This is a genomic window from Aeromonas sp. FDAARGOS 1410 (genome assembly GCF_019048745.1).
GTDB lineage: Bacteria > Pseudomonadota > Gammaproteobacteria > Enterobacterales > Aeromonadaceae > Aeromonas > Aeromonas jandaei.
In genome coordinates this window covers 1475652-1590712 of sequence record NZ_CP077401.1, presented here as the reverse complement: position 1 = coordinate 1590712, position 115061 = coordinate 1475652, and the positions used below count along the sequence as shown (strand labels likewise).

General features: G+C 58.1%; 111 protein-coding genes, 1 tRNA gene and 1 other annotated feature (2 of these 113 cut by a window edge). Of the genes, 51 read left to right on the top strand and 61 right to left on the bottom strand.

The window, feature by feature from the left end:
• The 11 genes from lpxD to rpsB all read right to left on the bottom strand — a co-directional run.
• Window positions 1-790, bottom strand: partial view of a UDP-3-O-(3-hydroxymyristoyl)glucosamine N-acyltransferase gene (lpxD, locus tag I6L40_RS07705; RefSeq protein WP_005343790.1) — the 5' portion only. The gene continues 230 nt to the left of window position 1, outside the view; the window shows 790 of its 1020 coding nt (coding positions 1-790); the start codon lies at window positions 788-790; its stop codon lies off the left edge, out of view.
• Between the two features lie 3 nt (window positions 791-793).
• On the bottom strand, window positions 794-1306 hold the full coding sequence (locus I6L40_RS07700) for an OmpH family outer membrane protein (protein WP_033116088.1): 513 nt from the start codon (window positions 1304-1306) through the stop codon (window positions 794-796).
• 149 nt (window positions 1307-1455) lie between these two features.
• Window positions 1456-3987, bottom strand: a complete 2532-nt coding sequence (gene bamA, locus I6L40_RS07695) for an outer membrane protein assembly factor BamA (RefSeq protein WP_071912246.1) — start codon at window positions 3985-3987, stop codon at window positions 1456-1458.
• Window positions 3988-4021: 34 nt separating this feature from the next.
• The gene (rseP, locus tag I6L40_RS07690; protein ID WP_071912248.1) at window positions 4022-5374 is read right to left on the bottom strand and encodes a sigma E protease regulator RseP; all 1353 of its coding nucleotides are present in this window, start codon (window positions 5372-5374) and stop codon (window positions 4022-4024) included.
• Window positions 5374-6570 (bottom strand): 1-deoxy-D-xylulose-5-phosphate reductoisomerase, encoded by a 1197-nt coding sequence (ispC, locus tag I6L40_RS07685; protein ID WP_071912250.1) that lies wholly within the window; start codon window positions 6568-6570, stop codon window positions 5374-5376. The genes rseP and ispC overlap by 1 nt, the downstream gene beginning before the upstream one ends.
• Window positions 6570-7397, bottom strand: a complete 828-nt coding sequence (locus I6L40_RS07680; protein ID WP_231499732.1) for a phosphatidate cytidylyltransferase — start codon at window positions 7395-7397, stop codon at window positions 6570-6572. Before I6L40_RS07680 ends, ispC begins: the two co-directional genes overlap by 1 nt.
• A gap of 57 nt (window positions 7398-7454) precedes the next feature.
• Window positions 7455-8231: a polyprenyl diphosphate synthase gene (gene uppS / locus I6L40_RS07675; protein ID WP_033116093.1), complete on the bottom strand. Its 777-nt coding sequence runs from the start codon at window positions 8229-8231 to the stop codon at window positions 7455-7457.
• Between the two features lie 72 nt (window positions 8232-8303).
• Window positions 8304-8861, bottom strand: coding sequence for a ribosome recycling factor (frr, locus tag I6L40_RS07670; protein WP_041208078.1), 558 nt, complete (start codon window positions 8859-8861; stop codon window positions 8304-8306).
• A gap of 48 nt (window positions 8862-8909) precedes the next feature.
• Entirely contained in the window at window positions 8910-9644 is a 735-nt protein-coding gene (gene pyrH / locus I6L40_RS07665) for a UMP kinase (protein WP_041208077.1), read from the bottom strand.
• A 71-nt stretch (window positions 9645-9715) separates the two neighbouring features.
• Window positions 9716-10597: a translation elongation factor Ts gene (gene tsf / locus I6L40_RS07660; protein WP_041208076.1), complete on the bottom strand. Its 882-nt coding sequence runs from the start codon at window positions 10595-10597 to the stop codon at window positions 9716-9718.
• Between the two features lie 104 nt (window positions 10598-10701).
• Window positions 10702-11430, bottom strand: a complete 729-nt coding sequence (gene rpsB / locus I6L40_RS07655; protein WP_005303470.1) for a 30S ribosomal protein S2 — start codon at window positions 11428-11430, stop codon at window positions 10702-10704.
• A gap of 371 nt (window positions 11431-11801) precedes the next feature.
• On the opposite strand from rpsB, the gene map reads away from it, so the two are divergent.
• From map to I6L40_RS07635, 4 genes are all read left to right on the top strand, one after another.
• On the top strand, window positions 11802-12590 hold the full coding sequence (gene map / locus I6L40_RS07650; protein WP_041208075.1) for a type I methionyl aminopeptidase: 789 nt from the start codon (window positions 11802-11804) through the stop codon (window positions 12588-12590).
• 85 nt (window positions 12591-12675) lie between these two features.
• Complete coding sequence (gene glnD / locus I6L40_RS07645; protein ID WP_041208074.1) at window positions 12676-15312, top strand: bifunctional uridylyltransferase/uridylyl-removing protein GlnD; 2637 nt, start codon at window positions 12676-12678, stop codon at window positions 15310-15312.
• A gap of 173 nt (window positions 15313-15485) precedes the next feature.
• Window positions 15486-16313 (top strand): 2,3,4,5-tetrahydropyridine-2,6-dicarboxylate N-succinyltransferase, encoded by an 828-nt coding sequence (dapD, locus tag I6L40_RS07640; RefSeq protein ID WP_033116099.1) that lies wholly within the window; start codon window positions 15486-15488, stop codon window positions 16311-16313.
• 126 nt (window positions 16314-16439) lie between these two features.
• Window positions 16440-16823 (top strand): DUF3461 family protein, encoded by a 384-nt coding sequence (locus I6L40_RS07635; protein ID WP_033116100.1) that lies wholly within the window; start codon window positions 16440-16442, stop codon window positions 16821-16823.
• Between the two features lie 173 nt (window positions 16824-16996).
• Here I6L40_RS07635 and ptsG read toward each other — a convergent pair whose 3' ends face one another.
• From ptsG to I6L40_RS07605, 6 genes are all read right to left on the bottom strand, one after another.
• Window positions 16997-18427, bottom strand: coding sequence for a PTS glucose transporter subunit IIBC (gene ptsG, locus I6L40_RS07630; RefSeq protein WP_041208073.1), 1431 nt, complete (start codon window positions 18425-18427; stop codon window positions 16997-16999).
• Window positions 18428-18847: 420 nt separating this feature from the next.
• The gene (locus tag I6L40_RS07625; RefSeq protein WP_338429786.1) at window positions 18848-19765 is read right to left on the bottom strand and encodes a MalM family protein; all 918 of its coding nucleotides are present in this window, start codon (window positions 19763-19765) and stop codon (window positions 18848-18850) included.
• 152 nt (window positions 19766-19917) lie between these two features.
• The gene (locus I6L40_RS07620; protein WP_209298008.1) at window positions 19918-21168 is read right to left on the bottom strand and encodes a maltoporin; all 1251 of its coding nucleotides are present in this window, start codon (window positions 21166-21168) and stop codon (window positions 19918-19920) included.
• A gap of 526 nt (window positions 21169-21694) precedes the next feature.
• Complete coding sequence (locus I6L40_RS07615) at window positions 21695-22129, bottom strand: flavodoxin (protein WP_216995218.1); 435 nt, start codon at window positions 22127-22129, stop codon at window positions 21695-21697.
• A 77-nt stretch (window positions 22130-22206) separates the two neighbouring features.
• Window positions 22207-22980 carry a tRNA pseudouridine(65) synthase TruC gene (gene truC / locus I6L40_RS07610; protein ID WP_041208070.1) on the bottom strand — a complete coding sequence of 258 codons (774 nt, stop codon included), beginning with the start codon at window positions 22978-22980 and terminating at the stop codon, window positions 22207-22209.
• On the bottom strand, window positions 22977-23312 hold the full coding sequence (locus I6L40_RS07605; RefSeq protein WP_033113715.1) for a YqcC family protein: 336 nt from the start codon (window positions 23310-23312) through the stop codon (window positions 22977-22979). Before I6L40_RS07605 ends, truC begins: the two co-directional genes overlap by 4 nt.
• 259 nt (window positions 23313-23571) lie before the next feature.
• Between I6L40_RS07605 and I6L40_RS07600 the strand changes: the two genes are divergently transcribed.
• The 5 genes from I6L40_RS07600 (at window position 23572) to I6L40_RS07580 (ending at window position 26788) form a co-directional block, all read left to right on the top strand.
• The gene (locus I6L40_RS07600; protein WP_041208069.1) at window positions 23572-24612 is read left to right on the top strand and encodes a DUF3549 family protein; all 1041 of its coding nucleotides are present in this window, start codon (window positions 23572-23574) and stop codon (window positions 24610-24612) included.
• 119 nt (window positions 24613-24731) lie between these two features.
• Window positions 24732-25031, top strand: coding sequence for a DUF3301 domain-containing protein (locus I6L40_RS07595; protein WP_041208068.1), 300 nt, complete (start codon window positions 24732-24734; stop codon window positions 25029-25031).
• Window positions 25032-25373: 342 nt separating this feature from the next.
• Complete coding sequence (locus tag I6L40_RS07590; protein WP_033113718.1) at window positions 25374-25610, top strand: DUF2789 family protein; 237 nt, start codon at window positions 25374-25376, stop codon at window positions 25608-25610.
• A 92-nt stretch (window positions 25611-25702) separates the two neighbouring features.
• The gene (locus I6L40_RS07585; RefSeq protein ID WP_216995217.1) at window positions 25703-25999 is read left to right on the top strand and encodes a DNA-binding protein; all 297 of its coding nucleotides are present in this window, start codon (window positions 25703-25705) and stop codon (window positions 25997-25999) included.
• Between the two features lie 3 nt (window positions 26000-26002).
• On the top strand, window positions 26003-26788 hold the full coding sequence (locus I6L40_RS07580) for a Zn-ribbon-containing protein (RefSeq protein ID WP_216995216.1): 786 nt from the start codon (window positions 26003-26005) through the stop codon (window positions 26786-26788).
• A gap of 127 nt (window positions 26789-26915) precedes the next feature.
• Here the strand turns inward: I6L40_RS07580 and syd are convergent, their stop codons facing one another.
• Window positions 26916-27464: a SecY-interacting protein gene (gene syd / locus I6L40_RS07575; RefSeq protein WP_071912262.1), complete on the bottom strand. Its 549-nt coding sequence runs from the start codon at window positions 27462-27464 to the stop codon at window positions 26916-26918.
• Between the two features lie 182 nt (window positions 27465-27646).
• Between syd and queF the strand changes: the two genes are divergently transcribed.
• The 7 genes from queF to I6L40_RS07540 all read left to right on the top strand — a co-directional run bounded on the left by queF (window position 27647) and on the right by I6L40_RS07540 (window position 36786).
• The gene (gene queF, locus I6L40_RS07570) at window positions 27647-28495 is read left to right on the top strand and encodes an NADPH-dependent 7-cyano-7-deazaguanine reductase QueF (RefSeq protein ID WP_216995215.1); all 849 of its coding nucleotides are present in this window, start codon (window positions 27647-27649) and stop codon (window positions 28493-28495) included.
• Window positions 28496-28630: 135 nt separating this feature from the next.
• Window positions 28631-30904: a hypothetical protein gene (locus I6L40_RS07565; RefSeq protein WP_216995214.1), complete on the top strand. Its 2274-nt coding sequence runs from the start codon at window positions 28631-28633 to the stop codon at window positions 30902-30904.
• An 88-nt stretch (window positions 30905-30992) separates the two neighbouring features.
• The gene (locus tag I6L40_RS07560; RefSeq protein WP_156852364.1) at window positions 30993-32609 is read left to right on the top strand and encodes a diguanylate cyclase; all 1617 of its coding nucleotides are present in this window, start codon (window positions 30993-30995) and stop codon (window positions 32607-32609) included.
• Window positions 32610-32760: 151 nt separating this feature from the next.
• Window positions 32761-34116 (top strand): nucleotide 5'-monophosphate nucleosidase PpnN, encoded by a 1356-nt coding sequence (gene ppnN / locus I6L40_RS07555; protein ID WP_033114234.1) that lies wholly within the window; start codon window positions 32761-32763, stop codon window positions 34114-34116.
• Between the two features lie 131 nt (window positions 34117-34247).
• Window positions 34248-35048, top strand: a complete 801-nt coding sequence (gene xni, locus I6L40_RS07550; protein ID WP_216995213.1) for a flap endonuclease Xni — start codon at window positions 34248-34250, stop codon at window positions 35046-35048.
• Between the two features lie 158 nt (window positions 35049-35206).
• Window positions 35207-36214, top strand: a complete 1008-nt coding sequence (locus tag I6L40_RS07545; protein ID WP_033114232.1) for an isocitrate dehydrogenase — start codon at window positions 35207-35209, stop codon at window positions 36212-36214.
• Between the two features lie 116 nt (window positions 36215-36330).
• Window positions 36331-36786 (top strand): hypothetical protein, encoded by a 456-nt coding sequence (locus tag I6L40_RS07540; RefSeq protein WP_225628279.1) that lies wholly within the window; start codon window positions 36331-36333, stop codon window positions 36784-36786.
• Window positions 36787-36860: 74 nt separating this feature from the next.
• Here the strand turns inward: I6L40_RS07540 and rlmM are convergent, their stop codons facing one another.
• From rlmM to dinB, 6 genes are all read right to left on the bottom strand, one after another.
• Complete coding sequence (rlmM, locus tag I6L40_RS07535; protein ID WP_042030238.1) at window positions 36861-37955, bottom strand: 23S rRNA (cytidine(2498)-2'-O)-methyltransferase RlmM; 1095 nt, start codon at window positions 37953-37955, stop codon at window positions 36861-36863.
• Entirely contained in the window at window positions 37948-38334 is a 387-nt protein-coding gene (locus tag I6L40_RS07530) for a DUF423 domain-containing protein (protein ID WP_041208057.1), read from the bottom strand. The genes rlmM and I6L40_RS07530 overlap by 8 nt, the downstream gene beginning before the upstream one ends.
• Window positions 38335-38365: 31 nt before the next feature.
• Complete coding sequence (locus I6L40_RS07525; RefSeq protein WP_216995212.1) at window positions 38366-39004, bottom strand: alpha/beta fold hydrolase; 639 nt, start codon at window positions 39002-39004, stop codon at window positions 38366-38368.
• The gene (locus I6L40_RS07520; protein ID WP_005338622.1) at window positions 38997-39917 is read right to left on the bottom strand and encodes a transcriptional regulator GcvA; all 921 of its coding nucleotides are present in this window, start codon (window positions 39915-39917) and stop codon (window positions 38997-38999) included. The genes I6L40_RS07525 and I6L40_RS07520 overlap by 8 nt, the downstream gene beginning before the upstream one ends.
• A 283-nt stretch (window positions 39918-40200) precedes the next feature.
• Window positions 40201-42342, bottom strand: a complete 2142-nt coding sequence (locus I6L40_RS07515) for a methyl-accepting chemotaxis protein (protein ID WP_216995211.1) — start codon at window positions 42340-42342, stop codon at window positions 40201-40203.
• Window positions 42343-42409: 67 nt separating this feature from the next.
• Window positions 42410-43465, bottom strand: coding sequence for a DNA polymerase IV (gene dinB, locus I6L40_RS07510; protein ID WP_071912446.1), 1056 nt, complete (start codon window positions 43463-43465; stop codon window positions 42410-42412).
• A gap of 132 nt (window positions 43466-43597) precedes the next feature.
• Here dinB and I6L40_RS07505 point away from each other — a divergent pair, with 132 nt between their 5' ends.
• Window positions 43598-43804, top strand: a complete 207-nt coding sequence (locus I6L40_RS07505; RefSeq protein ID WP_043849305.1) for a hypothetical protein — start codon at window positions 43598-43600, stop codon at window positions 43802-43804.
• Window positions 43805-43915: 111 nt separating this feature from the next.
• Here the strand turns inward: I6L40_RS07505 and I6L40_RS07500 are convergent, their stop codons facing one another.
• Window positions 43916-44476 (bottom strand): DJ-1 family glyoxalase III, encoded by a 561-nt coding sequence (locus I6L40_RS07500; protein WP_071912274.1) that lies wholly within the window; start codon window positions 44474-44476, stop codon window positions 43916-43918.
• Between the two features lie 31 nt (window positions 44477-44507).
• Window positions 44508-45449, bottom strand: a complete 942-nt coding sequence (locus tag I6L40_RS07495) for a ketopantoate reductase family protein (RefSeq protein WP_071912276.1) — start codon at window positions 45447-45449, stop codon at window positions 44508-44510.
• A gap of 199 nt (window positions 45450-45648) precedes the next feature.
• On the opposite strand from I6L40_RS07495, the gene I6L40_RS07490 reads away from it, so the two are divergent.
• Entirely contained in the window at window positions 45649-46131 is a 483-nt protein-coding gene (locus tag I6L40_RS07490; RefSeq protein ID WP_033114222.1) for a YajQ family cyclic di-GMP-binding protein, read from the top strand.
• Between the two features lie 101 nt (window positions 46132-46232).
• On the opposite strand, the gene I6L40_RS07485 is transcribed toward I6L40_RS07490, so the two are convergent.
• The 5 genes from I6L40_RS07485 to I6L40_RS07465 all read right to left on the bottom strand — a co-directional run bounded on the left by I6L40_RS07485 (window position 46233) and on the right by I6L40_RS07465 (window position 51083).
• Window positions 46233-47075: an outer membrane protein OmpK gene (locus tag I6L40_RS07485; RefSeq protein ID WP_043849302.1), complete on the bottom strand. Its 843-nt coding sequence runs from the start codon at window positions 47073-47075 to the stop codon at window positions 46233-46235.
• Window positions 47076-47231: 156 nt separating this feature from the next.
• Window positions 47232-48605, bottom strand: coding sequence for an AmpG family muropeptide MFS transporter (locus I6L40_RS07480; protein ID WP_071912278.1), 1374 nt, complete (start codon window positions 48603-48605; stop codon window positions 47232-47234).
• A gap of 164 nt (window positions 48606-48769) precedes the next feature.
• A complete protein-coding gene (locus tag I6L40_RS07475; RefSeq protein ID WP_071912280.1) occupies window positions 48770-49345 on the bottom strand; it encodes a peptidylprolyl isomerase in 576 nt (191 codons plus the stop codon).
• Between the two features lie 2 nt (window positions 49346-49347).
• A complete protein-coding gene (locus I6L40_RS07470) occupies window positions 49348-49932 on the bottom strand; it encodes a YajG family lipoprotein (protein ID WP_005349692.1) in 585 nt (194 codons plus the stop codon).
• A gap of 17 nt (window positions 49933-49949) precedes the next feature.
• Window positions 49950-51083 (bottom strand): methyltransferase, encoded by a 1134-nt coding sequence (locus tag I6L40_RS07465; RefSeq protein ID WP_071912282.1) that lies wholly within the window; start codon window positions 51081-51083, stop codon window positions 49950-49952.
• Between the two features lie 206 nt (window positions 51084-51289).
• On the opposite strand from I6L40_RS07465, the gene I6L40_RS07460 reads away from it, so the two are divergent.
• From I6L40_RS07460 to nqrM, 9 genes are all read left to right on the top strand, one after another.
• Window positions 51290-51604 carry a BolA family transcriptional regulator gene (locus I6L40_RS07460; protein WP_071912284.1) on the top strand — a complete coding sequence of 105 codons (315 nt, stop codon included), beginning with the start codon at window positions 51290-51292 and terminating at the stop codon, window positions 51602-51604.
• A gap of 437 nt (window positions 51605-52041) precedes the next feature.
• Window positions 52042-53385, top strand: a complete 1344-nt coding sequence (locus tag I6L40_RS07455; protein WP_041208046.1) for a Na(+)-translocating NADH-quinone reductase subunit A — start codon at window positions 52042-52044, stop codon at window positions 53383-53385.
• A 3-nt stretch (window positions 53386-53388) separates the two neighbouring features.
• The gene (locus I6L40_RS07450) at window positions 53389-54618 is read left to right on the top strand and encodes an NADH:ubiquinone reductase (Na(+)-transporting) subunit B (RefSeq protein WP_071912286.1); all 1230 of its coding nucleotides are present in this window, start codon (window positions 53389-53391) and stop codon (window positions 54616-54618) included.
• Window positions 54608-55396, top strand: a complete 789-nt coding sequence (locus I6L40_RS07445; protein WP_041208044.1) for a Na(+)-translocating NADH-quinone reductase subunit C — start codon at window positions 54608-54610, stop codon at window positions 55394-55396. Before I6L40_RS07450 ends, I6L40_RS07445 begins: the two co-directional genes overlap by 11 nt.
• A complete protein-coding gene (locus tag I6L40_RS07440; protein WP_033114212.1) occupies window positions 55389-56021 on the top strand; it encodes an NADH:ubiquinone reductase (Na(+)-transporting) subunit D in 633 nt (210 codons plus the stop codon). The genes I6L40_RS07445 and I6L40_RS07440 overlap by 8 nt, the downstream gene beginning before the upstream one ends.
• Window positions 56022-56024: 3 nt before the next feature.
• Complete coding sequence (gene nqrE / locus I6L40_RS07435; RefSeq protein ID WP_041208043.1) at window positions 56025-56621, top strand: NADH:ubiquinone reductase (Na(+)-transporting) subunit E; 597 nt, start codon at window positions 56025-56027, stop codon at window positions 56619-56621.
• Between the two features lie 32 nt (window positions 56622-56653).
• Window positions 56654-57877, top strand: coding sequence for an NADH:ubiquinone reductase (Na(+)-transporting) subunit F (gene nqrF / locus I6L40_RS07430; RefSeq protein WP_033114210.1), 1224 nt, complete (start codon window positions 56654-56656; stop codon window positions 57875-57877).
• A gap of 3 nt (window positions 57878-57880) precedes the next feature.
• The gene (locus tag I6L40_RS07425; RefSeq protein WP_041208042.1) at window positions 57881-58918 is read left to right on the top strand and encodes an FAD:protein FMN transferase; all 1038 of its coding nucleotides are present in this window, start codon (window positions 57881-57883) and stop codon (window positions 58916-58918) included.
• Window positions 58919-58927: 9 nt separating this feature from the next.
• Window positions 58928-59152 (top strand): (Na+)-NQR maturation NqrM, encoded by a 225-nt coding sequence (nqrM, locus tag I6L40_RS07420; protein ID WP_042030788.1) that lies wholly within the window; start codon window positions 58928-58930, stop codon window positions 59150-59152.
• Between the two features lie 75 nt (window positions 59153-59227).
• On the opposite strand, the gene I6L40_RS07415 is transcribed toward nqrM, so the two are convergent.
• The 17 genes from I6L40_RS07415 to I6L40_RS07335 all read right to left on the bottom strand — a co-directional run bounded on the left by I6L40_RS07415 (window position 59228) and on the right by I6L40_RS07335 (window position 72289).
• Window positions 59228-59791 (bottom strand): DUF3833 domain-containing protein, encoded by a 564-nt coding sequence (locus tag I6L40_RS07415; protein ID WP_071912288.1) that lies wholly within the window; start codon window positions 59789-59791, stop codon window positions 59228-59230.
• A 14-nt stretch (window positions 59792-59805) separates the two neighbouring features.
• Window positions 59806-60348: a chalcone isomerase family protein gene (locus I6L40_RS07410; RefSeq protein ID WP_071912290.1), complete on the bottom strand. Its 543-nt coding sequence runs from the start codon at window positions 60346-60348 to the stop codon at window positions 59806-59808.
• On the bottom strand, window positions 60305-60523 hold the full coding sequence (locus I6L40_RS07405) for a TIGR02450 family Trp-rich protein (protein ID WP_033114239.1): 219 nt from the start codon (window positions 60521-60523) through the stop codon (window positions 60305-60307). The genes I6L40_RS07410 and I6L40_RS07405 overlap by 44 nt, the downstream gene beginning before the upstream one ends.
• Window positions 60523-60999, bottom strand: a complete 477-nt coding sequence (locus I6L40_RS07400) for a DUF2878 domain-containing protein (protein WP_071912292.1) — start codon at window positions 60997-60999, stop codon at window positions 60523-60525. Before I6L40_RS07400 ends, I6L40_RS07405 begins: the two co-directional genes overlap by 1 nt.
• Before the next feature lie 2 nt (window positions 61000-61001).
• Window positions 61002-62258 carry a cyclopropane-fatty-acyl-phospholipid synthase family protein gene (locus I6L40_RS07395; protein ID WP_071912294.1) on the bottom strand — a complete coding sequence of 419 codons (1257 nt, stop codon included), beginning with the start codon at window positions 62256-62258 and terminating at the stop codon, window positions 61002-61004.
• Window positions 62258-63040: a DUF1365 domain-containing protein gene (locus I6L40_RS07390; protein ID WP_071912296.1), complete on the bottom strand. Its 783-nt coding sequence runs from the start codon at window positions 63038-63040 to the stop codon at window positions 62258-62260. The genes I6L40_RS07395 and I6L40_RS07390 overlap by 1 nt, the downstream gene beginning before the upstream one ends.
• A complete protein-coding gene (locus I6L40_RS07385) occupies window positions 63037-64296 on the bottom strand; it encodes an NAD(P)/FAD-dependent oxidoreductase (protein ID WP_071912297.1) in 1260 nt (419 codons plus the stop codon). The genes I6L40_RS07390 and I6L40_RS07385 overlap by 4 nt, the downstream gene beginning before the upstream one ends.
• Entirely contained in the window at window positions 64293-65027 is a 735-nt protein-coding gene (locus tag I6L40_RS07380; RefSeq protein WP_071912299.1) for an SDR family NAD(P)-dependent oxidoreductase, read from the bottom strand. Before I6L40_RS07380 ends, I6L40_RS07385 begins: the two co-directional genes overlap by 4 nt.
• Complete coding sequence (locus tag I6L40_RS07375) at window positions 65024-65452, bottom strand: nuclear transport factor 2 family protein (RefSeq protein WP_216995210.1); 429 nt, start codon at window positions 65450-65452, stop codon at window positions 65024-65026. Before I6L40_RS07375 ends, I6L40_RS07380 begins: the two co-directional genes overlap by 4 nt.
• Before the next feature lies 1 nt (window position 65453).
• Window positions 65454-66875 carry a deoxyribodipyrimidine photo-lyase gene (gene phrB, locus I6L40_RS07370; protein WP_216995209.1) on the bottom strand — a complete coding sequence of 474 codons (1422 nt, stop codon included), beginning with the start codon at window positions 66873-66875 and terminating at the stop codon, window positions 65454-65456.
• The gene (locus I6L40_RS07365; protein WP_216995208.1) at window positions 66872-67759 is read right to left on the bottom strand and encodes a MerR family transcriptional regulator; all 888 of its coding nucleotides are present in this window, start codon (window positions 67757-67759) and stop codon (window positions 66872-66874) included. Before I6L40_RS07365 ends, phrB begins: the two co-directional genes overlap by 4 nt.
• A gap of 69 nt (window positions 67760-67828) precedes the next feature.
• A complete protein-coding gene (locus I6L40_RS07360) occupies window positions 67829-68776 on the bottom strand; it encodes a DUF523 and DUF1722 domain-containing protein (protein ID WP_216995207.1) in 948 nt (315 codons plus the stop codon).
• 180 nt (window positions 68777-68956) lie between these two features.
• Entirely contained in the window at window positions 68957-69613 is a 657-nt protein-coding gene (locus I6L40_RS07355; protein WP_071912309.1) for an autotransporter outer membrane beta-barrel domain-containing protein, read from the bottom strand.
• Between the two features lie 173 nt (window positions 69614-69786).
• Window positions 69787-70359, bottom strand: coding sequence for a DUF3157 family protein (locus I6L40_RS07350; RefSeq protein WP_071912312.1), 573 nt, complete (start codon window positions 70357-70359; stop codon window positions 69787-69789).
• Between the two features lie 97 nt (window positions 70360-70456).
• Window positions 70457-71293: a 7-cyano-7-deazaguanine synthase gene (locus I6L40_RS07345; RefSeq protein ID WP_042032130.1), complete on the bottom strand. Its 837-nt coding sequence runs from the start codon at window positions 71291-71293 to the stop codon at window positions 70457-70459.
• Window positions 71294-71380: 87 nt separating this feature from the next.
• A complete protein-coding gene (locus I6L40_RS07340; RefSeq protein ID WP_033114194.1) occupies window positions 71381-71659 on the bottom strand; it encodes a DUF6482 family protein in 279 nt (92 codons plus the stop codon).
• Window positions 71660-71677: 18 nt separating this feature from the next.
• Window positions 71678-72289 (bottom strand): HAD family phosphatase, encoded by a 612-nt coding sequence (locus I6L40_RS07335; protein ID WP_216995206.1) that lies wholly within the window; start codon window positions 72287-72289, stop codon window positions 71678-71680.
• Between the two features lie 169 nt (window positions 72290-72458).
• Window positions 72459-72580, top strand: a sequence feature (Phe leader region).
• Window positions 72581-72618: 38 nt separating this feature from the next.
• On the opposite strand from I6L40_RS07335, the gene pheA reads away from it, so the two are divergent.
• The gene (gene pheA, locus I6L40_RS07330) at window positions 72619-73791 is read left to right on the top strand and encodes a prephenate dehydratase (RefSeq protein WP_216995205.1); all 1173 of its coding nucleotides are present in this window, start codon (window positions 72619-72621) and stop codon (window positions 73789-73791) included.
• A gap of 318 nt (window positions 73792-74109) precedes the next feature.
• On the opposite strand, the gene I6L40_RS07325 is transcribed toward pheA, so the two are convergent.
• Window positions 74110-74535: an LPP20 family lipoprotein gene (locus tag I6L40_RS07325; RefSeq protein ID WP_216995204.1), complete on the bottom strand. Its 426-nt coding sequence runs from the start codon at window positions 74533-74535 to the stop codon at window positions 74110-74112.
• Between the two features lie 10 nt (window positions 74536-74545).
• Window positions 74546-75166 (bottom strand): FlgO family outer membrane protein, encoded by a 621-nt coding sequence (locus tag I6L40_RS07320; RefSeq protein ID WP_156852385.1) that lies wholly within the window; start codon window positions 75164-75166, stop codon window positions 74546-74548.
• Window positions 75167-75384: 218 nt separating this feature from the next.
• Between I6L40_RS07320 and I6L40_RS07315 the strand changes: the two genes are divergently transcribed.
• From I6L40_RS07315 to I6L40_RS07290, 6 genes are all read left to right on the top strand, one after another.
• The gene (locus I6L40_RS07315; RefSeq protein WP_216995203.1) at window positions 75385-76539 is read left to right on the top strand and encodes a flagellar assembly protein FlgT; all 1155 of its coding nucleotides are present in this window, start codon (window positions 75385-75387) and stop codon (window positions 76537-76539) included.
• A gap of 50 nt (window positions 76540-76589) precedes the next feature.
• Window positions 76590-76666, top strand: a tRNA-Arg gene (locus tag I6L40_RS07310).
• 187 nt (window positions 76667-76853) lie between these two features.
• Window positions 76854-77738 carry a DMT family transporter gene (locus tag I6L40_RS07305; protein WP_216995202.1) on the top strand — a complete coding sequence of 295 codons (885 nt, stop codon included), beginning with the start codon at window positions 76854-76856 and terminating at the stop codon, window positions 77736-77738.
• 117 nt (window positions 77739-77855) lie between these two features.
• Window positions 77856-79793, top strand: a complete 1938-nt coding sequence (locus I6L40_RS07300) for a methyl-accepting chemotaxis protein (protein WP_216995201.1) — start codon at window positions 77856-77858, stop codon at window positions 79791-79793.
• Window positions 79794-80293: 500 nt separating this feature from the next.
• Entirely contained in the window at window positions 80294-81742 is a 1449-nt protein-coding gene (locus I6L40_RS07295) for an OprD family outer membrane porin (RefSeq protein WP_139394149.1), read from the top strand.
• Window positions 81743-81865: 123 nt separating this feature from the next.
• Window positions 81866-82693, top strand: coding sequence for an SDR family oxidoreductase (locus tag I6L40_RS07290; RefSeq protein ID WP_216995200.1), 828 nt, complete (start codon window positions 81866-81868; stop codon window positions 82691-82693).
• A 34-nt stretch (window positions 82694-82727) separates the two neighbouring features.
• Here I6L40_RS07290 and I6L40_RS07285 read toward each other — a convergent pair whose 3' ends face one another.
• Window positions 82728-83060 (bottom strand): DUF1904 family protein, encoded by a 333-nt coding sequence (locus I6L40_RS07285; RefSeq protein ID WP_216995199.1) that lies wholly within the window; start codon window positions 83058-83060, stop codon window positions 82728-82730.
• Between the two features lie 86 nt (window positions 83061-83146).
• On the opposite strand from I6L40_RS07285, the gene I6L40_RS07280 reads away from it, so the two are divergent.
• From I6L40_RS07280 to I6L40_RS07265, 4 genes are all read left to right on the top strand, one after another.
• Complete coding sequence (locus tag I6L40_RS07280) at window positions 83147-84037, top strand: TraB/GumN family protein (protein WP_216995198.1); 891 nt, start codon at window positions 83147-83149, stop codon at window positions 84035-84037.
• 134 nt (window positions 84038-84171) lie between these two features.
• Entirely contained in the window at window positions 84172-84321 is a 150-nt protein-coding gene (locus tag I6L40_RS07275; protein ID WP_216995197.1) for a DUF3149 domain-containing protein, read from the top strand.
• Between the two features lie 146 nt (window positions 84322-84467).
• Window positions 84468-85049, top strand: coding sequence for a DNA endonuclease SmrA (gene smrA, locus I6L40_RS07270; protein ID WP_216995196.1), 582 nt, complete (start codon window positions 84468-84470; stop codon window positions 85047-85049).
• A 39-nt stretch (window positions 85050-85088) separates the two neighbouring features.
• Complete coding sequence (locus I6L40_RS07265) at window positions 85089-86567, top strand: carboxypeptidase M32 (protein WP_216995195.1); 1479 nt, start codon at window positions 85089-85091, stop codon at window positions 86565-86567.
• A 70-nt stretch (window positions 86568-86637) separates the two neighbouring features.
• On the opposite strand, the gene I6L40_RS07260 is transcribed toward I6L40_RS07265, so the two are convergent.
• Window positions 86638-87039, bottom strand: coding sequence for a VOC family protein (locus I6L40_RS07260; RefSeq protein WP_041208004.1), 402 nt, complete (start codon window positions 87037-87039; stop codon window positions 86638-86640).
• 207 nt (window positions 87040-87246) lie between these two features.
• On the opposite strand from I6L40_RS07260, the gene I6L40_RS07255 reads away from it, so the two are divergent.
• A complete protein-coding gene (locus tag I6L40_RS07255) occupies window positions 87247-88791 on the top strand; it encodes a DNA-3-methyladenine glycosylase 2 family protein (RefSeq protein WP_216995194.1) in 1545 nt (514 codons plus the stop codon).
• On the top strand, window positions 88788-89282 hold the full coding sequence (locus I6L40_RS07250) for a methylated-DNA--[protein]-cysteine S-methyltransferase (RefSeq protein ID WP_216995193.1): 495 nt from the start codon (window positions 88788-88790) through the stop codon (window positions 89280-89282). Before I6L40_RS07255 ends, I6L40_RS07250 begins: the two co-directional genes overlap by 4 nt.
• A 134-nt stretch (window positions 89283-89416) precedes the next feature.
• On the opposite strand, the gene I6L40_RS07245 is transcribed toward I6L40_RS07250, so the two are convergent.
• The 4 genes from I6L40_RS07245 to I6L40_RS07230 all read right to left on the bottom strand — a co-directional run bounded on the left by I6L40_RS07245 (window position 89417) and on the right by I6L40_RS07230 (window position 95830).
• On the bottom strand, window positions 89417-91438 hold the full coding sequence (locus I6L40_RS07245) for a bifunctional 2',3'-cyclic-nucleotide 2'-phosphodiesterase/3'-nucleotidase (RefSeq protein WP_216995192.1): 2022 nt from the start codon (window positions 91436-91438) through the stop codon (window positions 89417-89419).
• A gap of 756 nt (window positions 91439-92194) precedes the next feature.
• Window positions 92195-94054 (bottom strand): U32 family peptidase, encoded by a 1860-nt coding sequence (locus I6L40_RS07240; RefSeq protein WP_216995191.1) that lies wholly within the window; start codon window positions 94052-94054, stop codon window positions 92195-92197.
• A gap of 97 nt (window positions 94055-94151) precedes the next feature.
• Window positions 94152-94760 (bottom strand): LysE family translocator, encoded by a 609-nt coding sequence (locus I6L40_RS07235; RefSeq protein ID WP_042032146.1) that lies wholly within the window; start codon window positions 94758-94760, stop codon window positions 94152-94154.
• Window positions 94761-94888: 128 nt separating this feature from the next.
• Window positions 94889-95830: a LysR family transcriptional regulator gene (locus tag I6L40_RS07230; RefSeq protein WP_071912345.1), complete on the bottom strand. Its 942-nt coding sequence runs from the start codon at window positions 95828-95830 to the stop codon at window positions 94889-94891.
• A 227-nt stretch (window positions 95831-96057) separates the two neighbouring features.
• On the opposite strand from I6L40_RS07230, the gene I6L40_RS07225 reads away from it, so the two are divergent.
• The 11 genes from I6L40_RS07225 to I6L40_RS07175 all read left to right on the top strand — a co-directional run bounded on the left by I6L40_RS07225 (window position 96058) and on the right by I6L40_RS07175 (window position 108302).
• On the top strand, window positions 96058-97146 hold the full coding sequence (locus I6L40_RS07225) for a ketoacyl-ACP synthase III (RefSeq protein ID WP_071912347.1): 1089 nt from the start codon (window positions 96058-96060) through the stop codon (window positions 97144-97146).
• A 251-nt stretch (window positions 97147-97397) separates the two neighbouring features.
• On the top strand, window positions 97398-98615 hold the full coding sequence (locus tag I6L40_RS07220; RefSeq protein ID WP_071912349.1) for a methyl-accepting chemotaxis protein: 1218 nt from the start codon (window positions 97398-97400) through the stop codon (window positions 98613-98615).
• 9 nt (window positions 98616-98624) lie between these two features.
• Window positions 98625-98993 carry a response regulator gene (locus tag I6L40_RS07215; protein WP_033114172.1) on the top strand — a complete coding sequence of 123 codons (369 nt, stop codon included), beginning with the start codon at window positions 98625-98627 and terminating at the stop codon, window positions 98991-98993.
• 13 nt (window positions 98994-99006) lie between these two features.
• Window positions 99007-99333 carry a lipid asymmetry maintenance protein MlaB gene (locus tag I6L40_RS07210; protein ID WP_043852006.1) on the top strand — a complete coding sequence of 109 codons (327 nt, stop codon included), beginning with the start codon at window positions 99007-99009 and terminating at the stop codon, window positions 99331-99333.
• Window positions 99334-99355: 22 nt separating this feature from the next.
• Window positions 99356-101566: a chemotaxis protein CheA gene (locus I6L40_RS07205; RefSeq protein WP_071912351.1), complete on the top strand. Its 2211-nt coding sequence runs from the start codon at window positions 99356-99358 to the stop codon at window positions 101564-101566.
• 10 nt (window positions 101567-101576) lie between these two features.
• Window positions 101577-103511 (top strand): methyl-accepting chemotaxis protein, encoded by a 1935-nt coding sequence (locus I6L40_RS07200; RefSeq protein ID WP_071912353.1) that lies wholly within the window; start codon window positions 101577-101579, stop codon window positions 103509-103511.
• 12 nt (window positions 103512-103523) lie between these two features.
• Entirely contained in the window at window positions 103524-104093 is a 570-nt protein-coding gene (locus tag I6L40_RS07195) for a chemotaxis protein CheW (RefSeq protein ID WP_071912355.1), read from the top strand.
• 41 nt (window positions 104094-104134) lie between these two features.
• Window positions 104135-105889 carry a methyl-accepting chemotaxis protein gene (locus I6L40_RS07190; RefSeq protein ID WP_071912357.1) on the top strand — a complete coding sequence of 585 codons (1755 nt, stop codon included), beginning with the start codon at window positions 104135-104137 and terminating at the stop codon, window positions 105887-105889.
• Window positions 105890-105946: 57 nt separating this feature from the next.
• A complete protein-coding gene (locus tag I6L40_RS07185; RefSeq protein ID WP_043852001.1) occupies window positions 105947-106750 on the top strand; it encodes a protein-glutamate O-methyltransferase CheR in 804 nt (267 codons plus the stop codon).
• A 5-nt stretch (window positions 106751-106755) separates the two neighbouring features.
• Window positions 106756-107247: a chemoreceptor glutamine deamidase CheD gene (gene cheD, locus I6L40_RS07180; protein WP_071912358.1), complete on the top strand. Its 492-nt coding sequence runs from the start codon at window positions 106756-106758 to the stop codon at window positions 107245-107247.
• Entirely contained in the window at window positions 107244-108302 is a 1059-nt protein-coding gene (locus I6L40_RS07175; protein WP_033114164.1) for a chemotaxis response regulator protein-glutamate methylesterase, read from the top strand. The genes cheD and I6L40_RS07175 overlap by 4 nt, the downstream gene beginning before the upstream one ends.
• Before the next feature lie 106 nt (window positions 108303-108408).
• On the opposite strand, the gene pnp is transcribed toward I6L40_RS07175, so the two are convergent.
• From pnp to infB, 5 genes are all read right to left on the bottom strand, one after another.
• Window positions 108409-110550 (bottom strand): polyribonucleotide nucleotidyltransferase, encoded by a 2142-nt coding sequence (pnp, locus tag I6L40_RS07170; RefSeq protein ID WP_216995190.1) that lies wholly within the window; start codon window positions 110548-110550, stop codon window positions 108409-108411.
• Between the two features lie 169 nt (window positions 110551-110719).
• Window positions 110720-110989, bottom strand: a complete 270-nt coding sequence (gene rpsO / locus I6L40_RS07165; RefSeq protein ID WP_005338797.1) for a 30S ribosomal protein S15 — start codon at window positions 110987-110989, stop codon at window positions 110720-110722.
• A gap of 145 nt (window positions 110990-111134) precedes the next feature.
• Window positions 111135-112085, bottom strand: a complete 951-nt coding sequence (gene truB / locus I6L40_RS07160) for a tRNA pseudouridine(55) synthase TruB (protein WP_033114162.1) — start codon at window positions 112083-112085, stop codon at window positions 111135-111137.
• 1 nt (window position 112086) lies between these two features.
• Window positions 112087-112524 carry a 30S ribosome-binding factor RbfA gene (rbfA, locus tag I6L40_RS07155; protein WP_041207984.1) on the bottom strand — a complete coding sequence of 146 codons (438 nt, stop codon included), beginning with the start codon at window positions 112522-112524 and terminating at the stop codon, window positions 112087-112089.
• 55 nt (window positions 112525-112579) lie between these two features.
• On the bottom strand, window positions 112580-115061 hold the 3' portion of the coding sequence (gene infB / locus I6L40_RS07150) for a translation initiation factor IF-2 (protein ID WP_041207983.1). 221 nt of this gene lie beyond the right edge of the window; only the last 2482 of its 2703 coding nucleotides appear in the window; its start codon lies off the right edge, out of view; it ends in the stop codon at window positions 112580-112582.

Here is a 115061-nt window from a genome sequence, read left to right as displayed (position 1 = left end):
AGTATTTGCCGACCTTGAGACTACCAGCCATCACGGTGGAGCCCGCCACGGCGGTGCCGTAGCCGATCTCGACGTTGTGGGCGATCTGGCACTGGTTGTCGATGATGACGTTGTCAGCGATGCGGGTATCTTCCAGCGCACCGCGGTCGATGGTGGTGCAGGCACCGATCTCGACCCGGTTGCCAATGGTCACGCCGCCGAGCTGGGGGATCTTGATCCACTCGCCACGTTCGTTGGCGTAACCGAAACCATCGGCACCGATCACTGTACCGGATTGAACCAGACAGTCGGTACCCATGGTCACATTGTGATAAAGGGTGACGTTGGCCCACAGCCGGGAGCGAGCTCCCAGCCGGGTATTCTTGCCAACGAAACAACCCGGGCCAATGCGGACATCGTCACCCAGCACGACGCCGGATTCGATCACTGCATTGGCACCGATGGCCACTCTCTCGCCCAGCTGGACGTCGGCCGCGATGACGGCGCTCGGATGGATATCCATGGCCGGCTGCGGGGTGGTGTCCAGCAGTTGGGCTACCCGGGCAAAACCCACGTAGGGATCCTTGAGCACCAGCGCATTGGTGGGACAGAAAGGGAGATCCGCCTCTGTGATAAGCACGGCAGTCGCCTTGCTCTGCTCCAGATAAGAGCGGTACTTCTTGTTGGACAGGAAGGTAATCTCACCCTCCCCGGCCTTTTCCAGTGTCGCTACCTTGCGGATTTCCAGGGTTCCGTCGCCATGGACCTGGGCCCCCAGTTGCTGGGCCAGCTGTGCGAGAGTAAATGCCATCAATTAGTTGCTCTTGCTTACCTGAGAAATAACCTGGCCGGAGATGTCCAGCTTGCTGGCGGCATACGGGGCGGCATTGCGCTCCAGCACCAGATCGTAACCATTGCTCTTGGCGATGGAGTCGATGGCAGCTTGCACCTTGGTCAGGATCTTGTTGCGCTCTTCAGACTGACGACGGCCATTGTCCTGCTCGAATGCCTGGCGCTTCTGGTTGAACTCCATCTGCAGCTTGGCCAGCTTCTCCTGGCTCTGCTTCTTCTGCTCGGCGCTCATGAAGGCTTCATCCTTGCGGAACTTCTCGACCAGCTTCTGGCCTTCCTGTTCCAGCTTCTGCAGCTCGCGCATGCGCGGCTCGAATTCGCCTTTCAGCTTGGCGGCAACGGCTTCACGCTGGGGCAGCTTTTGGAAAACTTCGCCCATGTCGACCACGGCAATCTTGGTCTCAGCGAAGGCAGAACCCATGCCGGCAGCCATCAGTGCAAAGCTCAAACCAGCTACTTTCAACGCTTTATTCACACTTACTCCTTGTTCCCTCATGGCGAGGGCTACCTGATTTACCCGATTATGCAAGCGGCATTGACACCGTCTTGTTACCTGGTGAGGCACGCAAGCTGCGCGTCCCATCATTGAATACCCCCACCGTATGGGTGGGGGTGAAACACTCATCAGAAGGTACGGCCGATGTTGAACGAGAAGAACTCGGTACGGTCACCCTCATATTTCTTGATCGGCTTGGCCAGTGCGAATACCAGCGGGCCCATGGGAGAGAGCCACTGCAGGGAGACACCGGCAGAGACCCGGATGTTACCCGGGCTGGAGTAGTCCTGGCTCAAGTAGTTGCAATCTGCCCCGGCGGCGCAGGGGTAGGCACCATTGGCAAAATCGGTGCTCCAGACAGTACCGGCATCAATAAAGGCGGTAGAGCGGATCTGCGGACGGTAGGTCTCGGAGACGAACGGAGTCGGGAAGACCAGTTCGAACGAGGCCACTGCCAGAGCGTTGCCACCGACCGAGGTGTCGGAACCTTCGTAGTTACCTGTTTCACATGGCTGATTGCCGGTACAGCCACCGGTACCAGGCTTGGTATAGGTCTTGTAGATCGCCTTGGGACCAATGGTATTGCTCTTGAAGCCGCGCACCGTATCGAAACCACCGGCGTAGTAGTTTTCGAAGAAGGGGAGCATGGAGTCATTGCCATAGCCATTGCCGTAGGAGACGCGCCCCTTGCCGATCATTACCCAGCTGTGATCCGCATCGAGCGGGAAGTAGTGGGCATCTTCGGCGGAGAGCTTGTAGTACTGCAGCTCCATGCCCGGTACGGTCACCTTGGCGTTGACCCGCTGGCGATCACCGGCGGTCGGGAACATCCCCTTGTTCAGGGTGGAGCGGGTCCAGCCTGCGGTCAGGTCGACAGTCACGAAGTCGAGGTTGGAGCCATCCTGCGAATAGAGGTTCCAGAACTGATCCATCTGCACCGACTGGCGGTTGTCGTTCCACTGATCCCAGCAGTAGGTGTTGCCATTGGTATCCGGGTTGTCTTTCAGACACTCCTGATAGTTCTGGGCATTGAACGAAGGACGGCTCAGCTTGGTGCTCTCGACACCGGTACTGAAGTCGAGACGGTTGAACTCGTTGACCGGGAAACCGCTGGAGAGACGGAAACCGATGGTTTCGTTTTCATAATCAACGATATCCGCATCATCGGCACGGAACTGGTTGTAGTAGACCCGGCCACCCAGGCTGACGCCATCGACGGTGAAGTAGGGGTCGTTGTAACTCAGATCGACGTTCTTGGAGTAGTCGTTGGTGCTGGCGTTGATGGCAACCCGCTTGCCGGTACCCATGAAGTTGTCCTGGGAGATCCCCGCCTGCAGGCTCAGGCCCGATTCGGTACCGTAACCCACACCCGCGTTGATGGAGCCGGCCGGCTGCTCCTTGACCTTGAAGTCGAGATCGACCAGGTCCTCGTTGCCCGGCACCCGCTTGGTGTCCACTTCCACGCTCTCGAAGTAGCCGAGGCGGTTGAGGCGGCTCTTGGACTGCTCGATATTGTCCGAGGAGAGCCAGGTGCCCTCCATCTGGCGCATCTCGCGGCGCAGCACCTGATCTTCGGTGGTGGCGTTGCCGGTGAAGTTGATGTTGCGCACATAGACACGCGGACCCGGCTCAACGTTGACGATGAGCTCGACTTCCTTGGTCTTGTCGTTGATCTGCGGGAACGTGACCACTTTCGGATAAGCATAACCATAACGACCGAGGAACTTGGAGAGTACCTCTTCGGTGTGGGTGACCTGGCTTGCAGAGTAGGTGCTGCCCGCTTCGATGGGGATCAGCCCCTTCATCTCGCCGCCGCGGTCGATCAGATCGCCCTTCAGCTGGACGCCGGAGACCTTGTACTGCTCCCCTTCCTTGATATTGAGGGTGACGTAAACGCCCTTCTTGTCCGGGGTCATGGAGACCTGGGTGGACTCCTGCTGGAAGCGGATATAACCGCGGTCCATGTAGTAGGAGCGCAGGGTTTCGATATCACCGGCCAGCTTCTGCTTCTGATAACGCTGATCCGCGGTGAAGTTCCACCAGGGCACTTCGTCACGCAGGGAGAGCTGGGCAATCAGCTTCTCTTCCGGGAAGACGCTGTTGCCGACGATGTTGATCTGCTGGATCTTGGCAGCCTGACCTTCGACAAAGGTGAACTTCAGGTCTACCCGGTTGCGCGGCAGCGGGGTGACGATAGCCTTGACCTTGGCGGAGTACTTGCCCACGCCATAGTAGAAATCTTCCAACCCTTTTTCGAGGGAGGTAAGCACGGTGCGATCCAGCGGGTCGCCGACACGGATGCCGGAGGACTCCAGACTCTGGGTCAGCTGCTCCTCTTTGATATCCTTGTTGCCGGAGAACTCGATGCTGGAGATGGTCGGACGCTCCTTGACCATCACCTGCAGCACCTGGCCATCGCGGTAGACCTTCACATCCTCGAAGTTGCCCGAGGAGTAGAGCTTCTTGATGGCATTCGCCAATGCGACGGAGTCGACAGAGTCGCCAACCCGGATCGGCAGGTTCAACAGTGCCGCACCCAGGGTCACCCGTTGCAAACCTTCGACCTGGATATCTTGCACCACAAAAGAGGCAGGGGCCGCCTGGGCCAGGAAACTGGCGCCCAGCAGGCAACTCAACACCAATGCTTTTTTAACAGCCATTTTGTTCTTATGTGTCCTTGTTGATGCTCTGGCCTCAGAGGCGAGCGAAATCGTTAAACAGCGCAATGCCCATCAATAACATCAGAATGGCGGCACCGATCCTGAAACCCACTTCCTGAATTCTCTCCGACACCGGTTTGCCAGTGACCGCTTCGATAAGGAAATAGACCAGATGGCCACCATCGAGCACCGGCAGGGGGAACAGGTTGATGATCCCCAGGTTGACGCTGATCAGCGCCAGAAAACTCAAGAAATAGACCAGACCATAGTCGGCACTGCTGCCCGCCCCCTTGGCAATGGAGATGGGGCCGCTCAGGTTATCCAGCGACACTATGCCAGCAACCAGCTTGCCGATCATGTCAAAGGTGAGCGTGATCAGGCTCCAGGTCTTCTGGGCTCCCTGCCACAGGGCCTGCAAAGGGCCATACTGTAACAGAATTCGGTATTCATCCGGTAATGGAACCAGTTGCGGCGAGAGCCCGACAAAACCAACCAGTTTGCCCTGCACCTTTCTGGTATCCGGGGTCAGGGTCACATCAAGGTCGCGGTTGTTGCGCTCGACCACTACCTGCAACGGTGCGCCCGGTGCGTGCTGCACCAGCTCGACGAACTGGGCCCACTCGGTGATCTCCTGCTCGCCGACCCGCTTGATGCGATCGCCAACCTGCAAACCCGCCTTTTCACTGGCACTCTTGGCTACCACGGCCGACACCACAGGCAATACCTTGCCACCAAGGGGCACGATCCCCAAGCTGCCGATCGGGGATTCCCGGTCCGGATCAAACTTCCAGCTCTCCAGCGACAGATTCTTGTCGGTGGCATAGCTGGTCTGGGGGGCTTTCACCTTGAGGGTGACCGACTGATCGCCCAGATGGCTCAGCAGGGCATAAGTGACGCTCTCCCAGTCGCCGGTCTGCTCATCACCGACCCCGACAATCTCCATGCCCGGCAGGATGCCCGCCTCGGCCACGATGGACGCAGGGCGTACCTCGCCAATCACCGGTTTTACCGCCGGCACGCCAATCATGAACATCAGCCAGAGGGCAAACAGGGCAAAGACGAAGTTGGCCATGGGGCCAGCCGCAACGATGGCCATCCGGGCCCATACCGACTTGTGGTTAAAGGCGTACTGCTCGTCGCCGGGTTTGAGCTCATCCACCCGGCCATCCAGCATCTTGACGTAGCCACCCAGCGGGATCAGGGCCAGCACGTATTCGGTGCCGTCCTTGCCAAGGCGACGCCAGATCGCCTTGCCAAAACCGATGGAGAAACGCTCAACCTTTACCCCGCAACGGCGGGCAACCCAGAAGTGGCCAAACTCGTGTACCGCGACCAGCAGGCCAAGGGCAACGACAAAGGCCCCGATATTCCACAACACACCGCCCATCAGCCAAGCTCCTCAATCAGGTGGCGGGCACGGGCACGCGCGACGCCATCCAGGGCAAACAGATCGTCGAGGGAGCTCACGGCACTGCTCTCCAGCGCCAGCATCACCGCCTCGTTGATCCGGGCAATATCCATAAAGCCAATCCGCTCGGCCAGGAAGGCGGCAACCGCCTCTTCATTGGCCGCATTGAGCGCAGTGGTTGCTGCTTGCCCCTTGTGGCAGGCATTGATGGCCAGCGCCAGGCAGGGATAGCGATCGTAATCAGGCCGGATAAAGCTGAACTCTCCGACACTGAAGAAATCCAAAGGTTCCACGCTGGAAGGGATGCGATTGGGATAGGCCAGCGCGTGGGCGATAGGAGTGCACATATCGGGGTTGCCGAGCTGGGCCAGCACGGAGCCATCCTTGTACTGCACCATGGAGTGGATCACCGACTGCGGGTGGATCACCACCTGGATCTGCTCGGGCGCCGCATTGAACAACCAGCGCGCCTCGATATACTCCAGCCCCTTGTTCATCATGGTGGCGGAGTCGACTGAAATCTTGGCCCCCATCGACCAGTTGGGGTGAGCGATGGCTTGTGCCGGCGTGACATGAGCCAGCTCGCCAACCTCGGTATAACGGAACGGGCCACCGGAACCGGTCAGCAGGATTTTGCTGATCCCCGCCGCCGCCAGATCGCAGAAACCGGGTTGGCGCTGCACCTCGGTCGGCAGGCACTGGAAGATGGCGTTATGTTCGCTGTCGATGGGCAGAAGCTCGGCACCATGCTCACGCACGGCCTCCATGAAGAAGGCACCGGACATCACCAGCGCCTCCTTGTTGGCCAGCAGAATGCGCTTGCCGGCACGTACCGCAGCCATGGTGGGGGCGAGTCCGGCCGCACCGACAATGGCCGCCATCACGCTGTGAGCATCGGGGTGAGCGGCTACGTCGCACAGGGCGGCGGCACCAGACATGACCCTAGTCGCACTGCCGTGCGCTTGCAGACGAGCAGCCAGCTCACGGGCGGCCTCCTCATCGACCATCACGGCAAAACGGGGGGAGAATTCGAGACAATCCCGCAACATGGCATCCACGTTGCGGGCGGCGGTCAACGCCAATACTTGCCAACTGCCCGGGTTGTGGCGCAGCACCTTCAGGGTACTCTGACCAATGGAGCCGGACGCCCCCAGAATAACCAGAGACTTGTGCATCAGAACTCCTGGCTGAGTAGCAGATAGCTGAGCAGGAACACCGGCAGGGCGGCCGTCAGGCTGTCGATCCGGTCGAGGATGCCACCATGGCCCGGCAGCAGGGAGCCGGAATCCTTGATACCGGCCTCACGTTTGAACATGCTCTCGGTCAGATCGCCGAGTACAGAGGCGAGCACCGCCAGCAGCGAGCAGAACAGCACGATCCCCATCTTGGCGGGCACAAAGCCCATGAACCAGGTCACCCCCACCGCCAGCAGGCTGGCAGTAAAGAGGCCGCCACACATCCCTTCGATGGTTTTACCCGGGCTCACGGCCGGTGCCAGCTTGTGTTTGCCGAACGCCTTGCCGAAAAAATACGCGCCAGAATCTGCCGCCCAAACCAGACCCATGACGAACAGCAGGATCCAGGCCCCCATCATGGGGTCGTGATAGAAGTTGTAACCACGGATGGCCACCAGTGACCAGAAGAAGGGAACCAGAGTCACCAGACCAAACAGGGACTTGAGCCAGACCGACTCTTTCCACAGCTTGGCGCTTTGGGGATAGCGCAGCACCAGCAGCAAGCCGAGCAGCCACCAGCTGACGGCGGTCCAGAGCACGCCCATCACCAGCGGGTGCAGATGGGGAGTCCAGAGCTGCTCCACCGGCAACCAGAACAGGCTGGCCCCGAGCAACAGGCAGAATACGATGGGTAACCATTGTTGCGGGGCGGCAGAGACAAAGCCGCTCCATTCACGGCTGGCCAGCAAAAAGACCAGCGCAGCCAACAGGGCAAAAAACTTCAATGGCAGAAAGAAAAGCGCCCCCAATACCAGGGGGATCAACATCAAAGCAGTAATAATTCGTTGTTTTAGCAAAAGAAACCTCTCTCTTGGGAGCGGGGTTTAGCCGGTCTGCTGCTCGGCGATCAATTCCCGGATCTGTTCACCCGTACAACCGAAGCGGCGTTCGCGGGCAACAAAGGAGGCAACGGCCTCACTGAACTCGGCCTCGTTGAAATCGGGCCACAACACCGGGGTAAAGTAGAGCTCGGCATAGGCGAGCTGCCATAAAACAAAATTGCTGATGCGATGGTCACCACCAGTACGGATCAGAAGATCCACCGGGGGCAGATCGGCCATGCATACCTCGCGGCCAAGCATGGACTCATCAATCTGGTCGGCCGACAATTCACCGGCCGCCACGGCAGTGGCCAGCTTGCGGGCCGCTTGGGCGATATCCCACTGGCCGCCATAGTTGGCCGCAATGTTCAGGGTCAACCCCTTGTTGTTGGCGGTCAGCGCTTCCGCCTTGGCGATCTTGGCCTGCAGCCGCTCGCTGAAGCGGGCGGTATCACCGATCACCTTGAGCCGGATGCCGTTGCTGTGAAGCTTGCTCACCTCACGGCCCAGCACGGTAATGAAGAGCTCCATCAAGGCACTGACCTCCCCTTCCGGGCGACGCCAGTTCTCGCTGGAGAAGGCGAACAGGGTCAATGCTTCGATCTTGGCCCGGGCGGCAAAGGTCACCGCCTCACGCACCGACTTGACGCCAGCCTTGTGCCCATAGACCCGCATCTTGCCACGGTTCTGGGCCCAGCGGCCGTTGCCATCCATGATGATGGCGACGTGACGGGGCAAAGAGGTGTTGGCGCAATCACCCAACGCAGCCAAAAGCGACATGGTTTTCTCCCACAAAGACAAAAGCGCCGTGCAGGGGCACTACACGGCGCTCGTAATATACCTTTCAGGCGCTTAGATTTCCATTAGCTCCTTCTCCTTTGCAGCAAGGGCCTCATCGACCAGCTTGATGTAGGAGTCGGTCAGTTTCTGGATCTCTTCCTGGGCGCGACGGTCGTCGTCTTCGGAGATCTCTTTGTCCTTCAGCAGCGCTTTCAGATCGGCGTTGGCATCGCGACGGATGTTGCGCACGGCAACACGAGCGTTCTCCGCTTCACCACGAACAACCTTGGTCAGGTCGCGGCGACGCTCTTCGGTCAGCGGCGGCAGCGGCACACGCAGGCTCTGGCCGTTGCTGGAGGGGTTCAGGCCCAGATCGGAAGTCAGGATCGCTTTCTCTACCGCCTGGATCATGGAGCGGTCAAATACGGAGATGGAGAGGGTGCGAGAGTCTTCGGCTACCACGTTGGCCAGCTGCTTCAGCGGAGTGGCCGCACCGTAGTACTCAACCTGGATACCGTCGAGCAGGCTCGGGTGAGCACGGCCGGTACGGATCTTGGACATCTGGGTCTTGAGTGACTCGACACTCTTGCCCATGCGCTCCTTGGCGTCGTTTTTAATCTCGTTGATCACAGCGGTTTTCCTTTTGGCGAACGAGCCGCCGCGCGGCTCGCATCTATCTTATTTGCTGACGTGATGGATCAGGGTACCTTCCGGCTCACCCATGATAACCCGGCGCAGGGCACCCGGTTTGTTCATGTTGAACACGCGGATCGGCAGATCATGGTCACGTGCCAGAGTAAAGGCAGCAAGATCCATCACCTTGAGCTCTTTTTCAAGAACTTCATCATAACTCAATTCATGGTACAGCACGGCATCCGGATTCTTGACCGGATCTTCGTTGTATACACCATCGACCTTGGTGGCTTTCAGCACCACGTCGGCTTCGATTTCGATCCCGCGCAGACAGGCCGCAGAATCGGTAGTAAAGAAGGGGTTGCCAGTACCGGCAGAGAAGATCACCACTTTGCCTGCACGCAGCTGGCTGATGGCTTCGGCCCAGACGTAGGAGTCACAGATCCCCTGCAGGGAGATGGCAGACATCAGACGGGCATTCACATAAGCACGATGCAGGGCATCACGCATGGCCAGACCGTTCATCACGGTTGCCAGCATACCCATGTGGTCGCCCACCACGCGGTTCATGCCCGCTTTGGCAAGACCGGCACCACGGAACAGGTTGCCGCCACCGATGACCAGACCGACCTGAACACCCAACTCAACCAGCTCCTTGATCTCTTGGGCCATCCGATCCAGCACCGCCGGATCAATGCCGAAACCCTCGGCGCCTTGCAGGGCTTCACCACTCAACTTCAGAAGAACACGTCTGTATGCAGGTTTGGGATTGGTACTCATGTCACTGATTCCTGGTCATATAAAGACCGCGACATAAGTCGCGGTCTGGGGAAACGGAAAAACCGGTTCGATTAAGCCTTCTGAGCGGCCGCGATCTGAGCTGCAACTTCAGCAGCGAAATCGGTCTCTTGCTTCTCGATGCCTTCGCCCACTTCGAAACGGGTGAAGGAGACAACGTCAGCGCCTTCTTTCTTCAGCAGCTCGGCAACGGTCATGGAAGGATCTTTCACGAACGGCTGACCAGTCAGGGAAACCTCACCGGTGAACTTCTTCATGCGGCCTTCAACCATCTTCTCGGCGATCTCTTTCGGCTTGCCGGAGTTGATGGCGATGTCGATCTGGATTTCGCGCTCTTTGGCAACGACGTCAGCGGAAACATCTTCCGGCTTGACGAACTGCGGGCTGTTGGCAGCTACGTGCATGGCCAGATCTTTGGCCAGCTCGTCGGTACCGCCAGTCAGCTTGGTGATAACACCGATGCGGGAACCGTGAACGTAGGTACCCAGGTTGTCACCTTCAACCAGCATCACGCGACGCAGGTTCATGTTCTCACCGATCTTGGCGATCAGGTTGGTGATGGTCAGCTCTACGGACTCACCGTTGCCGAAGTCAGCAGCTTTCAGCGCGTCAACATCAGCAATCTTCTGGGTAGCAGCGATCTCGACGATCTTCTGACCCATGGCCAGGAAGCCGGCATCCTTGGAAACGAAGTCAGTCTCGCAGTTCAGCTCGATCATGACGGCAACGTTGCCTTCGGTACGGGCGAAGATCACACCTTCAGCGGCGATACGGCCAGCTTTCTTGGCGGCTTTGGCCTGACCGGATTTGCGCATGTTCTCAATTGCCAGCTCGATATCACCAGCAGCTTCTTCCAGTGCTTTTTTGCAATCCATCATGCCAGCGGCGGTGCGCTCGCGCAGTTCTTTTACCAGGGCGGCAGAAATGTTTGCCATGTCCAGTATCCTCGGTCTTGAATTGACAAGAAACAGGGGCCACAAGGGCCCCTGCTAACCAATTACATCAGCTTGGTTAATAAGGGCTTTGCAGTCCTTATCAATTACTCAGCTTCAACGAAGCCATCTTGTTCAGCTTGAACAACGATGTCCTGAGCGCGAGCTTCCAGTACGGTGTCAGCAGCAGCATTCAGGTACAGCTGAACAGCACGGATAGCGTCGTCGTTACCCGGGATGACGTAATCAACGCCGTCCGGGTTGGAGTTGGTATCAACGATGGAAACTACCGGGATACCCAGGTTGTTGGCTTCTTTGATAGCGATGTGCTCGTGGTCGGCATCGACAACGAACAGAACGTCAGGCAGGCCGCCCATGTTCTTGATACCACCCAGGCTCTTCTCCAGCTTTTCCATTTCGCGAGTACGCATCAGCGCCTCTTTCTTGGTCAGCTTGTCGAAGGTACCGTCCTGGCTCTGGGTTTCCAGATCTTTCAGGCGCTTGATGGACTGACGAACGGTTTTCCAGTTGGTCAGCATGCCGCCCAGCCAGCGGTGGTTAACATAGAACTGGTCGCAACGCTCAGCGGCTTCTTTTACGGCTTCAGACGCGGCACGCTTGGTACCTACGAACAGTACCTTGCCTTTCTTGGCAGCTACGGAGCTGATGAAGTTCATGGCATCGTCAAACATCGGAACGGTTTTTTCCAGGTTGATGATGTGAACTTTGCTGCGAGCACCGAAGATGTAGGATTTCATTTTCGGGTTCCAGTAACGAGTCTGGTGACCGAAGTGAACGCCGGCTTGCAGCATGTCGCGCATAGAAACTTTAGCCATTTTATACCTCTGTATTGGGGTTAGGCCTCCACACATCCCATATAACCGACCCGTTAAGGCACCCCGGCATATGTGTCGATGTGTGTGTGTTGTTTAAGTAAGGGTGATGAAATCGGGACGCAAGTTCCCCATTCCGGCGCGCTTTATATCATAACTTTGGCCACGACACCACCGGAGCGAGGCTAAACGAGCGCTAAATATGGATCCCGTCAACGGAGGTTGCGACTGCCATTTGACGTTGTGATGACAATCACACTGGAAGTACGAAGGGGTTGCGGATAAAATTTTGGCCTGATTGCAAACGCATCTATTTTTCATTACCTGTCCAGCCTGCCCTCGCAGGCCCGGTGGCAGGCCGCAAGAGAGATCCCATGTCCATTAAAATCAAGACACCGGAAGAGATTGAAAAGATGCGCGTTGCCGGCCAATTGGCCGCCGATGTGCTGGTCATGATTGCGCCCCATGTCAAAGCAGGCGTCACCACTGACGAACTGAACACCCTTTGCCACAACTACATCGTTGACGTGCAGCAGGCTATCCCGGCTCCGCTCAACTACCACGGCTTCCCCAAATCCATCTGCACCTCGGTGAACGATGTGATCTGCCACGGCATCCCGAACCACAAGAAGCTGCGTGATGGCGACATCATCAACCTCGACATCACCGTCATCAAGGATGGCTACCACGGCGACACCTCTGCCATGTTCATCGTGGGCGAGACCACTCCGCTGCGTCGTCAGCTCTGCAAGATTGCGCAAGAGAGCCTCTACGCCGCCATCAAGAAGGTACGACCGGGTGCCTGCATCACCGAGATCGGCGCAGTGATCCAGCCCATCGTAGAGAAGGCCGGCTTCTCCGTGGTGCGTGACTACTGTGGCCACGGCATCGGTGCCGAATTCCACGAAGAGCCGCAGATCCTCCACTACCGCAACGGCGGCAAGCTGGAGCTGAAGGCGGGCATGTGCTTCACCATCGAGCCGATGGTCAACAGCAAGAAGTACCACTGCAAGGTCAATCCGAAGGATGGCTGGACCGTCACCACCAAGGATGGCGGCGACTCCGCCCAGTGGGAACACACCCTGCTGGTGACCGAAGATGGCTGCGAAGTGCTGACCCTGCGCCCCGACGACACTATCGACCGCTTCATCAAACACAGCTAACATCGAACCCCGGCCCTTAGCGAAAAGCGCCGGGGTTTTTACTGCCCGTTTCAGCCATATGCCTGCCACTTGTGTGTGAGATGCCATGGACGCCAGCCTGCTTTCCCCCCACCTGTTACCCGACGACCAGCTCACCCGCGACAACTGCAAAGAGTACCTGAGCCGCTTTCTCGGCTGGCTGCACGCCCGCTTCGATGCCGGTGACAATATCATCGAGCTGGTCGCCACCCGCTCCGAATATATGGATCAACTGCTCTGCCGCCTCTGGCAGAAGTTTGGCTTCGACAAGAGCGACCTCACCCTCATCGCGGTAGGCGGTTATGGCCGAGGCGAGCTGCACCCCCACTCCGACATCGACCTGCTGATCCTCTATGACGGCGACGAGCTGGACGAAGTGCTGGGGCTGCGCATCGGCGAGTTCATCACCCTGCTATGGGATCTCAAGCTGGAGGTGGGTCAGGCGGTACGCAACGTGGCGGAGTGCATCGAGCAGGGCAAGGCCGACATCACAGTCGCCACCAACCTCATTGAGGCGCGCTACATCACCGGCCGCAAGGAGGGTTTCCGGCAACTCAAAGAGGCAACCGGCCCCCAGCACTTCTGGCCGAGCGAAGCCTTCTTTCGCGCCAAGCGCCAAGAGCAGGCGGAGCGGCACCAGCAGTTTCTCGGTACCGCCTACAAGCTGGAGCCGGACCTCAAGTGCAATCCGGGCGGTCTGCGCGACATCCAGACCCTCGCCTGGGTCGCCCGTCGCCACTTCGGTGCCACCACCCTGTTCGAGATGACCAGTCACGGCTTCCTCAACCGCGCCGAGTACCGCGAGCTGCTCGACTGCCAGAATTTCCTCTGGAAGGTACGCTTTGCCCTGCACATGGCCATCAACAAGGGCGACAACCGCCTGCTGTTCGACCGCCAGCGCACCGTGGCCCAGATGCTGGGCTTCGAGGGGGAAGGCAACGCGCCGATCGAGCAGATGATGAAGCGCTTCTACCAGACGGTACGGCGGGTTGCCGAGCTCAACGAGATGCTGCTGCAACTGTTTGACGAGGCGATTCTTGGCAACAGCGCCATGGATGTGCGCCGCCTCTCCGACGAGTTCCAGCTCCGTGGCCGCCTCATCGATGCAGTAGATGCCGAGCTGTTCGCCCGCGAGCCTGCCGCTATCCTGCGCCTCTTCTACCAGATGGCCCAGCATCCCGAGATTGCCGGTATCCACTCCGCCACCCTGCGCCAGCTGCGCGAAGCGCGGCGCAAGCTCAACTGCTGGCTGCAGGATCTGCCGGAGTGCCGTCGCCTGTTCATGGCGCTGCTGCGCCACCCCAACGGTATCGGCCTGCCGATGAGCCTGATGCACAAGTACGGCATTCTGGCGGCTTACCTGCCGCAGTGGAACCTCATCGTCGGCCAGATGCAGTTCGACATGTTCCACGCCTACACGGTGGATGAGCACACCCATCGGCTGCTCAAGAACATTCACGGCTTTCCCAACCCGGCCAACCGCCAGAGTCACCCGCTCTGCCACGAGGTGTTCACCCGGTTGCGCAAACCGGAGCTGCTCAGCATCGCCGCCCTGTTCCACGATATCGCCAAGGGGCGGCGCGGCGATCACTCGGAACTTGGCGCCGTCGATGCGCTGGAGTTCTGCCAGCTGCACGGCCTCGATCGCTACGAGAGCCGGCTGGTCGCCTGGCTGGTGCGCCACCATCTGCTGATGTCGGTCACCGCCCAGCGCCGCGATATCTATGACCCTGACGTGGTCACCGACTTTGCCCAGAAGGTGCGCGACGAGCAGCATCTCGACCTGCTCTACTGCCTCACCGTGGCCGATATCTGCGCCACCAACGACACCCTGTGGAACGACTGGAAGGGCACTCTGCTGCGCGAGCTCTACTTCGCGACCCAGAAGGCGCTGCGCCAGGGGCTGGAGAACCCGCCCGACATGCGACTGCGCATTCGCGAGAACCAGCGCCAAGCCAAGCAGCTGCTGGCGCAGCGTGACGTGCCGGAGGAGGCGATCAATCAGCTCTGGGGCGACTTCAAGGCCGATTACTTCCTGCGTCACAGCCCGGAACAGATCGCCTGGCACTGCCGCCACATCATCGAGCATGGCGACAACCCGGCGCCGCTGGTGCTGATCGGCAAACACCCGACCCGCGGTGGCAGCGAGGTGTTCATCTACTGCCGCGACACGCCGAACCTGTTTGCCACCGTCGCCTCGGCGCTGGATCAGAAGAACCTCAACATTCACGACGCCCAGATCATGAACTCGCGCAGCAACTTCGTGCTCGATACCTTTGTGGTGCTGGAACCCAACGGCGAACCCATTAGTCCCAACCGCACCGCCACCATCAAGAAAGCGCTGGAGAAGGCGCTGCAGGAGCCGGGCAAACTGGTGCTGCGCAACAAACCGCTGTCACGGCGCCACCGCCAGTTCAGCGTGCCGACCCGGGTCGTTTTTCTACCGCACAAGGGGGAGAGCCGCCACACCCTGATGGAGCTGACCGCCCTCGATACTCCCGGCCTGCTGGCGCGGATCGGCGCGGTATTCCAGCAGTGCGGCCTGTCGCTGCACGCCGCCAAGATCGCCACCTTTGGCGAACGGGTCGAGGACTTTTTCAGTCTGACCAGCCTCGATGGCGAGCCATTGACGGCAGAGCAGCAACTGCAACTGGAAGAGCGGCTGGTGCATCAGCTCAATCCGCAGCAATTTGTCATGGAGTGAGTGCAATCTGATTCGAAAGAGGCTGTTTTTACCTCCGTTTTCCCATACCAAACAAATGGTTGGCTGGGAAATATGAAAGAAATGGTCGCTGGCCGGAAGAATTCCGGTCAGCCACTTAAAAACAGTCGGAAAAGTGTGATACAACAAACAGAATTTTTTAAAGGAAACCTGTCATGACCGAGTTGCAACAGATCATTGAAGCGGCCTTCGAGCGCCGCGACACCATTACCCCGAGCACTGTGGACAGCGCTACCAAATCCGCCATCCTGCAAGTCATCGAACTGCTGGACTCCGGCAAGGCCCGGGTTGCCGAGAAGATCGCCGGTGAGTGGGTTGTTCATCAGTGGCTGAAGAAGGCGGTACTGCTCTCGTTCCGTATCAACGACAACGGCATCATCAAGGGCGACGACGCCCAGTACTACGACAAGGTTCCCCTCAAGTTCTCCAACTACACCGAAGAGCAGTTCAAGGCTGCCGGTGTACGTGTGGTGCCGCCGGCGACCGCCCGCAAAGGCTCCTTTATCGCCCCCAACACTGTGCTGATGCCCTCTTACGTCAACATCGGCGCCTACGTTGACGAAGGCACCATGGTCGATACCTGGGCCACCGTCGGCTCCTGCGCCCAGATCGGCAAGAACGTACACCTCTCCGGCGGCGTCGGCATCGGCGGCGTACTGGAGCCACTGCAGGCCAACCCGACCATCATCGAAGACAACTGCTTTATCGGTGCCCGCTCCGAAGTGGTTGAAGGGGTGATCGTCGAGGAAGGTTCCGTTATCTCAATGGGCGTCTTCATCGGCCAATCCACCCGCATCTATGACCGCGAAACCGGCGAAATCCACTACGGCCGCGTACCGGCTGGCTCCGTAGTCGTCTCCGGCTCCCTGCCCTCCAAGTGCGGCAAGTACAGCCTCTACGCTGCCGTGATCGTCAAGAAGGTGGATGCCAAGACCCGCGCCAAAGTCGGCATCAACGCCCTGCTGCGCTCCATCGACGAGTAAGCCGTTCACCGTGCTTTAAAGGGCGCCTGATGGCGCCCTTTTGATTTTGGCGCCGCTGTCACAGGCAAGCAGCACAAGCTCGGTTAAGATAGATGGGACAGGATCGTTTCAAACCGAGGAAGCCTGATGTACGAGAATCTCAAGAGTCTGGGGATCCAGGATCCCGCCTCCGTCGACAGCTACACCCTGCGCCAGGAGGCCAACCACGACATCCTCAAGATCTACTTCAAGAAGCAGAAGGGCGAGTTCTTCGCCAAGAGTGTCAAATTCAAATACCCGCGCCAGCGCAAAACCATGCTGGTTGACTCGGGCACCCATGAGTACAAGGATGTCACCGAGATCAACGCCAACCTCAAATACGTGGTCGATGAGCTCGACAGCCTTACCCAGGGCGTGCATGTTCATGCCGACCCGGACATCAAGCAGAAGATCCTGCGCGACTTGCGCCATCTGGAGAAGGTAGTGCAGAACAAGATCAGCGAGATTGAGCGGGATCTGGAGAAACTCTAACCCTTCCCCCTCTTGCTTAAAGAGCGCCCGCTGTGGCGCTCTTTTTATTGCCGCGTACCAACAATACCGGTCAAGTGCTTCATGACAGACTCAGCTCCCAGTCACCAAACGGCACAAAAAGAAGAGGGAGGCTTGCGCCTCCCTCTTCCGGAACCTGATGTCAGGCAACTGAATTAGTTGCTCTTCATCCAGATATCCATGTCGGTTTTCAGGTTGTCGGACTTGGTACCGAAGATGGCTTGTACGCCGGAACCAGCCACTACCACACCGGCAGCACCCAGTTTCTTCAGACCAGCTTGGTCAACCTTGGCTACATCTTTCACGCCAACACGCAGACGGGTGATGCAGGCATCCAGAGAAGCGATGTTCTCTTTACCACCGAAGGCAGCAACCAGAGCGGCGGACATTTCGTCTTTACCTTGGCCAACAGTGGACTCGGTGCTCTCGTCTTCACGACCCGGAGTTTTCAGGTTCATGGCACGGATAACGAAGCTGAATACCACGTAGTAGATGGCAGCGTATACCAGACCCAGACCAACCAGCAGCATCATGTGGCTGGCACGCGGGGACTGAACAACGAAGTCGATGAAACCGTTGGAGAAGGTGTGACCGTGTACGATACCCAGGGTGTTGGTCAGCACGTAAGCCAGACCAGCCAGTACAGCGTGGATGGCGTACAGTACCGGAGCAACGAACAGGAAGGAGAACTCGATCGGCTCGGTAATACCGGTCAGGAAAGAGGTCAGGGCTGCAGAGGCCATGATACCTACTACCTTGGCACGGTTCTCCGGCTTGGCGGCGTGAGCGATGGCAAACGCAGCGGCAGGCAGACCGAACATTTTGAACAGGTAGCCACCAGCCAGCTGACCGAAGCCGTTACCGGCAGCGCGGGACGCGTCATCAGCGGTCAGGAAGCAGGTCATGATACCGTGAACAGTTTCACCGGCACCGTTGACGCAGGTACCAGCCTGATAGAAGAACGGTACGTTCCAGATGTGGTGCAGACCGAACGGGATCAGAGAACGCTCAACCACACCGTAGATACCGAAGGCCAGTACCGGGTTCTGGTTGGCAGCCCAGTCAGAGAAGGCACCGATAGCGCCACCTACTGGCGGCCAAATGACGGAGAGGATGACACCCAGACCGATAGAGAGGAAACCGGTGATGATGGGTACGGCACGTTTGCCGGCGAAGAAACCCAGATACTCGGGCAGCTGGATTTTGTAGAAGCGGTTGAAGGCCCAGGCAGCGATACCACCGGCCAGGATACCACCCAGCACACCGGTCTCGATGCTTTCAACACCCATGACAGGTGCCATTACCTTCAGAGTGGCGACCATGATGCCGTAGCCAACGATGGCAGACAGGCCGGATACACCGTCGTTATTGGTAAAGCCAAGGGCGACACCCACTGCGAACAGCAGGGCCATCTGGCCAAATACGGAACCACCGGCCTGTTCCATCAACTGGGAAACAATTTCCGGCAGCCAGCTGAAGTGGGCAGCACCCACCCCCAACAGAATACCTGCGACTGGCAGGACTGATACTGGCAGCATCAGCGCCTTACCAACCTTTTGCAGATTAGCGAAAGCATTTTTCAACATTGTGTGCGCTCCTGAATGGATTGTCGTCCCTGAACGATTTATTAGGATGAACCAACGACTCTTCATCGAAATATTATCGAATGGGGTTTGCTTATTTTGACCATCAGAATATAACCCAGCGGGTCGTAAATTTCTGCTTTCGATGGAAGTGGAATATTGATTTTGGAGGGAAGATCACAACTTGTTCTGGAGGGAAAATTGCACATATTTTTTGAATGCAATTCTGCACAATCACTCTATTACATCTAAATATAAATTACAGTTTCGCATTGTATTTTTATTACTCCAAGCAATGCAAACGGAAACGGAATGTAACCCAATGTAACAGGCTTATTCTCTATTATTACAGTCTACCGATTAAAAAGGCCTCCAACAAGGGAGGCCTTAATAAATATAGTGATCACTCAAATTTGCTTGAGCTTATTTTTGCGAGCGCTTCACCGCATCGACAAATACCTGTTTCGCTTTGGTCGAACCGGCACGCTCAGCTTCATTGACCAGCTGCATCGCCTTGTCGATATCGCCCGCTTTCACCGCCTTCTCGATCTGGGATTGATAGAAGGCTTCGGTTTCACTCAGCATGGCAGGAGCCGGCTTGGCAGGGACAGCTGCACTCGTTGCAACAGCAGCTGTTGCTGCAGGAACAACCAGCTTGTTAGGGGTAGGGTCAACGATCGGAGTGTTGGCATTGATCGCTTCCTGGTAAACCGGTTTGTAGAAGTTATCACCCAGCTTGGTGGAACTCATGTCTTCCACATCAACGCTAACCACACCCCAGGCAGAGTGAGGAATGAGCGGGTCCTTGGCGCCATAATCCTGAACACTCAATGACTTGGCCATCATCTTGGAGGGGCTCATCGCTTGGGTAGTTTGGCTCAAAGTAGCCTGAGTGGTGTAAATCACCATGTAGGTTTCGTTGTTCGGGTTGCCAACATAGGAGCGGTCAATGGTAAAGACCCCCTCTACCCGATCACCATCCAGCAGCCTGGCCGGCTTATAGGTAATGATGTCGGAACCGATAGTACGAGTCGGTTTGAACTGAGAGTCCAGCATCAATACGGTGGGGTTGAACAGGGTCTTGTCGATCAGACCTGCAACGGTAATTTTGAGATCGCCGGAATTGGTCGGCAGCTTGAACGCTGCGTAATAGCTCTTGCCTTCCGGGAAGTTGAACGCCGGAGAGCTGCCATCAATGGCAATCAATTTTTTCTGCTCAGCGGCCAACGGCTGATACCGCAACTCACTGATACTAGAGCAACATACTGTGGCTGTGCCGAGTTGCTGCAGGGCGCTGGCACGGCTATCGAGAATACTCTTGTACTCCTGGGTGGGAGCCACTGTAGCCTCAAGAGACGCACACGCCGTCATCAGAGTGGAACACAAAATCGTCAACGCTACCTTGCTATATTTCATCTGCATACCCTACACGCCATCTTGAAAAAAAGAGCCCCCGACAAGCGGGGGCGACTTGATATCAGGTGATGGTGAGATTACCACCAAGCTTCAGCTTGTACACCGAAGTTCCAAGCATTGTCCTGTCTAACACCGTTGCTGTCGGCACGGAAAGCACCGTCCTGATCCACGTAAGAGGCGAATACACGGATTTCCGGACGAGCCCAGAAGCTGGAGCCAGCAGACCAGGCTTGTGCGATGGTATACTTACTGCCTTCAGTGGACTTATCGGCTTTATTGGTAACCTTCTCGTTATCCTTGAAGTAACCCAGCTCGACGATGGTCTTCATTACGTCGTTCCATTTGTACATCGGACGAGCAACGATGGAGAAGGTATCTACATCCTTGGTGTCTTTTTCCAGACCGTTTGCCTGTGCGTAGATGATCTGGTGACCAAACTCGACCTTGTCACCTACCGGCAGTACACCCCAGTTGATCAGACGGAAACCGTCACCGCTTTCTGCATTGGCCTGCAGACCACTGCCTGAACCACCTTGGTAGTTAACACCTTGAGCAGCCAGACCATCCTTGAAGTACTGAGCGACAGTCTTGTTAAAACCGCCCAGCATGGATTGGGTCAGCTCAGCAGTCACCATGTGGCCATCTTTCAGATCCGGGTATTTCAGTTTCTGCTGATCAGTCGGGTTGGAGCTGGCAAAGTCATAACCCAGTTCCAGAGAGGCGTCTGTCCAGAGCGGGATACCGGCATAACGGATGTCAAAAACGTTAGTATCCAGAGTCTTGGAGTCGTCTTTACCACCATCGTAAGCATCCCACGGGTCGTTACGAAGCACAGCCACAGAGAGTTTGCCCGGACCAGCTTCGATATTTTCTACACCGGCACCAGCACCGGATACATCCCAGTAGTAGGTATCGGAAATATGGATGTCATGACGCTGGTAGTAGCGCTTACCGGCCCACAGAGTCTCGTTACCGCCAAACATGTTCTTGGCTTGAACGTTGAACTGACGCAGAGCGAAGGTAGCATCGCCATCTTTGCCGTCGCCTTCCCAGTCACGCTTCTGACCAGAGGTCATGGCAAACATGGAGTCGACATAGAAAGTCTGGTTGTTCTTGTTGTAAACCTCTTGGCCCAACTGAACTTCACCATAAGTTTCGTTCTCGTTACCCAGACGACCAACTTTTTGCTTGCTGATGGTCTGCATTTCACCGTTGTCGGAAACACCGACACCGGAACGGAAGTAACCGTGGAAATCTACGGCAAAGGCGGCTTGGGAAGCCAGGGCGGCAGTAACAGCTGCAGCAATCGGGAGCCACTTCATTTTCATTGTCATATTCCTTATTTCCCGCTGTGAGGAGTGTGATCCTGAATATTTATCACCGGGCAATCCTGCTGGTGATAACCGAGGTCGATTATAGGGAGCACATATCGCGACAAATATGAACCGACTCACAAAATGGCGACAAATCGCTCGGCAAACGATCGCCTCACATCAATGACGCAAAAAATCCAAAAACAAAGCAATAATTAACCAATTATATCAAAAATGAAGCGATCAAGATCAACCTGAAACCGCTCTCATTAATTAATTCGCGACGAGATGAAAGTGAATATTTGATCACTCATTGGCAAAAACATGACTGAAATCGCTTTCATGATTGAACTTTTATTTGCCTGATATGTCCTGCTGCCTTTTGAAACAGCACAAACAAGAAAACGGTGTCAGTGAGAAATATGTCGTTATTGTCAGTGCGGATATTTGATGGACATGGGGAGAATGGCGCACAAATAATAATCCCCTGCCGAACCGGACAGGGGACTTATATGAGGCAAATTACCGCGTAATTTTCCGGCTATATATGCCAGCTTTTTAGCCAGGCCAGAGCGACCCGCTCCGGCTCATCGTGCAGGGTCGCATCCAGCTCAAGGCGCGGGACAACCGCTGTTGCCCCCAGCTCCTGCAACTGACTATCCAGCCGACGGCCGGCACCGCAAAAATGGTCGTAGCTGCTGTCCCCCATGGCGACCAGAGCATACCGCAACCCCTTGAGCCAGGGGGCGCGCTCAGCCAGATCGGTAGCAAAGGGTTGCAGATTGGGGGGAATATCCCCCTGCCCCGTGGTGGCGCTGACCAGCAATAAAAAACGGCCGGGGTCGATATTCTCCAGCCGTGCCTCTTCATAAAGCGCAGTCTTGTGCCCTTGCCGTGCCAGCTCATCTGCCAGCGTCTCGGCCACCAGCATGGCCGCACCATAGACGCTCCCTACCACGATATCGATCTGTGCCATCACCTGCTCCCTGCCATTTCAGTCGGATGATGAGTCACTTTATCGACAAGCTGGCGCCAGATGCAACCGGATGCGGATCAGTAGTCACTCTCGCTGGCAGGCCAGCCCAACTCGGCAAACAGGCGCAGCACATCCTGACCAAGCGGCGCCTGGATCCGCATCGGCACCTTGAGGATCGGGTGGGTAAAACTCAGGGTGCGGGCCACCAGCAGCAAGCGCTCGCAGCCATAATGCTCGCGGAAGAAGCGGTTATGGCGGCCATCGCCGTGGGTGGTGTCGCCCACAATCGGATGGAACAGATGATCCATATGGCGGCGCAGCTGATGCTTGCGGCCGGTTTTCGGGAACAATCTGACCAGACTGTAGCGACTGGTGGGGTGCTTCTTGGAGACCGCATGGGGCAACTCGACCCGGTGCAGCCGGCGGAAGGTGGTGACCGCCTCCTGCGCCGGCCGATCCGGGTCGCTCATGGCGTCGGCGATCTTGTCCAGCTGCTCCTTGAGGGGGTAGTCGATCACCCCCTGCTCGGGCGCCCAGCCGCGCACCAGCGCCAGATACTCCTTGTGTACCTGACGGTTGGCAAACGCCTCGGTCAGGGTACGGGCAACCGCCGGATCGAGGGCGAACAGCAGCACCCCGGAAGTGGGTCGATCGAGGCGATGAACCGGATAGACGTGGCGACCGCCGATCAGATCCCGGGTCATCTGCATGGCAAAGCGGGTCTCGGCCTTGTCGAGCCAGCTGCGATGCACCAACAGGCCGGAGGGCTTGTTGACCGCCACCAGCCACTCATCCTGATAGAGCAGGGTGAGCTGCAGCGCTTTCTCTTCTTTACTCTGCTCGTCCATCATTGCTCGACCACTTTGCCGGAGAGCAGCAGGTCGAAGCGGGCGATCAGCCGCAGCAGGGCCTCCACCTCGGCCAGCTCCTCTTTATAGACTTCACTGGCCATGGGGTAGAGGGAGACGCTGCTCGGCAACGGCGCCTGCATCACCACCAGCTGCTCCATGCGCGGGATCAGCACGAACTGCAACCACTGGTCAAAGCTCAGGGTATCGACACAAAAAGGCAGGGTACTGGCCAGTGCCTCCTCGCCCGGATGCTCCGCCTGCCAGCGCTCGAGGCGCTGCAGCTCGGCCGTGAGTTCCCCCAGCAAGCCGGCGACCAGCAAATATTGATTCATATCGTGCACTTCCTCATCACCACAGGTTGATCCGGGATGGCCGTGCGCTTGCCAAGCAAGGCAACAACAAGACGCCAGCCAGAGCGGCAGCCTTCGCAGCCAACCGCCCGTAAAAAAGGGCGATACTATACACCTCCTCCCGAGCGGCTGCCATGCAGAGATCCCGCCACAGACTCGCCATCCGGGCCGGAGCCAACGCTGGCTATCCGTGGCCATGGCCTTATAATCGGCCCGCATCATATTCAAGCCGGAGCTCTCCATGTCTGCGACGCCGACCGCCATCAATACTCTGACCGACTTTCTGACCCAGGCTGGCACCCAGTTCCAGCTGTTTGACATGGGCCGCCAGGTGCGGCCGCTGGCCAGCGACACCTTTGTGCGCATCGAACAGCAGCAGGAGCCCTACCCCTGGCCGCTGCAGCAGCACGCCTGGCTCGGCGTCCACTTCTTCCAGCCGAGCGAGTCGCGCCACTACCTCTGGTTCCTCAAGTTTGCCCTCGACGAGCGCGGCCTGCTCATCTCGAGCGGCCCCAAGCACTTCATGGATCAGGTGGTGGAGACGCTGGGCTACAAGCTGACCGGCGAGCTCGACGAGGAGAAAGCCAAGCGGCTGGCTGACAACCCCTACACCTTCCGCCCGGCCGAGGCCAAGATGGCGAGCCTGCACGCCAAGCTGGCACGCCAGCTGGAGCAGGCCCCGTCGGCCTATTACGAAGCGCTCTGCCACTATCTGGCTGCCCCCAACGACACCGGCTGGCAGACGCTGGGGCTGCAGGGTTTTGCCGATCTGGCAGAGCGGCTGCATGATGAGCGCAATCTGGCGCTGGTCTGCAAGGCGCTGCCCAAGTTGCCGCAAGAGCCGCTCTACGCCCTCTGCCAGAGTCTGGAGAGCGCCCCCTTGCCACCGGCCGTGCAAGGCGCCCTGCTCGAGCGGATCGGCAAGGAGCAGGAGTGTGCCGCCCCCAATCCGGAGACTCTGGCCTACCTCTGCCGCGCCATGGCCTCCTGCCCCGGCAGCGCGCTGCGCACCAACAAGCTGCTGACCCTGCTGCAAACCCAGCCGAGCCCGGCGCTGCTGCTCGCCATCGCAGGCCGGCTCTGGCCCGATCTGCAGGATGCCAGACTGCTCGGCGACTATCTGGAACAGCTCGCCCTGCAACCGACCCAGTTCTTCAATCAGGTTTTTGCCGAGCTCGTCACTTTACCGGCCCTGCGCAATGATATGCTGGCCAGACTGCGTGACCCGGAACGCAGCGAGGAGCTGGGCAAGGCGATTGGCCGCCTGTTTGCCTCTGCCTGATCTGCGGCATCGCCTGGCCCATTGGCCACGATTTGGGAGACAAGGGAGTCTGACCACAGGCTCCCGCTATCTGGCTGACAGCCGACTCTGACAATGATCCGACAACAAGGAAGCTGCCTATGGGAGAGATGCTCGGAATTCTGGCGCTGATGGCGATAGCCGGCGCGTTCTGGCTGCAACGCCGTCAGGCCGAACTGGCGTGGCAATACATGCGTCGCTACTGCCAGCACCACGACCTGCAACTGCTGTCGCTGGCCCGCAGCCGCCGTGAAGTGGCCGGCAAGCCGCTCAGGCTGCTCACCCACTACCAGTTCGAGTTCTCCAGCGATGGCGAAAGCCACTATCAGGGCACCCTCAAGATGCAGGGCCTGCACGTTATTGGCGTCGAGCTGCCGCCCCATCGCATTCCCACGGTTTAACATCCCCTTGCTTCATTACCCGGCCTGCTTATCCCCCTCCCCATCCGGGTCGGGGCCGGCAAGCCATATGACACAGATCGGGCGAATGCCTTTGATGAGCACAAACGGCATGCTGGCTGCCGCCAGCTGTGCGCTCTCCTCGGCATAAGCTGAAGTTGGGTCATTTTCCTAAAACCCATAAATTTTGTTTATAGCGACCAAGTCGGGCCATCTCCCGTCTCTCCAACCCTCGTCATCAGCGGCGCAATGCCCCCTCCGCCATCAGGATGAAACCCCAACCCGCCGCGGGGGGAAAAAATCCGCCTGTCTATAATCTCAGGGATTAGCCAAGGGAGAGACGAGATGGCCCCCCTGCACCACGATTTACCCGCCCTGTTCGCCCAGCTGGGCATGGCCAACGACGAGCTGAGCCTCTATCGCTTCGTCCACGAGCATCATCTCGACAACGAGACCCTGCTGCCGGAGGCGCAGTTCTGGAGCGCCGCTCAGGCCAGCTTTCTGCGCGATGCCCTCTGGCACGACTCCGACTGGTGCGAGGCGATCGATCAGCTCGACCTGATGCTGCGCCAGCCCCGCTGAGCCCTCCCCTTTTATCCCCTGCGGGCTTTGGTTAAGATCCCGCCCCGACCAGCCACTTCGGCCCCCATCTACCCATTCAGCAGAGCACGCTTATGTCCGCCCACGAGATCATCCGTATCGCCAACGAACTGGCCGCCAAGGGGATCACCCCGACCACAGCCATGATCAAGGCTCGCCTGAGCCAGCCGGTTGCCATGGCCGAGCTGCTGAAAGTGCTTAGCCAGTGGAAACAGCAGCCAGCTGGCGCCCCGGAAGCGTCCAGCCAGGAGCAGGCAGCCCCCGCCCCCGTTGCCGAGCCCACCCTGCTGCTGCTTGCCGAACAGCTCAATCGTCTCGAACGCAAAGTGGATCGGCTCACCGACCTGCTCATCCAGCAGGGGAAAAACTGAGCCATGTATATCGTCGAACTCTGCTTTGAGTGCTATCGCGACACCTCCCTCGGTGAAGCCGAGCGGGCCATCGTCAACTATCTGGACATGCTGCGCTATCAGGGCCAGATCCTCGGCCGCGAGTTTCCCACCAGCATGCACGAGGGCTATTTCGTCAGCCGGGTAGTCTGCCCGGAGCAGGACAGCCTCCACCCGGACAACCAGAGCGAGCAGGTCAAGCTGGCCGAGCAGCAGCTCAATCAGGCGGGGTTGCTGGCACCGAAGCTCCATCTGCAGGGGGCGGATCTGCTCTCCGACAGCACAGACCCTTGCGGCCAGCAGGGCGAGCGCCCAAGCTGGATGATGCTCTATACCAGCTTCCTGCATACCTGCTCGCCACTGCGCTGCGGCGACCACTTCGCCCCCATCCCGCTCTATCAGGTGCCAGCCATCGCCAACGGCGATCACAAACAGATCATCAAGTGGCAGGAGGATTGGGAGGCGTGCGATCAGCTGCAGATGAACGGCTCCATCGCCGAACATGCGGCGCTGCACGAGATTGGCGAGGTGGGCAGTCGTCTCTACCGGCGTGGCAGTGATCTCGCCAAGCGGCTGGAGGTGCTGACTGGCATCCCCACCTACTACTACCTCTACCGGGTGGGCGGCGTGAGCGCGGCCGAAGAGAAGGCGCGCCCCTGCCCGAGCTGTGGTGGCGAGTGGGCGCTGGCAGCGCCGCTGCACGAGATCTTCGACTTCAAGTGCGACAACTGCCGGCTGGTCTCCAACCTCTCCTGGGATTTCAAGGATTAAGCGCGCCCTGCCCGTGACCCAATAAAAAAGAGCCTTGCCGCGTGGCAAGGCTCTTTTTGTTGCGATATTCGTTTCGACATTTCGTTTCGAAATCTGTTCTGCCAAGCGACTGTGGCGCGAACAGGCGCTATTGCGGCAGGGTCTCCAGCCGCTCCAGAAACGCCGGCAACGAGGGGGCCAGCGGCAGCCGGCGGCCGGAGTCGAGCCACTCCAGCCACACCTGACCGCTCTCGTTATCCAGCGAGATGAGGGTCATCTCGTTGCGGGTGGTGGCAAGGAAGATGGAGGGAGTACGCTTGAGCTTGCGCAGCATCAGCAGGTGGCCGATGAGGTTCTCCTTGAGCAGGTCGAGATCCGCCTCGTTCCACGGCAGGATCAACTCAAGGCGCAGCCCCTTGAAGAGGCAGGGGACAGGTCGGCTGAACCAGTGGCCAAACAGGGTGGTCGCAGCAGGATGAAGCTGCAACTCCAGCGCCTCGTTCATGGCGGTGAAATCGCCGGGTTCGCTGCGTAGATAGGGGCGCCAGCTGATCTGGCCGTCGACCGGCTCGCCAAGCTGACAGGGGGAGCGCCAATCCGATTCCCACTGGCACAGGGGCAAGCCTCGTCTGGCCTCGCCGTCACGCTGCCAGCGGGTAAAAAAGTGCTTCAGGGCAGACAAAACTTGATCCGACATCGAAAATCCCCACAATTGCTGGCAAAGTCCGCTATTGCACCATCAAACCGGGTGACAGACAAGGTTGCCAGCGCCCCGTTGCAGCTCGGGGTTATCCCCGCTGGCAAGGCTGCGAGCACGCTCTGGCCATGCAATGGCCCGCTTCCTCCCAATCATGATGAACACATTAGGTGAGCAAACCTGTGAGCAAACAAGATAGATACGCCGGCGCCAGCGCCCTCAAGGGCTTGAGTCTGGGCCAGCAATCCGACTACATCAGCCAGTACACCCCCTCCCTGTTGCAACCGGTTCCCCGCAGCCTGAACCGGGATGATCTGAAACTCGGTGACGACCTCCCCTTTACCGGTTGCGATGTCTGGACGCTCTATGAGCTCTCCTGGCTCAACAGCAAGGGCAAGCCGATGGTAGCCGTGGGCGAAGTGACCATTCCGGCCACCAGCCCGAATCTTATCGAGTCCAAATCGTTCAAGCTCTACCTCAACTCCTTCAACCAGACCCGTTGCGACTCCATTGAGGCGGTGGCGGCCTTGCTGGAGCAAGATCTCGGAGCCTGCGCCGGCGAGCCGGTCAAGGTGACCCTGTTCCCGCTCGATCGCGCCCCGCACCAGATCGCCACCCAGCCTGGCGAGTGCATCGACGAGCTGGATATCGAGGTCGACCACTACGAGTTTGATGCCGACCTGCTGCAAGGCGCCGCCAGCAGCGAGCTGATCGAGGAGACCCTGCACAGCCACCTGCTCAAGTCCAACTGTCTGGTCACCAGCCAGCCGGACTGGGGCTCTGTGGTGATCCGCTACAAGGGGCCGCAACTCGATCGGGAGAAACTGCTGCGCTACCTCATCTCGTTCCGCCAGCACAACGAGTTCCACGAGCAGTGCATCGAGCGCATCTTCATCGACCTCAAGCACTACTGCCAGCCGGAGCAGCTCACCGTCTATGCCCGCTATACCCGTCGCGGCGGCCTCGACATCAACCCGTTCCGCTCCGATTTCGAGGCGGTCCCCGCCAATCTGCGGCTGATCCGTCAGTAAAACGGGCTGACAATAGAAATGAGAGGGCGTCGGTTGGACGCCCTCTTCTTATCTGCAGGGGAAGCATGAGTAAACTCTGGACGCACAGGGGGGCGTTGGATAACATGCCCTCACCCCTGTGCCGTCCTTAATCCAATGAATCAACTGTTTTTTCTGGCCATGATGATGTCCTCCCTGTCCGCTCCGAATCTTGATCTGGACAAGGAGCAGCTCTCTGTCGACCTCCAGCAGGCTCAGTCGCTGGTTCAGACCGATCCCGCCAGATGCGTCCAGATCACCTCCGCCTTCCTGACGCGCGCAGCCAACAATCCCCAGCAGATCATCAGCAACCGGCAGGAGTTCGGCTATCGCGAGCCAATCCTGAACTACAGCACCATCGCCCAGTCCGTCGGCGCCTATCTGCTCAAGGGAGAATGCCTGTTGCAGCTGGGCCAGTATCAGGCCACCCAACAGGCGCTCGACAAGGCGATGGATCTGGCAGACAAGGAGAATCTGCCAGAACTCAAGGCACACGGCCTCTATCTCAAGATCCGCAGCCAGCTGCTCAAGCCTGACCACCAGAGCAGCAGTCGCCCCTTGCTGAGCGAGCTTGAGGAGCAGCTGACCGCCCCCAATCTCAAGCAGAGCCAGCTGCAGATCTACAGCCGGCTGCTACGCACCAGCTATGACATCGACAATCAGCAGCTCGAGGATGCCAAGGTGCATCTGGCCGAGGCCCGCAACTGGGCAGCGAAAGCGGGCTATCCGCTGGCCAGCGCCTGGGTCAGCGCCATCAGTGGCGATCTCTATCGCGCCCTGCAGCAACCCCAGCTGGCCCTTGGCGAATATATCGATGCCCAGCAGCAGGCGAGAAATCTCAACGATCCGCTCTTCCTCGGCCTGCTCTCCAACCAGATCGTCAAGCTCTACCAGCAGGAGCAGGAGCCCCAGAAAGCGCTCCAGTATGCCAATGAAGCGGCCAACTACTTCCACTCCATCGGCAATCCCTCCCTGCTGTGCGACTCGCTCATCGTGCTGGCGCGCCTCAACCGGGATCAGGGAGACCTCAATCTGGCGCTGGTCTACTTCTTCAATGCCCTCGACCTCATCGATGAAGGGAGCAACCGGCCACAGTCCTCCCTGCTCAAGTACGAGATTGGCAAAACCTACCTGCAAAGCGGCAACCTCTCGCTGGCCAGCAACTACCTCAATGCGGCGCGCCAGTCCCATGAGCTGAACGATGCCAAAGAGCCGCTTATCGATACCCTGCTGCTGCTCGGCGAGCTCTATCTGAAAAAGCAGGAGGCCGCCATCGCCATCCTGCAGCTGGAGAATGCCCGGGCACTGGCCGACCAGATTGGCGATACCCGCCGCCAGTACGAAGTGTTCCGCCTGCTCTCGCTGGCTTACGAACAGAAAGGATTCCTGCGCCAGGCGCTGGACAGCTACAAGCGCTTCCACCGACTGGGTGAGGAGGTTCGCCAGCAGGAGATCGCCCAGGAGCAGGCCGCCATCCGCGACAACTATGTCCACGTCGAACGGGTGCAGCACATCAAGGAGCTGGAGCAACAGCTAAGCCAGAGTCAGCACCAGCAGGAGCGCTATCTCTGGTCGAGCATCACCACCAGCCTGCTGCTCGCCCTCTTTATCTATCTCTTCTTTACCCTCTGGCTCAAGCTGCGCACCGCCCGTCTGCAGGCCAAGCGCACCGGTGAAGCCCTGCTGATAGAGCCCCGCTCGGGACTGGCCAACTGGCAACGTCTGATGAACCGCTGGCCGCGGGAGATGGCCAAACGCCAGCTCAAATCGGAGCGCTGGTATCTGAGCGAAGAGCCCACCAGCGAATTTGACGACAAGCTGCACTATTTGCTGTTCCGGGTTCCTTTCCTGCTCAATGTGCGGGAGCAGCACGGCTATCAGGCCAGCAGCGAGATTGAACAGGCCTTTGGCGCCTATATCGAGACACTGACTCCGCAGGATGGCCGCATCTACGATTTGCGCGAAGGGCACCTGCTCTATGTGGTACCGCAGCGGCATGTGGCCAATCTGCACCAGCTTGCCGGCGATCTGCTGATCGCCATCGCCGCCTTCCCCTGCGACTACCCAATCGATCGCCGGGTCAGCCTTGGCATCGTCAGCCACCCCTTCCTGCCGAAGGCGGCGACCGCACTCGATCACCACGGCCTGTTTGACCTCTGTTATCTCGCCCTGTCGGGAGCCATTCAGCTCAGTGAAAAACACCAGCAAAACGTCTGGCTGGAGCTGGCCGCCATCGATTGCCAACAGGCAGCATTTTTTAATGGGGATGTGTGGCAATGCGCCCTGATGGCAATTGACAAGGGACTGGTAAAAGTCAATTCTTCTCATGAAAAGCAATGGGTTAATTGGCACCAACTTGCAAGGAAGCAAGACACCGGCCCACAACCGTAAAATAGATAACAGACGAGGCTCGATCACGGGTTCGGTCACTGTTGCTATCTGACACGAAAAACAATAATGACAACAGGGCGACCTGATAATGAATGACATCGCTGCCGTAGCAGGACAATTGGCAAGGCTAAGGGAATCCCTTCAGCAGAAACAGCTGGAACTCGACGGAGTACTCTCATTCTCCGATGCCGAGCGTGCCCGCGGCATTCAGTTTATCAACAAGCTGATGCTCTCCTGCCGTGGCTTCGACCGTGAGCTGGACAACCGCTTCGCCAAACTCAAGCAGAAACTGGATAATAATCCCGCTTTCACCGCCCTTGACGCCGATCTGCTGGCGATCGAAAAACTGTTGCAACAGCACAGCAATGCCATCGAAGAGTCGATGACCCTGACCCAGGCCGCCATCGATCTCGGCTCCAGGCAGCTCAAGACCATCAAAGGTTTCCCGGAAGATACCCGCAAATCCCTCAAGGAGTTTTTGGCCAGTCCTGCCGGCTACGGCATTGCCGACCATCAGAAGAAGGTGATCAGGCTGCTGGAGTTCTACCAGCAGGCCATCAAGATCCAGCTGCTGCCAAGCCAACCCCTGCAGGTCAATCCGGAGCAACCCGCAGCCGAGAGTGAAGCGAACCCCGGCGAGCCCCAAACAGAAAACGATGCCTTCGATCTCAAGGAGCATGTTCGTCTTGCCGACGAGTTGCAACGTCTCATCACCGAGCTCGATTTTGCCGGTTCCATCGGCGAGAGCCTGAGTGACATTCGCCGCCAGCTGCTGATCGGGATCAACCCCGCTCTGCTGGCCGAAACCAGCCTGCAGGTGATCGAACTCATCATCGAGGGCACCCGTGAGGAGCGCAAAGCCTCCCGCGCCTTCCTGAGCACCCTCAACGAGAGCCTTTCCGCCGTTCACGTCGGTTTTACCGAGTCGCTGGATGAAGGGCGCGCCCTGCACAACGAGACCAAAGAGACCCGCGAGGCGCTGGTTAACGAGTTGCAGGCCATCGATCAGACGCTTGCCAGCCACAACACCCTCGATGCGCTTAAAGAGGCGATTTCCGGCCATATGGGCGCCATCAACCAGCTGCTTCAGGAGCGCGAAAACACGGCGGCAAGGGAGCGCCATCTGCTCACCCGCCTCTCCACCATGGAGTCCAAGCTCAGGTTGATGAAGGAGGAGACCGCCGAATACAAAAAGCGGCTCACCATCCAGAAGCACAAGCTGTTCCTCGACAGCCTGACCCAGGTGCACAACCGGGCTGCCCTCGACGAACGGCTGGAGCAGGAGTACAAACGTTGGCTTCGCTATCGCACTCCGCTTTGCATGGCCATTATCGACATTGATCACTTCAAGAACATCAATGACAACTACGGTCATATGGCGGGCGACAAGGCGCTGAAAGTGGTTGCCAAGGCGCTGCAAAGCGCACTGCGTGACACCGACTTCATTGCCCGTTTCGGCGGCGAGGAGTTTGTGGTGCTGCTGCCCAACATCAATCCGGACAAGTTCCAGAAGCCCCTTGAAACATTGCGCCAGACCATCAAGAGCATTCCATTCCGCTTTCGGGATGCCAAGGTGGAGATCACCATCTCCATCGGCGCCACCCTGTTCAAGGAGGGGGACAACCCGTCCGATGTGTTCGAGCGGGCGGACAAGGCGCTATACCACTCCAAGCATACCGGTCGGGATCAAGTGACTCTGGCCTGACGAGCGGTCAAAAAAACAGCGAACAGTCGTCCCCCCTATTTCCCTCCCCCCTCTGTTACCACTACTATCGAAGTCAGGGGATGCAAGAAGGCATCCCCTTTTCTCCCCAGGGAAAAGCACAACGATAACAAGATGAGTAAAGGGGAACCCTATGATTACGCATATAAATCCGGTCGGCAGCATGGATTTGCTGTCACAGCTTGAGGTCGATCGCCTCAAGCAGACAGCCTCCAGCGATATCTATCAGCTGTTTCGCAACTGTTCGCTGGCGGTGCTCAACTCTGGCAGCCACACCGATAGCTCCAAAGAGATACTTGAGCGTTTCAAGTCGTTTGATATTCACGTGATCCGGCGCGAGCGCGGGGTCAAACTCGAGCTGTTCAACGCGCCGGAGCACGCCTTCGTCGATGGCGAGATCATTCGCGGCATTCAGGAGCACCTCTTCTCGGTGCTGCGCGACATCCTTTATGTCTCCAACCAGCTCGAATCGAACCGTCAGGTCAATCTGACCAATTCAACTCACATCTCCAACGTGGTCTTTGCCATCCTGCGCAATGCCAAGGTGATCCAGCCCGGCGCCGATCCCAACCTGATCGTCTGCTGGGGCGGCCACTCCATCAACGAGATCGAATACCAGTACACCCGGGCGGTCGGCAACGAGCTGGGTCTGCGCGAGCTCAACATCTGTACCGGCTGTGGCCCTGGCGCCATGGAAGGTCCGATGAAGGGTGCTGCCGTTGGCCACGCCAAGCAGCGGGTACGCAACGGCCGTTACATCGGTCTGACCGAACCCTCCATCATTGCAGCCGAGCCGCCCAACCCCATCGTCAACGAACTGGTGATCCTGCCGGATATCGAGAAGCGACTGGAAGCCTTCGTGCGCCTCGGCCACGGCATCATCATCTTCCCGGGCGGAGTAGGTACGGCAGAAGAGCTGCTCTATCTGCTCGGTATCATGATGAACCCGGCCAACGAACGCCAGCCGATGCCCATCATCCTGACCGGCCCGAAAGAGAGTGCGGACTACTTCCGTGCCATCGACGACTTCGTCAAGGCGACCCTGGGTGAACCGGCTACCCGCCTCTACCGGATCATCGTCGGCGATGCACCGGAAGTGGCACGGGTAATGAAAGAAGCAATGCCGAAAATTCGCGAATATCGCAAATCGGTCGGCGATGCTTACTCCTTCAACTGGTCGCTCAAGATTGAGCCGGAGTTCCAGCTCCCCTTCGAGCCGGATCACGCCAACATGGCCAGTCTGGATCTGCACCGCAACCAGCCGCCCCAGCTGTTGGCAGCCAACCTGCGTCGTGCCTTCTCCGGCATCGTCGCGGGCAACGTGAAAGAGGGCGGCATTCGCGCCATCGAGAAGAAAGGCCCCTTCAAGCTGCACGGCGACAAGGAGCTGATGCACCTGATGGACAAGCTGCTGGAGAGCTTCGTCAAGCAGCAGCGGATGAAGCTGCCGGGCAGTCAGTATGTGCCTTGCTACGAAATCGTACGCTGACGGGTACAGCAGGTAAATCGAGGGGCGCAATGCGCCCCTCTCTTTTGCCACTCAGCTGCCAACGGCCATCAATCCCCCATCAGGCTCGCGGGTTTGTTACAATGGGGCGTTCCGACTGCCAAGAGTGCCCCATGTCAAATCCAAGGCCACACCTGCTTATCATCGATGCCCTCAACCTCATCCGCCGTCTGCATGCGGTGCAATCACAGCAGGCGCTGACTCCTGCCCAGGCGCTGGTTGCCACCCGCGCCAACCTCGTCAATACCTGCCGCAAGTTGCTGACCAATAGCGAACCAACCCATGTCATCGCGGTTTTCGACGGGGAGGTGCATAGCTGGCGCAAGGAGATCTATCCGGCCTACAAGGAGGGACGCACACCCATGCCACCGGAGCTGCGCGAAGGGCTGGGTACACTGCAGGATGCCTTATGGGAGTGCGGCATCGACGCCCTGCTTTCAGAAACCGACGAGGCCGACGATCTCATCGCCACCCTTGCCTGTGGCATTGCCCAACACGGGGCAAGGGCTACCATCATCTCCACCGACAAGGGGTTCTGCCAACTTATCTGCCCGCAGATCCAGATCCGCGACTACTTCAACAAGCGCTGGCTGGATGCCGCCTTTGTCGAGCAGCAATACGGGGTTGCGCCAACACAACTGGTCGATTTCTGGGCGCTGACCGGTATCGGGGGCTCCAACATCAAGGGCGTTCCGGGAATCGGCCCCAAGACCGCAACCCAACTTCTGCTGCAGTATGGTGATCTGGCCACCATGCTAGCTGCCAGCGAGCAGGAAGAGGCAGCGAAAGCGCTGCTCAAGCTGCGTCAGCACAGGGAAGAGGCGCTGCTGGCCCAGCGATTGGTGCGGTTGCAACAGGATATTCCGCTGGGATTCAACCTGCGGGACATCCGGTACCCGCCCCAGCCCGAATAACGCCCGAACAAAAATGCAGGCAAGGGCGCGAACCATGACGAGACTCACCCTCGTCGTTGATGAAAATGAGTAGAATGTAAAGGAATGTGGTTGGATTGCTAAGTAAATGATATAAAGCAGCCCCATCCTCCCCTATACCCTGGAAGTGGAACCCTCTCATGTCCAAAAGAACAATTACCGTTATCCCGGGCGACGGCATTGGCCCCAGCATCATCGAATCAGCCATCCAGATCCTGACCCACGCAGGCTGTGATTTCGAATATGAGTATGCAGATGCGGGCCTGGTTGCCCTTGAAAAGCATGGCGAACTGCTGCCACAGGCAACGCTGGATCTAATCGAGAAGAACAAGGTCACCCTGAAAGGGCCGCTTACCACTCCGGTTGGCGGCGGTTTTACCTCCATCAACGTCTCCCTGCGCAAGAAATTCAACCTCTACGCCAACGTGCGTCCGGTCATCTCCTTCAAAGGCACCAAGAGCCGTTACGAAAACATCGACATCATCACGGTGCGCGAAAATACCGAAGGGATGTATTCGGGCGCTGGCCAGAAGCGCAGCGATGACAACAAGAGCGCCGAGGCGATGAGCATCATCACCCGCGAGGGGGCCGAGCGCATCGTCAAGTTTGCCTTCGAGCTGGCCCGTCAGGAAGGGCGCAAGAAGGTCACCATCATCCACAAGGCCAACATCCTCAAGTCAACCTCCGGCCTGTTCCTCGAAGTGGCTCGTGAAATCGCCAGCCACTACCCGGATATCCAGAGCGAAGAGATGATCGTCGATGCCGCCTGCATGAATCTGGTGATGTATCCGGAGCGCTTCGATGTGATGGTCACCACCAACCTGTTTGGCGACATTCTCTCGGACCTGTGCGCCGGTCTGGTTGGCGGTCTCGGCATGGCGCCGGGTGCCAACATCGGCGATGGTGCAGCTATCTTCGAAGCGGTGCACGGCTCGGCGCCGGATATCGCAGGCAAGAATATCGCTAACCCGACCTCGGTGATCCTCGCCTCCATCCAGATGCTGGAGTACCTCGGCATGCAGGATAAAGCAGAGCGGATCCGTGAGGCGGTACGCGCCACTATCGAATCCGGTGATCGGGTTACCCGGGATCTGGGTGGTAGCGCCTCCACCAGCGAATTTACTCAGGCCATCATCGATCGGTTATGAGTTAATCCATTGATATTGAAAGGGAGCTTCGGCTCCCTTTTTTATCTTCACAATAACCTCACCCAGCCGTCTGTTGCCGTCTATTTTCATAGGAGAAGTGACAGGGAGGGTCTCCGATGCGTACTACCGGAATGGTATTTTTGACAGGGCTGTTACTCTTGACTGACCGGGCTGTCGCATTGGAAAACAGCACCAATCCGGGGGCCATGCTCCCGCGTCAGCAGGCGCTGACCAGCCGTGAAGTGTGGCGCTCTACGCTGGATACCAACGATCTGCTCAAAGCTCCCAAACCGCTCTCATTCGGTATTGAAGTCACCACCGATAACTACGGCAACCAGCAGATAACCTCCTACCCGCAGCTCAATCTCACCCCGGAAAAGAGTGTCAGCCTCTCTTTCGAGCGCTACAAACCCAAGGTCAAATTCAGAACCGGCACCATGAATACGGCGATAAAACTGAGGGGCAACGGAGTAAAACTGCAGCTCAATCCGGTCGACAAGAGCATTCCCCTCGAGATCGAGCTGAAGGTCACCAATGACGAATCCTCCCTGCGCGTCGATTATCGCTTCTAGCCAGAACCAGATAGCAAAAGACCGGTGAGTTTCCTCGCCGGTCTTTTTACTATCTCGGATGTGCATCCTGTCTATCAGGCCTTGGGTTGCAGCTTGGAAACCCAGTACTTGTTGTAGACATGCACGGTGATCTCTTCACGATCGTGGTAGAGCTGCTTGGCCTGGATCACGAACGCGTTGTCGATCTCCTTGAGCATCTCACGCAATACCTCGATATTGTGCACCGATTCGGCATAACGCTTCTTCATCGGCAGCTTGAGGTTGAACATCGCCTCCTGGCAATCATTCTCCCGGAACCAGTCCGCAATCATGTGAACGACCCGCGCCGGTTTATCGACCATGTCACACACCAGCCAGTAGGTGTTCTTCTTGCTCGGACGCCAGACAAAGCCGTCATCGCGCACATGTTTGACCTGACCGGTATCCATCAGAGATTGCGCCATCATGCCGTTGTCGACCGCCGTCACCATCATGCCACGACGCACCAGCTGATAGGTCCAACCACCCGGGCAGGCCCCCAGATCCACCGCCTTCAGGCCGGAGCAGAGACGCGTATCCCACTCTTCTCGCGGCACGAACACGTAAAACGCCTCTTCCAGCTTGAGGCTGGAGCGGCTCGGCGCATCGGCCGGGAAGCGCAGACGCGGGATCCCCATATGGAATCCGGAGTTGTTGAAGGAGTAGGAGTAACCCAGCAGCACGTGATCATTGGCCATGAAGAAGGCGTGGAACACCGGGCGGTTCGGCGTCTCCTTCTTGGTCAGGATCTCGTTGTTGCGCAGCGCCTGACGCAGCGGAACGGTGAACTTGCGGCAGAAGGCCGACAGCTCTTTCGCTTCGTTGGTGTCAGCAGTTTCGACCCGCAAATCGCCACAAATGGTGTATTCGCGAACTGCGTCGATGATGGGGGTGATCCGATCCGCAACATCCAGATCCTTCAGATCGTGGGTGACCACCAGCATCTGACGGATAAAGATAAGCTCGCGGAATGGCAGCTTGCGAGCCAGCAGGTCTGCCTGCTCCTCGTCATACAGTTCGAATATCACATAACCACTGTCGTCCTTGACCCGGGCGAAACCGTAGCACTGCATGTTACCGGCACGCTCGGTGATCTCTGCAGCCGCCTCTTTCTCAAAACCGGGGCGGCAATAAAGCAGCAGATTATTCATTTTTTCCTCCAAGACGACAGCCAGCCCATATCAGAGCCGCCCATCCCAACATAAAACAGAGGCCACCGGCCGGGGTAATGAGCCCCAGCCCCTTGCTGCCAAGCAGCACCATGGCGTAAATACTGCCGGAGAATCCCAGGATCCCCAGCACAAATGCGGTGCCGGCAACGGTAATCACCTTGCTGCGCACCCCGCACCAACCCAGTACCAACAGGGCCAGTGCGTGAAAAAACTGATACTGCACGGCGGTATTAAAGGCCGCCAGACGCTCGGGAGCAATGCCGGTGGCGGCCAGTCCGTGGGCGCCGTAAGCCCCCAGCATGGTTGCCGTCAGCCCGAAAAAACCAGCCAGCACCAGCCAGTGTCGATGGATACTCATCCTGACTCTCCTTCTGTAATTCCCCGACGCGTCAACCCGGCGCCGGCACAACACCAACGAATTGCCGTATCCGGCTGGCGGACTGTTGCAGATTATCCTGCTCGCAAAGACCACTGCTCTTTCTCGGCTTGAAACCATGATCACCATCGGTCAGCCAGTGGACCGATACGGCGGATGAGAAAGGAAAATCGGCCAGTTCGACGCGAGAACCGAAAGTATCGCGCTCCCCTTGCAGCAGCAGGGTCGGCGTCTTGATCTGCTTGAGTACCTCACCCCGCCAACGGTCGGGCCTGGCCGGGGGGTGGAAAGGATACCCGAGAATGAGCAAACCTGCAGCATTCATCTCGCAATAGATCTCGTCACTGATCTCGGCCGCCATCCGCCCTCCCATCGACTTGCCAGCCAGAAACAGCCGGGGATGGGCAAATTCCCGCACCATCTCGCGCCAGTGGTCAAGCAAGACGGGTTGCCGGTCCGGCGGGCGACGCTTACCATCCAGAGCTTGCTTGCTCATATAGGGAAAGTTGAAGCGCACCACCTCGATATCCGGCCCGGCCAGCAGGCGCGACAGCTCGGCGAGAAAGGCGTGTTCCATTCCGGCACCGGCACCATGTGCCAATAAAATGCGAACGGGGGCATCAACTACCCCCTCACGGATCACCTCATGCATCGGCGAGTCGCGCTCTGCGGCGGGCCTCTTCCTGCTCCACCAGCTCCAGCATCCAGTCGCGGAAGGCTACGATCTTGCCCTGATCGGACTGCTGTTCCTGACAAACCAGATAGAAGGCATTTTTGCTCACCAGCACCTGCTCGAACGGACAGATGAGTCGGCCAGCCTCAATCTCGGGCTGAGCCAGCACGCTGTGACCAAGAGCCACTCCCTGACCGTGGATCGCCGCTTGGATCACCATGGTGGAGTGGCTGAAGATGGGGCCCTGATTGACGTTGGGCGCATCGATGTCGAGCTGGCGGAACCACGCCTTCCAGTCGCGGCGGGAAGTGTCGTGCAACAGGGTGTGCAAGGTCAGATCCTGCGGAGTGCGCAGTGGCTTCGGGCCAGTCAGCAGCAAGGGGGAGCAGACGGGGATAAGGTATTCGGTGTGAAGCTTGTCCGAGCGCAGACCCGGCCAGTTGCCGCGGCCGTAGTAGATGGCCACATCAACATCATCGGTCAGGGAGCCTTCATCCAGGTCGACCGCCTTGATCCGCACATCGATGTCGGGATGGCGCTCGCTGAACTTCACCAGCCGCGGCACCAGCCACTGGATGGCAAAACTCGGCTGCAGGCTCACCGTCAGCGCCCCTTTGGCGCTGCGTGCCAGCAGCTTGTCGGTCGCTTCCGAGATGGAGGCAAAGATATCCTTGATATCGAGGAAGTAGCCCTGCCCCTCTTCCGTCAACAGCAGGGAGCGGTTCTTGCGGCGAAACAGCTTGATGCCAAGATACTCCTCCAGCGCCTTGATCTGATGACTGATGGCAGCCTGGGTAACGAACAGCTCTTCCGCAGCCCGGGTAAAGCTTAAGTGACGAGCCGCAGCTTCGAACGCCTTGAGGGCATTGAGCGGGGGTAAACGACGAGACATGACACCAGCCGACGATGAGTTTTTCTAATGGGGCGCATTATAATTTGTCGGTTGCGGGTCGACCAGTGAATAAACATAATTCGCCCAGCAATCAGTCGCCATATGGCTCACATTTTCTACTACATGTTGGTTTGCATGGGTTTTTCGTGAGTCGTTCGACTGTGATTGTGGTGTTGTGTTTCTTCCTCTGCGGGAAGAGGGGTTTAAATCTTATCGATTTGACCCAGTCTGTCATCTGAATGTGTTTGGCGCCTCCTGTCGGATGGCGCCTTTTTTCATTCCCCTATACCTTGAACTGACCTACCAGTTGCTGCTGCTTGTCGGCCAGCGCCGACAATTCGCGACCATTCTCGGCGGAAGTCGCAGCCTCGGCGCGGATGGTGTGGCTCACATCGCGAATGTTGCTGACGTTGCGGTTGATCTCGTCAGCTACCCTGCTCTGCTCCTGCGCCGCCCGTGCAATCTGCTCGTTCATCTGGTGGATGGTGGAGACCGACTGGATGATCTGCTCCAGCACCCGCACCGAGAGATCGACCTTGCCCAGCGTCTGGTCAGCCTGACCATGACCATCGTGGATTGCCTTGACCACGGCTCCGGTGCCGGACTGCAGCTCGCTGATCAATTTCTGGATCTCGACAATCGCATTCTGGGTACGGCCCGCCAGATTGCGCACCTCGTCCGCCACCACCGCAAAACCACGACCCTGTTCACCGGCCCGCGCAGCCTCGATGGCCGCATTGAGCGCCAGCAGGTTGGTCTGCTCTGCAATCCCCTGGATCACGGTGAGAATATCGTTGATGTTGTCACTGTTGGCGGAGAGCCGTTCAACCACCGGCAGTGCATTGTTGATGATAGCCATCAACTTGCGCATCGCCTCCTGGGTATCGGCCACTACATACTTGCCCTCTTGGGCGGCAGCGTCGGTTTCATTGGCCGCAGCCACTGCCGAAGAGGCGTTGCCGGAAACCTGCAGAGCCGTTGCGCTGAGCTCTTCAAAGGCAGTAGCAACCAGATCGACCTCCTGATACTGGGTCTGCATGCCACTGCTGGTGCGCTCGGCAACGTGAGCCGCTTGCTCGGCACTGGTACGCGTTCCTTCTACCGTGGCGATGACCTGACTGATGGTCGATTGCAGTTTGTTGAGGAAGCTGTTGAACCACTTGGCCAGCTCGCCGATCTCGTCCTGACGATGAATTTCGATGCGCTGGGTCAAATCCCCTTCACCAGTGGCAATATCCTTGAGTCGGGCAACCACGGCACGGATGGGGGCAACGATTTGACGGGCCATCAGCCAGATAAAGCTCAAAGCCAGCAAGGAGATAAGCGCGCCAATCCCGAGCTGAGTGGCGACGCTGCGGCTCGATTCACTGGCGAGATCCTCTTGCAGCTGCTGGGCCGATGCGAGCACCACGGCTCGGGGCAATTCGATATAGATGCCCCACTTGCGATCGGTACCACGCATGGTCACGGGGACAAAGGTTTGCAGTATGGAGCCGTCGCTGCTCCAGCGGCTCAGCTCCTGTCCTTGGTTGAGCCACCCTTTCAGGTCAGCAGCCAGTCCCTGATACTTCTGATCCAGTGCTCGCCCCAGCGTGACATCGAATTGATCAGCACCTGCCACACGCCCTTCATGACTGACCAACAAAATTCTGCCTTTGCCGTCATAGAGCTCCTTGTCCATGGTGGAAACCAGATTCTGCAATGCAGTCAAAGAGATGTCGACGCCAACCATCCCCAGCAAGTTGCCGTTATCCAGCAGAGGGGTGCTCACCGATGTGATCAGAACCTTTTTATCGCCGACGTCATCCAGATATGGTTCAAGCAGGCAGAGCGCCTTGGTGCGGATGCTGCAACGATACCACTCGTTTTCAACGCCGCCAGATGCGGTCGGTGTTTCGTCAGCCAGCACATCCTCGTTTTGCACCTCAGGCACCAGCTTGCCGTTGTCATAGGCCCAATAGGTTGAGAAACGCCCTTTGTCATTGGAGCCAATCTCGCTGGAGCCCTGATAGTTGCTGTCCTCTCCGTCCAGCTGATCGGGTTCAAACACAGCGTAAACGCCGAGCAGATTGGTGGAAGAGGCTGCGGCATCGTGCAGCTGCTGGTTGATGGCGCCACGTAGCGCCTCGGAGTGAACAAAGTTGTCGGCCGCATTCTTGCGTTGGAACAGCACATTTTCAGCAAGCAGAGTAGCCCGGAAATAGGCCTCGTCCAGATAACTGGTCACCTTGGCAGCCTGCTCCGCTCCCATCGCTTTCATCCAGTTTTCTGCCGATTGCTGCGCCTCGTGCATTGTTGCTTGTCGCACTTGCGCCTGCATCTTGTTGGCATTGTAAAGAGATGAAGCAACCAGAGCGGCTGCGGTAACCAACAAACAACAACCGGCAATCAGGGTGATCCGACCCTGGACAGAAAGAGCACTCATGCCAATATTCCTAACGTCATAGCGATATGGATAGTTTATCGACTTTATAAACAAAAACTTAACTATCTCAGAGCAAATCCAGCGATAGTTGGTTAACTTCTCCCTCTTTCGGCAAACCCACCACCAACCCCAGTAGACGTACCGGACGCCCTTGCGCCCGCAGCAACCCCTCTTTCAATAAGGGTATGAACAACTCGGCCTGATATCCTCCCTGGCTGCGATAAACTGTTGTCTGGTGAAAATCGGCAAATTTGAGCTTGATCCCCTGCCCCATAAGCTGTTCTGCCGGGCAGACCTGCTGAAAGCGGCGCTCCAGCTCGGGTAACAGTCGATTTAGCACCTCCGTGCAGGCCAATTCATCACAGAGATCGCTTGCCAATGTGGTTTCCACGCCCACCGTCTTGCGAACCCGCAGTGCCTGTACCGGCTCTTCATCCAGACCCCAGATGCGGCTCGTCAACATCTCTCCCAGCTTGCCAAACCGGCTTTGCAACTCTTCAGGCGCCAGAGCGCGGGCATCTTCACAAGTGAACAGACCTTGCGCCTCCAGCCTTTCTGCCGTCTTGCGCCCGACGCCGGGCAACTTGCCAAGAGGAAGCAGGCAGGTAAACGCCTCCACCTCGTCAGGGCGGATAATGAACAGACCATCCGGTTTGCGCTGCTCCGAGGCGAGCTTGGCCAGAAACTTGTTTGGCGCGACCCCAGCCGACGCGGTCAGCCCCAGTTCGGTGACGATGGCATGCCGGATCTCCCTGGCCATCAGGGTGGCACTACCGCAGCAGCAACGACTGTGAGTGACATCGAGATAAGCCTCATCCAGCGACAAGGGCTCCACCTGATCGGTATAGCGATGAAAAATGGCTCTTAACTGACGGGAAATATCCTTGTAGAGCGCCATCCTTCCCGGCAACAGCACCAGCGGCGGACAGAGCTTTTTCGCCAGCGCGGTGGGCATGGCCGAGCGCACACCAAAGCGACGGGCAACATAATTGCAGGTCGAAATGACGCCACGCCGCTCGGACGCCCCCCCTATCGCCAGCGGTACTTCCCGCAATGCGGGGTTATCCCGCATCTCCACCGCAGCAAAAAAGCAGTCCATGTCGATATGGATGATTTTGCGCATACCACTGTATAAATAAACAGACATCACATCATATTACTGCAAGCCCGGGAGGAGCTCTATCTCAATCAATGGCTGCGTTCCTGTTAGACTCCAAAGAGACCTCATCAATCACTGCAACAAGGAGTGTTGGCAATGAAATACCTCTGGTTGGGACTCTGTCTGCTGCCACTCGCCGGGATCGGCAAAAACAATCCGACCGCCGAGTGCCGTTGGCTCTACGATCGCATCGCGGCACTGGAACAAGCCATCAAGAAGGGGGACAAGCTGGGCACGCAGGAAGAGCTCTCCCGCTGGCGCACCGAGTTCAAAGAGAAACAGTGCAAAGAGTACGACTACTGACCCGGGGTATCGTTCGTGCATAGAAGAACGGGCCCCTGCCGATATGGCAGGGGCCCGTTGTCAGACAAGATGAGAGCGCAGCTAAAGGCTCATGAAGCAGATAACCCTTGGCTAAGGCAACACCATGGGCGCTGCAACCGCCGCAGCCAGCTCATCACTACGCAGCACCCGCACCAGTTCGAGGGCAAACTCGATGGCGCTTCCCGGCCCCTGACTGGTGATCAGGCGATGCACCTCATCCCTCACGACCCAGGCAGTAGAGAGCTGCGTTGCCGGTAACCGAGCCTGAAAAGCGGGGTGACAGGTCACGCAAGCCTCATCCAGCAAGCCATGGTGGTGCAGCACGACGGCAGGAGCCGCGCAGATGGCAGCTCGCCAGCGACCCGCGCTTGCCTGCGCTCTGAGCAGCTCGATAGCAAGCGGGGTATCGCGGATCACTTCGCTGCCAGGCAGGCCACCCGGCACCACGATAGCCTCGAAATCACGATGAGCCAGCTCATCGATATGGCAGTCGGCCACCAGCTGGACCCCGCGCGATGCCTTGATCTGGCGCTCGCCAAGCGGGCAACAGGAGGCCAACACCACCTCAATCTGAGCACGCACCAGGGTATCGACAATCGCCACCGTCTCGATCTCTTCCGACCCGGGCGCCACCAGAACCAGTACGCTCATCTTTGCCTCCTTGCTGTTGACCTCGTCAGAGTCAGGCTGTCTGACTCTTCTCTTTGACCGCCTGATAGAGTCCCTGATTGACCGGGACCGCGATGCCATGCTCGGCCGCTTTGGCCAGGAGGAATCCGGTGATCGCTTCAATCTCGGTCTCTCGACCCAGCTCCATATCCTGACACATGGAGGAGTAGTTGTCGGCTGTCAGCTCGACCACTGTCATCACCCGGCGCAGCAACTCTTCAGCGGTCGTCGCAATGCCTTGTGCGCTCATCACATCGGCCACCTCGACGCAAACCTGCTGCAGTGCATCGGCAAAACGGGGGCCTGCCAGCTCGCCATTTTTCAGCTTGTGCAACGCAGTCAGCGGGTTGATGGCGCAGTTGATGGCCAGCTTTTGCCACTGACGCTGCAAAATCTGCTCATCCCAACCGGCCTGACCGAGCGCCAGTGCCAGTTCGTCAGCCAGAGCGGCATGTGCCCTGGCGGCCTCATTGACCGGCCCGAGCCAGGTTTCGCCCTTGCCGGTGTGGCGAAACACGAAATGGCCCAGCTGCATGGCACCATGGCTGGTCACACCGGCAATAACCGGATTGTGGGGGAACATGGCAACAACCTGCTCGGCAATCCCCATGCCGTTGTGCAGCAATATGATGGGCACTCCGGCATCCAGCTTGCCAACCAGCGGCGCCAGGGCGGCCACCACCTGACTGGCTTTGGTCATCACCAGCAGACGCTTGATCTTGCCCGGTTTGCTGGCGAAACCACGCTCGATATTGAGCAGCTGAACGTGCCCTTCCAGCGAGGTGAAATCAAACCCCGGATGCAGGGTGGATTGATGATGCTCGCGCAACAACACTCGGGTTGACTGACCGCTTTGGGTCAACAGGGAGGCAAAAACGCCGCCGAGAGCACCGCAACCCAATATGGACCATTGAGTGGTGGCAGGCTGTCGGGAATTCTTTAATCCGCTTGGCATGGTGTGACTCTGTCAGGGTAAGGGTTGCAATCCTCTCAACCTGTTACCGGGGATAAGTGAAGCTGTCGCTGGCGGACACTATCGGGTCCACCCATCCTGTGCGCACAGGATTCTAGCAGAGCAGCCCCATCAAAATCAGCAAATTTGCCTTATTTCTGGTAGATTTGGCCCCCGATAACGCAACATGAGGAGCCCGGCTATGCCGTCATTCGATATTGTCTCTGAAGTCAAAATGAACGAGGTGTTGAACGCCGTCGACAACGCCAATCGTGAACTGGCCACCCGTTTCGATTTTCGTGGGGTAGAAGCCAGCTTCGAGTTGAACAAGGAAGAGGTCAAGCTGGAGGCAGATGCCGATTTCCAGCTCAAGCAGATGGTTGAAATCCTGCGTGGCGCCCTGCTCAAGCGCAATATCGAAAACAGCTCGATGGACGTGGGCGATTCCGTTCACTCCGGCAAGCGTTTCCACCTGACCGTCAAGTTCAAGCAGGGGATCGACAAGGAAGTGGCCAAGAAGCTGGTCAAACTGATCAAAGATTCCAAGATCAAGGTGCAGGCTGCCATCCAGGGTGATGAAGTGCGCGTCACCGGCAAGAAGCGTGACGACCTGCAAGAGGTGATGGCGATGGTGCGTGGCGCCGAGCTGGGCCAGCCGATGCAGTTCCAGAATTTCCGCGACTAAATAATGCTGTTGCGTGGCGCCGCTACCGAGCATGTCACGCAATAAGCGCGAAAATAAAAAACCGGAGCCAAGGCTCCGGTTTTTTTGTTCCTCAAGTTTGATTAGAACTTGTAGGTAACGTCGAAGTAGTGGCTGAAGCCAGAGCTCTTCCACGGAGTACCGTCGAATGCAGTGGAGCCATCTTTGTTGCCATAGGCATCCATGAAGTACTTCAGGCCGTAACCGACAGCGAAGCGGTCAGAGTGCCAGTAGATACCGTGGAAGGTAGCCAGGTTGTCAGTGGTACGATCGGCACGGTTATAGGTATCCAGATCGAACTGATAGTCCAGGTAACCTTGGTAGGATACGAAGCTGCCGTTACCGAAGGTGTAGAAAGGTTTGAACCAGTTCATGGAGAACTGATAACCGTTCCAGGAGTTCTCTTCTTGTCTGAAGAACTGGTTCTCGTTGGAGTAACGAGCGTACAGGTTCATGCCAACCTTGCCGAACCAAGGAACCATGACATCAGCGCCCAGACCGATCTGGTTTTCCATCTGACCGTCAGCGATGTTGTTCAGGTTGGCAATGTAGAGCTCTTGCACAGGACCAAAGGAGAGGTCTTTGCCAGTCAGGGCATCCAGAGACAGACGCGGAGCAAACTTCATGAACAGGTTCTGGCCGCCATGCTTGTCGCTATGCTTGTTGTCGAGGATGTCGAAAATATCGACATAACCATACAGATCAAACATGCCGGAACGACCACCGAACTCCATTTCCAGATAGGTGTCGTTGTAATCTTTCTGGCCAGCAGTGAACGGACGCTGGTCGATGGTGTGCATTACGTTGAACTGCATCCACTTGAAGTCGTTCTTGTGGATGTCACCGCTGTAGTCAGCAGCGAAGGCCGGAGTGGCAGCAGCAGCCATCAGGCCGGCAGCGATCAGAGTCTTGGTAAATTTGGCCATTTTATTGGTCTCTTGTGCGTTAGTTGAGGTTTTCCGTAGCCTGCCCACAAGGAGCGAAAGGAATTCTAATCAAATAAAATAGGGGGAGAAACAACTTCTCGGGAACTTTATCCGGAAGTGTGAATCTAATCACCCCCGATTCTACGCAAACGCTTGCTATTTGTCAGCCGCTGAGAGCAACGCACTCCCCTTTCTGGCTACCAGCACAATCAACAACAACACAGGCAAGCCCAATAAACTGGTTCCGACAAAGAAGGCACTGTAGCCAATCTGCTCCACAATTTGTCCGGAAAAACCGGCCAGCAGTTTGGGCAACAACAACATTACGGAGCTGAACAGGGCGTACTGGGTCGCCGAAAAGGCGACATTGGTAAGGCTCGAGAGATAGGTGACAAAGGCAGCGGTCGCGATACCGGCGCTGAGGTTGTCGAGGGAAATTATCAGCGTCAGCAGCTCCAGATTGTGGCCCACCTGATGGAGCAGCGCGAACAGCAGGTTGGTACTGGCAGTGAGCAGCGCGCCAAGAAACAAAATGCGCAAGGTGCCAAACCGCATCACCAGCACGCCACCCACGGCTGCCCCCACCAGCGTCATGATCACCCCGAACACCTTGGTTATGGTGGCCACTTCTGTCTTGCTGAACTGCATGTCCACATAGAAGCTGTTGGACATCACCCCCATCACCACATCGGCAACCCGATAACAGGCGATAAGCGCCAGGATCAGCATTGCCGAGTGACCATAGCGACGGAAGAAGTCGGCAAAGGGGCTCCAGACCGCCTCATAACCCCAGGCACCGGCACTGGCCAGCGGTGCAGGCCAGCCACGGGCCAGTAACAGCGCCTTGCGCTCCCTCTGCTGCTGGCTCTGTCCCGCCAGATCGATCTCCGGTTCGTGACACAAGAGGGTGGTAATCACCCCAAGGGACATCAGCGCAGCCATCAGCAGATAGGTCACCTGCCAGCCGTGATAGTCATACCCGCTGTTGCTGCCAAACCAGGCCGCCAGAGCCAGTGCGCCGGCACCGGCGATGATCATAGCCAACCGGTAACCGGTCATGTAGGAGGCCGCCATCGCCGCCTGCAGCCGCTCCGGTGCCGACTCGATGCGATAGGCGTCGATCACGATATCCTGCGTCGCTGAAGCAAACGCCACCAGCAGGGCGAACAACGCCAGCTGGGTCAAACCACTCTTGGGATCACAAAACGCCATACCGACCAGCGCCCCGGCGATCAGCAGCTGGGAGAAGAGCATCCAGCTGCGGCGACGCCCCAGCAGGGTAGAGAGCAGTGGCAGCGGCATGCGATCCACCAGTGGCGACCACAGCCACTTGAAGCCATAGGCCAGTGCCACCCAGCTCATGTAACCGATATCGGTCAGGCTGACATCCGCTTCCCGCAGCCAGTAAGAGAGGGTGCCAAAGACCAGCAACAGGGGCAGACCCGATGAGAAGCCCATGGCAAAAAGGATCAGCACTCTGGGTTCGAGATAAACGGCGAGGGACTCTCGCCAGCTCGGTTTGCGGATCATGTTGAACTACCTGACGAATCTGGGAAAAGTGCGCCATTTTGGCAGGTTGGAGCGCGATAGCCAAGGCAGGGGGATAGATGAACAAAAGGCTCACCCTGAACGGGATGAGCCTTTAAAACAGTTACCAAACCAGCCAAAGAGAGCACGGCAGGGAAAACTGGCACCTACTTCTTGGCTTTCTTCTCTACCGGGGGTTCAGCCAGCAACACCACCTTCTTCAGGATGATGGGACTGGTCGGCACATCGTTGGCACGCAGAATGGGGCTGTAGCCAGTTTGTACCTGCGCCAGCTTGTCGAGCACTTCCATCCCCTGCACCACCTGACCAAATACCGTGTAACCGGCACCGCCATCGGCGTTGAGGTTGTTGTTGTCGACCAGATTGAAATAGAACTGACGCGTGGCGCTATCGACCGCCTGGGTACGGGCCATGGCGATGGTGCCGCGCTTGTTGGGCAGGCCGCCACGGGATTCGTTGACTACCGGTTCATAGGTCGGCAGCTGCTGGAACTGCTGGTTGTACCCGCCGCCCTGCACCACGAAATCCTGGATCACCCGGTGGAAGATGCTGCTATCGTAGCTGCCATCAGCCACATAGCGCAGGAAGTTCTTCACCGTCTGCGGTGCCTGCTTGGACGCCAGCTCCACCACGATATTGCCGTGGTTGGTCTCCATTCTGACTTTCGGGCCTGCGAACGCCAGCGGGGCGATCAGCATGGCCAGCAACCAGAGTTTTTTCATCATCAGACCCCTGCACCGTTCGGTTGACCTTTCAGGTAACCACGCAGCGCATCATCCGCCATGATCTGCTGCAGCACGCTACCCAGTTGCAGGTTCAGTGTAGACTCCAGGTCGGCCATGCTTGGCTCGCTCGGGCTCTCCTTGCTGGAGGACATGTTGAACTGCTTGGTCAGACGGTTGCCCTGAAAATCGGCGATCACCTGCAGGCTGACGCGGGACTTGGTGACATAGGTAAAGGTCTTCTCTTCCACATTGACTGCGGCGTTGGAGATCACCAGCGTCAGGTTGGTGGTGCCACTGTTGCCCACTTCCAGACCCTGGCTGCGCAGACCTTCGGCCAGCCGCTCGGCCATCAGCAGGTTGAGCGGACGCTCGCTGTTGACCAGCACGGGCGCTTTCTCTTTATGTTTGATGGAGAAGACGTAGGCAGCCTCACGCTTGTCTACCCCTTCCATGGTGATGCGATTGCCAGAGTAGTATTGCTGGTTGGCGGGGATCACCTGCGGATTGAGCAGCGCCGTCTCCGGCCAATGAGTGGCACACCCGCCCAGCATCAGGGCGGCCAGCAGCAAGAGTGACTTTTTCATCATGGTTTCCTTTGGCTTTAGCGTTTGATGGCTTTCAAAATAACGAATTTGCTGTTCGACGCAACGACTTGTGCGTTGGCAAACAAGCGCTTGAGTTTGTTGTGATAGTCCAGATGACGGTTGCCTACTATCCAGAGTTCACCCCCTTGAGGCAACACCCGGTGCGCATCGCTGAACATCTGCCAGGCGATATGATCGGTGATTGCCTGCAACTGATGGAAGGGAGGATTGCAGAGGATCCGATCCGCCGAACCAGCCGCGACACCGTCGAGACAGTTGTTGACCATAAAGCGGGCGCGCGGCAGCGCATCGGCCAGATTCTGTTCCACATTGAGCCGAGCCGAGGCAACCGCCATGTAGGACTCATCGATAAAGGTCACCTCCACCTCGGGATCCCGCGCCAGCAGCGAGAGTCCCAGCACGCCGTTGCCGCAACCGAGATCGATCACCTGACGAGCGCTGTGGATGGGCAAATTGTCCAGCATAAAGCGGGCACCGATATCGAGACTGGTGCGCGAGAAGACGTTGGCATGGTTGTGGATGAGCATGTCGGTGCCCTCCAGCGGCCAAACGGTCGGAAAGGGGTTGGCCAGCGCCGGCAGGTCAGCCTGCGGCTCGCAGTGGATAAGACGCGCTTTTTTCCAGGCCAGCGAGGTACGAGTCGGCCCCAGATACTTTTCGAATAGCTTGAGGGTCGAGGTATGAATATCCTTCGCCTTGCCGGCTGCGATGACACGGGTCGCCGGTGTCACCACCTCCCGCAGCGCCAGCAGTTGCTGCTCCAGCAGCGCCTGATATTTGGAGACCTTGATTACCACCAGCGAGGGGGCAACCGGCAGCGGCGCCAGCGCATCCTGCATGGTGATCCCGCCAGCATCCAGTCCGTTCTCGGCCAGATTGGCCAGGATCCCGCGCTCGCTGATGTAGGAGTCGGTCACGCAGCAGGGAGCATGGCCATACAGAAAAGCAGTCAGCGCTCCGAAGCTGTCATTCATGATGATAACGGGGCCAGCCTGCTCGAGCGGCGCCTCCGCCAGCGTGTTGATCAGATACTCGTCTGCCGCATCCCATGCTTGCAGGGTCTCCTGGCTCAAGCGCGGATAACGGTAGAGCGTGAGCTGGCAATGGGGCGTCTCGAGAAGGGTTTGCATAGGATGGGTCCAACCTCGGCTTGATTCGGATAACAGGCGCCTGGGACGACGCAAAGTGGCGCTATTCTAGCGAGGAGCAGGAATTTCACCAGTTGCATGCGCGTCAGAGCGCTCTGCTGATGGATGATTTCCTTCGCAAGGGGGGTTATTCAGCCCCGCAACTGCCGATAGAATGGCCCGACATTCACGTTTCGGAAACAACACAGATGACCATGCAACAACTGCTCGAAGCCAAGCTGACCGCAGCTCTCTCCCCCAGCCTGCTGGAAGTGATCAACGAAAGCCACATGCATCGGGTTGAACCTGGCTCGGAGAGCCACTTCAAGGTCATCATCGTCAGTGAGCAGTTTGCCGGACAGCGCCTGCTTGCCCGCCATCGCCAGGTCAACGCCATTCTGGCCGACGAGCTGGCAGGGCCCGTTCATGCGCTGGCGCTGCACACCTACACCGGTAGCGAGTGGCAAGAGAAAGGCAATGCCCCGCGCACCCCGAGCTGTGTGGGCAAACCGTCGATCTCCTGACGGAATTGACCTCCCGATAACCTGAACATCGGCAAATAGCCATAAATTAAACAAATCCTGTGCATTCCCAGCCTTTTTGACGGGTTGGAAATGCAATTTTCCCGGACGATGTTCAAGGCTGATCCATCCAGGTCTCCCCCTCCGGTTTCCTCGACAAAGCGTAAATAAAAAACCTTTAAAACCACGAGTTACAAGGGGTTTGGCGATTATTCATTGCAGGTTAATTTTGTGATGCCACGGGGATTTTGCCCATTTGGCATGGAAAAAAATGCACCTTGAGTGGTAAACTCAGGCGCTTTTGAATGACCTCGCATGTTTAATAATCGTTGTGTCAGCCCGCCTGGCACGGCTGCAATGCCGATTCATTCAACCACCCGTCGTGATGTATTTCTCGGCGCTAACCAACCTCTCTTCCCGTAACGGTAGTGCAATTAAGTATGATTACAATCAAAAGAGGACTGGACATCCCCGTGCTGGGTGCGCCAGAGCAAGTAATCTACGATGGCCCCGCCATCACCCGTGTTGCTACACTGGGCGAGGAGTTCGTGGGGATGCGACCTACTATGTTCGTCAAAGTAGGTGATCGCGTCATCAAAGGTCAGGAGCTCTTCGAAGACAAGAAGAATCCGGGCGTTAAATTCACAGCTCCCGCCACCGGTGTGGTCTCAGAGATCAACCGTGGTGCCAAACGTGTTCTCCAGTCCGTGGTCATCGACCTGGACGGCTCCGATGAACAGGTTACCTTCGAGCACTTTGCCTCTGCCGAGCTGGCCAAGCTCGAGCGCAGCAAAGTACAGGAGATCCTGCTTGCATCCGGCCAATGGACCGCGCTGCGCACTCGTCCCTTCAGCAAAGTTCCCGCGGTAGGCACTGCCCCGCGCGCCATCTTTGTGACCGCCATGGACACCAACCCGCTGGCCGCCAACGCAGAGCTGATCATCAAGGAGCAGTCTCAGGCGTTCCTCGACGGTCTGGCCGTGCTGACTCGTCTGACCGACGGCACCGTCTATGTCTGCAAGGGCGAAGGCAGTCTGCCTCACTCTCCTCTGGCCAAGGTCAAGGAAGAGATCTTTGTTGGCCCGCATCCTGCCGGTCTGCCAGGTACCCACATCCACTTCCTGGATCCGGTCAGCAGCACCAAGGTGCAGTGGCACATCAACTATCAGGACGTGATCGCATTCGGCAAGCTGTTCACCACCGGCCAGATCTTCACTGACAAGGTGATCGCTCTGGCAGGCCCGAACGTGCTCAAGCCGCGTCTGCTGCGTACCCGCATGGGTGCCTGCATCAGCCAGCTCACCAACAACGAGCTGCGCGCTGACGAAAACCGCGTCATCTCCGGTTCTCTGCTGAGCGGTGCCAAGGCTGACGGTGTTCACGACTATCTGGGTCGCTACCACAATCAGGTTTGCGTACTGGGCGAAGGTCGCGAGAAAGAGTTCCTGGGCTGGATCAACCCCAGCGCCAACAAGTTCTCCATCACCCGCACCACCCTTTCTCATCTGATGAAGGGCAAGCTGATCAACTTCACCACCACTACCAACGGTAGTGACCGTGCCATGGTGCCTATCGGCAACTATGAGCGGGTGATGCCACTCGACATCCTGCCGACCCTGCTGCTGCGGGACATGATCTCCGGTGATACCGACGGTGCTCAGGCACTGGGTTGTCTGGAGCTGGATGAGGAAGATTTGGCCCTCTGTACTTTCGTCTGCCCCGGCAAGACCGAGTACGGCCCCATCTTGCGTGAGTGCCTGACCAAGATTGAACTGGAAGGTTAAGCGATGAGTTTCAAGCAACTTCTTGAAAAAATGGAACACCACTTCGAACCGGGTGGAAAGTACGAGAAGTACTACGCCCTGTTCGAAGCGGCGTACACCCTGTTCTATACCCCGGGTTCCGTAACCCGCAACGCCTCCCACGTTCGTGATGCGCTCGATCTGAAGCGCATGATGATCATGGTGTGGCTGGCCGTGTTCCCGGCCATGTTCTGGGGCATGTACAACGTTGGTAACCAGGCCATTGCCGCCATTGCCCACATGGGCTCGTCTGCTGGTGCCAGCAGCTGGCAATATGCCCTGGCTACCATGCTGGGTGCCTCCCTCGATCCCGCTGTTGCCGGTATTGGCAGCAAGATGATGATCGGCGCCGCCCACTTCTTCCCCATCTACCTGACCGCCTTCCTGGTCGGTGGCTTCTGGGAAGTGCTGTTCGCCATGGTACGCAAGCACGAGATCAACGAAGGCTTCTTCGTGACCTCCATCCTGTTTGCCCTGATCGTGCCGCCCGAGCTGCCCCTGTGGCAAGCTGCTCTGGGTATCACCTTCGGTGTGGTGATGGCCAAGGAAGTGTTCGGTGGTACCGGCAAAAACTTCCTGAACCCTGCTCTGGCCGGTCGTGCCTTCCTGTTCTTCGCCTACCCGGGCCAGATCTCCGGTGACGCCGTATGGGTTGCCGTCGATGGCTACTCCGGCGCAACCGCGCTGAGCCAGTGGGCACAAGGCGGCCAGATGGCACTGATCAACGGTGCAACCGGTCAGGCTATCAGCTGGATGGACGCTTTCCTGGGGAACCTGCCGGGTTCCATCGGTGAAGTCTCTACCCTGATGATCCTGCTGGGCGCAGCCATGATCGTCTACATGCGCATCGCCTCCTGGCGCATCATCGCTGGCGTGATGATCGGTATGATCGCCACCTCCCTGCTGTTCAACGTCATCGGTTCCGATACCAACCCCATGTTCAACATGCCGTGGCACTGGCATCTGGTGCTGGGTGGCTTTGCCTTCGGTATGGCCTTCATGGCAACCGACCCCGTCTCCGCCGCCTTTACCAACAAGGGCAAGTGGTGGTACGGCGCCCTGATCGGCGTAATGGTCGTGCTGGTTCGCGTAGTCAACCCGGCGTTCCCGGAAGGCATGATGCTGGCCATTCTGTTTGCAAACCTGTTTGCTCCCCTGTTTGACCACTTCGTCGCTCAGGCAAACATCAAGCGGAGGATTGCTCGTGGCGTTTAATAAAGACTCAACCTTCGGCACCATCAGCGTGGTAACCGGCCTCTGCCTGGCCTGTTCCATCGTGGTATCCGTTGCTGCCGTTGGCCTGCGTTCTACCCAAGAGGAGAACAAGGCGCTGGACAAGCAGAGCAACATTCTCTCCGTAGCCGGCGTAGACATCAGCGATGTGGCCAAGCGCGATCTGGCCAAGCTGTATGGCGACAAGATCGAAGCCCGTCTGGTAGATCTCGCCACCGGTAACTTTGTTGACGGCGATGCCGACAACTTCGATACCAAGCAGGCGGCCAAAGATCCGGCGCAAAACATCCGTCTGGCTGCTGCCGACGACAAGGCTGGTCTGCGTCAGATCTCCAAGCTGGTTCCGGTGTTCTTCGCCAAGGATGCCGAAGGCAAGATCGACAACATCATCCTGCCCATCTACGGTCAGGGTCTGTGGTCGACCATGTATGCCTTCGTCGCGGTTGCCGCTGATGGCCAGACCATCAAGGGCATCACCTACTACGACCACGGTGAAACCCCGGGTCTGGGCGGTGAAATCGAGAATCCGGCCTGGCGCGAGCTGTTTGTCGGCAAGAAGCTGTTCGATCAGGATGGCATGCCGGCGCTGCGCGTCATCAAGGGTCACGCCCCGGCGGGCTCCGAGCACGAGATCGACGGTCTCTCCGGTGCCACTCTGACCGGTAACGGCGTACAGCATACCTTCGACTTCTGGATGGGTCCCAAGGGCTTCGGTCCTTTCCTGGCCAAGGTTCGTGCAGGAGAAATCAACAATGGCTGACAAGAGCGAAATGAAAAAGTTGCTGTTGACCCCTGTGCTGGGCAACAACCCCATCGCCTTGCAGGTGCTGGGTGTCTGTTCTGCACTCGCGGTTACCAGCCAGATGAAGACAGCGTTTGTAATGACCCTCGCGGTTATGGCGGTCACCGCCTTCTCAAACCTGTTCATCTCTCTGATCCGCAACCAGATCCCGAACAGCGTGCGGATCATTGCCCAGATGGCCATCATCGCTTCGCTGGTTATCGTGGTTGACCAGGTGCTCAAGGCCTATGCCTATGACATCTCCAAGCAGCTGTCGGTCTTCGTCGGCCTCATCATCACCAACTGTATCGTGATGGGTCGTGCCGAAGCCTACGCCATGAAGAGCGCGCCGCTCCCCTCCTTCCTGGATGGTATCGGCAACGGTCTGGGCTATGGCGCCATTCTGCTGAGCGTCGCTACCGTGCGTGAACTGCTGGGCTCCGGCACCTGGTTCGGCATCGAGCTGCTGCCGCTGGTGAACAACGGTGGCTGGTATGTACCCAACGGTCTGCTGCTGCTGCCGCCGAGTGCATTCTTCATCATTGGTCTGATCATCTGGGGCGTTCGCACCAAGGATCCCAAGCAGGTGGAGGCGAAGGATTAAGGTATGGAACACTATCTGAGTCTGTTGATTAAATCGATCTTCATCGAAAACCTGGCACTCTCCTTCTTCCTGGGGATGTGTACCTTCCTGGCAGTGTCCAAGAAGGTCAAGACCTCCATGGGTCTTGGTATTGCCGTTATCGTGGTGCAAACCATCGCCGTACCGGTCAACAACCTGATCTACAACTACGTGCTGAAGGCAGGTGCCCTCTCCCCTGATCTGGATCTGAGCTTCCTGAGCTTCATCACCTTCATCGGGGTGATCGCGGCGCTGGTGCAGATCCTGGAGATGGCGCTGGACAAGTACTTCCCGGCTCTCTACAACGCCCTGGGTATCTTCCTGCCGCTCATCACCGTGAACTGCGCCATCTTCGGTGGCGTCTCCTTCATGGTGCAGCGTGACTACAACTTCATGGAGTCTGTGGTCTACGGCGTGGGTTCAGGTGCAGGCTGGATGCTGGCGATCGTTGCGCTGGCAGGTATCCGCGAGAAGATGAAGTACTCCGATGTTCCGGAAGGCCTGCGTGGTCTGGGCATCACCTTCATCACTGCCGGCCTGATGGCGCTGGGCTTTATGTCCTTCTCTGGTATCTCCCTGTAATCGGCTTTCCTGCAATCAGAAAGGAACGATAGATGGAAATTATTTTGGGTGTGGTCATGTTTACCGTGATCCTGCTGGCACTGGTGGCAGTCATTCTGTTCGCCAAGTCCAAGCTGGTGACCGCGGGCGACGTGACAATCAGCATCAACGGTGACCCGGCCAAGGCTGTGACCAGCCCGGCCGGTGGCAAGCTGCTCGGCGTTCTGGCCGGCAACGGTATCTTCGTCTCCTCCGCCTGTGGCGGCGGTGGCTCCTGCGGTCAGTGCAAGGTGCGGGTGAAGTCTGGCGGCGGCGACATCCTGCCGACCGAACTGGATCACATCAGCAAGGGCGAAGCCCGTCACGGCGAGCGTCTGGCCTGTCAGGTCACCGTTCGTGGCGACATGGACATCGAACTGCCGGAAGAGATCTTCGGGGTGAAGAAGTGGGAATGTACTGTTATCTCCAACGATAACAAGGCCACCTTCATCAAGGAGCTCAAGCTGCAGATCCCCGATGGCGAGAGCGTACCGTTCCGCGCCGGTGGTTATATCCAGATCGAAGCGCCGGCCCACCACGTCTACTACAAGAACTTCGATATTCCCGAGGAGTATCGTGGTGACTGGGATCGCTTCAAGATTTTTGAGCTGGAGTCCAAGGTCGATGAGCCGATCATCCGTGCCTACTCCATGGCCAACTATCCGGAAGAGTTCGGCATCATCATGCTGAACGTGCGTATCGCTACGCCGCCGCCCAGCAACTGGACTGCCCCTCCGGGGCAGATGTCCTCCTACATCTTCAACCTGAAAGCGGGTGACAAGGTGACCATCTCCGGTCCGTTCGGCGAGTTCTTCGCCAAGGATACCGATGCCGAAATGGTATTCATCGGTGGTGGTGCGGGTATGGCGCCGATGCGCTCCCACATCTTCGACCAGCTACGTCGCCTGAAGTCCAAGCGCAAGATGAGCTTCTGGTACGGTGCCCGTTCCAAGCGCGAAATGTTCTATGTCGAAGACTTCGACATGCTCGCCGCCGAGAACGAGAACTTCACCTGGAACGTCGCCCTATCCGATCCGCAACCGGAAGACAACTGGGACGGCTACACCGGCTTCATCCACAACGTGCTCTACGAGAACTATCTCAAGAACCACGAAGCGCCGGAAGATTGCGAGTTCTACATGTGTGGTCCTCCCGTGATGAACGCAGCCGTCATCAACATGCTCAAAGATCTGGGCGTTGAAGACGAAAATATCCTGTTGGATGACTTTGGTGGTTAATCCATGCACAGTGTTGTAAAGACCTGGCTAGCCTTCGGGCTAGCCTTTTTCTTGACTGGGTGCGGTCAGGAAACGGTCCAATCCAAACCGGAGATCCACATCACCGGTAGCACCATGGGCACTTACTACTCCATCAAGGTGGCGGACAGCGTCATCACCGATCCGGCCAAACTTCAGGCCGAGGTCGATGTCTTGCTGGAGCGGGTCAACGATCAGATGTCCACCTATCGTCCCGATTCCGAGCTGTCGCGCTTCAACCAGCACCGCGGCTCCACGCCGGTGGTGGTTTCGCGGGATACCGCGCGGGTAGTCACAGAGGCCATTCACATTGGCCGTGAGAGCCAGGGGGCGCTGGACGTCACCGTCGGCCCCTTGGTCAATCTGTGGGGCTTTGGCCCGGACAAGCGACCGACCAAGGTACCGTCCGACGAGCTGATCACCCAGACCCGTCAGAAGACCGGTCTTGGCAACCTGCACGTCATCACCTCGGTGGATGCCGATACCCTGCAAAAGGATATTCCCGATCTCTACGTCGACCTCTCCGCCATCGCCAAGGGCTTTGGTGTCGACAAGGTGGCCGAGTATCTGGAATCCCTGGGTGCGCGCAACTATCTGGTGGAGATCGGCGGCGAGCTGCGGATCAATGGTGTCAACGGCAAGGGTCATCCCTGGCGCGTCGCCATCGAGAAGCCGACTGCCAATGCCGGCTCGGTGCAGGAGGTTATTGTCCCGGGTGACAATGGCGTTGCCACCTCCGGCGATTACCGCAACTACTATGAGCTGGATGGCCAGCGCTTCTCCCACACCATAGACCCGCGCACCGGCAAACCGATCCAGCATCGTCTGGTGTCGGTGACCGTGATCCACCCCTCCTGCATGACCGCAGACGGGCTGGCGACCGTGTTCATGGTGATGGGTACCGAGAAGAGCCTGGCCTATGCCAACGAGCGAGGTCTTGCGATCTTTGTCATCACCAAGACCGACAAGGGCTATGAAGAGGCCTACTCCGAGGCCTTCAAGCCTTATCTGGTCAAGAAGTAAGAGGTAGAGATGCAGATTTTTCTGATCACCTTCGGGGTATTCATGCTGGTGATTGTGGCCATGGCCATTGGCTACATCTTCCAGAAGAAGACCATCTCGGGCTCCTGTGGCGGCCTGGGTAGCGTCGGCATCGAGAAGGAGTGCGACTGCCCCGAACCTTGCGACAATCGCAAGAAGAAGATGGCCAAGGAAGAGGCCCGTCGCAAGATGCTGGAGGAGAACCGGATCATCTGATCTGCCTGCCTTGCGATAGACAAAAGCGCGCCATCGGCGCGCTTTTTTTATTGGCTTTCACACAGAGCACACCGGTCAGGATGTTCGCTCGATATAGAGGATCACCTCGCCCAGATGGATGCCGAACTTGCTGATGGCGGCGCGATTGATCAGGCGATCCTCATCCAGCAGATACATCCAGTCATCGAAGCTCACCCGCACCACCTCACCGTCCGGCAGCGCCAGATCGAGTTGATAGCACCAGTTGAGGGCAAACCCTTGCGTTTTACCCACGGCCTCCCCAACCACATCCGATGCTGTCCCACGCCAGTGGCCATCTGCCCCCTTGCTCAGATACCAGGTGCGAGTCTGCTGGCGACCATCATCAAAGTAGAACTGCTCGAACAGCTCTCCCTTACCATCCTTCCAACGACCCACCATCTCGACCCGAAAGCGGCTGGTCACTTCGCCGCTGCGGTCGGTCACCAGACCGTGGGCCACCAGCTTGCCATTGAAGAAACGGGCGAGATCCCAGTTCGGCCCCTGCCCCCGATAACTGTCGAGACTGGCACCGCAACCACTGAGCAGCAGGGCAAGGCACAATACAAATAGCCGCAGCCCAAGTAGCAGTGGCCGTAACAACAACGGGATACACAGCATGGCAGACTCCACTATCAGGATTGGCCGCGCAGACGGCGGGTCAGTGCAGGATCCAGACTGTTGTCAGCCAGCCAGATTGCGAGAAAGGCGGCCGAAAATCGGGGATCGTCGAGGGAACCAAGGCGTTTGTCTTGCCACCAGAAGTGGCCATGCCCCGCCTCATCGACATAGAAGGTGAGCCGATCGCCTGCAGCTACATCCGGCCAGATTGCGGCAAGTTGCTCCAGCCACTGCTTGCGCTCGGTATCGCTCCCCACTCCGAGGCGCTGCCACTCGGATGAAGTGGCGCCGAGCAGATCGTCCCGCTCGATGGCTCTGGCATAGGTGAGGGTAAGCGCTTGTGGATAGTGGCCCGGCTGGTAGCGACCACTCTCGCTCAACAGGGTGGCGTCGTAGAGCTTGAACCAGAGCCACTGCATCTGCCCCTGCCCGACCGGACGCAGCTTCTGCCAGGGGAGTGTTGCCGCATCGCTGGTGGTCGCAACGAGCAGGCTAAGGGCGGCAAGGTGGAGGCTAATTCCACCCCATATGCCAGTGATTGGGGTCTTCGAGTTCATGCCAGTCCATCTCCTGTTCCTGCAGGGTATTGATATCCTGCATCACTACCTGCACCAGCTGTCCCTGCGCATTCCGCTGGCAGGCAACCACCAGATAGAAGCGATCCGTCAGCTCGTGCTGGCTCTCTTTGGTCCACTTGGAAAAAAGCAGCGTGTCGGTCGAAAAGGAGTTCATCATGACTCACCCTCCAGCTTGACCATTACCCACAGGAGTACGGGTAACCACCACATCCAGATCACTGCCAGCAGCGCCGCACTGATCCCGATGCCCCAGGGTAAGTGTACTGCCCCCATGGCGGCTCCCGCCACATAGGAGGAGGTGCCGCCAACCATGCCAAACAGAGCCTGCTGCCAGCGAGGCAAGCGCAGCAGCCAGTGCAAGCCATGGGATAGTGTGAGGGCAAAACCGAGCCAGAGCAGTACAAGCCAGAGGGGAAAACCGGCGGGAAAGTGGAACAAGCCGAGCTGCCAGAGCAGGGCATCCAGCAGACAGCCGGCCACCGCGATGGGGAACTGCCGCCAGTAACGCCAGCGGCTGGGCGAGAAGAGAAAGTACAGCAGCAACATTGCCAGCAGCGGGCCCGGCTGCTGCCACTTCACCGCCAGCAACCAGTAGAGGTTGAACCCCAGCAGGTGAGCCCACTGCCACATGGTCAGTGACCGCTTACTGGCAAATCACCTGACCAGCCAGCCGGCCCCGGCTTGGCGGCCTCCAACTGCACCAGACTGATGGTCCGCTCCCAAAATCCCCCCTCGCAATAGGCAAAGTAGAAGTGCCAGAGCCGGATGAAATCCTGGCTGTAACCAAGCTTGGGCAGCTCGGGTGCCAGTGCCAGAAAGCGCTCGCACCAGTGAGCCAGGGTGCGGGCATAGTGATGGCCGTGATCGTGCAACCGCACCAGCTGCATGTCGGTCTCCCGCGCCAGCAACCCCGCCATCTGGGAGACGCTCGGCAGGCAGCCGCCGGGGAAGATGTAGCGCTGGATAAAATCGACACCGCGCAGATACTGGGCATGGCGCTGATCGGCGATGGTAATGGCCTGAATGAGCAGGCGGCCACCGGGCTTGAGCAGCCGCGACAGCTGGCGGAAATAGTCGGGCAGGAAAGCGTGGCCCACCGCCTCGATCATCTCGATGGAGACCAGCTTGTCATAGGTGCCTTCCAGCTTGCGGTAATCCTCCAGCAGCAAGGTGATGCGATCCCCCAGCCCCTCCCGCGCAATCCACTCCTTGGCATAGTCATGCTGGGCCCGGGAGATAGTCGTGGTGGTCACCCGGCAGCCATAGTGGTGGGCGGCATAGATGGCGAGGCCACCCCAGCCGGTGCCGATCTCCAGCAGATGATCGTCAGGCCCCAGCTCCAGCCGCTCGCAGATGGTGCGCAACTTGGCTTGCTGACCCTCTTCCAAAGTGGCCTCGGCGCTCGGGTAGATGGCGCTCGAGTACTGCATATGGCTGTCGAGAAAGCCCTGATAGAGGGTATTGCCGAGATCGTAGTGGGCGGCGATGTTGGAGCGCGAACCGGTCAGGGTATTGCGGTTGAGCCAGTGGCGCACCTTGTTGAAGGGGAAGCTGAGCCAGCCGAGGCGCCGTTCGAGGGAATCGAGCAGGGTCAGATTGCGGGCCAGCAGCCGCACCAGCGCTACCGGATCCGGGCTGGTCCAGAGCCCCTCCACCCAGGTTTCTCCGGCGGCAATGCTGCCCCCCAGCAACAGGCGACTATAGAAGGTCGGATCCTGCACCACCAGTTCGGCATGCAGATCGGTGCCAGCGACGCCAAAGCTGTGGCGCTCACCGCCATCCCGCAGCAGCAGCTGGCCATGTTCGAGGCGACCCAGCAGATTGAGCAGCAGTTGCCTTGCCCCCTTGTCGATAAAAGAGGCAGAGAGGGTTGATTGAGCAAGTTCCATTAGCGGCTCTCCGGATGGGTAAAAATCGGGGTTCGTTTGATAAATAGACGCAGGGCCTGCCAGTAGATCCCGAGCAGCACCTTCATGGTCATCCAGGGCCAGCGGGCCAGCAGGGCTACAAGCCCCTTGCGCGACAGCGGTTCGCGAGTGAGCGCCAGGGTTGCGTCAAACAGCTTGGCTTCACCGGATACGGGATGACTCTCGATGTGGATCAGTGTCTCCCGCACGGGCGGCCTGATCCGCCAGTGATAACGCATCGCCAGCCCCATAAAGGGGGATACGTGAAAATCCTTGTCATGGGGTGCCAGCGCCGCCAGATCCAGCAGGTAGTAGTGACGCTCATTCCAGGGGGTGTTCGACACCTCCGCCAGCAGATAGCGCGCCTCGCCCTGCCGGTAGCAGAAGTAGAAGTTGACCGGGCTGAAGTAGAACCCGAGACAGCGCACATTGCCGAGCAGCAGTACCCGCCCCTCGGGCTCGGCATTGCCACCCAGCTCGCTCACCTTCTGCCACACCGCCTGCTTGAGGCATCCCTCACTCCCCTTGAGATAGTCGTAGCGGTGAAACGAGAGCAACCCCGAGCGCTCCACTCCGAACCAGCGCCCCTGATCGAGCTGCGGCAACTCGTCGAGATCCAGTCCCAGCATAAAGAGGCTGTAGGAGAAGGAGTGGGGCCGCGGCGCGAAACGGCGGTGGCGCACCGAACCCTGCCAGATGGCGCTGGTAACACCGGCCAGTTCGGCGGCACGCTCATGTTTGGTGGCCACAGTGGCGCCGTTCATAGCTCGGCCCCGAACCGTCTGGCGACATCCAGCGCGCTGCGTACCCCATCCTCGTGGAAGCCGTTGTACCAGTAGGCGCCGCAGAAGTGGGTGTGCTGTTGGCCACAGATCTCCGCACGCCGCTGCTGGGCAGCGATGGAGGCCTGATTGAACACCGGATGGTGGTAGACGAAGCGGCGCAGTACCTTGCTCTCATCCACCTTGCCCCTGGGATTGAGGCTGACGCAGAAGGGCTCCGGCGAGTTCACCCCCTGCAGGATGTTCATGTTGTAGCTCACCAGCGGCCGTGCCTCGTCGTTGCCATCGAGCTGATAGTTCCAGCTGGCCCATGCCTTGCGACGGGTGGGCAGGCAGCGCGCATCGGTATGGAGCCAGACATCGTTGGCCTGATAGGGCATGTCGCCGAGGATGGCCTGCTCCCGCTCGCCGGGATCCGCCAGCAGCGCCAGCGCCTGATCGCTGTGGCAGGCGAAGATCACCTCGTCAAACCACTCCTCGCCGTAACTGCTCAGGATCACCACGCTGTCCGCGTCCCGCCGCACGCTCTGCACCGGACAGGCGAGGCGGATCTGCGATTGCCAACCCGCGGTAAGGGGGCCGATATATTCCCGCGAGCCGCCCGGGATCACGTACCACTGGGGGCGATTGGCCACATCGAGCAGGCCGTGGTTGGCAAAAAAGCGCAGGAAGAAGCCAAGGGGGAAGGCGCGCATATCAGCCAGGGTCGATGACCAGATCGCCGCCCCCATCGGCAAGATGTAGTGGCGGGCGAAGTAGTCGCTAAACTCCCCCGCCAGCAGAAAGTCCCCCAAGGTCAGCTCGGGGACTGCATCCTGATGTTGACCATCTGCCAGCCAGGCTCGTGCCTCCCGGTTGAACCGCAAAATCTCGGCGACGAAACCGTAGAAGCGCGGACTCAGCAGATTGCTGCGCTGGGCAAACAGGGTATCTAGATTGTGGCCGTTATACTCCAGCCCCTCCGGGCTCTTTACCGAGAAGCTCATCTCGGCCGGTTGCCGCGCCATGCCGATCCGAGCCAGCAACTTCAAGAAGTTGGGGTAGGTGCGATCATTGAAGACGATAAAACCGGTGTCGATGGCATAGCTGCGGCCAGCCTGATTCACATCGACGGTGGCGGTGTGACCGCCCAAGGTCGGCGCCGCCTCGAACAGGGTGATGTCATGGAGTTTGTGGAGCAGAAAACCGGCGGTGAGCCCCGAGATCCCTGAACCGACGATGGCGATCTTTTTCTTCATGAATGGCTTCCTTTCGATACGAGTGCGCGGCCAAGGCGCAGCCAGAGCCCCACCGGCAGCGCACCAAGCAGGCGCAGCAACCAGATGAAACGGCGGGGAAAGTGGATCTGGTGACGACCGGCGGTCAGCCCGTCCATGATGGCGCGGGAGGCCTGCTCCACCGTCACCAGACAGGGCATGGGAAAATCATTTTTGGCGGTGAGCGGCGTCTGGACAAAGCCGGGGCGGATCAGGGTCACCCCGATCCCTTTGCTGGCCAAATCGAGGCGCAAGGTATCCGCCAGATAGTCGAGGGCCGCCTTGGAGGCGCCATAGGCCTCGGCTCGCGGCAGCGGCAGCCAGTTCACCGACGAGCTGACGATGGCCAGCCGAGCTCCCGCCCCGAGCAGCGGCAAGAAGGCGGCCAGCGCATGGCCGGTGGCGGTCAGATTGATCTCAATCACCCGGGCAAACAGCTCGCTGTCAAACCCCTCGCCGACATCCATGTACTCGCAGTTGCCTGCGTTGAGGATCAGCAGGTCGAGGGATGGCAGCGTAGCAGCCACCCCGCTCATCACGGCCAGATCCCGGGCATCGAACTGCAGCGGCGTGATGCCGTACAGCCCCAGCGCCTGCAGCCGTTCACCATCGCGGCCACAACCCCACACCTGCCAGCCTGAGCGCCGGTAATCGAGCGCCAACTGGCGACCGATGCCGGAGGTCGCCCCGGTAATGAGCACCCGGCCGCTCATGCACCGAGCCTCATCTTGATGGCGCGTACCACGGGCCCGAGCAGCGGCAACTGCTCGTAGAGCATGGCGCCCAGGTCAAAATAGTCCCGGTGCTGGCACACCTTGCCCGCCTCGTCGAACTCGAGGCGGGTGGCCCCCTCCACCGTCACCGGCTCACCACCACGCAATCTGGGGTGAGAGAAGGTCATGGTCCAGCCGAGCCAGGCCTGCAGCCCCTGTTGCTGCTGACTGGTAATGACGAAGCGACAGTAGGCGAGGCGCTGATAGAGGGCGGTAAAATAGTCGCCAAGGGCCGCCACCCCCTCGATACGGTGGGCCGGATCGGTAAAGACCACCTGTTCGGCATAGACCTCGGGCAAGCGGTGCAACTGCTGTTTGTCCAGTTGCTGATAGAGGCCAATAAAGCGGGCCAGCGGCTCGTTCATCCTATTTCTCCAGAGAGCGAAACATCTCGATGGCTCTCACCCGGGCAACGGCGTGATCCACCATGGGTGCCGGATAATCCTGTCGCCCCTTGAGCCGCAGCCAGTCGTGGGGCTGATGCACATAAGCGGCAGGAATATCGGCAAGTTCAGTTACCCAGGTACGGATAAACTCCCCTTGTGGATCAAATCGTTGCCCCTGAGTGGTGGGGTTGAAGACCCGAAAATAGGGCGCCGCATCGGCGCCGGTACCCGCCGCCCACTGCCAGCCGCCGTTGTTGGCCGCCAGATCGCCGTCGATCAACCGACTCATGAAGTAATCCTCCCCGAGCCGCCAGTGGATATGGAGATCCTTGGTGAGAAAACTCGCCACGATCATCCGCAGCCGGTTGTGCATCCAGCCGGTGGCGTTGAGGCAGCGCATCGCCGCATCGACAATGGGGTAGCCGGTACGTCCCTCGCACCAGGCGGCAAAGGCATCCGGGTCCCAGCTCCACGGCAGCGCTGCGGTCTCCGGTTTGAAGGGGCGATTCATGGAGAGGGTCGGGATCAGTACCAGCAGGTGGCGATAGAACTCGCGCCAGATGAGCTCATTGAGCCAGACAAAGCCGGGCTGGGCATTCGACTGGGGCCGATAGCCAAGGCGCTGCTGAAGCGCCGCCACGCACTGACGGGGGCTGATGATGCCCGCCGCCAGATAGGGGGAGAGCACGGACGTGCCTGCGATGGCAGGAAAATCCCGGGTCTCGCCATAGTCGAGCACCGCCTGCTCCAGAAAATCGTTCAAACGGCGCCGGGCTTCCGCCTCCCCCACCGGCCAGCGGGCATCAGCAGTCAGCTCGCCGAGCGCCTCATCAACCCACGCCCGCTCGGCCAGCGGATGCCACGGCAGTGGTTCGCCCCGTGGCGCAGGAGCGCGATGAATGACAAACCCCTCCTCATCGAGTGCCTTGAGCCAGGCACGGCTGAAGGGGGTGAATACCTTGAACATATCCCCAGACCCGGTCAGCACCCGCCCCGGCGGCAATACGCAACAACCGTTGAGCCAGTGGCAGCCCACCCCCAGCTCTACCAGCGCGGCGCTGACGGCATGATCGCGATGCTGCTCGTCGATCTCGATAGCCTGATTGGCGTAGAGCTGGGTTACTCCCTGCTCGCGGCAGAGGTCGGCCAACGCTGCGGGCACCTCGGCAAAAGTCTCCACTCGCAGCAGATGGAGCGGGATGCCGAGCGCCGCCAGCTCGCGGCCCAGCACATCGACCTGCGCCAACATAAAGCGCTGACGAATCGGGGCCATTTTGTGCTGCCGCCACTGGGTGGGGGAGATGATAAAGAGCGCGGCTACCGGTTCATCACCGGCGCAGGCATGCCTCAGTGCCGGGTTGTCGGCAAGGCGCAGATCGTTGCGCAACCAGACCAGCTTCATGCTTTTTTCCTCCCCCGTCCGCTGGCGCCAGCCGCAGCAGGTGCGTCCACCATCAGCTCGGCAAGGCTCGCCTGCCAGCCGTGGGCTTTAAGCCACTCATCATCGTAGAGGCGCCCCAACTCGCCAAACAGGTGCGTGCCGGCGGGCCACCCGGCGGCCAGCTCCTGTTTGCCAAGACCGGCTCCCAGCAATACCAGCCAGGGGGTAACGGCACGTCCTTCCAGCAGGCTGACATGGCGAGGCTCCACCGCTCCCAGCAGTTGCACCTCATAGCCCTGACCGATCAGCTCGTAGGCGGCCCAGACCAGATCGAGGGGGCCGACCTGTCCCCAGCTCGCCAGCGTGATCGGCACGCCCTTCTCCTGCTCGATCAGGTGGCGGGCGAAGCGGGTATGCAGCCAACCCAGCCACACCTGTTGCAGCAACTCGCCATCAGGCCGCTCGCGCCACAGCCCCAGCAGCCGCTCCACCAGCGGTTGCAGTACCCGGCTGCGCACCAGCTCGAACGGGTAGCTCGCCAGCAGGTCGTTGAGCTCAGCCTCCGCCTTGCGCTGGTTGAAGGCGAGCAGCGCCTGACTGAACTGCTCCAGGGTCTGCTGCCAGTGATCGCTCACCGGCTGGGCGTGAGGTTCGCTCAAGAGCCCCTTCACCTGCCCGATGCTCACCCCCCGCTCCAGCCAGCTCAGGATCTCGCCGATCTGGCGAATATCCTGCTCGCTGTAGAGGCGGTGGCCCTTTTCGGTACGGGCCGGCTGCACCAGACCGTAGCGACGCTGCCAGGCGCGCAGGGTCACGGCGTTGACGCCGGTGAGGCGGGAGACCTCGCGAATGGGGTAGATCCCCTCATCAGCCAGAGGAGCAACTTCTTGCGGTAAATCAGACATGACAACGTCCATCAAACGGAGGAGTGAAGCGCCCCGGCGCAAGCCATGCGCCGGGGCAACAGAACGGATTCAGAGCCCGTAACGCAATTTGAGCGTATCGGGGTGGGGATTGAGATAAACCTGCTCGGCAAGGTAGGGATTGGGGTACTCGCGCAGGTAGTGGCGGATCAGGGTGAGCGGTACCAGCAAGGGGAAGATGCCGGTACGGTACTTGTCGATGGTATCGGCCAGCTCCTGCTTCTGGGCCGGGGTCAACACCCGCTTGAAGTAGCCCTGCAGGTGCATCAGCACATTGGTATGACTGCGCCGATTGGCCCGCAGGGTCAGCGCCGCCATCAACCCCTTGATGTAGTTGTCGGCTACCTCCTGCAAGTTGGCGGACTTGCCCAGATTGCCGAGCAGCTTGCCAAGCGCTCGGTAGTGGGTGGTGGCGTGGGAGAGCACCAGATACTTGTAGCGGGAGTGGAAGCGGATCAGCGCAGAGGCGGTGATGCCGCGGGCGCAGAGCTGCTGCCAGTCGTGGTAGGCAAAGACCCGCAGCACGAAGTTCTCGCGCAGGATGGGGTCGCACAGGCGGCCATCCTCTTCGACCGGCAACAGGGGGTTGGCTTCCATCAACGCCTTGGCAAACAGGCCTATCCCCTCCTTGGCGCTCCCCTCGTTGTTGGCACCATAAATTCTCACCCGCTCCATGCCGCAGCTGGGGGATTTGGCACAGAGGATGTAGCCGGAGATAAAGTCGAGCTGGCGTGCTTTCTGCTCGCTGAAGGCAATCAGCTTTTCGGTGACATCGAAGCTGCCGTTGCTCGCCTCGGCGCGGATCTCGCCGTGACGCTTGACCAGCCTGATAGCGGCACGGGGCGCCCCGAGACCAATAGCCATCTCGGGACAGACGGGGTGGTAGTCAAAGTGAGCGCCAAGATCCCGTTCGCAGAAGCTGGAGCGCTTGTGGCCCCCGTCGAAACGCACCTCTTGTCCCAACAGGCAGGCACTGATACCGACTCTAATCTTGTACATAATGACGCTCCTTGTATAAGCATTGATTCAGTTATAGCAGTTATACAAAGAAATGGAAGTTGTATAACTATTGCCAACTGATACGACACAAGGAGAAAAAGAGGATCACCGGAAAAAGAAAAAACCCATGGCAAATGCCATGGGTAAAAATCAAGACACTACGGACTACGGGAAGGAGGATTAGAAGCTGTACTTCACACCCAGGCTGGAGATGGAACCCTGTTGCACATCCCACTTGCGGTAGGTGTAGTCGGCAGTCAGTGCCCAGTTCTGGTTGAGCTTGTAGGCGCCGCCCACTTTGAAGTCGTGCATATCGCCGGTCATGTTGGCGTAGCGGTAGGCAGTGGAGAGCTCGACATTGCCGATGTCGTAGCGCAGACCCACTTCGCCGTACATGCTGCCGCTGTTTTTGCGCACGATTGCATCCCAACCCTTGTTGTCAACGTTGCTCATCACCTCTCGCTCCAGGGTATAACCCATCACACCGGTTTCACCGTAGAGGTTCAGGCCAGTGCTGAGCGGGGTAAAGACACCAACACCCAAGCTGCCGATGCCCATGCTGTCATTGCCGCCCTGGGCAGAGGTACCCTCGGAAAGCAAACGGCCGTAGAAGTGATCGGCAAAGGATTTGGACAAGTCCAGAGTCAAACCGCCAAAATCACGTGAGCCGCCATTATCCCGCGAGAAGTCCCCGCCGAATTGATCGGACTTGAGAAAATCGGACTTGGTGTGGGCCCAGGTAGCCGCGCCCTTGGCGTAGCTGAAAGCATCCTGTGCCAGTGCAGAGGTAGAAGCAAAACCGGCCAGAACCAGAAGGGAAACAGCGCTCTTTTTCATCTCATTAACTCCATTGATAAGCTCGTCGAGCTGGTATGGAGTCATTGTGCGGCGAGGTTCCCTGCTTGCCGAGCGGCAAGCTGTTGCCAAATCATGTCAGATGTAAGCAGATATTGCGGATGATGACAGGAGTTACAAATGGCTGGCGTGAGGCTCACGCCAGCCGGAAAAAATCAGCGGAAGACCACCTCATCGATCTCGACTCGTACCAGCGGCTGACCGGTCAATCCGGCCGGACGAGCAACCTCGAGGGCCAGTGATGGACGCTCCTGCCCCTTGCGCAGATAAGTCTCCGGCAGACGGTTCTCGGCGACCCAGAAACGGGCCTCCTGACGGGAGAGCTGTACCCCCTCCTGACTGAAGAGCGTGACCCAGCCACGGACACCGACCACATTGCGGGTACCAGTATTGCCCACCATAAAGGTAAGCATCAGGGGATCTCTCCCCTCAACCTTGTCGAGCTTGACCACGATCCCATCGCGCGCTGCCTGTGACAGCAATTCGGGGTGTGCCTTGGCCTGATCGGTCAGCACGGGGGCCGCTACCGCGACCACTGCACCCGCTTTCGCCCCTTCGGCCAGCGCCTTGACGGGCTCGGCCGGCTTGACCACCAGATATTCCCAGGTGAAGTCATCGTTCAGTTGCACCTGACGACCATCAGGCAGGGTCACCTGGGTAACAGGAGCAGCCTGCGCCAACACGGGCGAGAGACAGAGAGCAACCAGCAGACGGGAGAAAGATTTCATGGCATGAACACTCGGTAACGGGTGAAAGGGCGACAGTATAAACAGTCGCGCCCCTCCTTGCCTATGACAGGACTCACGTTCCCGCAGTTGCAGAAACCTAGATAGCCAGGTCGTGGCGCTCTTCCTGTACCATGTCGAGGGTCACCAGATCGAACTCGGTTCCTTTGAGCGCCATCAGGATATCCGGCTGGAGATCAAAGGCCTGCGCCCGCTGGTGCTCAGGCAGACGCACCCGGGCCAGGGTCATGCCGCAATCGGAGAGGGTGTGAAAAAACACCTGCGCTTCGTCCAGCCCCATGTCAGCCAGCATCTGCTCGGCTTGATCCACCATCCGCAGGTAACGCTGCTCAAGCAGCCGTGGATTGGTGAAGCGATGGCTCAGGCAGCCATTGCCCCCCTTGCCCCAGCGACCAAGCTGGCGCTTGTTGAAGCCATAGCGAAAATCCCGCCGGGTCATCTGGTTGTCGGCAAAAAACCAGATAGTGTGGTCAGGCAGAGAACCGAATTCAGCCAGATACTCATCCCGCTCTTCCAGCGCCGCCGGCACCAGCAGCGGGAGATGGTTCCACTTTGGATGAGCCCCCACATGTTCACGCAAGCGGCGCACCGGATCGATCAGCCCCTCCATATGGGGCAGGCGATCACAGAAGATCATTTCGTCGGTCTTGATAATCCAGTGATCGATACCGTAGCGCTGGCAGTAACGACGGGCTCGCGCCACTTCACTGCGGCTGCGGGTCGGATTGTCAAAGGTGATGGCATGGATCTTCACGCCGCTGGCACGGCACATGTCGATGCTGTAACAGGACTCCAGTCGCCCGGAAAAAGAGACCACGACCTCCTCAAACCCGGCCAGCCGCTCAAGCATCTGCTGCTCGCGGGCCAGGAACGCATGATCATATCCCTGATTCAATAGAACGACATTGGCACCCATGACAACAGCTCCGGCGGATCAACAACAGGTTCCGGTATTGTGCAACGGGCAAGCTGAATAGACCCTTAAAAAGGTCAGGATTTGTGGTTAAAACTTGATAATGATCTCTTGCGATTCGGCCCCGACATCCTCGTTCTGGGCATCATAAACCCGCAGCCGGGCCTGATGGATCTGGTGAGCGCGAAGGAAACCTTCCGCTTGCTCCAGCGAGGTGAAGGTAAGCCGCCCCCCCTCGCTGTCGGTCAGGCAGAGGCACTCCCCTTCCGCTTCGATACATAGTTGATAACCGCTGCCATCCTTGCAGGCGATCAGCAGGCTCGACTCAGGATAGTGACTGAGCCAATTGCGAAACCGGCCATGCTCCATAACGCTCCCAAAGGGGCATTACCCCTTGCCGGTGGCGGGCAAACAGCCCAGCTCAACCAGCTGCTGGCGGCAACTCGCCGCGTCGGTGAAGACCATGCCCCTGATGCCAAGGGCCTCTGCCGCCGCTACGTTGGCGGGGCTGTCATCGATGAAGATGCACTCTGCCGGTTTGAGATCGAACGACACCAGCAGGTAGCGATAGATATCCGGCTCCGGCTTCATCATCCGCACCCGCGCCGAGACCACCTTGCCGCTGAAAAAGCGCCAGAAATCCTGATGCTGCTCCAGCCAGTCGATGCTGGCGTGCCCCATGTTGGAGAGGGCATAGAGCAAATGGCCCGCTCCGTGCAGCTCGGCCATCAAGGTTAGCATAGCGGGATCTGGCAACAGCGACGGAGGCACCGCCTGCAAAATCGCCAGGTTTTCTGCGGCGCTCAGGCCGGTTCTGCGCTCTGCCTGACGAGCCATGGTGTGCAGTGACATGGTGCCTCTGTCCACCTCCAGCCAGTCCTGATGATTGAACAGCCGCTCCGCCAGCTGAGCGGCCCCTTCCGGGCCACGCACCGAGCTCACTATGCCGACCGGATCCCAGCTAACCACCACCCGTCCCAAATCGAAAACAATCGCCATCACAACCTCCTGCAGCTCTGAATCGCGGGCAAACATCCAGCTTCATATAAAGCCGTTTATACGCTTGCCACTTGACCGGATACCCTGCCCCCATCTTGCGGTACGGGCAAGTTTTACTTGCATCGCAGCGGTAAATCCCTTAATGGTTATGACGTTACTTCAAGGACACACTTATGCACGCACCATTCTTCTTTGCTTTCTCGTTTATCCGGCCCGCTTGAGGGAAGGCCTGTCGTCGTGTGAACAGAAAGCAAAGACGAATCAAGCCTCCCCTCGCGGAGGCTTTTTTTTGCATCAATATCAATCGATTAATTGGATAGGGAACCATCATGGCAACGCTCGACGAGATCAGACAAGACATCACCCGGTTGGATCAGGAGCTGCTTGCCCTGCTGGCAAAACGCAAGACCCTCAGCATCGAGGTAGCCCGAGCCAAGCAAGCCAACCCGCGCCCCATCCGTGACCACCAGCGCGAGCAGGAGCTGCTGGTCGCCCTGATCCAGCAAGGGCGCGTGCTGGGGCTTGATGCCCAGTACATCACCCGCATCTATCACACCATCATCGAAGACTCGGTGCTCTCCCAGCAGGCCTATCTGCAGAGCCTGCTCAATCCGGAGCAGCAGGAGCCGATGACCAGCGTCGCCTATCTGGGACCGCGCGGTTCCTACTCCAGCCTGGCCGCCCGCAAATATCTGGCGCGCTACAAGGATCAGGTGATCGAGGTGAACTGCCAGAACTTCCGCGAAGTGCTGGATGCGGTGGAGTCGGGTCGCGCCGCCTTTGGCGTGCTGCCCATCGAGAACACCAGCTCGGGCTCCATCAACGAAGTCTATGACGTGATGCAGCACACCAGCCTCTCCATCGTCGGCGAGCTGACCTACCCCATCGAGCACTGCATTCTCACCGCCGTGCCGACCGAGCTTGGCCGCATCAAGACCTTCTATGCCCACCCGCAGGTGTTCCAGCAGTGCTCCCACTATCTGAGCAAGCTGGAAGGGGCGCGCCACGAGATCTGCGACTCCTCCTCCAGCGCCATGATGAAGGTGAAGGAACTGGCAAGCCCGGAGGCCGCCGCCATCGGCAGCGCCGCTGGCGGTGAACTCTATGGTCTGGACGTACTGGCCGAGCAACTTGCCAACCAGAAAGAGAACTACAGCCGCTTTATCGTGGTGGCGCGCAAGCCCATCGACGTGGCGCCGCAGATCCCGGCCAAGACCACCCTCATTATGTCCACCTCCCAGAAGCCGGGTTCACTGGTCGAGGCGCTGCTGGTGCTGCGCAGCCACGAGATCAACATGACCAAGCTCGAATCCCGTCCGGTGCAGGGTAACCCGTGGGAAGAGATGTTCTACCTCGACGTCTCCGCCAACCTCAATACCCCGGCGATGCAGGCCGCACTGGTGGAGCTGACCAAGATCACCCGCTACATCAAGGTGCTTGGCTGCTACCCGAGCGAGGATGTCAAACCGACCGCAGTGCCGCCGGTACTGATGGGCAAATAATCGAGCCAATCGGCAAGAGGCGGGCACCATGCCCGCCTCTGTTTTTTCTGCCACCAGCCCACCTGAAGCGCTGAACAGGCTGTAGCCAGGTGCCAAAACTCGCCACCACGGGCCATTTATTGTTCATCAAAACTAAATGACTACTCCCCATCATCAAGCAAAAATTGACGACATGGCCCGCTAAAAACGCCCTTGCCGCAGCTAAATGGCCTGTCCAGAGCCATTTTTCCCTGCCGAACCCCGGATCCTGACTCTTCCCGATAACAAAAAGGCGAGCCGCTGGCTCGCCTTGAACACACCACTTTAGACCGGTTCACATCAGAACTGACCGGCCATCAGCTGGTTGATGTTGTAGAGGGCGCGGGTATCGAGCTCCATCTCGGTGGCATAGGTGTTGCCGCGGGGATAGGAGGCCACCACCCGGGCACCACGCACCACGCCGGCGACCGACACATCGAGCGAGTTGGAGGTCTGGGTCAGGTCACGATAGCTGCTCTGGCCGCGCACCTGCTGGCCATTGAGCTGCTCGGCCAGCTCGCGATAGGCATCCATCTTGGAGGCGCGGATCGCCTGCAGCATCTTCTCCGACTGGGAGGGGCCGGGCTGGATGTCAATCACCGCATAGCCCACTGCCTTGAGCACCGGAAAATCATCGGGCTTGCCAGCCTGGGTGTAATCCGTCACCCGGTTGTAGCTGCAACCGGTGAGCAAGAGCGCCAGCAGGCAACCAAACAACATCTTCATGACTCGCTCCTTATGGTGTCAGGTTGACCAGATGACCACCCGGTCTGGCCTGACTGTCACGCATCAGATAACCGCGGTTAATCGATGCCCGACCAAACGAGTTGTTGGCACCGAACAGATATTTCTGCGGGATCAGGCTCTGGGCCGTGGTCTCGACCATCTTGGTACGCATGTCGATGATGCGGGCGTTGACCAGGATCCCCTTGCTGTTGCGACTGAAGGTGCCGACCAGAATGCGTGAGATGGGCAGACGGGGAGAGAGCTCCTTGTAGTTACGGCTCAACACAAAATCCCCCTGCGGCGTCACCTTGATGCTGCCGGTCAGCTTGAAGTCCACCACCACCTCACCGCGGCGGTTGAGCTCGTAGATAAAGCTCTCCTCAATCTGCTGCCCCATCCAGTTGGTATCCTGCAGGGTATCGAGATCGACAAAAGAGGCTACCGCGATGGGATCGGTCAGGGTGGAGAGCGATTTGCGCTCCATCAGCTGATCGGTCATGCGAGCCACCAGCCAGTTGAGCTCCATCCCCTGCGCCGCCTGACGCGGATCACCCTGATCCCGATTGATAGGGTCGGAGCCGCAGCCGGCCAATGCCAGAGCGAGCGCCAACGCCGTGATGAATTTGTTCATGGATACCTTTCCTGTATCTGCACCTGATTTGTTATCGGACGCGTCGGCCAAACCTTGAGCCGGGAATGAGGCATGATTCTTGCTGAAACACTCGCTGTTAAGCCAATCTCTGGCGGATGGTCAGAAAAACGCCATCGAACAACTGTTGTGATCCATGTCGGCCCGCCATGCCCTCTTCAAGAGAAGAAGCTGCGAGTCGCCTAATCAAGGTATCTGCTATGAAATTACCGCTGCTGTTGACCCTGCTGCTGGCCAGCCTGAGTGCCCGCGCCGAGCTTATCGAAGCGCAGGGCAGTGCTGCCATTCTGGGGGGGGATGAAGTCTACGCCCGTGAACAGGCGACTCGCGATGCCCTGCGTCAGGCTCTGCTGGCCAGCGGCGCCGCCGTCTCCAGCGTGCAGCGTCTGGAAAATGGCAGCCTGCGATCCGAGCAGATCCAGATCCGCTCCGGCGGTGACATTCGCCAGTACCGCCTCAAACGGGAAGAGGTGCGCAACGGCCGCATGTACATCACGCTAGTGGCCGACATTCAGGCCGAACGCCAGATCTGCCAGACCCAGCACTTCGCCAAGGATTTGACACTGGTCAGGCTGCGCCTGCGCTACCCCGATCAGGCCAGCTACGGCGCCATGGACGACATGCCGGAAAACCTCTCGCGCCGGCTGTTCGAAACCCTCGCCAACGCGCCGCAAGGGGTCGCGGTGCGCCAATGGCTGGATGAAAACCTGCGCATCGACCCGCTTCACCTGCAACAGGGGGATCGCAGCGCCCTCGAGGAGATCAAGGCCCTCAGCCTGCGCACCGACAGCCAGTATCTGGTGCTCGGCAGCATCGACGATCTCTCCATCGAACCGCAGGGCAACCAGCTGACCAGCTGGTATCAGGATCCCGTGCGCAACTTTCGCATGCAACTCTACCTGTTCGACGGCATCAACGGCAGTCTGATCAACCGCAAGGTCTATGAAGGGCGCGCCACCTGGACCTTCGGCAAGCGGGATCAGGTGGGCAGCAGCAGCGGCCAGTTCTGGCAGTCCAGCTACGGTCAGGAGGTCAACTACCAGCTGCAGCAGGCCGCTCAGGATCTGGTGGCCCAGCTCACCTGTGCCCCGGTCACCGCCCGGGTAGTCGGCCAGAACGAACGCGGCCCCTACATCAATCTGGGGCGGCGCAACGGCGTCAAGCTCGGCGACCAGTTCCGCATCCAGCACAATGCCGACTTCATCGACCCCTACGGCAAGTCCCGCATGATGCGCAACCCGGCCGACGGCCTGTTCGAAGTGGTGCAGGTGTTCGACGACGGTGCCATCATTCGCAGCCAGAACAAATATTCACCATTCAACATCCAGAACGGGGATTTGGCAGTATTGGAATAGGAATCAAGGGTTTAAAAGGGAGTTGCTTCTTGTATAATGCCCGCCACAAGGCTCCCGTAGCTCAGTAGGATAGAGCGGTCCCCTCCTAAGGGACAGGCCACTGGTTCGACTCCAGTCGGGAGCGCCATATAAAACAAGGGGTTGGCATCATCATGGTGCCAACCCCTTGGTCGTTTTTGACGGTGGTCAATCCCTCCTCCTCTCATCTGTTATCACCCTCAGCATCCCGGGCTCGCTCTCTCTCTGATAGACTGACTCTCTTTGGCTGGGACCTGCGCCCAAGCCAGCAACTTCATCTTACAAAGGAGTGTTGGATGTCCGGTTGTTCCTGGTGGGATAGATCCACCGGTTTTGCCTTGCTGACCATTGTGCTGTGGGCCTCGCTGGCCGCACTGACGTCGCGCATTACCAGTGTTTCGCCACTCGTTCTGGTGGGACTGGTGCTGTTTTTCTGCGGGGCCGGGGCATTACCGTTCTGGCGCCAGTGGCGGGCCAGCCCGCTCACCTGGCTGATTACCATCACAGCCCTGCTCTTTTATCATCTCCTGCTTTTTATGAGCTTTCGCCATGCCCCGGTACTTGAGGCCAACCTCATCAACTACCTCTGGCCGCTCTGCATCATCCTCTTCACCCCGCTGTTGCTGCCAAATCATCCCCTCCACCTTCGCCACATTCTGGCGGGGATCTGCGGGCTGGCAGGCTCCATGCTGGTGATGCTCGATGGCGAGCTGCAACTGCAGCAAGCATATTTGCCCGGCTATCTGCTGGCGCTGGGTGCCGCCATCATCTGGGGCGCCTACTCGGTACTGTCGCGCCGTCTGCCACCGGCGCCTGCCGTGGTCACTGCAGCAGCCTGTCTGCCCGCCGGCGTGCTGGCGCTTTTGCTCGCCCGTCTGCTGGAGGGGCCTCTGCCACTGGCACAGATCCCCACCAGCGACTGGAGCCTCATCATCGGGCTGGCCCTTGGCCCCATGGGAGCAGCCTTTGTTACCTGGTATCTGGCGCTGCGAGACGGCGATCCACGCCGGATCGGTGCCCTTGCCTACCTGACCCCGCTGCTGAGTACCTTGCTGCTGGTGATATTGAACGGAGAGGAGCTGACCTCTCGCCATCTGCTGGCCGGAGCCCTGATCATGGGGGGTGCCCTGCTCGGCATGCGGAGCAAAAAAGCCCCTCCAGCCATCGCTGCCGCAAGCTAACCCCTGCCACACTGGCAAAAATCGATGCAGTAAAGATGGTGTCATAAAAACGCCATCTCTCCCCGTTAGGCTCAGGCCATGCCCCATGGATGGCCTACCGCTGACAGGAACCACATCGTGAAAATTGCCCACTACGTCACCCTCTCCTCCCTCGTTCTACTGCTGGTCGCGGGAGGTGAGGCGCTGGCGCTCTACCGGGGGTGGCAACAGCTGGCGCAAACCGAGCAGACTCAGCGACAGCATGAGGCGTTGCAGCAACAGGTTACGGTCGCGTTGCAAAACAGCTTGCGTGACTACCTCGCTGCAGGTGATCCCCAACAACTGGCCGCCGCAGAGAAGATCCGCACACGGGTTCTGATTGCGCTGGAAAATCAGCCACAAGAGATAGCCGCTCCTCTGCAGCATCAGCTGGAGGAGATGGGCAAGCGCATCGAGCACGACTATCAGGCGGCGGGCAAGCTCTCCGGCAACAGCCAGTTGCTGTTGCAAAATGCCGAGAACGAGATCGCCAGTCAGGCGCTGGCTCTGCTGCGCTACGGAGAACAGGGTGAAGGCGGTGAACAGGCCGATGCAGCCCGGCAATACCGCTTGGCCGCCTCGGAGATTCTCGCCAGCCTGTCGCAGCTCGGCCACCAGCGTCAAAGCTACATGGAGCAGGGAAGCAGCAAACTGCTGGAAGGACTCACTCTCGAGCTGGAAGGGATGGCGAAGCAGGCGAACCAGCTGCAAGCTCTGCCACTGCTTGACATCTATGAACAGCCAGCGGCGGACGAATTCACTCTGGGAGAGCCTGAGCGCAAGGAGATAGGTGATCAACCGCGCAGCGAGGTGCAATCACTCATCAAGCGCTATCCACAGGAGCTCGCCAACAGCCGCATGGCGCTGCAGCAACAGCAGGCTGCCCGCTATGCCGTGCAGCAGGATATTACCCGGATGGTGCAGCTCACCCGCGAGATGGGCGACACGATTGCCAGCGAACGGCAAGCCGTGAACCAGAGACTGGCCACCATACTCGGCACGCTGGCGCTGATCCTGGTGGCGGTGGCCCTCCTTTTCGCGCTGGTGCAGCGCCGCTGGCTGCTTGCCCCCTTGTTGCGCTTGCGTCACGCCTTTTTGCAGCTGGATAACACCGGACAGGCGGAGCCCTTGCCTGCTGCTGGTGAGCGCAACGAGCTGGGGGACATAGTTACCAGCTACAACCGTCTGATTGGCCGCCTGCAACAGGATCAGCAGCAGAAAGCGGGGCAACTCTCGGCGGTCTCCACCAGCCTGCAGGGGATGGTGAGCCAGGTGGAGGAGATCCACCAGAGCACCCGCACCACCGAGCAGGTCGTCGATGAAAGCGGCCAGATGATGGGAGAACTCAATCAGCTGGCTGGCGAGGTGCATCAGGTCGCTGCGGAGATAGCCCGCCATGCCAGCCACAACGAACAGGCCATGAGCCAGAGTGAAGGGCTGGTTGGCAGCATGCTGCATGCGACCACCCAGACCGGGCTTGCCATCGACGAGAGCGGTGAAGCACTGCAGGCTCTAAAACGCTCGGTCAGCGATGTGACCGCCATCGTCGACGTGATTGGCCACATCGCCCAGCAGACAAACCTGCTGGCCCTCAATGCCGCCATCGAAGCCGCCCGTGCCGGCGAGCAGGGGCGCGGTTTTGCCGTGGTTGCAGACGAGGTGCGCCATCTCTCTGCCAACACCCAGCGCTCGCTCAACCAGATCACCGAGATCCTCGGGCGACTGACCCAGTCAGGCGACCAGCTTGGAACAGTGCTAGACCGCATCACCAGCGAAGCAAACAGCCAGCGCGAGCAGGCCGAGCGACTGCGGGAAACAACCCGGGCGGTACGGGAGATCGCCCGCAATACCGCGGTGATCGCCCTGCAGGGTGCCGACAATGCCAAAAGTCAGGAGCACAAACTGGCCAGCTTTGCCGACCTGATCGCCCGCATCCATCAGCATGCCAGTCAGGTCAACCAGCTCTCGGTGCAGGTCTCCTCCCACATTCACCATCAAGCCCGCCAGATCCCGCTGATCCTGGGCCAGCCAAATTGAATATTGCGCGCTAACAGCCCCGTTCCCTCTCTCGCCTGTCAGCGGGAGAGTTTTTTTGTTGCGCAAAATTATCTGTTGCCTACAGGTTAATATTGGCTACAGAAAGACCGTCACCCTGCTCGCCCCCCACCTCCTTCTGCAACCCATTGAAAACGCTCTCATGGCCGCATGACGTGGAATGAGAGCCCTTCGCCTTCACGCAATGAATATTTGCACTCTGTCATACTTTTGAAACTTGGCGGGAACTTTTCATTGATATTTCGCACCGCGAACGTACTCTTGTGATTGTCCGATAGCCAAGAATCGGAACATAAAAAACAAAGAGTGATGAACAGAACTGCACTGCCACAGATGTGCCAAGACATCGGGGTTGCAGAGATCAAACTGAACGATTTTTTGCCCTGCGGGGTTTTGATTGCAATGCCAATACCGAGCGGTGGGCCAGATGCCGACTGCCGGAACAAAAAAAGCTAAGTCCATAAAATCAGGAGCAATACAAAATGGAAAAAGTGATCTTCAAGCGCGCCGCGTTGAGTGCCGCTGTGGTAGCCGCTCTGGTAGCACCCGGTATGGCATTGGCAGCTCAGGACATGATGAGCCCAACCTACGGCAAATCCTACGAAGCCTTCGTCAATGACGCCAAACTGACCGGCGGCCTCTTCTACTTCCAGCGTGACCGTCAGCGTATCGATGGTGACCCGACCGCCAAGGTCAAGGAAGGCAAATACCAGTCCAACCTGAGCCACGCCACTACCCAAGCTGCTCTGAACTTCAACTCCGGTTATGCGTGGGACACCGTTGGTCTGGATCTGGGTGGCTTTGGCGCCTATGACCTGGCTGTGACCGAGAATCACCCGGTCAACCAGGAGAACGAATTCTCCTTTGCAGGCAACACTTGGGGCAACAACTACAAAGATGGTTCCCCTGAGGGTGGTTTCAGCCTCTCCAACGCAGCGCTTAAGCTGAAATTCCTGGATGGCGGCATTACTGCCAAGGGCGGTTATACCCAGCTTTACGTACCGGGCGTCATCGGTGTGAACTGGTCCTATCAGCCGGGTACCTATCGTGGTGGCCAGGTTGAAGGCAACTTTGGTGGTCTCTACCTGACCTACGCCATCGCCGACGAGTACAAGGCCCCCTGGTACAAAGAGACTCAGGTATTCTCCCGCGCCAAGGCCTGGATGGACCCGTTTGCTGACGAGAACGTCATCGACTACATCCACGGTATTGCTGCTCGCTACACCTTTGAGAATGGCACTGCCGTTACCGGCTCTTTCGGTCAATCCGAAGGGTACATGGACAGCTACCACTTCAAACTGGCTCACAAGTTTGACGTAATCGGCGGCCTCTCCACCAGCTACCAGTTCTATGGCTCCGAAACCGACACCTATACCAAGGGCGGTTCCCAGATCCAGACTTACGATGGACTGGCATGGCAGCAAGCGCTGACCGCAGCTTGGAACTATGCCCAGTACGGCTTCCGTCTGGAAGGTCTGTGGACCAAGGCTGAAGGTGCAGAAGGCAACTACCTGCCCCGTCTGACCCGCGGCTACGCCAACTCCCAGGGTGCCAATGAAATTTGGTGGGATTCCCGCTCTGACTGGAACGCCAACAACGAGAAAGCAGTTTACTTCGGCGTAACTCGCTCGCTGGATGATCTGGTGGGTGCACCAGGCTGGTCTATCGGTGTATCCGGTGCCTACGGTTGGGATATTGAAGATGGCTTTGGCAAGAAAGCCGCCAACGGTGAAGATACCGAATGGGCTGCCAACTTCGATGTCAGCTACACAGTGCAGGATGGCAAGCTGAAAGGCACCCTGTTCAAGCTGCACTATACCGACTACAACAACGACATCAGCCAGGGCGGCGGTTGGACTTACTACCCCAACATCTTCGCCTCCGAGCATGACGTCAAGTTCCACATCATCATGCCGCTTACCTTCATGTAATTCAGGCAATACGATGTCAGCAAACCGGGCCAATTGGCCCGGTTTTCTTTTCCCCGATCAGCAGGTTAACATGCTGACAGACTCCCACTTTCCATCCGTCTCCCCTCTCACAAGGATCTCCCTATGCCCCGATTTGTTCTTGTCACCGGATGTTCCAGCGGGATTGGTCTGGCTGCCGCCCAGGCGTTGGGTCAGCACGGCTTTAACGTGATCGCCTCGGCGCGCAAGGCCGAGGATGTGGAGCGCTTGCAACAGCAGGGGTTGCTGGCAGTACAGCTGGATCTGGCGGAGCCCGCCTCCATCGAACTGGGGGCCAGTGCGGCACTCCATCTTGCTGGTGGTCGCCTCTATGGCCTGTTCAACAACGGCGCTTATGGCCAGCCGGGGGCGCTGGAAGATCTTCCCACAGAGGCACTGAGAGAGCAGTTCAACACCAACCTGTTTGGCTGGCATCACCTCATTCGTCAGGTGCTGCCCGCCATGCTGGAAGCCAGAGAGGGGCGGATCGTGCAAAACAGCTCGGTGCTGGGGCTGGTCGCCATGAAGTATCGCGGCGCCTACAACGCCAGCAAGTTTGCGCTGGAAGGTTACTCGGATACCCTGCGTCTCGAGCTGGCCGGCAGCGGCGTCCATATCAGCCTGATTGAACCCGGCCCCATCGATACCCGCTTTCGCGCCAACGCTCGCGCCGCCTTTCTGCGCTATATCGACCCGACCAGGAGCCGCCATCAGGCGGCCTACCAACAGACCCTCAACAGGCTGGAGCGCGAAGGCGGCGCCCGTGGCTTAACCCTGCCTAGCGAAGCCTGTCTGCCGCCGCTGATCCATGCACTGACCAGCGCTCGCCCTAAGGCGCGCTATCCGGTCACCACCCCGACCAGAATTTTTGCCCTGCTAAGACGGATCCTGCCCACTCGCTGGCTCGACAAGCTATTGGCAAAGTCAGCCTGATCCCTTGCGCTGGCGACGACCGGCGTCGCCTCGTTCAATAGTGCTCGCCATTGCTGTAGTAGGCGCTTTTATCGATGGGGAAAACCTGCACCACCACATAGGTCTGTTCCCCCAGCGCCGCCTTCAGATGGCGGGTGATAAGGTCAGCCGCCGCATCCTGCATCTCCTGCGGCCTGGCAAACCAGTGCAGCTCGACAAACGGAAAACCGGACTCCAGCTCACCATCACGAACCCGGTGGCTCTCGACCCGCTCCATGGTGACAAACTCCGGTTTGCCACCGGTCAGGGCACAGAGATCCGCAAGCAGCGGCCCGCTGATCTCCTTGAGAGTATCGAGTGAAACGGCGCGAAAACGAAGATGGGGCATGGCAAACCTCTTGGCTATCAGAAATGAGCACTTATCATAGAGTCTCCTGCGATGAAATGAAGTCACCAGCCCGGATAAGGATCACCATGAAATTCCAGCGCTCCCTGTTTGCCTTTCTACTCTGCCTGCTGCTGCCGCTCAGCGCCTTTGCCGATCCCGCCTTCTACAAGATCAGCAAGGGCAACCAGCAACACTGGCTGCTGGGCTCCATTCATGCGGGCAAGCCCTCCCTCTATCCGCTACCGGAGCCGGTCGAACGGGCCTGGCTGCAGAGCCGTGCGCTGGTGATGGAGGTCGACATGAACAGCATCACGCAGGAACAGTGGCAAGAGATGGGCTCTCTCACCCGCCTGGTAGATGGCAAGGCGCTCAAGGAGCATCTGCCTGCCGAACTCTACCAGCGCACCCTGATGGCTGGCGCGCGTCTTGGCCTCAATGAAGCTGCGCTCGCCCCGCTGCGCCCCTGGTTTGTTGCCATCACCCTGACTCAGGCCGCCATGGCGCGCTCCGACTTCAAGAGCGAGCTCGGGATCGATCAACACTTTGCCGCACTGGCCGCCAAAGAGGGCAAACCCGTGGTGGGCTTCGAGACCCTGTTGGAGCAGCTCGGCTATCTTGCCAGCGTGGGTGACAATCAGACCCTGATGCTCTCCAGCACCCTCGACGAGCTGCCGATGCTCGACACCGGCTTCGCCGCCGTGATGAAAGCGTGGCAGCAAGGGGACGAGGCAACGCTTATCAATCTGCTCAAGGAGGAGATGGCACCGCCCGCTCTGCAGAGCTGGATGGAGCAAACCCTGCTGGCCGAACGCAACCACAACTGGCTGGCCAAGTGGCAGACCCTGCCCAACGAGAGCTTTATTGTGGTCGGCGCGCTGCATCTTTATGGCGAGCAGGGACTGCTGGTGCTGCTGGAGCAGCAGGGGTGGCGCGTCACTCTGCTGACCAAGCCCACCGTGCTGCAAAGCACCAAATAAGGATTCGAGTGAGATTCATCACAGTTTGCGACTGGTCATAAAACAATCTCATTGGGAGTTGATCGGGATCATCTCCCTGCAGATAAAGGGGTATTTATGATGCCTGTCATCCACCGGGTGACAGGAGCAATGAAATGGACTTTTGGCTGGATCTGATGTTTGGCAACAGCGTGGGCTTGATGTCGATGATGGTGATTATCGGCACCTTCATCCTGATCAGCTCTTACGCTGCCTACTTCATCTACAAGGTGATGCACTCGCAACCACCCAAATCAGAGAAGTAACCCCCACAGGCGGCAGCAACTGGCCGCCTGTTTCGTCTCCGGCTCCCAGTTCATCCCTCCCTGCGCTATTGAACCGGACGATCGTTTTGCGGATCGGCTGGCACCGCTATAATGGCCCCCACTTTGTTTCATATGGGGAGCCTGCCGTGTCACATAGCGACGAACTCTCGCTTTTTCTGAATGAAGTGGCCGATGTCAGGCCCATTCGCAGCGACAATATCCATCCCCAGGGGGGGAAATCCGCCCCGACAGAAGCCCAGCTGGCCCGCCGTCAGGCTGCCACTGCCGAGCAGCTGGCGCTCGATCACCTCACCATGGAGGCGATCGAGATGCTCGACCCGCACGAGATCACCGGCTTCAAGCGCGATGGCGTACAAGAAGGGGTCTACAAGAAGCTGCGGCTCGGCAAGTACGAGCTGCAGGCAAGCCTGGACTTGCACCAGAAGACGCTCAATGAAGCACGTCAGACGCTGGTGCAGTTCATCGCCGATTGCGAGCAGCGCGATATCCGCTGTCTGCTGATCCTGCACGGCAAGGGGGAGCGCAGCACGCCGCGCGCCCTGCTGAAAAGCTATGTCAGCGCCTGGTTGCCACAGTTGCCGGCGGTGATGGCCATCCACAGCGCCGAGCGCCGCCACGGCGGCAGCGGCGCCCTCTATGTGCTGCTGCGCAAGAGCGAGCGCAAGAAAGCGGAAAACCGCGAACGCCACCAGAAGCGCCTCGGCTGATCCCGGGTGCCCGTCAGGGACGATCACAAGGACAACACCATGTCATACCAGAAACTTGAACAGCACCAGCAACAGCTGCACCGCCTCAACCACCTCTCCGCCATCTGTGGCTGGGATCGCGCTGCCATGATGCCGGAAGGGGGCAATGAGGCGCGTGCCGAAGCGTTGGCCGAGCTCGGCCTCATCATCCACCACAAGCGCACCGCCCCCGAACTTGGCGACTGGATTGCCAAGGCAGAGAGCGAGCAGCTGGATGAGGTGCAGCACGCCAACCTGCGCGAAATCAAGCGCCAGTGGCAGGACGCCAGCCTGCTGCCCGGCGAGCTGGTCGAGGCGCTGTCGCTTGCCGGCAGCAAGTGCGAGCACGCCTGGCGCAGCCAGCGCAAAAACAACGACTGGGCCGGTTTTGCCCCCAATCTCGAAGAGGTGGTGAAGCTCTCCCGAGAGGTGGCACGTTTGCGAGCAGACAAGCTCGGCGTGCGCCCCTACGACGCCATGCTGGCACTCTATGAGCTGGGCATGACCAGCGAACGGCTGGATCAGATCTTCGGCGATCTCGCCAACTGGCTGCCGCCCCTTATCCAGCAGGTCAGCGAGCGGCAGAAGGAAGAGTCCGTACTGCTGCCGCAAGGCCCCTTCCCCATCGCGGCCCAGCAGGCACTCGGTCAGGAGGTAATGGGGCTGCTCGGTTTTGACTTCGCCCATGGCCGGCTTGATGTGAGCAGTCACCCCTTCTGCGGCGGTGTACCGACCGATGTGCGCATCACCACCAGATACAACGAGCAGGAGTTTATCTCCAGCCTGATGGGCATAGTCCATGAAACCGGCCATGCCCGTTACGAGCAGGGCTTGCCACGCCAGCTGTCGGGGCAGCCGGTTGCCGAGGCGCGCTCCATGGCGATTCATGAGAGCCAGAGCCTGTTTTGCGAGATGCAGCTCGGCCACGATCCCGCCTTCCTCTCGTTGCTGGCGCCCCATATTCGCGCCCATTTCGGCGATCAGCCGGCGCTGAGCCCGACCAATCTCGCCAGACTCTACAGCCGGGTCGAGCCCGGTTTTATCCGGGTCGATGCGGATGAGGTGACCTATCCTGCCCACGTCATCCTGCGCTACGAACTGGAGCGCGACCTGATAGAAGGGCAGATCGAAGTAGCAGACATCCCCGAACTGTGGGATGCGAAGATGCAGCAGTGGCTGGGACTCTCCACCAGGGGCAACTACCGCAATGGCTGCATGCAGGATATCCACTGGACTGACGGTTCGTTCGGTTACTTCCCGAGCTACACGCTGGGCGCCATGTATGCCGCGCAGCTGCGCTTTGCGCTGGAGAAAGAGCTCGGTAGCATGAGTGAGGTGATCGCGGCAGGCCGCCTGCCGGAGATCTTCGCCTGGCTCGGTCGCCACATCTGGTCGCAGGGTAGCCGCTACAGCACGGATGAGCTGATCAGCCGTGCCACCGGCGAGGCGCTGAACCCGTACTGGCTGCGCCAGCATCTGGAACAGCGCTATCTGAAGTGATCCGTGCAATACGGGTAAAACATGACGGGGCCATTACAGGCCCCGTTTTTTTATTGGCAAACGATCCGTGTCATAGTGGATCCTGCGCGTTCAAAAACTCGCGCAGTTGCAAGATATTGCCCTCCGGGTCAAACGCATTGCGCACCACGAAACCGGGCCCGGACCACTGCTGCGGCAACAGGCCGCCACCAAGATCCGCCGCTTTCGCCTCTGCCCACGCAAGGCTTGGCACGGTAAAGAAGAGCTTGATGGCCCCCTGCTCACGCAGCGCCGGCGGCGTCGTGACAACGACCTGTCCGATATAGGGCTCGGGGATGGCATGCACAAGCAGCTGGATGTCGCCGTTCTCCAGCACGATCAGCTGCTCGCTCTGACTGCGGATCTCCATCTGCAGCAAGGTTCGGTAAAAGTGGCTCAGCAAGCCCGGCTCCCTGGCGTAGATCAGGGCGCCGGCACGGGCGGGACCTGGCATAGTGCAATCCTCGGTGATAAAGGCTCATCCACCTTCGCACAGTTGCGCATGACCTTCACCTGTTTCAGCGCACATTCCGCGCAAACTTAATTGCTATCCCTGTCCGTTTCTGGCTAGTCATCCCTCGCGATCCTGCTTAGTCTCTCACTCATCCCTTTTGTGCCGCATCAGCAAATACCCGGCACTCAACAGCAAGAGAGCCATGCCATGACGCCGCAGCACGAGCGTGACCAGCCACAGGATCACCAGATCAACGCCCTCAGTCGCGAGCAGTGCCACGCCGCACGGCTCGCCCGCGACGCTCGCTTCGATGGCCGCTTCTTTACCGGCGTGCTCTCGACCGGCATCTACTGCCGGCCAGTCTGCCCGGCACGTCCGCCGCACGAGCACAATGTGCGCTACTTCCAAAGCGCCGCAGCTGCCGAGCAGTATGGGCTGCGACCCTGCCTGCGCTGCCGCCCTGAGCTGGCCCCCGCCGCCCGTGGCGATCTGCCGGTTGAGCTGACACGGCTGCTGACGCGTATCGATCGCGGCGAGCTGGCAGACAGCACACTCGCCGAACTGGCGGCCGAGAGCGGTATCAGTGAGCGCACGCTACGCCGCCAGTTCGAGGCATACCTTGGCGCCTCGCCAAAGCAGGTGGCGCAGACGCGCCGCCTGCTGCTCGCGAAACGGCTACTGACCGAGACCCGGCTCCCCATCACTGATATCGCGTTTGCCGCCGGTTTTGCCAGCATCCGTCGCTTCAATGACGCCTGGCTCAACGCCTATGGGCTGGCCCCGCGCACCCTTCGCCAGCAGGAAGGTTGTGACGATATGGCCGACCACAGTGTTTCAGGCCAGCGTGGGGCAACGTTGACGCTGCAACTGCCCTACCGCCCTCCGTATAACGTGGCGGCCATGCTGGCGTTCTATCGGCTGCGGGCGATCCCCGGGCTGGAGCGGGTAGATGGTGAGGTGTATGAGCGGCGCTACCGGGTCGGTGATCAGGTCGCGCTGGTGCGCATCGCGCAGGGCAAGGGGCACAGCCTGCAACTCACCGTTCATGATCTGCCGCTCGCGGCGCTGCCCGATCTGCTCTATCGGGTGCGCCGGATGTGGGATCTCGATGCCGACATGCAGCGGATCGGTAATCTGCTCGGTCAGGATCCGCTACTGGCCCGTTTGCAGACACGCTGGCCCGGCGTGCGGCTGCCGGGGGGCTGGGACGAATACGAGGTGATGCTGCGCGCCATCGTCGGCCAGCAGGTCTCGGTCAAGGGAGCCATCACCATACTCGGGCGACTGGTGGCGCGCACCGAGGCCCAATTCGGAGTGGCGCAACTACCGCCCCCCGCCCAGTTGTGCAAACTCGATCTCGACGGCATCGGCATGCCCGGCAGCCGCATTCGCACCCTGCGGGGCGTGGCGCAGGCACTGGCCAGCGGCGAGCTGACCCTCACTACAGCCAGTGATGAGCAGTTGCTGGCGCTGCCGGGCATAGGTCCCTGGACGGTCGCTTACTGGCGGCTGCGCTGCGGGCTCGATACCGATGCCTTCCCCGCCTCCGATCTGGTACTGCAAAAAGCGCTCGGAGGCGGCAGCAAACTACCGGTGAAAGATGTATTGGAGCAAAGCGCCACATGGCAGCCGTGGCGCAGCTATGCGGCAAGCTGGCTGTGGCACGCCATGAGCGAAGCGCCTGCCTTGCTTACCGATACCGGTAGCAATGCAGCGCAGTCCGGTAACCAACAACAGGAGATAACATCATGATCCGCTACGATATTCTGCCGACCCGCTGCGGCGATCTGCTGGTTGCCATCAACGAGTATGGCTTGGTGCACGTGGACTTTGTCGCGGGCCTGCGGGCGCTGCCCGATATGAGCGGCTGGCTGCAAGACCCCGCAGCGCTGGCCCCCTTCCTCGCCGAGTTTGACGCCTATTTTGCCGGTTGCTTGCAGCGTTTCTCCCTGCCCCTTGCGGCTCGTGGCACCGCCTTTCAGCAAGCCGTGTGGCAAGCGCTGTGCGACATCCCCTATGGCGAAACCCGCAGCTACAGTGATATTGCCCGTGCTATCGGCAAACCCGATGCGGTGCGGGCAGTGGGCACGGCGAACGGCCGCAATCCGCTCTCGATCATCGTTCCCTGCCATCGGGTGATCGGCCAAAACGGCAGCCTGACCGGCTATGCGGGGGGATTGGAGATTAAAAAGGTGCTGCTGGCGCTGGAGAAGCAGGAGGGGGAGCTAGCCACCGCGCAATAGCGGTGCGCAGGCCGAAGAGGAATATCAACCACCTCCACCCAATCGGGTCGAGAAAAAATATGCCCCCGAAGCGGGGGCATAAGGGTTCTGCCATGACAGCGATGCATCACTCATGGCGATGCACCGCTCGCAGCCTATTCAACCAGCTGATAGATCGCGTGGTTGACGAACTTGGGATCATTCGGCTTGACCCCTTCGACTCGCTTCAGCTTGCTCCCCGCCAGTTTTTCAGCTTCCGGGTTGGTTGAGGAGTAGAAGTACACCTTGGCTCCGGCCGGCAACGCAGCAAGACTCCAGTTGTTATCCACTTTCTGCTCAAACCCTTCCGGATGCTGCTTGGCCATCTCCTTGACGTAAGCAGAGAGCACTTCGCGGGTCTCCATGGGATCTTCATGCACTACCGCGTTGCTGTCGATGCCCGGGAAATTGCCGCCACCGCTGCCGCGATAGTTGTTGGTGACCACATAGAAGTTCTGCTTCAGGTCGATCGGTTTGCCCTGATAGGTAAGCTCGGTGATCCTGTGCTTATCGCTGATCTGCTTGCCATCCTGGTCATAACGGGCTGGCTGGGTGATATCAATCTTGTATTGCACCCCTTTGATCATGTCGAAGTTATAGGGGCGGAAGTCATCGACCACCAGCCACTGCGCCTTGCTGGCATTGGGGACGATCTGGTTGTACTGGCTGACGCTCTTCTCCAGCCACTCTTGCACCGTTGCACCGTTAACTTTGGTTACTTGCAGGGTGTTGGGGAAGACATAGAGATCCGCCACGTTACGCAGGGAGATCTTGCCTGCCGGTACCCAGGTAAAATCGTTCGGGCCGTTGCGGCCACCACGGAACGGTGCCACCGCCGACAGAACCGGCAGATCCTCGTTGAGGGCGCAGTTCACGCCGTTATGACTCAGACAATCCGCCTTCACCTGATCAATGTGCCACTTCTGGGCATCGCTCACGATCTGGAGGGAGGCATCGTCCTGCACCACCGAGAAGAAGCTGTAGATCGGCTTGGCAATCTCGCTGATGGGATCAGCCAGCCACTGGTTGGTCGCATCATGGGTTTTGTCGACCAACGCCTCGATTTGACTATCTCCCGGCACATCCATGCTCTTGTCGACCAGCCGCACTTCCGAATGGCTGGAAGCCACCTGCCAACGGCCATCCTTCTGAGTCAGTTTGAGGTCGATAACCCCAAGATGGTTACCCGCAACCCCCGGCATGACGGCAGGCACCCCGGCAATCCGGCCCTGGGCATTATCGACCTGAGCGACATCCGGATACTCGCCCGGGAAAGCCTTGTGGGCATGGCCCAGCAACAGAGCATCAACCCCTTTCACCTGCGCCAGATAAACCGCGGCGTTCTCCATAAAGGGCTCCTGCGGCGTCCCCGTGATACCGGTGTGAGCCACTACAACCACCAGATCAGCCCCCTTGGCACGCATCTCGGGGATGTAGTACTCAGCCGTCTCGACCATATCGGCTACGATGACCTTGCCCTCCAGATTACGGCGATCCCACTGCATGATCTGGGGTGGATTCACCCCCAGTACCCCTACCTTGACCGTCTGCACGTTGCCATTGACGTCCTTCACCTGACGGTCGAGCAGTACATAAGGCTTGAAGCGGTTGGGCATGGCACTCCAGTCGATCTTGCCATTGCCATCACGTTTGAAATCGCGGGCATCGAACACGTTGGCATTCAAGACCGGATAATTGGCCCCCGACAGCGCATCGGCCAGATAGTCGAGGCCATAGTTGAACTCGTGGTTACCGAGGTTGCCGACATCATATTGCAACTGGTTGAGCGCATTGATGGCGGGATGCCCCAACTTTTTCAGGTAATCCGGATTGCCTCTGTATTGCGCAAACACGTAATCCGACAACGGCGTGCCCTGGATCAGGTCGCCATTATCGATCAGCAGGTTGTTGCCATTTTCCTCACGTGCTTTATGGATCAACAGCGCGGTACGGGAGAGCCCGAGAGAGTGGTCGACCTTGTTCTGGTAGTAGTCAAAACCAAGCAGATTGGAGTGAATGTCAGAGGTCTCGATCAGACGCAGATTGACCTCTCCGGGGGCGGCTTTTCCATTATCGCTATTGCAACCGGAGAGCAACAGCAATACGGCTACCGAGCTCAGCGTGAGGGTCGTCTTCATTGGAATTGTCATGAGTTGTTTCTCACTTTATGTTGTGTTTATCGTTAGTGCCAGCTCGCACATTCTACCTGCAAACCAGACAGATTCATGTGAGCAAAATTGCATAAATGGCTCATACCACTATCTGCCTTTCATAGGCCCTGACAGCGAGACAGAACTTAAAACAATGCCAATTAATGATGTTCGCAGCACCACGGTCATTTTTCAGCAGCGATACAACTTCAAAACATTACCTCGACATGAATGTATAACCACTTGAAATGGAGTTTATTTTCCCGTTCCGAACGGTCAAACTTGATTACTACAAACTTCCATTGAATTAGCTTTAATATAGTACCGACAAAAATAACCATTGTATAAATACCAGTGATAAGCATATTTAGTAAATGAAATTACCAAGAGCACCTTAATAATAAACACCGACTCAAAACAAGAATGTCAGAGCAAGAACACTGACTGATTGATTGAAAAATAATTTTTTAAAAATCCAATGATGGAACAAAACCTTATATCCATATACTGACTTTATTAAATTTTGATATTGTATTGGGAATAAATGCATTACTCAAAATAGGTGATAACGTAGTTACCGAATTAATCTTATTAAGCGAATAGGTGTGCAAAGGCGCCATTCAGGACTGGGAAGAGACCGAACAGTTCCAGCCGTAATTGCCAAAAAAAGCCCCGGAGTCATACTCCGGGGCTTTTTCATTGCTTCCCAGCCAGCTCTGACTCAACAGAGCAGCGCTCCGGCAATTACTTCTTCAAACTGCCCATCACATGCATTTCGCAGCGGTTGCAGTCAAAGCGCAGACGGAAGGTGTCTTTACCCATCTTGAGCTCCAGCGGCTCGGCCTTGAGACCGGGCACCTCGTTCGGGCAGAGGTTCTGGCTATAGCGGATACAGTGTTTGGTGATCATCAGCACCACTTCCCGCTCCTCCTTGTTCGCCTCATAGGCAGGAGCAATGCGCTCCACCCCGTGCTCATGGAAGAACTTTTCAGCCGCGCTGTTAAGCACATTGCCAAGGTAGGAGAGACGGTGCTGGGGATAGTTGATATCCCGCAGGGCGATGCGTCGCTCGGGGCGCTGGTAGCTCGCCACGCGTGCGGCCTCCAGCGCAGCGATGCCATCCCGGCGCAAGCCGTTGAGCTGTGATGCGGCGATAAATAGCGGGTGAGTGAATCCCAACTCAATCTTGCGCGCCACAAACAGGGTATTGCCGAGTTTACCAAGCTGGTCGCGCGCCTGTTGCAGCGCCCGCTCCGGATTGTCGGCAGGCTGTTTATCGCAAGACAGCGTCACCATGGCGCTGATGCCCTGCTCGTCGGTGAGCGTGAGGCTCACGCCCTCATCGCACTCTGCCAGCACCATATCGACCCGGATACGGCGATCCGCGCTCGCCTTCTCCAGCATCTTGCTGAACGCCTGATCGTGGTTGCGGTAGATTTCGGTGCCCACCTTCAACCCCGGCATACGTTCTGACAGGAGTAACTGCTTACCTTCGACTTTGTTGAGGCGCATCCCCACCAGCTCGTTATTCGGCTTGAAGAAGCCCAGACCGTCGCCGTTGTTGAGGGTGACCTGTTTGCCGTCGATCTCTATACCGTCACGGGTCACCTTGGTGACCCGTCCCAGCGGTTCGCCCACATATTTCGGGCTTTTGGTGGAGTCGATCCCCTGCTGGCGGCCATGGAGGAAGTAATCGGTGCTGCCGCGGTTGAAGCTCTTCTTGGGGTCAGGCGTGAAGCTGTAGCTGCAACGACCCGCAGAGGCAGCCACCAGATCGCTGCGGCTATCCAGAATGGCGTCCAGCTTCTGCCGATACCAGGCGGTGACGTTCTTGACGTAGTCGAGCCCCTTGAGTCGCCCCTCGATCTTGAAGGAGCGGATCCCCGCCTCGATCAGCGCCTCCAGGTTGTCGGTCTGATCCATATCCTTGAGGGACAACAGGTGGCTGTCGGCCACCAGCACTTCGCCATCCGGCTTTTGCAGAGAGCAAGGCAGACGGCAGAGCTGGGCACACTCACCGCGGTTGGCGCTGCGACCGGTACGGGCATGGCTGATGTTGCACTGGCCGCTGTAGGAAACGCAGAGCGCGCCGTGGATAAAAAACTCCAGCTGCACATTGGTCGCCGCACTGATCTCGCAGATCTGCGCCAACGACAGTTCGCGCGCCAGCACCACCTGAGAGAAGCCCACATCCTGCAGAAATTTCACCTTCTCCGGCGTGCGGTTGTCGGTCTGGGTACTGGCATGGAGCGCGATGGGTGGCAGATCGAGCGCCAGCAGTCCCATATCCTGGACGATGAGCGCATCGGCACCGGCTTCGTAAATTTGGTGGGTCAGGCGCCGGGCCTGCTCCAACTCGTGATCGTGCAGCAGGGTGTTGAAGGCGACAAAGACCTGGGCTCCGAAGCGATGGGCGTGGCGCGCCAGCGCTTCGATATCTTCGATGGTGTTGCCCGCAGCGCTGCGGGCGCCAAAGGCAGGGCCGCCCATGTAGACGGCATCGGCGCCATGGTTGATGGCTTCGATGCCGTAGGCTAGGTTCTTGGCCGGAGCCAGCAGCTCCAACCGGTTGTTGTGGCTTAACGGGTGCTTGTTCTGGTGCATGGTCTCGGGATCAGGGCGGACAGCAAATGGGCGCTACTCTAGCCCATTCACCACCCACATGCCTTGATCCCGCTTAAGGTATCTGCGAAATACAGGATTAGATAACCACCTTGAGCGCCAACCCGAGCAGCACCAGCCCGCTCACCTTATCGATCACAAAGGATTTGGCTTTCAGCCACGCCAGCACCGGCCCACGAGAGAGCACCAGCGCCACCAGCACGTACCAGACTGCATCGATCCCGCCAGCGGTGAGCATCATGATGCCCCCTTCGCTCCAGCCGGTATCGGCCCGCACAAACTGGCTGAACAGGGCGATGAAGAAGACCGCCAGCTGGGGATTGAGGAAGGCCACCATAAAACCTTCAAAGGCCCCTTGCCGACCACGCAGCTGGTGCGCCTCTTCACTCGCTTCACCACTGGCTGGTTTTGCCAGCAGGGCTTTCACCCCGAGCCAGGCAAGAAACGCTGCACCGCCGTAGCGGATCAGATCAAACAGGATAGGGGTCTGGGTGATCAGGATGGAGAGGCCAAGCGCGGTAACCAGCGCATAGATACCAACCCCGAGGCCGTGGCCAAGCGCGGTGGCGACGCCATGCCCCTGCCCGCCCTGCACCGTGTTGCGGATGATCAGCGCCAGGCTCGGCCCCGGGCTGATGGCGCCCATCACGCAGATTGCGGCCAGTGCCAGCCAACTCGTCAGTTCCATGCTTTTCCTCTTTATATGCTCGATATGATGACCTGCATTCAGGGTACGGGCTGAGCCATTATGCCAGTAGTGAAAGTTATGAATAGATTCCATAACCAATGGCTATGGCACCACACAACTGACTGCGGCTAACCGCCGAGACCGAGCAGCTTGCGACTCTCGCCGACGGTACGTTGCAGGTGATCCCGCAGGAATGGGTAGGCCAGCTCGCGAAACCAGCGGTGGGCCGGATCCTGATGGTGGCGCTGATGCCACAGCAGATGATACTGCTGGTCGCGGGTAGCAAATGGCAGATCGACAAAGGTGAGCTCATGGCCGCAGGAGAGCTGCCAAGCGATATGGGCCGGGGTAGTCATCAGACAATCCGTGCGCAACAACACCTCCACTGCGGCTTGGAAGAATGGGACTCGGGCAAACCAGCGCCGACTCAGTCCCTGCGGCGCCAACACCTGCTCCACCGGACTGTCCTTGTCGCCTCCCCCGCTCACCTGCAGGTGAGGCCAGGCGAGATAGTCATCGAGACTCAGCGCCTTGCCCGCCAGCGGGTGATGACGTCCCATCAACACCGCCAGCCGATCTTCCCCCTGATGCAGACCGCGGATCTGATCCGGCACCTGTTCGGTGATGGTGGAGACCAGATCGAGCTCCGACTGCCACAGTTGCGGCAGCTGACGTTTGTCCCACAGGCTGTACTCCAGCGCCGCCAACGGCGCCTCTTTGGCGAGCGCGGCACAGATGTCCGGCAGGATATGCTGGGCCACATAATCAGAAGAGGCGAGCCGAAATACCCGCTCGCAGCGGCTCGGGTCAAACCCGGGCGCCTCGTAGAGACGTTCCAGCGCACCGAGAGACTCCGCCAGCTGGGCTGCCAGCGCTTCAGCCCGTGGCGTCAGCAGCCAGCGTTGTCCCTCCCGCACCAGCAGCTCGTCGTCAAACTCGCTGCGCAACTGGGCAAGCTGCTTGCTGATGGAGGGCTGGCTCAGGTGCAGCAGCTCGGCGGCGCGGCTGATATTGCGGGTCTCCAGTAGCACCTTGAGGGTGGGCAGCAGGTTGAGATTGGCTCTGAGCAAGGAGATACCCTCATCGGTGGCGAAACGCCTATCTTAGGGCAGACGAGTCCCGTGTTTTAAGCAAAATTTCCAGCCATGTTCAGCACGTTGCGACCCTTTCCGGCCAGATGGCACAGCCACTTGCCCGGCACATAACCATGACCACAAGATGACAGTGGTTGTCTCGTACGGCATAATTGCACGATTTTCCGCCCACGGGGCGCTCCACTTTGAGAAGCGGTAACAAGATGAAATACGCCAATATCACCGGCTGGGGCAAATGCCTGCCCCCCTCCGTGCTGACCAACGACGACCTCAGCACCATCATGGATACGTCAGATGAGTGGATCTATCCCCGTACCGGCATCAAGCAGCGTCGGGTCTCCCATGTCAGTACCTCAGACCTGGCGACTCTGGCTGGCCGTCGCGCGCTGGCCTGTGCGGGTCTCGAAGCGAGCGACCTCGATGGCATCATCCTGGCTACCGCCACTCCGGACAACCTGCTGCCAAGTGCCGCCTCTGCGGTGCAGAAGAAGCTGGGCGCCGTCAACGCCGCCGTGTTCGACCTCAACGCCGCCTGCACCGGTTTCGTCTACTCCCTCTCGGTCGCTACCTCGCTGGTACAGACCGGCATGATGAAGAAGGTGCTGGTGATCGGCGCCGAGCGCCTCACCTATCTGCTGGACTGGGCCCGTCGCGATACCGCGGTACTGTTTGGCGACGGTGCCGGTGCCGTGGTGATCGAGGCAAGCGAGCAGGAGTGTGGCCTGATCGCCAACAAGCTGGGCTGCGACAGCGAAGCGCGGGAGATCCTGCACGTTCCGAACTTCGGTACTGATCGGGTGCGTTTTGCCGATATCGACGGTCTGTTCACCTTCAACTTCGAAGGTCAGGAGATCTTCAAGCGTGCCGTGCGCGGTATGGGCGAAGCGACTGCTACCGTTTTGTCTCAGGCTGGAGTGCCCCCCGAGCAGATCGACCTTATCGTCCCCCATCAGGCCAATATCCGCATCATCGAGACCCTCGCCAAGCGGATGAATGCGCCGATGGAGAAGGTGATGGTCAACATCGAAAACTATGGCAACACCTCCGCCGCCACTGTGCCCATCGCCCTGTGTGAAGCGCTGGAGCAGGGCCGTGTCCAGCCGAACTCCTATCTGCTGACCGCCGCTTTCGGTGCCGGCCTGACCTGGGGCGCCGCCATCATCAAGTGGGGTGATCGTGTTACCCCCATCAACAAGTGCGAGGCTGAACTGCCGCCGTGCGACAAGAGCGCGCTGGAGCTCATCGCCCATGCGGTGGAAGGGTGCCAGAAAGCCCACGCCAACGAAGCCTGACAGCTACTGTTTTCAACAAAAGAGCCTGCAACTGCAGGCTCTTTTTTTATCCAGCTCACCCAACTCCTGCTCTTGTCCCCTTAACAGCGCCTCTGGCTACCGGCCATAACAGACCAATTTGCAGCCAAGTATTTTTTTTACGCTACCCTTATTGTGCCAACTATAAATAAAGAAAGAGATTCAAGAGACCCTCAAATTTAAACCATCGGCTCTTGAACCCCTAAAAATTTTGCACTGGGATAAAACTTCAAATGACACAACCAAAAAGTGGCGTAAACACACCGCTTTGGGAACCGGTTTGCTGGTTCTGCGGTATCGGTCTTGGCGTGTTGAGTTGCCTGCTATTACAGCTTGCCGGCAGCCTTTCGCTCATTTACCTGCTTGTTACCGTGCTCTTCTCCTGCGGGGCCTCTCTCTGGACATCTCGCCATTTCCATCAGCAGTTGCACAACCTGCAAACTCGTACAGCTGATTCTGTGGCCATAGATAACAGCGTACATGCCCACTCCATAGCTGGTCTCGAACAGGTGTGTGAAAAAGTTCTCCCCATCTGGTCAAAGCAGATTGAAAACTCTCGCCAACAGACAGAGGAGGCAATGATCGATCTGACTCAACGCTTCAGCGGACTGGCCACCAAGCTGGAAGAAGCCGTCAATGCCTCTCATCTTGCGGCAGGGGAACTGGGAGATGCCAACTCTCGCGGCATGGCAGGAGTTCTGAGCGAAAGCCAGCAACAGCTCAATGAAGTCGTGGCCATCTTGCACTCGGCACAAGCCAATCGGGATGCCATGCTGGCCGAGATAAAGAGCCTGACAACCTACACTATCGAACTCAATGCCATGGCAATGGATGTTGCCAAGATTGCCTCCCAGACCAACCTGCTGGCACTCAACGCAGCCATTGAAGCCGCACGGGCTGGAGAGGCCGGGCGTGGTTTTGCCGTGGTAGCGGATGAAGTGCGCAACCTGTCACGTCTCTCAAGCGAAACAGCCCAAAAAATGACGGATAAAGTCGACACCATCAATACAGGGATCAGCCGAGCTTTTCAGATTGCCGAAAATGCCGCGGCACGGGATCACGCCTCGGCCCTCAATTCCGAGCAAACCATCGAGCAGGTGCTGAGCCGCTTTCGTCATGCCACCGACAGTCTGGCTGAGTCAGCGTCTTTACTGCAAAACGAAAGCACCGAAATCCATCGCGAGATCTCCAGCGTTATTGTCTCACTGCAATTTCAGGACAGGGTTAGCCAGATCCTGAGCCATATCCGGAAAAATATGGAGAATCTCTCGAGCCACCTGCAATCGGAGCAAAACAACCAGCTATCGGGACCTATCCAGATCGATGCCAACCGGTGGTTGGCTGATATGGAGCTCTCATACGCTACCGATGAGCAACGCAATATTCACCATGGTCGCACTACCCGTACAGTCCAAGCGCAAACAAGCAGCGCTGACATCACATTTTTCTAGGAGAGATATATGGGCAAAACGATCCTGATCGTGGATGACTCGGCAACCATTCGCCAAGTCGTAGGCATGACGCTCAAAGGCGCCGGTTATGAAGTAATGGAGGCTTGTGATGGCAAGGACGCTCTCAAAAAACTCGACGGCAAGAAGATCAACCTGATCATCAGCGACGTCAACATGCCCAACATGGATGGCATCACCTTTGTCAAAGAGGCGAAAAAGCTGGCCAGCTACAAATTCACTCCCGTCATCATGCTGACGACTGAGTCTCAGGATAGCAAAAAGCAGGAAGGCCAGGCTGCAGGCGCCAAAGCATGGGTAGTCAAACCGTTCCAGCCGGAACAGATGCTCTCCGCGGTATCCAAACTGATCATGCCATGATCCCGGAGCTCATATGACATTGCAAAGCGAGATGCTGGATAACAAGACAGTGGTCACTCTACCTGACGAGCTCACCATATACACAGTGGGCGAAATCAAAGAGGCACTCACCCCCTTGCTCTATCAAGGACGGGAACTGGAACTCAATCTGGCAAATATTGCCGAGATAGATAGTGCGGGACTCCAACTGCTGATCGCAGCCAAAAAAAGTGCACAGCAACAGGGTTACCCCCTCTCGCTGGTCTGGCATAGCAACGTCGTGCTGGAACTTCTGGAACTTTGCCAATTATCCGGATTCTTTGGCGATCCAACTCTCATCACTCATGACGAGCGGCCCTGAGCCACCATGACAAGGAGTCACTGTGAGTATCGATCTTGATCAGGCTTTACAAACCTATATTGCCGAGGCGCGTGATCTACTCGAAGAGATGGAATCCGCTCTACTCTCACTGGAAGGTGAGCCAGATAATGGCGAACTGATAGGTGCCATCTTCCGTGCGGCTCACACCATCAAAGGCTCCGCAGGGCTGTTTGGGCTGCAGCCGATTGTCGGGTTTACCCACATCGTAGAGGATCTACTCGACCAGATAAGAAACCAGCAAATTGCTGTCACCTCTCCCCTGATAAAGGATCTGCTGGAGAGTTGTGACCACATCCAACTACTCATCAGCGTCGTGGCCGAACAGGGCTCAGCATTGAGCGATAGCGACGAAATGCAGGATCAGCGCTTGCGGCTCGCTCTCACCCGTTACCAATGCGTACCGCAAACCACGTTACCAGATACTGTGCCTACTCCCGAAGCCAAAATAGAAAAAGAGGGAGCTGTCACCAGCTCAGCATCGCTATGGCATATCTCTCTGCGCTTTGGTCCGGACGTGCTGCGCAACGGCATGGATCCTGCGGCCTTTCTGCGCTATCTCTGCACGCTCGGTACTATCAGTGCACTGGAGACCATTCACCAGGCAATACCGGATTGGGAGCAATTTGATCCGGAAAATTGCTATCTCGGTTACGAAATTGATTTTGACTCCCAAGCAGACAAGGCAGCCATCAGCGACGTCTTTGAATTTGTCAGAGATGACTGCCAGATTGTCATTCTCCCCCCCCACAGCAAGATCACCGAGTTCATCAATCTCATTGAATCACTGCCGGAAGATAACGCCATGCTGGGGCAACTGCTGGTCAACACCGGAGCCCTGACCGCAGAAGAACTGGCCGCAGGACTACAAACCCAGCAAGCAACATCCAATGAAACCGCACCCAAGCTTGGCGAAATCCTCATCGCGCAAGGCGCTGTCAATGAAGCCGTTGTCGATGCTGCACTGAAAAAACAAAACCAGACCAAAGAGAGTAAAAACAAGGAGGGACGCTACGTCAGGGTACATGCCGACAAGCTGGATGACCTGATCAATCTGGTTGGGGAGTTGGTAGTCGCCAGTTCAGGGGCAAACTTGCTCGCACAGCGCATCAGGGAAGCCCAGCTACAGGAAGCCACATCGGTGATCGCCATGCTGGTGGAAGAGATCCGCGATAACGCATTGCGCCTGAGAATGGTCCCCATTGGTGATACCTTCAACCGCTTTCAACGAGTTGTACGAGATGTAAGTCAGGAGCTAAACAAAGAAATCACCCTGGTAATATCAGGTGCAGAAACCGAGCTGGACAAATCCGTCGTAGAGAAGATCGGCGACCCGCTCATGCATCTGGTCAGAAATGCGATGGATCATGGTGTCGAATCGGCCGAGCAACGCCTACTTGCAGGCAAACCTGCCAAAGGAACATTGAACCTCAACGCCTACCACGACTCTAACAGCATCGTTATCGAGATCAGGGATGATGGTGCAGGCCTTAATAAGGCAAGGATCCAGCAAAAAGCCATTGAACGCGGTTTGATCAGTACCACCAGTACGCTGACAGACCAGGAGATTTACCAACTCATCTTCGAGCCCGGCTTCTCCACTGCCGAAGCAATTACCAATCTCTCCGGCCGCGGCGTCGGTATGGATGTGGTCAAACGCAACATTACGGCATTGAGGGGCACAGTTGAGCTCGACAGCATCCCAGGCAAGGGCACCAGAGTGCAAATCCGCCTTCCGCTGACACTCGCCATCATCGACGGTTTTCTGGTCAGGGTCTGCGATACCCACTATGTCATCCCGCTGGATATGGTGATCGAGTGCGTGGAATTGACCCAGAGTGCTCTGGCCGATACACAAGGACGAAATTACATCAACTTGCGAGGTGAAGTGCTGCCCTTTATTCGTCTGCAACACTACTTTGATACCCAGGGCATCAGGGGGCGTCGTGAAAATATTGTCGTTGTGAGTTATGCAGGGAAAAAATCTGGACTGGTAGTCGATGAGCTGCTGGGAGAATTTCAAACTGTCATCAAACCTCTGGGTAAATTATTCCAGCGGCTACAGGGAATAAGCGGTTCAACCATTTTGGGAGGAGGAGAAATTGCTCTTATTCTCGATATTCCATCGCTTATTCAACACGCAATAAACCAGGAATCAGGTCAATTTAGCCGATTAAATCCCCCATCAATCCAAACCCAAATCAGCATCAACTGAGGAGTCACATATGTTTAAAAACTCCACCATAAAATTACGCCTCATTGTTCTGCTTTGCCTGCTTTGCACACTGCTGCTCGGAGTTGGCAGCCTTGGCTTATATAATATGCAGAGCAGCAATACAGGGTTGCAACGGGTCTACAACGACCGGGTGGTTCCACTCAAACAACTGAAAACTATCTCTGATCGCTACGCCGTCTCGATCATCGACAACGTCAATAAAGCCAATGCCGGTCTGATCCCGGCAGAAGAGGCTCTGACCCAGATTCAGCAAGCGCAAAAAGAGATCAAGGATGTATGGCAACAATATCAATCAACCACTCTTACTCGGGAAGAGCAGCGCCTATCTGCCGAAGTCACAAACCTGTTTAATGCAGCCAACCAAGATATTGGCAAGCTGGAAAAATATCTGGCAACCCAGAATGGCACGATCTCTGGCATGCTCAGCAACTTCGACGGGGCTCTGTACAACTCAATAGACCCCATAGGTAACAAGATAACCGAGCTGGTAACCCTGCAACTCGATGTAGCCAAAGCGGAATACACAGCGGCCCAATCTTGGTACCACATCATGCTCATCACCATGGCCAGCGTTGTCGCTGCAGGCATGATCCTCGCTGCCTGGTTGGGAGCCATGCTGATCAAAAGCATCATAGCCCCTATTGAACAAGCACTGCATGTGGCCAACAGTCTGGCTGCAGGCAACCTGGATGTGTCTATCAATGTTGAATCAAATGACGAAGCAGGACAGTTGCTGCTCGCCATGGACAATATGGTCAAAACGCTGGGAGCACTGATCACCGACATAGAGACTTTGGTTACCGCCGCCGTTGAGCAAGGGGATTTCAGCCATAAAATTTCACTGGAGGATCGCCAGGGCTATATCAAGCGGGTATCCGAGTTGCTGAACCGTCTTTCCCATGTAACAGATACCAGCCTTGAGGATGTGATGCGCATTGCAACCTCTCTCTCCAAGGGAGACCTGACACAACGTATTGACGAGCCCTACCCCGGGATTTTTGGTCAGACAAAAGATGGCCTGAACCAAACCATTGTGGCACTGACACACATCATTGAAGAGGTACGCAATGCTGCGGATAACCTCACCAATGCATCCAACCAGGTGAGCAATACAGCACAAGCCCTTAGCCAGGCAACCAGCGAACAAGCAGCCAGCGTCGAGGAGACAAGTGCATCCATCGAGCAGATGAGTGCCAGCATCAATCAGAACACTGAGAATGCCAAAATCACCGACAGCATGGCCAGCAACTCGGTAAAAGAGGCAACCGAAGGTGGACGCTCCGTTCAGCAAACCGTGGCAGCTATGCAGCAAATAGCCAAGAAAGTCAGCATTATCGATGATATTGCCTATCAAACTAACCTGCTGGCACTGAACGCTGCCATCGAAGCAGCTCGCGCCGGAGAACATGGTAAAGGTTTTGCTGTAGTCGCGGCTGAAGTTCGAAAACTTGCTGAACGCAGCCAGGTCGCCGCGCAGGAGATTGGTGAGCTATCTTCCGACAGCGTAAGCAAGGCTGAATGTGCTGGCAGTTTGCTAGAAAAAATTGTCCCCTCAATCCGAAAAACATCCGATCTGGTTCAGGAGATTAATGCAGCCTCCTCTGAACAAGCCAGTGCAGCAAACCAAATCAGTCTGGCAATGAGTCAACTTAATCAGGTAACACAGCAAAATGCGGCCAGCAGCGAAGAGTTGGCAGCCACAGCGGAAGAGATGAGCTCGCAGGCAAGTGAACTGCAGCAAACCATGTCTTTTTTCTCGCTGGAGAAAAATCCGCAAACCAGCGTCAGTCAGTATGAGCAGAGCCATAAAAGCCATAAGTCATCGCCTCCCAGAGGAAGCTTTATTGCCCCACCACAACGGGTTGTTCAGCCCCATCAGCCCTCATCTTCATCCTTGAATGAAGCTGATTTTGTTCACTTTTAACCGGAGGACCGCATGAACAGTTCAACCAATATCACGCTGCCGCCGGCAACATTGAGCGAACAATCAGGCGACGCCCAGTACCTGACTTTTCTGATTAACAACGAGATGTTTGCCATCAATATTTTGGGCGTCAAAGAGATCATCGAATACGGCAACATTACTCCCATTCCCATGATGCCGAGCTTTATCCGCGGGGTGATAAATCTGAGGGGATCCGTGGTATCTGTCGTGGATCTGAGTGCCCGTTTTGGCTGTGCTCCCTCCACCATTACGCGCCGAAGCTGCATCGTCATCATTGAAGGCATGCCGCAGCAAGGCGATGAGCCTGCTGGCCAGGATATAGGGGTTGTAGTCGATTCGGTATCAGAAGTGCTCGGCATTCCGCAAGAAGATATCGAGCCCCCCCCCAGTTTTGGCGCAAAAATCAGAGCTGACTTCATCAGCGGAATGGGCAAGGTGAATGGCAAGTTCGTCATTCTGATCGACACCGAGAAAGTCCTGTCACTGGAGGAGATGGCACAGATCCACGAAATCACTCAGCCACAGGCACGTTTCTCGCAGAGTAACCTGCAACTTTCCTGAACCGGTATCCATACCATGACATGCAGCACAAGGACACGCTCATGACTCAATCACTCTTTGGCAAACTCTTCGGCAACAGTGCAGCAGAAACGCTCAAGCATGCCCAACTACTGGCATCTATCAAAAGGCTCCAGCAAGCACTAATCGATGATGCGTCACTCCAACCGCTCGATCTCTCCGGATTCGATGGTTCACAACTAGAGACTGGCCACAGCATCAATGAACTTGTCACTCTGATGAATGACAAGCTGGAGAGCTACAGAGAAGAGCTTCATAACAACCAGAGGCTCCTCCATGAAAATCGGCTGGTTCGCAAAGCACTCGATTGCGCCACGACCAATGTGATGATCGCCGATACCAATTTCGACATTATCTACATGAACGAAGCCGTGACCGAAATGCTCAATACAGCTGAATCTGATATCAAAAAAGAGCTATACAGCTTCAATGCCAATCAGCTGATGGGGGCAAACATCGACAGCTTTCACAAGCATCCTGGCCACCAGCGCGCCATGCTGGCCAAATTGAGCAGCACCTATCGCACCCAAATTAAGCTGGGTGGACGCACCTTCGCCCTGATTGCCAATCCGGTCTTCAATGACAATGGCGAACGGCTTGGTGCCGTTGTCGAATGGGCAGACAGAACCAAGGAGGTGACTATAGAGAGAGAGATGTCTGATCTCGTGCAAGCAGTCATCAACGGCGAACTGCACCACCGTATGGATCTGGCAGGAAAGAGCGGGTTTTTCCAAACTATGGGGGAAGGGATCAATCAGATTGCAGAAGTGATCGACAGCACTCTTAGCGATGTTATCCGGATAGTTCAGTCTTTGGCTAAAGGAGACCTGACCCAGCACATTGAAGCCGATTACCCCGGCATATTCGGTACCACCAAGGATGCTCTCAACCAAACCATTGCCTCCCTGACCAATATTGTGACAGAGGTGAGGAGTGCCTCGGATAACTTATCCAGCGCAGCCGAACAGGTTAGTGCAACAGCTCAATCCATCAGCCAGTCGAGTAGTGAACAAGCAGCCAGCATGGAGGAGACCAGCGCATCAATCGAACAGATGAGTGCCAGCATCAACCAGAACACCGACAACGCCCAAGTCACCGATGGCATGGCCAGCAAGGCCGCGAAAGAGGCGATAGAGGGTGGCGAGGCTGTCAAACTTACCGTTGATGCAATGAAGCAGATAGCCAAACGGATTGGCATCATCGACGACATCGCCTATCAAACCAACTTGCTGGCACTCAATGCGGCAATCGAGGCTGCCCGGGCAGGCGATCATGGCAAGGGCTTTGCCGTAGTTGCAGCTGAAGTTCGCAAGCTGGCCGAGCGCAGCCAGATCGCGGCACAAGAGATTGGTGAGCTCGCGTCCAGCAGTGTAGATATGGCAGAGAAGGCTGGGCATCTTCTGGATCAAATGGTGCCCTCTATCAACAAAACATCGGATCTTGTTCAGGAGATCAGTGCTGCATCGACTGAGCAATCAACCGGCGTCAGCCAGATCAACCTCGCCATGAACCAGCTCAGCCAGGTTACCCAGCAAAATGCATCCTGTAGCGAAGAGCTGGCGGCAACGGCGGAGGAGATGAGCACTCAGGCAGAACAACTACAACTCGCTATGGAGTTCTTCACTCTGGAGGAACCACACAAAGAGAACAAAGCCAACGGCAAGTCTGCGCATCACCATACCAAAGGGCATTTCGTTACCGAGGGGAATAACAAAAACCAGGATCGATTAGCCGGTCAATCGCGTCCACTCAATGATTCTGATTTCGTCCGGTTTTAACCATGAGAAGAGAGGCATTGCCTCTCTTCTGAATATCTCTGGTAGAGGCATAGACACTTGTACCAAATCCAGCTGCATGATGACGAATTCTCCCGTTTCCAACGCTGGCTGCATCAGACGGCGGGGATTGATATGTCCCCTGCCAAAAAAGCGCTGGTCGCCAGTCGGCTGGCAAAGCGGGTATGTCACTACGGGCTGGAAAGTTATGACGATTATTTTCAGTTCATCATGGCCGACAGGAGTGGCGAACTGCAACTGGCACTCGATCTGCTCACAACAAATGAAACCTACTTCTTCAGAGAACCCAAGCATTTTGATTTTCTGACCCAGCAGGTTCTCACCCACATACCGGCAGATCGCTCATTAAGGATCTGGAGTGCCGCCAGCTCCTCTGGTGAAGAGCCATACAGCCTTGCCATGACCCTAGCTGAGAAGCGAAACACACTCGGCTGGGAGATCCTGGCCTCGGATATCTCATCACGGGTGCTTGAGCAGGCGATGAGCGGGCGCTATCCAATAGAACGAGCCCATAACATACCGCTCTCTTTTTTGATGAAGTACTGCCTCAAGGGCATCGGTCTGCAGGAGGGCACGTTCATCATCGATCGCAAGCTGCGGGAAAAAGTCCGTTTCATGCAGATCAACCTAAATCAGGAACTGCCCGACATTGGCATGTTTGACGTCATCTTCATCCGTAATGTCATGATCTACTTCAACAAGGAGACCAAAGCACAAGTATTGCAACGGTTGGTGCCCAAGCTGAAACATGGCGGCTATCTGCTGGTCAGCCATGCAGAAAGCCTGCACGGCTTGCCGCATGGTTTGCAGCTTGTCTCTCCCTCCATCTACCAGAAGAGATAACCAGCATGGTACGGGAGGTGATCCTGCAACCGGGGGAGATCTTCTTTGGCAAGGAAGATGTGCACATAAAAACCTTCCTTGGCTCCTGCGTGGCCATCACCTTGTGGCATCCGGAGCAGAAACAGGGCGGTATGTGCCATTACATGCTGCCAACCCGGGGAACCCCCACCACAGAGCTGGATGGGCGCTATGCCGATGAGGCCATCACCCTGCTGCTAAAGGCGATTGCCCAGTATCCCGCCCCCATTCATGAGTACGAGGTGAAGTTGTTTGGAGGGGGCAACATGTTTGACGCACCAGAGTACATCCAGAGCGACAACAATGTCGCCACCAGAAATATTCAGGCAGCCTGGCAGCTGACCAAACACCTGGGACTTGATATCAAGGCTCATCATCTTGGCCACTATGGCCACCGGAGTCTGATTTTCGAGCTCAATAGCGGTAGTGTCTGGTTGCGCCATCATCGTCTGCCACATCAACGGGAGTCGCGAGAATGAAACAGATCCGGGTCATGCTGGTGGATGATTCCGCCGTGGTCAGACAGGTCTTGCAAGCTGTGTTGGAGCAAGAGCCAGATATCAAGGTTATCGCAACAGCCTCAGACCCGATTTTTGCTCAGGACAAGCTGAAGAAAGAGTGGCCCGACGTCATCATCCTCGATGTGGAGATGCCACGAATGGATGGCATCACCTTTCTCACCAAGATCATGGCAGAGCACCCAACCCCAGTAGTTATCTGCTCGTCTCTGACCGAAAAAGGAGCTGAAACCACCCTGCAGGCAATGGCGGCCGGAGCGGTCGATATCATTACCAAACCAACCATGGGGATAAAGAGCTTCTTGCAGGAGTCAGCCCATGATCTGGCTATGGCAGTACGAGCCGCAGCTCAAGCCAACATCAAGCGGCTCGGCAAACCGGCGCCCCGCACGACCAATCCCAAACTCAATGCCGATGTCATGTTGTCCCCCAACCAGCACGCCATGGCACAAACCACCGAGCGGCTCATCGCCATCGGTACCTCCACGGGGGGCACCCAGGCGCTTGAGGCTGTCCTGACCGCCCTCCCCCGGGTCAGTCCCGGCATCGTGATCGTGCAGCACATGCCGGAAAAATTTACCGCCATGTTTGCCGAGCGTCTCAACGGGGTGTGTCAGATAGAGGTAAGAGAAGCCAAGAACAATGATCGAGTGATCCCGGGACTGGCGCTGATCGCGCCGGGCGGCAAACACATGATGCTCAAGCGCAGTGGAGCTTATTACCACGTCGAAGTGGTTGATGGCCCTCTTATCAACCGTCATCGCCCCTCGGTAGATGTGTTGTTCCGCTCCGTGGCCAAATATGCCGGCAAGAACGCCACCGGCATCATCATGACCGGCATGGGGGATGATGGAGCCCGGGGATTACGCGAAATGCTGGAAGCGGGAGCCAACACCTATGCCCAGGATGAAGCTTCCTGTGTGGTCTTCGGCATGCCCAAGGAGGCGATCAAACTCTCGGCTGCCCGCCATGTACTTCCTCTGCAGGAGATGCATCACGCCATCCTTGGCAGATAACTCCTTTGACCGAGATATCCGCCATTACCCATAAAAAAGTCCGGCTCCCCAAGGGGAGCCGGACTTTTTACTGCAACCGGAATAAGTCCGGTTTCAGGCAAGCTGATTACTCTGCAGCAGGTGCTTCAGCAGCAACCGAGGCATCGGCAGCCGGAGTAGCTTCGGTCGGGGCGTTTGCTTCCTTGATGGAGAGACGTACGCGGCCCTGACGGTCCACTTCCAGTACCTTCACCTTCACCACGTCACCGATCTTCAGGTAGTCGGCTACGTTCTGCACGCGAGCATCGGTGATCTGGGAGATATGAACCAGACCATCCTTGCCCGGCAGGATGTTGACGAAAGCACCGAAGTCAGCCAGACGCACAACCTTACCTTCGTAGATGCGGTTCACTTCGATCTCGGCGGTGATGGCCTCGATACGACGGATCGCTTCTTTGGCTGCGTCACCGTCAACGGCGGCGATGCGGACAGTACCGTCATCATCCAGCTCGATGTTGGTGCCGGTCTCTTCGGTCAGAGCACGGATCACGGAGCCACCTTTACCGATGACGTCCTTGATCTTCTCCGGATTGATCTTGATGGTGTGGATGCGCGGGGCGAAATCGGAGATCTCGGCACGCGGCGCCTGGATGGCTTCGTCCATCACTTTCAGGATGTGCAGGCGAGCACCACGAGCTTGCTTCAGGGCAATCTCCATGATCTCTTTGGTGATGCCTTCGATCTTGATGTCCATCTGCAGTGCGGTCACACCTTCGGTGGTACCGGCAACCTTGAAGTCCATGTCGCCCAGGTGATCTTCGTCACCCAGAATGTCGGACAGCACGACGAAACCTTCTTCTTCCTTCACCAGGCCCATGGCGATACCGGCAACGGAGGCCTTGATCGGCACCCCCGCGTCCATCAGCGCCAGAGAGGAGCCACACACGGAGGCCATGGAGGAGGAACCGTTGGATTCGGTGATTTCAGAAACCACACGAACCACGTACGGGAACTCGTCTGCGCTCGGCATCACAGCCGCAACACCGCGCTTGGCCAGACGGCCGTGACCGATTTCACGACGCTTCGGGCTACCCATCATGCCGGTCTCACCGACGCAGTATGGCGGGAAGTTGTAGTGCAGCATGAAGCGATCAGCACGGTTGCCGGTCAGCTCGTCGATGTTCTGGGCGTCACGCTCGGTACCCAGGGTCGCAACGACCATTGCCTGAGTTTCACCACGGGTGAACAGGGCAGAACCGTGAGCACGCGGCAGAACGCCGGTAGCAACGGACAGGGCGCGGATCATCTCGGGATCGCGACCATCGATACGCGGCTCGCCACGTACGACACGACCACGAACGATGCGGCTTTCCAGGCTGTGGAACTCTTCACCGATCTTCTTGGCATCTTCTTCCACGCCGGAAGCGATCACCTGTTCAACCACGCGACCTTTGATGGCAGCGATGGTTTCGTAGCGAACAGCCTTCTCGGTGATGCGGTAGGCTTCACCCAGCTCGGCAGTCGCCAGCTCGGCAACCTTGGCTTTCAGCTCTTCGTTGACGGCAGGAGCAGCCCAATCCCACGGCTTGGTGCCGACAGCGGCAGCAAACTCGTTGATAGCGGAAATCACGGTCTGCATCTGCTCGTGACCGTATACCACGGCACCCAGCATTACCTCTTCAGAGAGGATGGCAGCTTCGGATTCAACCATCAGCACGGCGTTGGCAGTACCGGCAACAACCAGATCCAGATCGCTCTGCGGCAGTTCGGTGGTGGTCGGGTTCAGTACGTACTGACCGTTCATGTAGCCTACGCGAGCTGCACCGATCGGGCCGCCGAACGGGATACCGGAGATAGCCAGCGCAGCAGAGGCACCGATCATGGCAACGATATCGGGTGAGACAGCCGGATTCACGGACATCACGGTCGCAACGACCTGAACCTCATTGAAGAAGCCTTCCGGGAACAGCGGACGAATAGGACGGTCGATCAGGCGGGAGATGAGGGTCTCACCTTCGCTCGGACGACCTTCACGACGGAAGAAACCACCCGGGATACGACCAGCAGCATAGGTACGCTCCTGATAGTTAACGGTCAGCGGGAAGAAATCGCGGCCGTGATCAGCCTCTTTCTTGCCGACAACGGTCACAAATACGCAGGTATCGTCCATGCTGACCATAACGGCCGCAGTGGCTTGACGGGCCATCACACCGGTTTCCAGTGTGACGGTGTGTTGACCGTACTGGAATGACTTTACAATAGGATTCACGTGAATTTCCTTTTTACAATTTGGCTCTTTAAATTCGCGCACAAGTATACTTGATTCGATGCAAAAGGTAAGCGGCGACACGAATTCTGTGAGGGCTGCGACAACCTGCGAAGAGCAATAAAAAAGGGGAACCCGGAGGTTCCCCTTTTTCGCGAAATCTGATGGTCGATTAACGACGCAGACCCAGCTTGGCGATCAGAGCAGCATAACGCTCGGAATCTTTACGCTTCAGGTAGTCCAGCAGCTTACGACGCTGGGAAACCATGCGCAGCAGACCGCGACGACCGTGGTGATCCTTGGAGTGCTCCTTGAAGTGACCTTGCAGATGGTTGATCTGGGCAGTCAGCAGGGCAACTTGCACTTCGGGGGAGCCAGTGTCGTTGGCGCAACGAGCGTTGTCAGCAACGATTTGAGCTTTGATCTCAGCATTTAGAGACATGGTAATACTCCAGTAGAGTGTTTAAAGGTTCACAGCCAATCTCTAATTCAGCCGTGAAATGAGGGCGGTATAATAATCGTCCCCGCCCCTTTTCGCAATGATAAAGAGGCGAAACGGGAAAGAGATACCCTATACCGCCAGAGGATCACTCCTCGTCGTGATAACGCACCAGTCGCTTGGGCGCTACACGGCCATCATCGTCAATCTCGCCGACACCGATGAATTCCCGCTCCGGACCGACTGTCATGCGAACCTGACCGCTGGCCGGAGCCCCCGGTACCTGCACCGCCTGCCCCTGATTCACATAGGCAGCGACTACCGCCAGCATGTTCACCTCGGGCAGGGATGCCACGGCGGTATCCATCGGCAGCAGCAGCGGATCGAGCACTTCACGCGGTGGAATGGTCTCGTTCTTGGCCTGCTCGAAGATGCACTCGAGCTGCTCCAGGGTCAGCATCCGCTCATAGGGATAGCTGGCAACCTGGGTGCGGCGCAGCTGGGTGACGTGAGCACCACAACCCAGTACCTCGCCCAGATCATCGACCAGAGAGCGAATGTAAGTACCCTTGCTGCAGTGCACCTCCAGCTTCACCTCGTCCCCTTCGAAGCTGATCAGTTTCAGCTCGAAAATGGTGATGGGACGGGCTTCACGCTCAATCTCGATCCCCTCGCGGGCATACTCGTAGAGCGGACGGCCGTTGTGCTTGAGCGCGGAGTACATGGAGGGTACCTGCATGATCGGGCCGCGGAACTGGTCCAGCGCCTCGATCAGGGTACCCACAGCCACATTGACCGGGCGGGTCGCAACCACTTCACCATCGGAATCGCTGGTGTTGGTGCGCTCACCCAGTTTGGCCGTCACTTCGTAACGCTTGTCGGCATCCAGCAGATACTGGGAAAACTTGGTGGCCTCGCCGAGGCAGATCGGCAGCATGCCGGTCGCCAGCGGATCCAGCGCACCGGTATGACCGGCCTTGGCGGCGTTATAGATACGCTTGACCTTCTGCAACACATCGTTGGAGGTCAGCCCGGTCGGTTTGTCCAGCAGCAGAATGCCGTGAACATCACGGCCCTTGAAACGACGTCTTCGAGTCATCTCAGCCTTTATCCTCAGCGTTATCATCCGCAGCCACATCGGACTCTTCGTCACGACCCGACTCCGCCATGCGGCGCTTGTCTTCACGGATGGTATTGGTCACCAGGTTGGAGAGACGCATCCCCTCAACCAGCGTCTGATCATAGAAAAAGCGCAGCTCGGGCACCACGCGCAGACGCATGGCACTGCCCAGCAGGCTACGGATGTAACCGGCCGCTTCGGTCAACGCCTTGAGCCCTTCATTGATGCGCTCGGCATCATTTTCCAGCTGCAAGAAGGTGACATAAATCTTGGCGTAGTTAAGGTCACGGGACACTTCCACATCGGAAACGGTCACCATGCCGATGCGCGGGTCTTTCACCTCGCGCTGCAGGATCAGCGCGATTTCACGCTGGATCTGCTGTCCGACCCGACGGGTCCGGCTGAATTCTCTGGCCATATTCTATCCTGCGATAAAAGGGGGCCATGGCCCCCTATTTTGTCTGACTCTCGGCTTACAGAGTCCGTTGGATTTCAACGGTCTCGTAAACTTCGATCTGGTCGCCTTCGCGTACGTCGTTGTAGTTCTTGACCGCGATACCACACTCGTAGCCGTTCTTGACTTCGTTGACGTCATCCTTGAAGCGACGCAGGGATTCCAGCTCGCCTTCATAGATAACCACGTTGTCGCGCAGAACGCGAATACGGTTGGAGCGCTTGACCACACCTTCGGTAACCATACAGCCGGCAACTGCGCCAAACTTCGGTGATTTGAAGACGCTGCGCACTTCGGCCAGACCGATGATCTCCTGACGATACTCGGGAGCCAGCTTGCCGCTCATGGCCTGCTTCACTTCGTCGATCAGGTCATAGATGACGGAGTAGTAACGCAGATCCAGGCTCTCGGCTTCGATAACCTTGCGAGCAGAAGCATCGGCACGGACGTTGAAGCCAACCAGGATGGCGCTGGATGCAGCAGCCAGAGTCGCGTCGGTTTCGGTGATACCACCTACGCCGGAACCCACGATCTTCACCTTCACTTCGTCGGTGGAGAGCTTGACCAGCGCATCGCAGATCGCTTCCACAGAACCCTGTACGTCGGCCTTGATCACCACGTTCACTTCGGAGACTTCGCCTTCGGTCATGTTGGAGAACATGTTCTCCAGCTTGGCCTTCTGCTGGCGAGCCAGTTTGACTTCGCGGAACTTGCCCTGACGGTAGAGCGCCACTTCACGGGCTTTCTTCTCGTCACGAACCACAGTCGCTTCGTCACCGGCAGATGGAACACCGGACAGACCCAGGATTTCCACCGGCAGGGACGGACCCGCTTCCTTGATTTCGCGGCCCAGTTCGTCACGCATGGCACGGACACGACCGTATTCGAGACCACACAGAACGATGTCGCCCTGACGCAGAGTACCTTCCTGAACCAGCACGGTCGCAACCGGACCACGGCCCTTGTCGAGGAAGGATTCGATGACCACACCGTTGGCCATGCCGTCGACCACGGCTTTCAGCTCCAGCACTTCTGCCTGGATCAGAATGGCTTCCAGCAGGTCGTCAATGCCCTGGCCGGACTTGGCAGAAACGTGCACGAACTGGCAGTCTCCACCCCAATCTTCGGACATGACGTTGTAACGAGCCAGCTCGGTCTTGACGCGATCCGGATCTGCTTCCGGCTTGTCGATCTTGTTGACCGCAACAACCAGCGGCACACCGGCAGCCTTGGCGTGCTGGATAGCTTCAATGGTTTGCGGCATCACGCCGTCGTCAGCTGCAACAACCAGAACAACGATGTCGGTCGCCTTGGCACCACGAGCACGCATGGAGGTAAACGCCGCGTGACCCGGAGTATCCAGGAAGGTGATCATGCCGCTGTCGGTCTGAACGTGGTAAGCACCGATGTGCTGGGTAATACCACCGGCTTCGCCAGCAGCAACCTTGGCCTTACGGATGTAGTCCAGCAGCGAGGTCTTGCCGTGATCAACGTGACCCATGATGGTCACAACCGGCGCGCGCGGCTTGGCTTCGGAGGTCTCGTCACGATCGGACAGTACCGCCTCTTCCAGCTCGTTCTCGCGACGCAGCACAACCTTGTGACCCATCTCCTCGGCGACCAGCTGAGCGGTCTCCTGGTCGATCACCTGGTTGATGGTGGCCATGGCGCCCATCTTCATCATCGCCTTGATGACTTCAACACCCTTGACGGCCATCTTGTTGGCCAGCTCGGCCACGGTGATGGTCTCGCCGATGATGACGTCACGGTTGACGGCAGCTGCCGGCTTGTTAAAGCCGTGCTTCATGGCGTTCGGGGTAGCAACCTTGCCACGCTTGCCCTTGCGAGCGCGCGGATCACGGGAGTTGCGGTCGTTGCGATCATCGTCGCGACGGCCTACTTTCTTCGGACCTTTGGCGGCAGCGGCAGTACGACGACTGCTCTCTTCCTTGCGATCCAGCTCATCTTCAGCAGCCTGGGCGTGCTTGGAGGTGGTCACATGGTAGTCGCTGCTCTCTTTGGCGCGAGCTGCTTCTTCTTCAGCCCAGCGGGCTGCATTCTGCTCTGCCATGACACGAGCCTCTTCGGCTTTCTTGGCGGCGAGCTCTTCAGCTTTTTGCAAAGCTGTCTGTTCCTGTTGGCGCTTCAGTTCTTCTGCTTCGCGCTTGGCCATCTTTTCTGCCTCTTGCTGAGCTGTGCTACTGGCTGCTTTGGCGGGCTGTTGAGCCTGTCGAGCCTTTTGTTGTGCCTCGATTCGCGCCTTTTCCTCAGCTTCACGACGAGCCTGCTCAGCCTCACGGCGAGCCTTCTCTTCCGCTTCGAGACGAGCCTTGTCTTCGGCCTCGCGACGAGCTTTTGCTTCTGCTTCCAAACGCGCTGTTTCCTCGGCTTCCGCCTGACGCTGTTCTTCTTCCAGCGCCGAACGTCTTACATAGGTGCGAGATTTGCGTACTTCTACCTGCACTTCTTTGTTCTTGCCGCCAGTACCCTGCACACTGATG

Excerpts from the sequence above, each read along its gene's own strand:
- I6L40_RS07520 (WP_005338622.1), bottom strand. The coding sequence starts at position 39,917 with ATGTCTCGTCGTTTACCCCCGCTCAATGCCCTCAAGGCGTTCGAAGCT.
- rseP (WP_071912248.1), bottom strand. The coding sequence starts at position 5,374 with ATGGGCGGTGTGTTGTGGAATATCGGGGCCTTTGTCGTTGCCCTTGGC.
- I6L40_RS07405 (WP_033114239.1), bottom strand. The coding sequence starts at position 60,523 with ATGAACTCCTTTTCGACCGACACGCTGCTTTTTTCCAAGTGGACCAAA.
- I6L40_RS07565 (WP_216995214.1), top strand. The coding sequence starts at position 28,631 with ATGAATCAACTGTTTTTTCTGGCCATGATGATGTCCTCCCTGTCCGCT.
- I6L40_RS07275 (WP_216995197.1), top strand. The coding sequence starts at position 84,172 with ATGGACTTTTGGCTGGATCTGATGTTTGGCAACAGCGTGGGCTTGATG.
- I6L40_RS07235 (WP_042032146.1), bottom strand. The coding sequence starts at position 94,760 with ATGGAACTGACGAGTTGGCTGGCACTGGCCGCAATCTGCGTGATGGGC.
- nqrM (WP_042030788.1), top strand. The coding sequence starts at position 58,928 with ATGCAGATTTTTCTGATCACCTTCGGGGTATTCATGCTGGTGATTGTG.
- I6L40_RS07305 (WP_216995202.1), top strand. The coding sequence starts at position 76,854 with ATGTCCGGTTGTTCCTGGTGGGATAGATCCACCGGTTTTGCCTTGCTG.
- I6L40_RS07395 (WP_071912294.1), bottom strand. The coding sequence starts at position 62,258 with ATGGAACTTGCTCAATCAACCCTCTCTGCCTCTTTTATCGACAAGGGG.
- I6L40_RS07580 (WP_216995216.1), top strand. The coding sequence starts at position 26,003 with ATGTATATCGTCGAACTCTGCTTTGAGTGCTATCGCGACACCTCCCTC.
- rpsO (WP_005338797.1), bottom strand. The coding sequence starts at position 110,989 with ATGTCTCTAAATGCTGAGATCAAAGCTCAAATCGTTGCTGACAACGCT.
- nqrF (WP_033114210.1), top strand. The coding sequence starts at position 56,654 with ATGGAAATTATTTTGGGTGTGGTCATGTTTACCGTGATCCTGCTGGCA.
- I6L40_RS07515 (WP_216995211.1), bottom strand. The coding sequence starts at position 42,342 with ATGAGTGCTCTTTCTGTCCAGGGTCGGATCACCCTGATTGCCGGTTGT.
- I6L40_RS07440 (WP_033114212.1), top strand. The coding sequence starts at position 55,389 with ATGGCTGACAAGAGCGAAATGAAAAAGTTGCTGTTGACCCCTGTGCTG.
- xni (WP_216995213.1), top strand. The coding sequence starts at position 34,248 with ATGTCAAATCCAAGGCCACACCTGCTTATCATCGATGCCCTCAACCTC.
- I6L40_RS07260 (WP_041208004.1), bottom strand. The coding sequence starts at position 87,039 with ATGCCAGGTCCCGCCCGTGCCGGCGCCCTGATCTACGCCAGGGAGCCG.
- cheD (WP_071912358.1), top strand. The coding sequence starts at position 106,756 with ATGGTACGGGAGGTGATCCTGCAACCGGGGGAGATCTTCTTTGGCAAG.
- I6L40_RS07475 (WP_071912280.1), bottom strand. The coding sequence starts at position 49,345 with ATGAAAAAACTCTGGTTGCTGGCCATGCTGATCGCCCCGCTGGCGTTC.
- I6L40_RS07490 (WP_033114222.1), top strand. The coding sequence starts at position 45,649 with ATGCCGTCATTCGATATTGTCTCTGAAGTCAAAATGAACGAGGTGTTG.
- I6L40_RS07215 (WP_033114172.1), top strand. The coding sequence starts at position 98,625 with ATGGGCAAAACGATCCTGATCGTGGATGACTCGGCAACCATTCGCCAA.
- I6L40_RS07210 (WP_043852006.1), top strand. The coding sequence starts at position 99,007 with ATGACATTGCAAAGCGAGATGCTGGATAACAAGACAGTGGTCACTCTA.
- I6L40_RS07365 (WP_216995208.1), bottom strand. The coding sequence starts at position 67,759 with ATGTCTGATTTACCGCAAGAAGTTGCTCCTCTGGCTGATGAGGGGATC.
- ptsG (WP_041208073.1), bottom strand. The coding sequence starts at position 18,427 with ATGTTGAAAAATGCTTTCGCTAATCTGCAAAAGGTTGGTAAGGCGCTG.
- map (WP_041208075.1), top strand. The coding sequence starts at position 11,802 with ATGTCCATTAAAATCAAGACACCGGAAGAGATTGAAAAGATGCGCGTT.
- I6L40_RS07525 (WP_216995212.1), bottom strand. The coding sequence starts at position 39,004 with ATGCATGAGGTGATCCGTGAGGGGGTAGTTGATGCCCCCGTTCGCATT.
- dapD (WP_033116099.1), top strand. The coding sequence starts at position 15,486 with ATGACCGAGTTGCAACAGATCATTGAAGCGGCCTTCGAGCGCCGCGAC.
- I6L40_RS07225 (WP_071912347.1), top strand. The coding sequence starts at position 96,058 with ATGAAATACGCCAATATCACCGGCTGGGGCAAATGCCTGCCCCCCTCC.
- I6L40_RS07265 (WP_216995195.1), top strand. The coding sequence starts at position 85,089 with ATGTCATACCAGAAACTTGAACAGCACCAGCAACAGCTGCACCGCCTC.
- nqrE (WP_041208043.1), top strand. The coding sequence starts at position 56,025 with ATGGAACACTATCTGAGTCTGTTGATTAAATCGATCTTCATCGAAAAC.
- I6L40_RS07505 (WP_043849305.1), top strand. The coding sequence starts at position 43,598 with ATGAAATACCTCTGGTTGGGACTCTGTCTGCTGCCACTCGCCGGGATC.
- rpsB (WP_005303470.1), bottom strand. The coding sequence starts at position 11,430 with ATGGCTAAAGTTTCTATGCGCGACATGCTGCAAGCCGGCGTTCACTTC.
- I6L40_RS07290 (WP_216995200.1), top strand. The coding sequence starts at position 81,866 with ATGCCCCGATTTGTTCTTGTCACCGGATGTTCCAGCGGGATTGGTCTG.
- syd (WP_071912262.1), bottom strand. The coding sequence starts at position 27,464 with ATGTCGGATCAAGTTTTGTCTGCCCTGAAGCACTTTTTTACCCGCTGG.
- I6L40_RS07240 (WP_216995191.1), bottom strand. The coding sequence starts at position 94,054 with ATGCACCAGAACAAGCACCCGTTAAGCCACAACAACCGGTTGGAGCTG.
- I6L40_RS07450 (WP_071912286.1), top strand. The coding sequence starts at position 53,389 with ATGAGTTTCAAGCAACTTCTTGAAAAAATGGAACACCACTTCGAACCG.
- ispC (WP_071912250.1), bottom strand. The coding sequence starts at position 6,570 with ATGCACAAGTCTCTGGTTATTCTGGGGGCGTCCGGCTCCATTGGTCAG.
- I6L40_RS07415 (WP_071912288.1), bottom strand. The coding sequence starts at position 59,791 with ATGCTGTGTATCCCGTTGTTGTTACGGCCACTGCTACTTGGGCTGCGG.
- pyrH (WP_041208077.1), bottom strand. The coding sequence starts at position 9,644 with ATGAGTACCAATCCCAAACCTGCATACAGACGTGTTCTTCTGAAGTTG.
- I6L40_RS07200 (WP_071912353.1), top strand. The coding sequence starts at position 101,577 with ATGTTTAAAAACTCCACCATAAAATTACGCCTCATTGTTCTGCTTTGC.
- ppnN (WP_033114234.1), top strand. The coding sequence starts at position 32,761 with ATGATTACGCATATAAATCCGGTCGGCAGCATGGATTTGCTGTCACAG.
- I6L40_RS07295 (WP_139394149.1), top strand. The coding sequence starts at position 80,294 with ATGGAAAAAGTGATCTTCAAGCGCGCCGCGTTGAGTGCCGCTGTGGTA.
- I6L40_RS07340 (WP_033114194.1), bottom strand. The coding sequence starts at position 71,659 with ATGGAGCATGGCCGGTTTCGCAATTGGCTCAGTCACTATCCTGAGTCG.
- dinB (WP_071912446.1), bottom strand. The coding sequence starts at position 43,465 with ATGCGCAAAATCATCCATATCGACATGGACTGCTTTTTTGCTGCGGTG.
- I6L40_RS07175 (WP_033114164.1), top strand. The coding sequence starts at position 107,244 with ATGAAACAGATCCGGGTCATGCTGGTGGATGATTCCGCCGTGGTCAGA.
- I6L40_RS07460 (WP_071912284.1), top strand. The coding sequence starts at position 51,290 with ATGACCATGCAACAACTGCTCGAAGCCAAGCTGACCGCAGCTCTCTCC.
- glnD (WP_041208074.1), top strand. The coding sequence starts at position 12,676 with ATGGACGCCAGCCTGCTTTCCCCCCACCTGTTACCCGACGACCAGCTC.
- I6L40_RS07410 (WP_071912290.1), bottom strand. The coding sequence starts at position 60,348 with ATGAACTCGAAGACCCCAATCACTGGCATATGGGGTGGAATTAGCCTC.
- rlmM (WP_042030238.1), bottom strand. The coding sequence starts at position 37,955 with ATGAATAATCTGCTGCTTTATTGCCGCCCCGGTTTTGAGAAAGAGGCG.
- pheA (WP_216995205.1), top strand. The coding sequence starts at position 72,619 with ATGGCAACGCTCGACGAGATCAGACAAGACATCACCCGGTTGGATCAG.
- I6L40_RS07255 (WP_216995194.1), top strand. The coding sequence starts at position 87,247 with ATGACGCCGCAGCACGAGCGTGACCAGCCACAGGATCACCAGATCAAC.
- I6L40_RS07350 (WP_071912312.1), bottom strand. The coding sequence starts at position 70,359 with ATGAAATCTTTCTCCCGTCTGCTGGTTGCTCTCTGTCTCTCGCCCGTG.
- phrB (WP_216995209.1), bottom strand. The coding sequence starts at position 66,875 with ATGAAGCTGGTCTGGTTGCGCAACGATCTGCGCCTTGCCGACAACCCG.
- I6L40_RS07635 (WP_033116100.1), top strand. The coding sequence starts at position 16,440 with ATGTACGAGAATCTCAAGAGTCTGGGGATCCAGGATCCCGCCTCCGTC.
- I6L40_RS07500 (WP_071912274.1), bottom strand. The coding sequence starts at position 44,476 with ATGAGCGTACTGGTTCTGGTGGCGCCCGGGTCGGAAGAGATCGAGACG.
- I6L40_RS07680 (WP_231499732.1), bottom strand. The coding sequence starts at position 7,397 with ATGTTGATCCCCCTGGTATTGGGGGCGCTTTTCTTTCTGCCATTGAAG.
- I6L40_RS07360 (WP_216995207.1), bottom strand. The coding sequence starts at position 68,776 with ATGTACAAGATTAGAGTCGGTATCAGTGCCTGCCTGTTGGGACAAGAG.
- tsf (WP_041208076.1), bottom strand. The coding sequence starts at position 10,597 with ATGGCAAACATTTCTGCCGCCCTGGTAAAAGAACTGCGCGAGCGCACC.
- I6L40_RS07585 (WP_216995217.1), top strand. The coding sequence starts at position 25,703 with ATGTCCGCCCACGAGATCATCCGTATCGCCAACGAACTGGCCGCCAAG.
- I6L40_RS07220 (WP_071912349.1), top strand. The coding sequence starts at position 97,398 with ATGACACAACCAAAAAGTGGCGTAAACACACCGCTTTGGGAACCGGTT.
- I6L40_RS07400 (WP_071912292.1), bottom strand. The coding sequence starts at position 60,999 with ATGTGGCAGTGGGCTCACCTGCTGGGGTTCAACCTCTACTGGTTGCTG.
- I6L40_RS07480 (WP_071912278.1), bottom strand. The coding sequence starts at position 48,605 with ATGATCCGCAAACCGAGCTGGCGAGAGTCCCTCGCCGTTTATCTCGAA.
- I6L40_RS07425 (WP_041208042.1), top strand. The coding sequence starts at position 57,881 with ATGCACAGTGTTGTAAAGACCTGGCTAGCCTTCGGGCTAGCCTTTTTC.
- I6L40_RS07495 (WP_071912276.1), bottom strand. The coding sequence starts at position 45,449 with ATGCCAAGCGGATTAAAGAATTCCCGACAGCCTGCCACCACTCAATGG.
- I6L40_RS07375 (WP_216995210.1), bottom strand. The coding sequence starts at position 65,452 with ATGAACGAGCCGCTGGCCCGCTTTATTGGCCTCTATCAGCAACTGGAC.
- I6L40_RS07540 (WP_225628279.1), top strand. The coding sequence starts at position 36,331 with ATGCGTACTACCGGAATGGTATTTTTGACAGGGCTGTTACTCTTGACT.
- I6L40_RS07345 (WP_042032130.1), bottom strand. The coding sequence starts at position 71,293 with ATGGGTGCCAATGTCGTTCTATTGAATCAGGGATATGATCATGCGTTC.
- bamA (WP_071912246.1), bottom strand. The coding sequence starts at position 3,987 with ATGGCTGTTAAAAAAGCATTGGTGTTGAGTTGCCTGCTGGGCGCCAGT.
- I6L40_RS07320 (WP_156852385.1), bottom strand. The coding sequence starts at position 75,166 with ATGAACAAATTCATCACGGCGTTGGCGCTCGCTCTGGCATTGGCCGGC.
- I6L40_RS07280 (WP_216995198.1), top strand. The coding sequence starts at position 83,147 with ATGAAATTCCAGCGCTCCCTGTTTGCCTTTCTACTCTGCCTGCTGCTG.
- I6L40_RS07285 (WP_216995199.1), bottom strand. The coding sequence starts at position 83,060 with ATGCCCCATCTTCGTTTTCGCGCCGTTTCACTCGATACTCTCAAGGAG.
- truB (WP_033114162.1), bottom strand. The coding sequence starts at position 112,085 with ATGACTCGAAGACGTCGTTTCAAGGGCCGTGATGTTCACGGCATTCTG.
- I6L40_RS07605 (WP_033113715.1), bottom strand. The coding sequence starts at position 23,312 with ATGAATCAATATTTGCTGGTCGCCGGCTTGCTGGGGGAACTCACGGCC.
- I6L40_RS07380 (WP_071912299.1), bottom strand. The coding sequence starts at position 65,027 with ATGAGCGGCCGGGTGCTCATTACCGGGGCGACCTCCGGCATCGGTCGC.
- truC (WP_041208070.1), bottom strand. The coding sequence starts at position 22,980 with ATGATGGACGAGCAGAGTAAAGAAGAGAAAGCGCTGCAGCTCACCCTG.
- uppS (WP_033116093.1), bottom strand. The coding sequence starts at position 8,231 with ATGTCGCTTTTGGCTGCGTTGGGTGATTGCGCCAACACCTCTTTGCCC.
- I6L40_RS07470 (WP_005349692.1), bottom strand. The coding sequence starts at position 49,932 with ATGAAAAAGTCACTCTTGCTGCTGGCCGCCCTGATGCTGGGCGGGTGT.
- I6L40_RS07315 (WP_216995203.1), top strand. The coding sequence starts at position 75,385 with ATGAAATTACCGCTGCTGTTGACCCTGCTGCTGGCCAGCCTGAGTGCC.
- I6L40_RS07385 (WP_071912297.1), bottom strand. The coding sequence starts at position 64,296 with ATGAAGAAAAAGATCGCCATCGTCGGTTCAGGGATCTCGGGGCTCACC.
- I6L40_RS07560 (WP_156852364.1), top strand. The coding sequence starts at position 30,993 with ATGAATGACATCGCTGCCGTAGCAGGACAATTGGCAAGGCTAAGGGAA.
- I6L40_RS07245 (WP_216995192.1), bottom strand. The coding sequence starts at position 91,438 with ATGAAGACGACCCTCACGCTGAGCTCGGTAGCCGTATTGCTGTTGCTC.
- I6L40_RS07600 (WP_041208069.1), top strand. The coding sequence starts at position 23,572 with ATGTCTGCGACGCCGACCGCCATCAATACTCTGACCGACTTTCTGACC.
- I6L40_RS07590 (WP_033113718.1), top strand. The coding sequence starts at position 25,374 with ATGGCCCCCCTGCACCACGATTTACCCGCCCTGTTCGCCCAGCTGGGC.
- I6L40_RS07190 (WP_071912357.1), top strand. The coding sequence starts at position 104,135 with ATGACTCAATCACTCTTTGGCAAACTCTTCGGCAACAGTGCAGCAGAA.
- I6L40_RS07250 (WP_216995193.1), top strand. The coding sequence starts at position 88,788 with ATGATCCGCTACGATATTCTGCCGACCCGCTGCGGCGATCTGCTGGTT.
- I6L40_RS07595 (WP_041208068.1), top strand. The coding sequence starts at position 24,732 with ATGGGAGAGATGCTCGGAATTCTGGCGCTGATGGCGATAGCCGGCGCG.
- I6L40_RS07390 (WP_071912296.1), bottom strand. The coding sequence starts at position 63,040 with ATGAACGGCGCCACTGTGGCCACCAAACATGAGCGTGCCGCCGAACTG.
- I6L40_RS07455 (WP_041208046.1), top strand. The coding sequence starts at position 52,042 with ATGATTACAATCAAAAGAGGACTGGACATCCCCGTGCTGGGTGCGCCA.
- I6L40_RS07325 (WP_216995204.1), bottom strand. The coding sequence starts at position 74,535 with ATGAAGATGTTGTTTGGTTGCCTGCTGGCGCTCTTGCTCACCGGTTGC.
- I6L40_RS07620 (WP_209298008.1), bottom strand. The coding sequence starts at position 21,168 with ATGAAAATGAAGTGGCTCCCGATTGCTGCAGCTGTTACTGCCGCCCTG.
- I6L40_RS07465 (WP_071912282.1), bottom strand. The coding sequence starts at position 51,083 with ATGCAAACCCTTCTCGAGACGCCCCATTGCCAGCTCACGCTCTACCGT.
- I6L40_RS07545 (WP_033114232.1), top strand. The coding sequence starts at position 35,207 with ATGTCCAAAAGAACAATTACCGTTATCCCGGGCGACGGCATTGGCCCC.
- I6L40_RS07195 (WP_071912355.1), top strand. The coding sequence starts at position 103,524 with ATGAACAGTTCAACCAATATCACGCTGCCGCCGGCAACATTGAGCGAA.
- I6L40_RS07485 (WP_043849302.1), bottom strand. The coding sequence starts at position 47,075 with ATGGCCAAATTTACCAAGACTCTGATCGCTGCCGGCCTGATGGCTGCT.
- I6L40_RS07355 (WP_071912309.1), bottom strand. The coding sequence starts at position 69,613 with ATGAAAAAGAGCGCTGTTTCCCTTCTGGTTCTGGCCGGTTTTGCTTCT.
- I6L40_RS07615 (WP_216995218.1), bottom strand. The coding sequence starts at position 22,129 with ATGGCACAGATCGATATCGTGGTAGGGAGCGTCTATGGTGCGGCCATG.
- rbfA (WP_041207984.1), bottom strand. The coding sequence starts at position 112,524 with ATGGCCAGAGAATTCAGCCGGACCCGTCGGGTCGGACAGCAGATCCAG.
- I6L40_RS07335 (WP_216995206.1), bottom strand. The coding sequence starts at position 72,289 with ATGGCGATTGTTTTCGATTTGGGACGGGTGGTGGTTAGCTGGGATCCG.
- I6L40_RS07530 (WP_041208057.1), bottom strand. The coding sequence starts at position 38,334 with ATGAGTATCCATCGACACTGGCTGGTGCTGGCTGGTTTTTTCGGGCTG.